The sequence below is a fragment of the Oribacterium sp. WCC10 genome (genome assembly GCF_900113415.1).
In the GTDB taxonomy this organism is placed as follows: domain Bacteria; phylum Bacillota; class Clostridia; order Lachnospirales; family Lachnospiraceae; genus Oribacterium.
In genome coordinates this window covers 57,672-173,014 of record NZ_FOPH01000001.1, presented here as the reverse complement: position 1 = coordinate 173,014, position 115,343 = coordinate 57,672, and the positions used below count along the sequence as shown (strand labels likewise).

At 43.9% G+C, this 115,343-nt stretch carries 83 protein-coding genes and 2 tRNA genes (2 of these 85 cut by a window edge); 10 read left to right on the top strand and 75 right to left on the bottom strand.

The genetic code is table 11. The features are described 5' to 3' along the window. The 20 genes from BM294_RS00610 to BM294_RS00515 form a co-directional block, all read right to left on the bottom strand. Positions 1-934, bottom strand: the 5' portion of a protein-coding gene (locus BM294_RS00610) for an NAD(P)H-dependent glycerol-3-phosphate dehydrogenase (protein ID WP_091203936.1). The gene continues 74 nt to the left of window position 1, outside the view; the window shows 934 of its 1,008 coding nt (coding positions 1-934); it begins with the start codon at positions 932-934; its stop codon lies off the left edge, out of view. Between the two features lie 93 nt (positions 935-1,027). Next, complete coding sequence (locus BM294_RS00605) at positions 1,028-1,675, bottom strand: glycerol-3-phosphate acyltransferase (protein WP_242944369.1); 648 nt, start codon at positions 1,673-1,675, stop codon at positions 1,028-1,030. Further along, positions 1,672-3,006: a ribosome biogenesis GTPase Der gene (gene der, locus BM294_RS00600; RefSeq protein ID WP_091203934.1), complete on the bottom strand. Its 1,335-nt coding sequence runs from the start codon at positions 3,004-3,006 to the stop codon at positions 1,672-1,674. Before der ends, BM294_RS00605 begins: the two co-directional genes overlap by 4 nt. 344 nt (positions 3,007-3,350) lie before the next feature. Continuing rightward, entirely contained in the window at positions 3,351-6,878 is a 3,528-nt protein-coding gene (gene nifJ, locus BM294_RS00595) for a pyruvate:ferredoxin (flavodoxin) oxidoreductase (RefSeq protein WP_091203932.1), read from the bottom strand. Between the two features lie 493 nt (positions 6,879-7,371). Beyond that, on the bottom strand, positions 7,372-9,390 hold the full coding sequence (locus BM294_RS00590) for a VanW family protein (protein WP_242944368.1): 2,019 nt from the start codon (positions 9,388-9,390) through the stop codon (positions 7,372-7,374). A 329-nt stretch (positions 9,391-9,719) separates the two neighbouring features. After that, a complete protein-coding gene (gene uvrC / locus BM294_RS00585; RefSeq protein ID WP_091203930.1) occupies positions 9,720-11,657 on the bottom strand; it encodes an excinuclease ABC subunit UvrC in 1,938 nt (645 codons plus the stop codon). A 325-nt stretch (positions 11,658-11,982) separates the two neighbouring features. Then, the gene (gene leuS, locus BM294_RS00580) at positions 11,983-14,400 is read right to left on the bottom strand and encodes a leucine--tRNA ligase (protein ID WP_091203928.1); all 2,418 of its coding nucleotides are present in this window, start codon (positions 14,398-14,400) and stop codon (positions 11,983-11,985) included. Between the two features lie 240 nt (positions 14,401-14,640). Continuing rightward, positions 14,641-15,885, bottom strand: a complete 1,245-nt coding sequence (locus BM294_RS00575; RefSeq protein ID WP_091203925.1) for a putative glycoside hydrolase — start codon at positions 15,883-15,885, stop codon at positions 14,641-14,643. Between the two features lie 482 nt (positions 15,886-16,367). After that, positions 16,368-16,550: a 50S ribosomal protein L32 gene (gene rpmF / locus BM294_RS00570; protein WP_091203923.1), complete on the bottom strand. Its 183-nt coding sequence runs from the start codon at positions 16,548-16,550 to the stop codon at positions 16,368-16,370. Between the two features lie 294 nt (positions 16,551-16,844). Continuing rightward, positions 16,845-18,044 carry an acetate kinase gene (locus tag BM294_RS00565; protein WP_091203921.1) on the bottom strand — a complete coding sequence of 400 codons (1,200 nt, stop codon included), beginning with the start codon at positions 18,042-18,044 and terminating at the stop codon, positions 16,845-16,847. 94 nt (positions 18,045-18,138) lie between these two features. After that, positions 18,139-19,134 (bottom strand): phosphate acetyltransferase, encoded by a 996-nt coding sequence (gene pta, locus BM294_RS00560; RefSeq protein WP_091203919.1) that lies wholly within the window; start codon positions 19,132-19,134, stop codon positions 18,139-18,141. A 491-nt stretch (positions 19,135-19,625) separates the two neighbouring features. Beyond that, positions 19,626-19,958, bottom strand: a complete 333-nt coding sequence (locus BM294_RS00555; protein ID WP_091203918.1) for a cyclic-di-AMP receptor — start codon at positions 19,956-19,958, stop codon at positions 19,626-19,628. Between the two features lie 159 nt (positions 19,959-20,117). Then, entirely contained in the window at positions 20,118-21,497 is a 1,380-nt protein-coding gene (locus BM294_RS00550) for a tRNA(Met) cytidine acetate ligase (protein ID WP_091203916.1), read from the bottom strand. A 451-nt stretch (positions 21,498-21,948) separates the two neighbouring features. Continuing rightward, positions 21,949-23,331, bottom strand: a complete 1,383-nt coding sequence (locus BM294_RS00545) for a PFL family protein (RefSeq protein ID WP_091203915.1) — start codon at positions 23,329-23,331, stop codon at positions 21,949-21,951. A gap of 51 nt (positions 23,332-23,382) precedes the next feature. After that, positions 23,383-23,658, bottom strand: coding sequence for an ACT domain-containing protein (locus BM294_RS00540; RefSeq protein WP_091203913.1), 276 nt, complete (start codon positions 23,656-23,658; stop codon positions 23,383-23,385). A 335-nt stretch (positions 23,659-23,993) separates the two neighbouring features. Beyond that, the gene (locus tag BM294_RS00535) at positions 23,994-24,968 is read right to left on the bottom strand and encodes an MBL fold metallo-hydrolase (protein WP_175494386.1); all 975 of its coding nucleotides are present in this window, start codon (positions 24,966-24,968) and stop codon (positions 23,994-23,996) included. Between the two features lie 166 nt (positions 24,969-25,134). Further along, the gene (gene coaE / locus BM294_RS00530) at positions 25,135-25,719 is read right to left on the bottom strand and encodes a dephospho-CoA kinase (protein WP_091203910.1); all 585 of its coding nucleotides are present in this window, start codon (positions 25,717-25,719) and stop codon (positions 25,135-25,137) included. A 28-nt stretch (positions 25,720-25,747) separates the two neighbouring features. Then, positions 25,748-26,155: a hypothetical protein gene (locus tag BM294_RS00525; RefSeq protein WP_091203909.1), complete on the bottom strand. Its 408-nt coding sequence runs from the start codon at positions 26,153-26,155 to the stop codon at positions 25,748-25,750. 97 nt (positions 26,156-26,252) lie between these two features. Then, positions 26,253-29,129, bottom strand: coding sequence for a DNA polymerase I (gene polA, locus BM294_RS00520; RefSeq protein WP_091203907.1), 2,877 nt, complete (start codon positions 29,127-29,129; stop codon positions 26,253-26,255). Further along, positions 29,117-29,461, bottom strand: a complete 345-nt coding sequence (locus BM294_RS00515; RefSeq protein WP_091203906.1) for a zf-HC2 domain-containing protein — start codon at positions 29,459-29,461, stop codon at positions 29,117-29,119. Before BM294_RS00515 ends, polA begins: the two co-directional genes overlap by 13 nt. A gap of 114 nt (positions 29,462-29,575) precedes the next feature. Between BM294_RS00515 and BM294_RS00510 the strand changes: the two genes are divergently transcribed. Continuing rightward, positions 29,576-29,657, top strand: a tRNA-Leu gene (locus BM294_RS00510). A gap of 223 nt (positions 29,658-29,880) precedes the next feature. On the opposite strand, the gene upp is transcribed toward BM294_RS00510, so the two are convergent. From upp to BM294_RS00435, 15 genes are all read right to left on the bottom strand, one after another. After that, entirely contained in the window at positions 29,881-30,525 is a 645-nt protein-coding gene (gene upp / locus BM294_RS00505) for a uracil phosphoribosyltransferase (protein ID WP_091203904.1), read from the bottom strand. Positions 30,526-30,582: 57 nt separating this feature from the next. Then, on the bottom strand, positions 30,583-31,260 hold the full coding sequence (locus tag BM294_RS00500; RefSeq protein WP_242944367.1) for an LbetaH domain-containing protein: 678 nt from the start codon (positions 31,258-31,260) through the stop codon (positions 30,583-30,585). A gap of 183 nt (positions 31,261-31,443) precedes the next feature. Beyond that, on the bottom strand, positions 31,444-33,447 hold the full coding sequence (locus BM294_RS00495; RefSeq protein WP_091203902.1) for a DNA topoisomerase: 2,004 nt from the start codon (positions 33,445-33,447) through the stop codon (positions 31,444-31,446). 151 nt (positions 33,448-33,598) lie between these two features. Beyond that, complete coding sequence (locus BM294_RS00490; RefSeq protein ID WP_091203901.1) at positions 33,599-34,660, bottom strand: aldose epimerase family protein; 1,062 nt, start codon at positions 34,658-34,660, stop codon at positions 33,599-33,601. A gap of 241 nt (positions 34,661-34,901) precedes the next feature. Beyond that, entirely contained in the window at positions 34,902-36,248 is a 1,347-nt protein-coding gene (locus BM294_RS00485) for an HD-GYP domain-containing protein (RefSeq protein ID WP_242944366.1), read from the bottom strand. Between the two features lie 477 nt (positions 36,249-36,725). After that, entirely contained in the window at positions 36,726-37,808 is a 1,083-nt protein-coding gene (gene asd / locus BM294_RS00480; RefSeq protein WP_091203899.1) for an aspartate-semialdehyde dehydrogenase, read from the bottom strand. Positions 37,809-38,220: 412 nt separating this feature from the next. Continuing rightward, positions 38,221-40,458: a DNA gyrase/topoisomerase IV subunit A gene (locus BM294_RS00475; RefSeq protein WP_091203897.1), complete on the bottom strand. Its 2,238-nt coding sequence runs from the start codon at positions 40,456-40,458 to the stop codon at positions 38,221-38,223. A 111-nt stretch (positions 40,459-40,569) separates the two neighbouring features. Then, a complete protein-coding gene (locus BM294_RS00470; protein WP_091203896.1) occupies positions 40,570-42,495 on the bottom strand; it encodes a DNA gyrase/topoisomerase IV subunit B in 1,926 nt (641 codons plus the stop codon). A gap of 577 nt (positions 42,496-43,072) precedes the next feature. Next, positions 43,073-43,711, bottom strand: a complete 639-nt coding sequence (locus tag BM294_RS00465) for a phosphoribosyltransferase family protein (RefSeq protein ID WP_091203894.1) — start codon at positions 43,709-43,711, stop codon at positions 43,073-43,075. 389 nt (positions 43,712-44,100) lie between these two features. After that, entirely contained in the window at positions 44,101-44,808 is a 708-nt protein-coding gene (locus tag BM294_RS00460) for a hypothetical protein (RefSeq protein WP_091203893.1), read from the bottom strand. 327 nt (positions 44,809-45,135) lie between these two features. Continuing rightward, positions 45,136-46,725 (bottom strand): UDP-glucose--hexose-1-phosphate uridylyltransferase, encoded by a 1,590-nt coding sequence (locus BM294_RS00455; RefSeq protein ID WP_091203891.1) that lies wholly within the window; start codon positions 46,723-46,725, stop codon positions 45,136-45,138. A 414-nt stretch (positions 46,726-47,139) separates the two neighbouring features. Next, positions 47,140-48,156: a UDP-glucose 4-epimerase GalE gene (galE, locus tag BM294_RS00450; RefSeq protein WP_091203889.1), complete on the bottom strand. Its 1,017-nt coding sequence runs from the start codon at positions 48,154-48,156 to the stop codon at positions 47,140-47,142. Between the two features lie 13 nt (positions 48,157-48,169). Beyond that, positions 48,170-49,348, bottom strand: coding sequence for a galactokinase (locus BM294_RS00445; protein ID WP_091203888.1), 1,179 nt, complete (start codon positions 49,346-49,348; stop codon positions 48,170-48,172). A gap of 309 nt (positions 49,349-49,657) precedes the next feature. Next, positions 49,658-50,605: an AEC family transporter gene (locus BM294_RS00440; RefSeq protein ID WP_175494384.1), complete on the bottom strand. Its 948-nt coding sequence runs from the start codon at positions 50,603-50,605 to the stop codon at positions 49,658-49,660. Between the two features lie 172 nt (positions 50,606-50,777). Continuing rightward, entirely contained in the window at positions 50,778-51,497 is a 720-nt protein-coding gene (locus tag BM294_RS00435; protein ID WP_091203885.1) for a sce7726 family protein, read from the bottom strand. A 235-nt stretch (positions 51,498-51,732) separates the two neighbouring features. Here BM294_RS00435 and BM294_RS00430 point away from each other — a divergent pair, with 235 nt between their 5' ends. Further along, positions 51,733-53,592: an SGNH/GDSL hydrolase family protein gene (locus BM294_RS00430; protein ID WP_091203883.1), complete on the top strand. Its 1,860-nt coding sequence runs from the start codon at positions 51,733-51,735 to the stop codon at positions 53,590-53,592. A gap of 456 nt (positions 53,593-54,048) precedes the next feature. Then, entirely contained in the window at positions 54,049-55,764 is a 1,716-nt protein-coding gene (locus BM294_RS00425) for an SGNH/GDSL hydrolase family protein (protein WP_091203881.1), read from the top strand. 97 nt (positions 55,765-55,861) lie between these two features. Here the strand turns inward: BM294_RS00425 and BM294_RS00420 are convergent, their stop codons facing one another. The 6 genes from BM294_RS00420 to BM294_RS00390 all read right to left on the bottom strand — a co-directional run bounded on the left by BM294_RS00420 (position 55,862) and on the right by BM294_RS00390 (position 67,658). After that, on the bottom strand, positions 55,862-60,451 hold the full coding sequence (locus BM294_RS00420; RefSeq protein WP_091203879.1) for a hypothetical protein: 4,590 nt from the start codon (positions 60,449-60,451) through the stop codon (positions 55,862-55,864). Between the two features lie 694 nt (positions 60,452-61,145). Further along, on the bottom strand, positions 61,146-62,810 hold the full coding sequence (locus BM294_RS00410) for a Na/Pi cotransporter family protein (RefSeq protein ID WP_091203875.1): 1,665 nt from the start codon (positions 62,808-62,810) through the stop codon (positions 61,146-61,148). A gap of 212 nt (positions 62,811-63,022) precedes the next feature. Continuing rightward, positions 63,023-63,451: a hypothetical protein gene (locus BM294_RS00405; protein ID WP_242944365.1), complete on the bottom strand. Its 429-nt coding sequence runs from the start codon at positions 63,449-63,451 to the stop codon at positions 63,023-63,025. A gap of 11 nt (positions 63,452-63,462) precedes the next feature. After that, entirely contained in the window at positions 63,463-64,776 is a 1,314-nt protein-coding gene (locus BM294_RS00400) for a phosphodiester glycosidase family protein (RefSeq protein ID WP_175494382.1), read from the bottom strand. 57 nt (positions 64,777-64,833) lie between these two features. After that, the gene (locus BM294_RS00395; RefSeq protein WP_139225825.1) at positions 64,834-66,048 is read right to left on the bottom strand and encodes a bifunctional glycosyltransferase family 2/GtrA family protein; all 1,215 of its coding nucleotides are present in this window, start codon (positions 66,046-66,048) and stop codon (positions 64,834-64,836) included. 473 nt (positions 66,049-66,521) lie between these two features. Further along, entirely contained in the window at positions 66,522-67,658 is a 1,137-nt protein-coding gene (locus tag BM294_RS00390) for a LysR family transcriptional regulator (RefSeq protein ID WP_091203870.1), read from the bottom strand. Positions 67,659-68,049: 391 nt separating this feature from the next. On the opposite strand from BM294_RS00390, the gene ilvD reads away from it, so the two are divergent. Further along, a complete protein-coding gene (gene ilvD / locus BM294_RS00385; protein WP_091203868.1) occupies positions 68,050-69,762 on the top strand; it encodes a dihydroxy-acid dehydratase in 1,713 nt (570 codons plus the stop codon). 113 nt (positions 69,763-69,875) lie between these two features. Here the strand turns inward: ilvD and BM294_RS00380 are convergent, their stop codons facing one another. The 4 genes from BM294_RS00380 to BM294_RS00365 form a co-directional block, all read right to left on the bottom strand. Next, a complete protein-coding gene (locus BM294_RS00380) occupies positions 69,876-71,837 on the bottom strand; it encodes a carbohydrate-binding domain-containing protein (protein ID WP_091203866.1) in 1,962 nt (653 codons plus the stop codon). A 144-nt stretch (positions 71,838-71,981) separates the two neighbouring features. After that, the gene (locus BM294_RS00375; RefSeq protein WP_091203864.1) at positions 71,982-72,650 is read right to left on the bottom strand and encodes a DUF4956 domain-containing protein; all 669 of its coding nucleotides are present in this window, start codon (positions 72,648-72,650) and stop codon (positions 71,982-71,984) included. Between the two features lie 194 nt (positions 72,651-72,844). Next, entirely contained in the window at positions 72,845-73,666 is an 822-nt protein-coding gene (locus BM294_RS00370) for a polyphosphate polymerase domain-containing protein (protein WP_091203862.1), read from the bottom strand. Between the two features lie 289 nt (positions 73,667-73,955). Next, positions 73,956-74,717, bottom strand: a complete 762-nt coding sequence (locus BM294_RS00365) for an esterase family protein (RefSeq protein WP_091203861.1) — start codon at positions 74,715-74,717, stop codon at positions 73,956-73,958. Between the two features lie 560 nt (positions 74,718-75,277). Here BM294_RS00365 and BM294_RS00360 point away from each other — a divergent pair. Beyond that, on the top strand, positions 75,278-76,369 hold the full coding sequence (locus tag BM294_RS00360; RefSeq protein ID WP_091203859.1) for an ATP-grasp domain-containing protein: 1,092 nt from the start codon (positions 75,278-75,280) through the stop codon (positions 76,367-76,369). Between the two features lie 275 nt (positions 76,370-76,644). Here the strand turns inward: BM294_RS00360 and BM294_RS00355 are convergent, their stop codons facing one another. The 17 genes from BM294_RS00355 to BM294_RS16660 form a co-directional block, all read right to left on the bottom strand. After that, a complete protein-coding gene (locus tag BM294_RS00355; RefSeq protein WP_091203857.1) occupies positions 76,645-77,442 on the bottom strand; it encodes a zinc ribbon domain-containing protein in 798 nt (265 codons plus the stop codon). An 82-nt stretch (positions 77,443-77,524) separates the two neighbouring features. After that, positions 77,525-77,911, bottom strand: a complete 387-nt coding sequence (locus BM294_RS00350) for a zinc ribbon domain-containing protein (protein WP_091203856.1) — start codon at positions 77,909-77,911, stop codon at positions 77,525-77,527. 375 nt (positions 77,912-78,286) lie between these two features. After that, positions 78,287-79,027 carry a C40 family peptidase gene (locus tag BM294_RS00345; protein WP_091203854.1) on the bottom strand — a complete coding sequence of 247 codons (741 nt, stop codon included), beginning with the start codon at positions 79,025-79,027 and terminating at the stop codon, positions 78,287-78,289. A gap of 429 nt (positions 79,028-79,456) precedes the next feature. Beyond that, positions 79,457-79,529: transfer RNA gene (locus BM294_RS00340), tRNA-Thr, on the bottom strand. A gap of 245 nt (positions 79,530-79,774) precedes the next feature. Beyond that, entirely contained in the window at positions 79,775-82,072 is a 2,298-nt protein-coding gene (locus BM294_RS16160; RefSeq protein ID WP_242944364.1) for a CapA family protein, read from the bottom strand. Between the two features lie 195 nt (positions 82,073-82,267). Next, entirely contained in the window at positions 82,268-84,163 is a 1,896-nt protein-coding gene (locus BM294_RS00330) for an ABC transporter ATP-binding protein (protein ID WP_091203853.1), read from the bottom strand. Continuing rightward, the gene (locus BM294_RS00325; protein WP_091203851.1) at positions 84,163-85,953 is read right to left on the bottom strand and encodes an ABC transporter ATP-binding protein; all 1,791 of its coding nucleotides are present in this window, start codon (positions 85,951-85,953) and stop codon (positions 84,163-84,165) included. The genes BM294_RS00330 and BM294_RS00325 overlap by 1 nt, the downstream gene beginning before the upstream one ends. 415 nt (positions 85,954-86,368) lie before the next feature. Next, entirely contained in the window at positions 86,369-87,121 is a 753-nt protein-coding gene (locus BM294_RS00320) for a zinc-ribbon domain-containing protein (protein ID WP_091203849.1), read from the bottom strand. A 13-nt stretch (positions 87,122-87,134) separates the two neighbouring features. Continuing rightward, complete coding sequence (locus BM294_RS00315; protein ID WP_091203847.1) at positions 87,135-87,851, bottom strand: hypothetical protein; 717 nt, start codon at positions 87,849-87,851, stop codon at positions 87,135-87,137. A 190-nt stretch (positions 87,852-88,041) separates the two neighbouring features. Continuing rightward, positions 88,042-88,653: a cytidylate kinase-like family protein gene (locus BM294_RS00310; RefSeq protein WP_091203845.1), complete on the bottom strand. Its 612-nt coding sequence runs from the start codon at positions 88,651-88,653 to the stop codon at positions 88,042-88,044. 285 nt (positions 88,654-88,938) lie between these two features. Beyond that, positions 88,939-89,610: a phosphatase PAP2 family protein gene (locus BM294_RS00305; RefSeq protein ID WP_175494380.1), complete on the bottom strand. Its 672-nt coding sequence runs from the start codon at positions 89,608-89,610 to the stop codon at positions 88,939-88,941. A 181-nt stretch (positions 89,611-89,791) separates the two neighbouring features. Further along, the gene (locus BM294_RS00300) at positions 89,792-91,573 is read right to left on the bottom strand and encodes an ABC transporter ATP-binding protein (protein WP_139225823.1); all 1,782 of its coding nucleotides are present in this window, start codon (positions 91,571-91,573) and stop codon (positions 89,792-89,794) included. Further along, positions 91,573-93,549: an ABC transporter ATP-binding protein gene (locus BM294_RS00295; RefSeq protein WP_091203842.1), complete on the bottom strand. Its 1,977-nt coding sequence runs from the start codon at positions 93,547-93,549 to the stop codon at positions 91,573-91,575. Before BM294_RS00295 ends, BM294_RS00300 begins: the two co-directional genes overlap by 1 nt. 324 nt (positions 93,550-93,873) lie before the next feature. Further along, complete coding sequence (locus BM294_RS16760) at positions 93,874-93,960, bottom strand: putative holin-like toxin (protein WP_442950770.1); 87 nt, start codon at positions 93,958-93,960, stop codon at positions 93,874-93,876. Between the two features lie 140 nt (positions 93,961-94,100). Continuing rightward, positions 94,101-95,102, bottom strand: coding sequence for a hypothetical protein (locus BM294_RS00290; protein WP_091203841.1), 1,002 nt, complete (start codon positions 95,100-95,102; stop codon positions 94,101-94,103). A 43-nt stretch (positions 95,103-95,145) separates the two neighbouring features. Further along, positions 95,146-95,892, bottom strand: coding sequence for a hypothetical protein (locus BM294_RS00285; RefSeq protein WP_175494372.1), 747 nt, complete (start codon positions 95,890-95,892; stop codon positions 95,146-95,148). Between the two features lie 93 nt (positions 95,893-95,985). Next, complete coding sequence (locus BM294_RS16660) at positions 95,986-96,138, bottom strand: CAP domain-containing protein (protein ID WP_091203838.1); 153 nt, start codon at positions 96,136-96,138, stop codon at positions 95,986-95,988. Positions 96,139-96,434: 296 nt separating this feature from the next. On the opposite strand from BM294_RS16660, the gene BM294_RS00275 reads away from it, so the two are divergent. Beyond that, positions 96,435-97,316 carry a KilA-N domain-containing protein gene (locus BM294_RS00275; protein WP_091203836.1) on the top strand — a complete coding sequence of 294 codons (882 nt, stop codon included), beginning with the start codon at positions 96,435-96,437 and terminating at the stop codon, positions 97,314-97,316. After that, a complete protein-coding gene (locus tag BM294_RS16755; RefSeq protein ID WP_091203835.1) occupies positions 97,306-97,485 on the top strand; it encodes a helix-turn-helix domain-containing protein in 180 nt (59 codons plus the stop codon). Before BM294_RS00275 ends, BM294_RS16755 begins: the two co-directional genes overlap by 11 nt. A 181-nt stretch (positions 97,486-97,666) precedes the next feature. Here BM294_RS16755 and BM294_RS00265 read toward each other — a convergent pair whose 3' ends face one another. The 8 genes from BM294_RS00265 to ruvA form a co-directional block, all read right to left on the bottom strand. Beyond that, positions 97,667-97,942, bottom strand: a complete 276-nt coding sequence (locus BM294_RS00265; protein ID WP_091203833.1) for a helix-turn-helix domain-containing protein — start codon at positions 97,940-97,942, stop codon at positions 97,667-97,669. A gap of 433 nt (positions 97,943-98,375) precedes the next feature. Beyond that, entirely contained in the window at positions 98,376-99,869 is a 1,494-nt protein-coding gene (locus BM294_RS00260) for a peptidoglycan D,D-transpeptidase FtsI family protein (protein WP_091203832.1), read from the bottom strand. Between the two features lie 224 nt (positions 99,870-100,093). Continuing rightward, positions 100,094-101,572, bottom strand: coding sequence for an FtsW/RodA/SpoVE family cell cycle protein (locus tag BM294_RS00255; RefSeq protein ID WP_091203830.1), 1,479 nt, complete (start codon positions 101,570-101,572; stop codon positions 100,094-100,096). A gap of 24 nt (positions 101,573-101,596) precedes the next feature. Then, complete coding sequence (locus tag BM294_RS00250; protein ID WP_091203829.1) at positions 101,597-102,862, bottom strand: U32 family peptidase; 1,266 nt, start codon at positions 102,860-102,862, stop codon at positions 101,597-101,599. Further along, positions 102,828-104,261: a peptidase U32 family protein gene (locus BM294_RS00245; protein ID WP_091203827.1), complete on the bottom strand. Its 1,434-nt coding sequence runs from the start codon at positions 104,259-104,261 to the stop codon at positions 102,828-102,830. Before BM294_RS00245 ends, BM294_RS00250 begins: the two co-directional genes overlap by 35 nt. A gap of 9 nt (positions 104,262-104,270) precedes the next feature. Next, a complete protein-coding gene (gene zapA, locus BM294_RS00240) occupies positions 104,271-104,726 on the bottom strand; it encodes a cell division protein ZapA (RefSeq protein ID WP_091203825.1) in 456 nt (151 codons plus the stop codon). Between the two features lie 363 nt (positions 104,727-105,089). Further along, positions 105,090-106,100: a Holliday junction branch migration DNA helicase RuvB gene (gene ruvB, locus BM294_RS00235; RefSeq protein ID WP_091203824.1), complete on the bottom strand. Its 1,011-nt coding sequence runs from the start codon at positions 106,098-106,100 to the stop codon at positions 105,090-105,092. Positions 106,101-106,149: 49 nt separating this feature from the next. Further along, positions 106,150-106,779, bottom strand: a complete 630-nt coding sequence (gene ruvA / locus BM294_RS00230; RefSeq protein WP_091203822.1) for a Holliday junction branch migration protein RuvA — start codon at positions 106,777-106,779, stop codon at positions 106,150-106,152. Between the two features lie 160 nt (positions 106,780-106,939). Here ruvA and BM294_RS00225 point away from each other — a divergent pair, with 160 nt between their 5' ends. Further along, on the top strand, positions 106,940-108,028 hold the full coding sequence (locus tag BM294_RS00225) for a ribonuclease H-like domain-containing protein (RefSeq protein WP_091203820.1): 1,089 nt from the start codon (positions 106,940-106,942) through the stop codon (positions 108,026-108,028). A 130-nt stretch (positions 108,029-108,158) separates the two neighbouring features. On the opposite strand, the gene BM294_RS00220 is transcribed toward BM294_RS00225, so the two are convergent. The 5 genes from BM294_RS00220 to BM294_RS00200 form a co-directional block, all read right to left on the bottom strand. Beyond that, positions 108,159-108,344 (bottom strand): hypothetical protein, encoded by a 186-nt coding sequence (locus BM294_RS00220; protein ID WP_091203819.1) that lies wholly within the window; start codon positions 108,342-108,344, stop codon positions 108,159-108,161. 472 nt (positions 108,345-108,816) lie between these two features. Then, positions 108,817-110,061, bottom strand: a complete 1,245-nt coding sequence (locus tag BM294_RS00215; protein WP_091203817.1) for a 3-isopropylmalate dehydratase large subunit — start codon at positions 110,059-110,061, stop codon at positions 108,817-108,819. A 241-nt stretch (positions 110,062-110,302) separates the two neighbouring features. Further along, entirely contained in the window at positions 110,303-110,794 is a 492-nt protein-coding gene (locus tag BM294_RS00210; RefSeq protein WP_091203816.1) for a LeuD/DmdB family oxidoreductase small subunit, read from the bottom strand. A 199-nt stretch (positions 110,795-110,993) separates the two neighbouring features. After that, positions 110,994-112,241 carry a 3-isopropylmalate dehydratase large subunit gene (locus tag BM294_RS00205; RefSeq protein ID WP_091203814.1) on the bottom strand — a complete coding sequence of 416 codons (1,248 nt, stop codon included), beginning with the start codon at positions 112,239-112,241 and terminating at the stop codon, positions 110,994-110,996. Between the two features lie 201 nt (positions 112,242-112,442). Beyond that, a complete protein-coding gene (locus BM294_RS00200; protein WP_091203813.1) occupies positions 112,443-112,910 on the bottom strand; it encodes a LeuD/DmdB family oxidoreductase small subunit in 468 nt (155 codons plus the stop codon). Between the two features lie 449 nt (positions 112,911-113,359). Between BM294_RS00200 and BM294_RS00195 the strand changes: the two genes are divergently transcribed. Together BM294_RS00195 and BM294_RS00190 are read left to right on the top strand one after the other, a co-directional pair. Beyond that, on the top strand, positions 113,360-114,244 hold the full coding sequence (locus tag BM294_RS00195) for a LysR family transcriptional regulator (protein WP_091203811.1): 885 nt from the start codon (positions 113,360-113,362) through the stop codon (positions 114,242-114,244). A 541-nt stretch (positions 114,245-114,785) separates the two neighbouring features. Then, a protein-coding gene (locus tag BM294_RS00190; RefSeq protein ID WP_091203810.1) for an Mrp/NBP35 family ATP-binding protein crosses the window boundary here: on the top strand, positions 114,786-115,343 show its 5' portion. It continues 303 nt past the right edge of the window; the window shows 558 of its 861 coding nt (coding positions 1-558); it begins with the start codon at positions 114,786-114,788; its stop codon lies off the right edge, out of view.

Below are 115,343 nucleotides of genomic sequence, written 5' to 3'. Positions count from 1 at the left end.
CTGACTTGTTATTGAACAGAATCTCATTAATCTCAGTAACTATAGGCATTGACACACCGTACTTATCCGCAAGCTGTCTGGCTGCTTTGGCAGCATAAACGCCCTCCACAACCTGACCGACTTCCTGCATAGCCTCCTGATAAGTTTTTCCGCTTCCTATAAGAATACCAGCTCTTCTGTTTCGTGAATGCATGGATGCACAGGTAACGATCAGATCACCGATTCCGCTGAGTCCCTGGAATGTCTCGATATCACATCCCATCTTCACACCGAGTCTTGTGATCTCTGCAATACCTCTTGTGATCAGCGCAGCTTTGCTGTTGTCTCCGTAACCGAGTCCGTCAGCCATCCCTGCTGCGAGGGCGACAACATTTTTGAGAGCTCCACCGATCTCAATGCCTTTTATGTCAGGGTTTATGTAAACTCTGAAGCAGTCACACATAAATGTATCCTGAATGAACTTTGCTGTTTTCTCGGATCTCGCACCGGTAACTATGGTAGTCGGTATGAACTTTGAAACCTCTTCTGCATGGCTCGGCCCCGAAAGAACAGCCACATCCGCCTGAGGAATCTCATCCTCTATAACATCTGACATGGTGTTCAATGTATCAGCCTCTATACCCTTCGCAACAGACACTATAACCTGTCCATGACGAATCATCGGAGTCATCCGTCTGGCAGTTTCTCTAATGCATACCGAAGGAACCGCAAGAACGATGAGATCCTTGTCTATCAATGCCTTCTCCATGTCCGAAGTGACCACCAGCCCATCCGGCAATACCGCCCCGGGAAGATGCCTGTGTTGTCTCGTGACAGACATTTCTTCTGCCGTGCTCTCTGATCTTGTCCAAAGGGTTGCCTCATGCCCGTTATGTGCAAGAAGTATAGCAAGTGCTGTCCCCCATGTCCCTGCCCCAATAACCGATGTCTTCATTTCCGTCTCCTTTAAAAATGGCGGGTATTGAGCCACGAACCGGCAAGTTAAACTGCCACTCCATTGACTCATCCCGCCACCGTATCATAAATATTACTTTTTAAAATGGAACTTGCTCTCTGTTCCGCTCATGAGTCTTCCTATGTTGCTACGATGCTGCCATACTGCAAGAGCCGCAATAAGGAATGTAAGCAGGCATATCACAGGATAGGCATCCATGGACATCTGAAGCATACCAAGTCTCCCAAATACAGCAGTCAATACAAAGAACATGGACACCGCTGTCATGGACGCCAGGCTCACATAGCCCGTGATGCAAACGATAAGTATGAACAGAAGGAGCAAAAGCACAGCCAGCTTCCATTCAAAGGCAATGATAAGCGCCCCTGTGCAGGCGATTCCCTTTCCACCCTTAAGCTTCGGAATGATAGGAAAATCGTGTCCGAGAATCGCACCGATGCCGGCAAAAAGAATAAGCATGGTGGAATCATCTGTAGTCGCCGGCTTCCATAACATATGAAGTATAAGTATGGGCAATATGGTTTTCGCTATATCCAGAAGCAATACAGTAGCTCCGGCTTTCTTTCCAAGTGTTCTCGAAATATTGGTGCTTCCCGGATTACCTGAGCCAACCTTGAAGATATCGACGCCCTGTGATTTGGCATAAAGATATCCGTTTGGAATATTACCGAAAGCATAGCCGACGATCAAAGCAATGATAATATGCTTAATATCCATCATTCTTCTTCCCCACCTTTTCTCTCACGAATAAGGAATTTAAGCGGTGTTCCGGCAAATCCAAAGGCATCACGGATCTGATTCTCGATATATCTTGTATATGAGAAATGCATCAGCTGAACATCGTTTACGAATATAACAAATGTTGGCGGTTCAACCGCAGTCTGTGTCATATAGAACAGCTTCAGTCTCTTGCCCTTATCACTAGGCGGCTGTTTCATGGCTGTCGCTCTGGTCATGATATCATTGAGCACGCCTGTACGAATACGGAGTGTCTGATTCTCTCTTACCTGATCAACGAGGTCGAAAATCTTGTTCAGTCTCTGACCTGTCTCGGCGGAAATGAAGAGATATTCCGCATAAGGCATGTAAGCGAACTTATCCTTCAGCTTCTCCATGTACTCTTTCATGGTCTTGTCCGTCTTGTCAAGAACCGCATCCCACTTATTTACGCAAATGATAACGCCCTTACCCGATTCATGAGCGATACCGGCAATGTTTGCATCTCCGTCAGTTATACCCTGAGTCGCATCAATCATTACAAGGCAGATATCCGCTCTGTCTACAGCAGCAACAGTACGGATAACAGAATACCTCTCGATATCATCAGTGATCTTACCCTTACGGCGAAGTCCCGCAGTATCGATAAATGTATATTCCTTGCCATTATGTACGATCTTTGTATCGATGGCATCTCTTGTTGTTCCTGCGATATCTGAAACGATAACACGGTTCTGTCCGAGAAGTTTGTTGACCAGTGAGCTCTTTCCTACATTAGGCTTACCGATGAGAGCCACCTTGATAGAATCATCCTCAACATCATCAAGCTTGTCTGCAGGGAAATGTTTAACGATCTCATCAAGCAGATCACCTACACCCATCTGGTTAACAGATGAAACTCCGAAAGGATCTCCGAGTCCAAGATTGTAGAACTCATAGATATCGTCACCGTACTTCTTGAAGCTGTCTACCTTGTTTACGCAAAGAACTATAGGCTTTCCTGACTTACGAAGCATGCTTGCAACCTCATAGTCAGCATCGACAACACCTGTTCTTACATCAGTAACGAAAAGGATGACATCTGCAGTATCGATGGCAAGCTGAGCCTGTGAACGCATCTGTGAAAGTATAACATCCTTTGAATCCGGTTCAATTCCACCTGTATCTACCAATGTAAACTTATAGTTCAGCCACTCCGCATCAGCATAGATTCTGTCTCGTGTAACACCTGGAGTGTCCTTAACGATAGAGATCTGCTTACCTGCAATCATATTGAACAATGTAGATTTACCTACATTCGGACGGCCCACAACCGCCACAATAACTTTTCTCATTTAACCACCTATTCTGGTACTACGCCACACAGACACCTGAACTTATATTTACAGCGCTATCCCGAGTGACGACAGACTTATGCAATTTATAGATATACTTTAACTAATACATCATAACACGAGAAAACGCATTCATCAACTATAGTGCCTGAGCAAATACAAGAAGTACTGAGCCTACAATTCAGCCTTTGATTGAATCAGTCAGAATCAGAGGGCATCTAAAAAACGTTAAGCTAAGGCAGAAAACCAAAACAGTTCCCATTAGAAACTATCACAATGTTATAGCAATAAAAAAGGAGCCGGCATTTGCCGGCTCCTTTTAGAGAAACTCTGTTCTTTATCAATTATTTGTTGTAAAGATCGTTGAGCTTCTTAAGGTGCTCATATCTAGCCTCTGACTCAGCCTGGTTCTGCTCATCGAGTGCCTTAGCTCTCTCAGGGTTCTTGAGACCGAGTGAAAGGTAACGAACCTCGCCCTTAAGGAAGTCCTGATATCCTGTGAAATCCGGCTCCTTAGAGTCAAGAGTGAACTTCTTGTCACCGCCGTTAGGGTTAAATCTGAAGTTATTCCAGTAACCTGTTGTAAGTGCAAGCTTCTCCTCTTCCATAGCCTTTGCCATGCCCTTCTTGATACCATGGTTGATACATGGAGCATAAGCAATGATAAGTGATGGACCTGGGTAAGCCTCAGCCTCAGTTATAGCCTTAACTGTCTGAGCCATATCACCACCCATGTTGATATGTGCAACATATACGTAGCCGTAAGACATTGCAATACCAGGGAGATCCTTCTTACCTGTCTCCTTACCTGCTGCAGCGAACTGTGCTACTGCACCGGTAGGTGTTGACTTAGATGACTGTCCACCTGTATTTGAGTAAACCTCAGTATCGAATACCATAACGTTGATATCCTTGCCTGAAGCAAGTACGTGATCAAGTCCGCCGAATCCGATATCGTAAGCCCAACCGTCACCACCGAAGATCCACTGGCTCTTCTTTGACAGGAAGTCCTTATTCTTTACAAGATCCTTTGAAAGATCATCAGTCTTGTCTGCAAGAGCTGCAACAAGCTTATCTGTAGCTGCACCGTTTGTTGCACCTACGCCGAATGTATCAAGCCACTCCTGGCATACATCCTTAACAGATGCATCCTTCTCTGCAAGTGCCTCAACTTCCTTCTTAAGTCTGCCACGGATAGCATTCTGAGCAAGAAGCATACCATAACCAAACTCTGCGTTATCCTCGAAGAGTGAGTTATCCCATGCAGGACCCTGGCCCTTAGCATTTACTGTGTAAGGTGTAGAAGGTGATGAGTTACCCCAAATTGATGAACATCCTGTAGCATTTGCAATGTACATTCTGTCACCGAAGAGCTGTGTGATGAGCTTAGCATAAGGTGTCTCACCACATCCAGGACATGCACCTGAGTACTCAAGAAGAGGCTTCTTGAACTGTGATCCCTTAACAGTTGTCTCCTTGAACTTGGCAACAACTTCATCCTTCTCAGGAAGCTTCTCAGCATAATCGAAGAACTTCTGTCTGTCGAGCTCCTGTGCGATAGGCTTCATCTCGAGAGCCTTGTTGCCCTTCATACCAGGACATACGTTTGCACAAGATCCACAACCTGTACAGTCAAGAACAGATACCTTGATACCGAACTTGTAACCAGGCATACCTGTCATATCCTTGAAAAGATCGCCCTCTGGAGCATTAGCTGCCTCAGCCTCTGTATAAGCGAATGGACGGATAGCTGCGTGAGGACATACATATGAACAGAAGTTACACTGGATACAGTTATCAGGATTCCACTGAGGAACGTTAACTGCGATACCTCTCTTCTCGTATGCAGCTGTACCTGAAGGTGTTGTACCATCTACATAATCCTTGAATGCTGATACAGGGAGACCATTTCCTTCCTGTGCTGAAACAGCGTTCTGGATGTTGTTAACGAAGTCAAGAACTTCCTTCTTACCTTCTGTCTTATCCTTGAACTCAAGTCCCTCATCCTGTGCGTTAGCCCAGTCCTCAGGAATCTCGATCTTCTCGAATGCGTTAGCACCGGCATCAATAGCTGCCCAGTTCTTCTTAACGACATCCTCACCCTTACGGCCGTATGTCTTCTGAGCTGCATCCTTCATGAGCTTGTTTGCCATATCCTTAGGAATGATATCAGCAAGTGTGAAGAATGCTGACTGAAGGATAGTATTGATACGAGTAGGACCCATACCTGTCTCGATACCGATCTTTACACCGTTGATGATGTAGAAGTTGATCTTGTGATCATACATGTACTTCTTAACCTGGCCAGGGATGTGCTCTGCGATCTCATCCTTGCTCCATACGCAGTTAAGGAGGAATGTACCGCCATCAACAAGCTCCTGTACCATGTTGAACTTTGTCATGTATGCAGGGTTGTGGCAGGCAACGAAGTTAGCTCTCTTGATAAGGTAAGTTGACTTGATTGGCTTCTTACCGAATCTGAGGTGAGACATAGTAACACCGCCGGACTTCTTTGAATCATAATCAAAGTAAGCCTGAGCGTACATGTCTGTGTTGTCACCGATGATCTTGATAGAGTTCTTGTTAGCACCTACAGTACCGTCAGCACCAAGACCCCAGAACTTACAGTTGATTGTTCCCTCAGGAGTAGTTGTAAGAGCTGGTCCGATAGGAAGTGAAAGATATGTTACATCATCGTTGATACCGATTGTAAATCTCTTCTTCTCTGTGTTCTTGTAAACTGCAACGATCTGTGCAGGAGTTGTATCCTTTGAACCAAGGCCATAACGTCCTGAGAATACCTTAACACCCTGGAACTTGCTGCCCTGAAGAGCTGCAACAACATCAAGGTAAAGAGGCTCACCGATAGAACCTGGCTCCTTTGTTCTGTCAAGAACAGTGATCTGCTTAACAGTCTCAGGAATAGCTGCAAGAAGTGCATCTGTAGCGAACGGTCTGTAAAGTCTAACCTTTACTACACCGACCTTCTCACCCTGAGCTGCAAGGTAGTCGATTGTCTCTTCGATTGTATCGTTAACTGAACCCATAGCAACGATTACGTGCTCAGCGTCAGCTGCACCGTAATAGTTGAAGAGCTTATAGTCTGTACCGATCTTGGCATTAACCTTGTCCATGTACTCCTGAACGATTGCAGGAAGTGCATCGTAGTAAGGGTTAGAAGCCTCACGTGCCTGGAAGAAGATGTCAGGATTCTGAGCTGAACCTCTCTCAACAGGGTGGTTAGGATTGAGCGCGCGAGCTCTGAACTCGTCGATGTACTCCCAATCTACCATGTCCTTGATATCCTCATAATCCCACTCTTCGATCTTCTGGATCTCATGAGATGTTCTGAAACCATCAAAGAAATTGATGAAAGGAATGCGTCCCTTAAGTGCAGCAAGGTGTGCTACAGGAGTAAGGTCCATAACTTCCTGTACTGAAGACTCGCAAAGCATAGCAGCACCGGTCTGGCGGCATGCCATAACGTCTGAATGATCACCAAAGATGGAAAGTGCGTGAGATGCAAGTGCACGTGCAGATACATCAAATACGCCTGGAAGCTGCTCACCGGCAACCTTGTAGATATCAGGAATCATAAGAAGAAGACCCTGAGATGCTGTGAAGGTAGTTGTAAGAGCACCTGCAGCGAGTGAACCGTGAACTGCACCTGCAGCACCGGCCTCAGACTGCATCTCAGTTACCTGAACGGTCTCACCGAGAATGTTCTTTCTGCCTTCTGTTGCCCACTCATCAACATGCTCAGGCATAACTGATGAAGGGGTGATAGGGAAGATGGCGGCTACTTCTGTAAATGCATAAGATGCATGTGCAGCAGCCTGATTACCATCCATGGTTTTCATTTTTCTTGCCATAAGAATTCCTCCTAAAAAATGAATCTCTTACATGAATGTGAATATTTTTTATATGAACCTTATAAAAAGGATATCATACTGTTTAGAATTATAGCATTTTCGCTATAAATTGCAAAGAAATCGAAGTTCGTACCCGAAAAAATACAACGAAAGTGCATAATACAAAATGCCCTTTTGAATTCATATCAGTATATATTGTACAAATAAAAATACAATTTTCGTTTAGTCTTCTACACAAAAGAGTTCCACCACAACAGACAGTACTTTCAGTTTTTTTGATACCTATATGCTGTATCTTTATGCACTTCTCTACCGCACATCCGCGATTCGTTTTCGGTATCTTCCCGAAAAACATAACATTATATCCGGAAAATTCATCTTAAATTTCCGGTTTTTCCCTATAAAAATAACCCGCAGGGAACGATGATGGCTTCTTTAGCCCCTCATTTCCCCACGGGTTTCATATCACATTATAAAAATTTCATAATTGTCTTTATAACGGCCCTTCTCCTATCAGCCCGTCATTTATCGGGAAGTCTCCGGGTTCAAGTCCCGGAATCTCCGGATTCTCATGAACAGGTTCCGATTTTGTCTCTGCCTTAGTTGCTTCTGTCTCCGGCTCATCGGACTCTTCCGGCTCGCTGTGATTATCAGGATCTTCTGCTTCTTCCTGAGTCTCTCCTGTTGTCGACTCATCCGTTGCACTGCTTTCGGCGCTCTCGGGCGCAAGTGATTCTGCGGCCTTGGATGCCTCGATGGATGCGGCAATTTCCGGAGTATACTTTTTCGGCGTATGTCCGCTGTAGTGTGTGTAGTGATCCTTTATCTTCTCTGTGGTTCCGTCAGCATTGTGAATGATCTTGTATGCCTGCCACTCTGAACCCGCAGTACCCTCAGACTCTTCGCCTTCTGTAATGAGCTGGGCGTCAGGTACAGGAAGATCCGCAGCCTTCTCTGAAACAAGCTCCCAGGATACGCCCTTAGGAAGGACTCTGATTCCGTAAATCTGAACATTCATGGTCTGATCGGAATACCATGCACGGATTCCGATGGCATGATCCGAATCATTCACAAACTTATAATCAGGTCCGGGCCATGATACTGTAGCATCGGTTCCGGGAGTTACATATGTAGGTGCAAATGTATGTGAACGTCTGTAGGTAGTAGTAAGTCCTGAACGGAATACCGCGTTGTACAAAGTTGATGAAACCTGGCAGACACCTCCGCCGACTTCAGTCACAACCTCACCTTCATTGTATGCAGGTGCTCCGCCATAACCCTTTTCTTCTGTACGCTGTCCTACTGTCTCATTGAAAGAGAATTCCTCTCCCGGCTGAAGAACAGTTCCGTTAATAGCCGCAGCCGCTGTCTTGATATTACCATTTCTGATTGAGTTGGCCGTCGTCTTTGTAGTAAATGATCCGATGACCTCATACTTATCCTTGATGGACGCAACCGAAGCGGAAATCTTACTGCCGTCAGCATCAATACTTGCGCTGTAATCGCGATCACTAATAGCCTTAAGGACTTTAGCCGCAGTGCTCTCTGCATTGATCTCATATCCGTCAACCGAGCCGCCAAACACGAACTCACCCGAAGAAGAATCGTACGAAGTGATATCTCCGTTCTTCGGGTTCATCTTCCATACTGTCGCAAGCTGGTTCATATAATCCTTGACTTTGCCGCTGAAATCAGGGAGTGCCAATGCATAATCCGCAACAACAGCCGTGTCTGCAGCAGATTCAGTGCTTTCCTCTGTGCCCGCGGTCTCGCTCTTCTGATTAATCTTTGACTCATAGTCAGCAAAAATCTGATCGATCATCTCATCAAGATTCGCTTCTATAAGATCAGGAACCGCAAAACTTTCAACTTCGGGTCTGATGGTGATATTGGCATAAGGATTGTCAACTTCAACAGTCTGTTCTGATCCGTCATTGTCCTGAACCTCTTCTGTTTTTTCGCCTGTTGTCTCAGCGGAAGTCTCCGTCTCTCCAAGTGCAGGCATCGAATAATCCGCCAATGACGGATTGGTATTCTTCACAACCAGATTCCACTCATATGTGGCCATGATCGCATTCTTAACCTGCTCACGGTTCATGCCCTTCATGTTCACAAGTTCCGCGCCGGGGGCGAAGGAACTTACATCAAGGTAAACATCATCTCTGATGCTGTCCGGATCAAATGTCTCTGCCGCAACTGTCGTCTCTTCCTTAATGCTGTCACCGCCGGAAAAGCCACTCTTCAATATAAACACCAGACCGCCGATGATGACAAATGCCGCCACAGCAGCTCCGATCAATACTATATAACCATTATCATTTCTATCCGGTTTTCTTCCATAATAAGAACTGCCATGCTGAGTTCCCACACGAGACGAACCGTTTCTGCTGCCTGCGGCACTTCCGTGTCTTGAACTGCTATATCCTGAAGGCTGTGCGCCTCTTGCGCGGGACTTACCTCTTGCTCTTGAGGCCGGACGCGCTCTTCCTATATCATCATATCTATCTGCCATAGAAAATATCCTCAAAAATCAATCAAATAACACCATGTATAAATCCCATGCATAACAAAGCTGTATTCCATAACAGTTAAATGTACATGCCGCAAAAACACATCATCAGCATTATTACAACCGGGACTAATACAGAAAATCTCACAATGCATATAATCTTATCAGCATTCAAACTGTTTGTATATTGTGATTTTCATTAAATCCGCGACAGAATTACGTAAGAACCCTAAACAGATTTTTAACCTTGCTGCCCTGTCACGACAACCTTACATCAATGAGCCCATCACTGATGCATTGCCATTCCGCATTGCAGTTCCGGGTTTTACATTTCAATCATCAGAGCTGCCGGTTTTCAGTTCCTGTTTCATGGTTCCTATAGCCGTCTTCGGATTATTATGGAAGAAATCATATACCTGTCTCGCAGAAAAATCATCCATGGACGGGCAGTTGATAAGTTCCTCCAATGGTGCCACTCTTATATGATCAATGTCTCCGAAACGCTTCATCAACGCTTTCTTTCTGACTTCTCCAATGCCTTTTATCTCATCCAGAAGAGACTTAATCTGATTTTTATCTCTCAGTGAACGGTGATAAGTAATCGCAAACCTGTGAACCTCATCCTGTATACGTGTAAGCAACTTAAATGCCTCACTGTTCTCATCGAGAGGCAACTCTTCATTATTATATAGAAGAGCTCTCGTCCTGTGATGATCATCCTTTACCATACCGCAAACTTTGACAGATGTGATTCCAAGCTCATCAAGGACCTGCAGGCAGACATTAACCTGGCCTCTACCGCCATCCATACAGATAAGATCCGGGAAATTGGAAAACGAGCCCAGAGAATCATCCTTTCCGGCAGCAGCATTATCCTTCATTTCGTTAAGACCGTGTTCAAAACGGCGTGTCAGCATCTCATACATCGACGCATAGTCATCCGGTCCCTGCACAGACTTGATACGGAACTTTCTGTAGTCATTATTCTTTGGTTTACCGTTCTGATATACCACCATAGAGCCGACATTGAGCGCCCCCATAGTGTTTGAAATATCGTATGACTCGATACGTATCGGCGGGTTCTCCAGTCCGATGATATCCTGAAGTTCCTTGACCGCTTTGGCGCATTTTGCGTCCTGTTCGCGATACTGCTGTCTGTACCGGTTCATAAGGATACCGGCATTGGTGATGGCAAGTTCCACAAGTTTTTCCTTTTTGCCTATCTGAGGTGTAATAATGCTTACCTTTTTGCCCTTCTCGCGGCTGAGCCACTGCTCCAGTATCTCTTTTTCCGGAAGTTCCGTCTGAACCCAGAGTTCATGAGGGATAAAAGGAGTTCCGTTGTAATACTGTTCAATAAAGTCATTGAGGATTTCCTCATCTGTGGACTCCTGATCGATATCCACAAACTGGTGGTCTCTTCCAATAATCTTTCCGTCTCGAACAAAGAAAATCTGAACGATACAGTCCGAGAATTCTCTTCTCATTCCGATGATATCTCTGTCGCCGGAATCATAAGCCACAATCTTCTGTCTGTTCTGAACCGCCTCGATGGATCTGATGAGATCTCTCATCTCCATAGCCGTTTCGAAGTCAAGATTGTCAGACGCCCGCATCATCTTTCTATGAAGTTCTTTTACTATATCTTCATATTTGCCGTTCAAAAAATCGATTGCCTTATCCACCTGAAGTCTATAGTCGGCTTTACTCTGCTTTCCAAGGCACGGAGCATCGCACTGATGAATATCATAGTACATGCACTTCTGAGGGAGCGGCGAATCTTCTGTAAAAACCTTGTTACAGTTTCTGATGCGAAATGTCCTTCTGATGAGGTCGATAACCTCATTCACCTGTTCATTGGATGCATAGGGGCCGAAATATTTTGCCTTGTCAGTTGCCCTCTTTCTGACTTTCAAAACTCTCGGATACTGTTCCATGGTAACTTTAATATAAGGGTAAGTCTTGTCATCCTTAAGGAGTGTATTGTATCTCGGCTTGTGCTCCTTTATCAGATTGTTTTCAAGCATCAGAGCCTCAAGCTCTGAGTCCACAACTATGTATTCGAAGCGTTCCACCAGACTTACCATCTGCTGGATCTTAACCGACTTTTTATATGATTTCTGAAAATACTGCTTTACGCGGTTCTTAAGCACCTTTGCTTTTCCCACATAGATTATCTCGTCCTTCGGGCCATGCATCAGGTACACCCCCGGAAGCGCAGGCAGTTTTTTCAGTTCTTCATCAAAATTGAATTTACTGTTATCTCGCATAGATGTCACTTTCTAAAAAGGATAATTCATGATTTTCAGTCAAAAGCAGTACAAATCCGGGATTATAATTTTGCTTTCCGGAATACATCATACTTATATACGCCAAAAATCCGCCGCAAACAAAAGTCTGCGGCGGATAAAATCATAACACGAAACTCTAAATTCGGGTTAATTTCAATTATTAAATCTGACTTTATAATTCCGAGTATACACTTGATTAAATCAGTATTTACTCAGCGTTTCCCCAATAAACCTGCCGAAGCCGGCATACTCATCCGCAAAAGCCTGCATTATCTAATGCACAGGCGGCAGTCTGAATATCCCATCACTTCACTACAAAGTTCAGAATCTTTCCTCTTACGAAGATAACCTTAACGATGTTCTTGCCATCAAGGAACTTATTGATCTGAGGATCTGCCTTGGCAGCCTCAACAGCAGCATCCTGATCAGCTTCAGCAGGAATGTCAACATTACCACGTACCTTACCGTTAACCTGAACACCCATGTTGATAACTGCGTCCTTTGTCTTCTCTTCGTCATACTGAGGCCACTCAGCAAGTGTAAGAAGTCCCTCACCGCCCATAGTCTCGTAGATCTCCTCAGTAAGGTGAGGCGCGAAAGGATGAAGAAGCTTGATAAATACAATAAGGTCGTCCTTTGTGATGGCTCCTGCCTTTGTGAAGTCATTGATGAGCGTCATCAATGCTGCAATGGCAGTGTTGAACTTCATACGCTCGATATCATCAGATACCTTCTTTATGGTCTTATGAAGCTTTGACTCAAGACTTGAATCTTCCTTATCGAGTGTTGCGATATCTGTAAGTCCTGCAACACGGTCAAGGAAACGCTTAACACCACGTACACCCTCATCACTCCATGGAGCAGCTGCTGTATAGTCGCTCATGAAGAGAACGTATGCTCGAAGGGTATCCGCACCGTAAGTATCAACGATGTTCAAAGGATCGATGACATTACCCTTTGACTTGGACATCTTCTCTCCATCAGGTCCAAGGATAAGTCCCTGATAAGATCTCTTTGCATATGGTTCCGGTGTAGGAACAAGCTTCTGATCATAGAGGAACTGATGCCAGAATCTTGAGTAAAGAAGGTGTCTGGTAACATGCTCCATACCACCGTTATAGTGGTCAACCGGAAGCCAGTACTTAAGCTTTTCCGCATCTGCAAATGCCTTGTCATTGTTGGCATCGCAGAATCTCAGGAAGTACCATGATGAACCTGCCCACTGTGGCATGGTATCAGTCTCTCTCTTTGCTGCGCCGCCGCACTTAGGGCATGTGCAGTTTACGAAGCTGTCGATCTTTGCAAGCGGTGACTGCCCGTCTGTACCCGGCTCAAAGTTCTCAACATCCGGAAGTGTAAGCGGAAGCTGATCCTCAGGAACTCCGACAGTTCCACATTCAGGACAGTGAATAAGCGGAATAGGCTCTCCCCAGTAACGCTGACGGTTGAATGCCCAGTCCTTCATCTTGTACTGAACGCCCTTGTGTCCGATGCCCTTCTCTTCAAGAACTGTGAGCATCTTTGCAATAGAATCCTTCTTATTTGTAAATCCGTTAAGGATGTCGGAGTTAACCATCTCACCGTCACCTGTATAGGCTTCCTTTTCAATGTCTCCGCCCTTTATAACTTCAACGATATCTACTCCAAACTTCTTCGCAAAATCGTAGTCTCTCTGATCGTGAGCAGGAACTGCCATGATAGCGCCGGTTCCATAGCCCATCATTACATAGTCTGCGATAAATACAGGAATCTGCTTTCCTGTAACAGGATTGACTGCCTTGAGGCCCGCAATCCTGACACCGGTCTTTTCCTTTACAAGCTGAGTACGCTGGAACTCTGTCTTCTTCGCCGCATCCTCACGATACTTAAGAACCTCATCCCAGTTGGTGATCTTGTCCTTGAACTTATCAAGAGCCGGATGCTCAGGAGCCACTACCATGAAAGTAACACCGTAAAGAGTATCACATCTTGTAGTATAGATCTCAAGCTTATCAAGAGACTCGCCGCTGTTTTCATCAGCAAGCTCGAAGTTTACGAACGCACCTGTAGAGCGTCCGATCCAGCTTACCTGCTGCTGCTTAATGCTTTCAGGATACTCAACATCTGAAAGTCCGTTAAGAAGCTTATCAGCATACTGTGTGATTCTCAGGTACCATACATCCTTTGGAAGCTGAACTACATCACTGTGACAGATATCACACTTGCCACCCTGTGAGTCTTCGTTGGAAAGAACCACCTTACAATGAGGGCAATAGTTTACAAGAGTCTTTGCTCTGAAAACAAGGCCCTTGTTGAAAAGCTGAAGGAATATCCACTGTGTCCACTTATAGTAGTCTGCATGAGATGTTGCGATTTCTCTTGACCAGTCAAACGAGAATCCAACCTGTCTCATCTGATCCTTAAAATGCTCGATGTTCTTCTCTGTGATGAGATGTGGATGAGTGTTGGTCTTTATAGCATAGTTTTCAGCTGGAAGGCCGAAGGAATCGAATCCCATCGGGAACAGAACATTGTATCCCTGCATTCTGCGCTTACGTGCCAGAACTTCAATACTTGAATAAGCCTTGATGTGTCCAACATGCATACCTGCACCTGATGGATATGGAAACTCAACAAGTCCGTACCACTTTGGACGCTTGTCAAAGTCCACTGCCTTAAAGGCATCAGCCTCTTTCCACTTTGTCTGCCACTTTGGCTCGATTTTCTTAAAATTATATTGCATAACTAATTTCCCCTTGTGAAATCATGTTGAAGTAACTTTGGAATATCTGACGCGGCACTTATCGGGATGCCTGCATCAAAGTCTTATTATAACAGAAAGTGTTCATTCGTCAAAGATTATAAAGTTATCTGTACTATATACGAAAAACTGCCGCTCTTCCGGATATTTTATTCCTTCGAGCGGCAGCTTCAAAACATACTTTATTCAATTTATAAAAACGCCGATATAATCAGCATTTCCTCAGTTTCCTGCGGGCAGAAATGCATCCCACTGATATTCATTGGCAGCATTCCAGATCAGCCACTCGTCATATCCCGCATCGTATACAGCCTGTATCTCCTTGCGGATCTCCTCCGGTCCATAATGTATATAAGACGAAAGGTAGGATGCGGTAAATCCCTGAAGCCACGGGCGAACCTTTGCCTGATGTACACCTTCAGTATATTCAAGTGCAAGATCCTTTTTGGAGGCATTGCACGCTCCGAGAATAGCTTCGTAAGGATGAATGTCCGGAACATCCAGTCCGAAATTGCCGTTTCCATAATGTGACGGGTAGATCATCGGGCACATATAATCTACAGCTCCTGCCATAACAGGATAATCCTGACCTACAGAAACCGTATCCACATAAGAACCTATTATAGTTCCAAAAACGTCAGCTGAAACAAAAACACCTTTTGCCGCCAGTCTGTCTGATGCAAAACGGACAAACTCAGTTATGATATCCGTCTTGTCAAGCCCACCGGTTTCTTCATCAGAATAAACAACATTATTCATGCCCTTTTCAGTACAGAAACGCACATAGTCAAATTGAATCTCGTCAAATCCGACATCGGCGCACTGCTCGGCAACCTGAACTTTGTATTCCCAGGCATCGCGATTGTACGGATCGATCCATGTCATGCCGGAATTGTCATGAAATACAGTTCCATCAGCATTGTGATTGAGCCACTCCGGTTTAACATTCTCAAGATAAGGGTCTCTAAATGTTACAATACGGGCAATAGCATAAATGTCATGCGCTTTCAACGTGCTGATCAGAGCATGGATGTCAGGAATGGTTTCTTCTGTTGAACCTATCTCAGAAATAAGATCCCCTGACATTGCGTACTCTATGTGTCCTTTATCATCAAGAATATCGATGACAACCGCATTAATCTCTGTGGCATCAATTTTCTCGATGATCCTCTGCATAGTACCTGAGCCGGCAACTTTGGCACTAAGGTAAATGCCTTTGACCTTGAGAGCCTGCTTATCCGGAGTCTTCTTTTTCCAAATCTGCGCCTCCGCCTGTGCTATGCTTTCTGATTCCGCTAGATTTCTCTGCTGTTCAAGTGACTCCTCAAACTGTGATTCTTTAATCGACTCTGACTCATATTCTCTTAACTCATCAGACTTGTTCACATTATATACCAGTGGCGTTTGGCTCTGGCAACCGAGAAGTACGAGGCAAAGCAGAAAAACCCATGCTAATGTTTTCTTCATAATATAACCTCGTAGGCTTGGTACATCAGCCCGCAATGAATCCCGGGAACTCACCAGTCAATGTTCCCTGCGAATTTCATCATTCAATGAAGGGCCGGCCCAACCATTTTTAACATCTTCCCATCCTGAATTTGCGCAAGGCAAATGGAAAGATATTTTGTCGGTTTCAGCATAAAACCGATACTTCCTTGGCGAATTACTTAAATAGTATACCACTTTCCCATGATTTAACAACTTTTTATAACATTCGTCCCCCACTACAGGCCTTTTTTGACATATTTTTTGGTATTTGTATCTTAGATTGCCCTGTCAAAGTCCCATAAACAACGTATATTTACTTTTGAATATTTAATCCGTTTTATCATCCGTCAAATGTTCAAATATACTGAATCAATAACTGCATATCCTCTTCGAATCCGTATAAATCGAAAAAACTCCGGAGAAAAAATCTCCGGAGTTAAAATTCTTTATTCAAGTTAAGATTAAGCCTCAACCTTAACGATCTCACGCTTGTTGTAAGATCCACATGCCTTGCAGACTCTGTGAGGCATAACAAGCTCACCACACTTAGAACACTTTACAAGGTTCATCTTACCCATCTTCCAGTTAGCTCTTCTTGAATCTCTACGAGCCTTAGATGAATGATTCTTAGGACAAATTGACATACTTACACCTCCTTCGTCATACCGGGTAATTATATCCAAACGGTTATTTTATGTCAAGCGAAACCCAAATGAATTTCGCGATTGCACACTCAAAGTAAAATACCACGTAACATCGATTTTTGCAAGTATTAATTTTGATAATCTTATATATGTATTAATTTTGATAATCTTATATATGAGAGAAATAGACGGGCTTCGTGCTTCGCACCACAAGCCCGTCTTATACATCCCGATCCGGCGGGATAAGTCAGTTTTCATAGAAAAAGAAAACTGCAAAAATTCGATAAAACCTGATTATGCCTCTACAAGACGAAGTGTATCACGAGCGATAGCAAGCTCCTCGTTTGTAGGAATCATGAAGATCTTAACCTTAGAATCATCAGAAGAAATAAGAGCAGCCTTGCCGCGAACGTTATTTCTCTCATCATCAATCTTGGCACCGATGAATCCAAGGTACTTCTCTACGATCTCCTTACGTGTTGCCTTGTCGTTCTCACCAACACCGGCTGTGAAAGTGATAGCATCAACACCGTTCATAGCAGCTGCATATGATCCGATGTACTTGGCAACTCTGTACTGGAATGCCTCGAGAGCAACCTGAGCCATGTGATTACCTTCCTCAGCAGCCTTCTCAACGTCACGGAAGTCTGAAGAAACGCCGGAAAGGCCAAGCACACCTGACTTCTTGTTAAGAATGTTAAGAACCTCATCAACAGAAAGCTTCTCATGGTTAGCGATGAACTGTACTACTGCAGCATCGATATCACCTGAACGTGTTCCCATGATAAGACCCTCAAGCGGAGTAAGACCCATAGATGTATCAACACCCTTTCCGCCGATTGAAGCAGAAATAGATGCACCGTTTCCAAGGTGACAAACGATAACCTTAGCCTTCTCAGGATCGAGGTTACCGAACTTGATTGTCTCATGAGAAACAAAGTTATGAGATGTTCCGTGGAAACCGTAACGACGGATACCGTACTTCTCATAGTACTCTGTAGGAATTGCATAGTAGTATGCCTTCTCAGGAAGAGTCATACCGAATGTTGTATCGAATACAGCAACATTTGGCTTACCCGGTACAACCTTCTCACAAGCCTCGATACCAAGAAGGTTTGCAGGGTTGTGAAGAGGTCCGAGATCAAAGCACTCACGAATGATATCCTTAACTTCCTGATTAACAACGATAGACTCTGTGATCTTCTTTCCTGCATGAAGTACTCTGTGACCGATAGCACCGATCTCATCAACAGACTTAACTACACCGTGTGCAGCATCTGTAAGAGCATCGAATACAAGCTTAACTGCTACACCGTGATCAGGCATAGCTGTCTCAAGCTCAAAGTCATCCTTACCCGGAGCCTTATGTGTAAGCTTTGATCCCTCGATACCGATTCTCTCGCAAAGTCCCTTTGCAAGAACCGACTCATCCTGCATATCGATGAGCTGATACTTGAGTGAAGAAGATCCACAGTTTAAAACAAGAATTTTCATTGGTTTTTCTCCTAAAAAATAAATTACTTATGTAAAGAAACAAACAGGGCCAAGTCCTTAGGGCTCGACCCTGCTATAAACAAAATCAGATCAATTATGCGTTCTGAGCCTGAACAGCTGTCATAGCAACTACTGCTACGATATCATCAGCATAGCAACCTCTTGAAAGGTCGTTAACAGGCATTGAAAGCCCCTGAAGAACAGGACCGTAAGCGCCTGCGTGAGCAAGTCTCTGAACAAGCTTGTAACCGATGTTACCTGCCTCAAGTGAAGGGAATACGAGTGTGTTGGCATGTCCTGCAACCTCACTGCCAGGAGCCTTAAGAGCTGCAACTGTAGGATCAAGAGCCGCATCAAGCTGAAGCTCACCGTCAAGCTTGATCTCCGGGAACTTCTCGTTTGCAATCTTAACAGCCTCTGCTACCTTTGTTACATCATCATGCTTTGCACTGCCCTTTGTTGAGTATGAAAGCATAGCTACCTTTGGCTCTGCGCCAACGAAGCTCTTGAAAGACTCAGCTGAAAGAGCTGCGATCTCTGCAAGCTTCTCAGAATCGAAATCTACGTTTACTGCGCAGTCAGCGAATACGAATGTACCGTTCTCGCCATACTCCTTAGCGTCTGTCTCCATAAGGAAGAAACCTGAAACAGACTTGATGCCGGGCTTTGTCTTAAGAAGCTGAAGAGCCGGTCTGATAGTGTTACCTGTTGAGTGGCATGCGCCTGAAACAACACCATCAGCATCACCGCACTTACACATAAGACATGCATAGTACATATAGTCCTTCTCCATCTGCTCCTGAGCAGACTCAGCAGTAACACCCTTGCTGCCTCTGAGCTCTACGAACTTATCAATGTACTTCTGCTTGTTAGGATCGTTGTAAGGATCTACAACTGTGATACCTGTAAGATCAAATCCTTCACCATTCTTGGCAATTTCGTCAGGAGTTCCGATCAGAACAACGTTAGCGATGCCCTCCTTTGTAATCTTGACAGCAGCCTCGAAGGTTCTCTTGTCCATAGACTCCGGAAGTACGATAGTCTTCTTGTCTGCTTTTGCCTTAGCCTTGATCTCATCAATAATAGCCATTGGTGTCATTCTCCTCTCAATATACACTTATAATATTAATCGCAACACATACGCTTAAGTCCCGTTCGCCGGAACACCGTCTGTATAGCGACAAGTTTATGATTTTACATCAGATTGTGTAAAATGTTTCCTTCGACCCGCAGTCAAATTCAACAATGTATACAATTCGACATACGCAATAATTATACTCTATATACTCCGCCACTCAAGCTTAAGTCAGTTGTTTTTCTGCACAAAATCAAAGACAAAAGACATTTCCGCCTGTCTCTTCGCCAAGGCATCAGAAATGTCTGCATATTGCGCTTCTCAGCCTCATCTTTTCCGAGGAAGCATATCGGCGATTTTCGCTTAAATATAAGTGAATATTGAAATATTGCTGATTTTATACCGAAGGAATCCCCAGCCTGATACTCTATGCGAAGCCCCTGTCTCACGAAGAACCCCTGTGTCCCCCAACAAAAACTTCAAGGGAAACTGATCAATCAATATCCTCAGTATTTTTCGAATCTTTCAAGATTCACCACCATGACCGTAGCTCCGCCTATCTCTACAGGAACCGGCATAGTTGAATAGCTGTTCATGGATGTGCCCGAAACATACGGCATATTGACTGTGATCTTCTGGCGTTTTCCGCACTCCGCCTTGATGATATCGATGCACTCGTCAACTCTCTCGTCATCGGTTGCTATCATAAGTGTAGAATTGCCCTTTCTCAAAAAGCCGCCTGTACTGGCAAGCTTGGTAACCTGATAGTGCGCACCGTTCAGCGCATCCATAACATCGTCTTCATTGTCATTACGTACTATCGCATAAATCAACTTCATATATGTATCTGCCTCCGAAAAATCAAAAACAGGATAATGTTTTCACATGATGCCCTATCACATCCCTGCCTTCTTCTGGTCAAATCACACTGCACGCGTTACATCGGAAGAAAACGTCAATACATGTTTTATGACTCTTACATCAAATAATAGCACAAATCAGCCATCGACAACTATAAATTTTTGTGCAAATTCATTGCCGCAGCTTATGGACGACGTCTCATCTTTGCCATGACTGTATAGCTGGTTGTATATATCAGCCGCATACATATCCTGATTGAACATGATCTCCGCATGAGAAGCATTGATACTCAAAATAAGTTCTTCGGGTGTCTCAATAGTCTCTTTTCTGCGAACGGCTTCAAGCTGCTTCTTATATTTTGCCGGAGATGTCACAACCGAAGTTTTTATCACTCCCAGAATGTCCCTGGCAGATTTTTTCACACCAAGCACCCTTACATATGGCATGACATCCGCAGAACCGAAAAATCTGCCCCTCAGTACTCGAGAATCTTTCTTATGTATATCAAGGACAATATGGAGAAGCGCTCTCGATATACGTGTATAAGTATAATTTTTCGACTTTATTTCCCGTATCCTTTCTGAAAATGTCAGCCTGTCATGTACCTGTTTTTTCAAAGCATCCGCAATTTCTCTCGATACATCAAGATATTCCATAAATGACGACGGCTGTTCAGGATCCATCTGATCCACATAGTACAGCTGTATAAGTCTGTATCCAAGCATTTCTGAAAGCATGTCCGGTTCGGCGTAGGAGCCGTACTCTCTTTCCGTCTCTTCGCCTGCCCTTATGGCATCGCGTATACTATGGGCACTTTCATACTGCATATTTCGGCGAATGCAGTCGACACGGAAGCAATCACCCTGCCGTTTTACCGCCTTAATATATTCAACCCCCAGTATATCGTTCGGTTTAAGTCTGGCCGCCTCTGCTCTGACCGAAAGCTTTTCATCAGAATTCCGGGTTTCTCCATCATGAATGATGTCTGCTTTACATACATCATCAAGCATTTTCTCGAAGGCGTTTTCATCATCGCCTGTCAGAACGAGCCGGACAGCTTCTGCCCTTGCCTTTGCATAACTCATGCCGGCAGCGACATTGTCACGGATAGCGGCATTCAGCTTTGCATTATCCTTGCTTCCGGTATCAAGTTCTATATCCGCAATCCGTTTAAGAACCTCAAGATCTCCGGATTCCGAGCCGAATAGTATGGTATCTACGATTCCAAGCGACCTGAGAACCGCAACACCTCCTGCCGCAAAATCCTCAGCGGATGAGGTGGAGAATATCTCCGGTATCTGAACCACCATGTCCACTCCGCCATAAAGTGCATCCCATGTTCTCTCGTATTTATCAAATATCGCAGGCTCGCCTCTTTGAACAAAATCTCCGGACATGGCAGCCACTATGTAGCAGTCGCCGTATCTGAGCCTTATGCTGTTCACGAGATAACGATGACCTTCATGGAAGGGATTGAATTCAGTCACTATTCCGATTACATTTTTTTCGTTAAACATATGTCCTCTGTTTTAATATACCGAAATACAGGAAGCGTCTTAATGCATGGCGAAAAAATCCGACCCGTGTCAGGATTTTCCACGATAAATGCCTTGCACTTTACTATTTCGGCATAAAATGGGTGTTTCATTACTATACTCCAAAAAAGAGGATATTTCATCCATCTTAAAAAACCAAAAACTTAGTAGAGACATGCGCAGGTTCAATGAATCCTACCAAAAAAGAGTCACACCTTTACAGATGCAACTCTTTCTATCTCATATCTCAGACCAAATCCGGACAAAAAACATAAGCATACTTTTATGCAGGACGCTGTGTGTCTGTAACACATTCTTAATGTCAGCCGAAATATATTCCTCATATTCCCATGTTAATCACAGAGATATAATTCCGGATTATCTAATTGTTTATTTGCTTCAAAAACGCATCACAGGAAAAGTAAATGCCTCTTTAATTCTTGAAGCTGTGAATAGGCGCCGGAATACGTCCCTTACGGCTTATAAACTCTGAACAGTCAAAGTTGTTTACCGCCATTACGGGGGCATGTCCGAGAAGACCTCCGAAATCAACGTGATCTCCCACCTTCTTGCCGTAAGCAGGAATAACTCTTACCGCTGTAGTCTTCTGGTTAACCATACCGAGGGCCGCCTCGTCAGCGATCATTCCGGAAATGGTCGATGCCGCTGTATCTCCCGGGATAGCGATCATATCAAGTCCCACAGAGCAAACGCATGTCATGGCCTCAAGCTTCTCGATGTTGAGTGCTCCGGCCTCTACAGCATTGATCATGCCCTGATCCTCTGATACAGGAATGAATGCTCCGCTGAGTCCACCGACTGAACTTGATGCCATGATTCCGCCCTTCTTGACCTGATCGTTAAGCATGGCAAGAGCTGCAGTTGTTCCCGGTGCTCCAACCTTCTCAAGTCCCATAAGTTCGAGGATATCAGCAACAGAATCTCCGATTGCCGGAGTAGGTGCAAGAGAAAGATCGATGATTCCGAACGGCACTCCGAGTCTTCTTGATGCCTCCTTGGCGACAAGCTGTCCAACTCTTGTTATCTTAAATGCCGTCTTCTTGATGAGTTCTGAAAGCTCCTCAAAATCAAGACCCTTTGCATTGAGAAGCGCATCACGTACAACGCCCGGTCCCGAAACGCCGACATTAAGGATACAGTCAGTCTCGGATACACCGTGAAAAGCTCCGGCCATGAAAGGATTATCGTCAGGAGCATTGCAGAATACAACAAGTTTTGAACACGCAGAAGAATCTGTATCTTTGGTAAGCTCTGCCGCCTCCTTGATCATCTCTCCCATAAGCTTTACTGCATCCATATTGATACCGGTCTTTGTGGACCCAAGGTTCACTGATGAGCAGACGATATCTGTTTCAGCAAGAGCTCTGGGAATGGCTCTCATGAGCATCTCATCCGCCGGAGACATGCCCTTCTGACAAATCGCAGAAAAACCACCGAGGAAATTGACACCTACAGCCTTTGCAGCCTTGTCAAGAGTATGCGCTACCTTTACGAAATCATCTATAGACTTGCAGGCACTACCACCTGCGATTGCAATCGGAGTTACCGAAATCCTCTTGTTTACTATAGGAACTCCATAGTCCTTTGAGATTTCTTCGCCTGTCTTTACCAGGTCTCTGGCATACTTAGTTATCTTCTTATATATATTGTCGCAGAATGTATCAACATCCTGTGCCGCGCAGTCCAAAAGACCGATACCCATAGTTATGGTACGGACATCGAGATTGTTGTGCTCGATCATATTGTTGGTCTCTGATACCTCTACAGCATTTACAACGTCATTTAAAATCGCCATATATTCTCCTTTATTTCATTGATGCTGTGCCGCTTTCCTACATTTCAGAAATCAGATTCTGTGCATCATTGTGAAAATCTCCTCAAGCTGCATCTTGATATCTACACCTACGCGGTCCTTTCCGTACTGCGCAAGCTCCCCTGCAACTTTATCAAAAGGATCCTTAACTCCGGAGACATCGACGATCATCATCATGTTGAAAAATCCGCCTGTTATGGTCTGTGAAATATCCAGAATATTGATATTTGCCTCTGAAAGAAATGTACATACCTTCGCAATGATACCTACGCTGTCCTTGCCAACAACGGTAATAATCGCCTTTTTCATAAGTCCTCCTAAGTTTTATAGCTGATCAAAAATGCTTTGAGTCATAAAATCGATACCGGTCCTATTCACGTTATATCCGCCCGGCATAAACCGTAAAGTCAGCGTCGAAGACGCCGCCTCAATACAGCAGAACCATTCGCAGGGAAAGTACTGACTTATGACACTCATCTCATATAATATAAAAATAAAGCAGGGAAATACAAGCGCTATCTTGTATTTTCCTGCTCCTATTTTAATTATAATCACCTTTGGTTATCGCAAAGATAACACAGTGAGTTTTTCGTAACTATTACCCGGTGCATGAGGAGGTTCGAGCCGAAGGATGAAAAATATCACTAGAGTTCAATAATTTCAGAAATCCTGTCTCTATGAGCCACGGTAATGTCTATCTCCTTCGCTTTATGCTCCGAATCAGATCCGTCTATCTCCTTCTGTACCGTTTTAAGAGCCAGATCCGGAAGGTTATTTTCCTTACTGAGATGTCCGAGAAAAACGTGCTTCACATGACTGCTGAGAATCGAATCCAAAAGTCGTCCGCAATTGTCATTGCTCAGATGTCCATGATCGCTTAGTATTCGTCTCTTCAAAGAAACGGGATATGGACCTGTGCTAAGCATCCGGATATCATGGTTTGATTCAATGACCATGGCATCCAGATCCATAAGATGGGATGCGATATAGTCATCATAATGGCCAAGATCCGTTGCAACTGCAACTTTTTTGACCGACCTGTTCTTTTCCAGCGCCCTCGCAAAAGACTCAGGATCCATACCCGCTTTCAGTTCTGTTACGAAACCTTTTTCAGCTTCTCCGTCATTTACGGCTTCATTCTGACAAACCGGAAATTCATAATCTGTCACTGCCTTTTTCGAACCGAAAGGTTCCTCTTCATCCGACCGATCGCAAGTTTCGATTCTGTATCCCAGAGGGTCTGCCGCATCATGATAAATACTGAATGGCAATACACTGAGATCACCTATACCTATCCTTTTGTCCGGAATGATAGGAAACAGTTTCTCATGAGAAAAGTCTCCCAAAGTCCTGTTGAGCATCACTTCTCTGAGGGTTCCAAGAGTACCATATACAGGTATATCGTACTTTCGGGAAATAGTCCCAACCGCTCTGATATGATCTATATGCTCATGTGTCAAAAAGATAGCATTAACATCGGAAAGATCCAGATCCAGCTCATGAAGCCCGGTATTAACTGCTTTCATATTGACCCCCACATCAACAAGGATATGGGTGTTTTCTGTTCCTATGTATGTGCAGTTTCCGCTGGAACCGCTGGCAATGCTGGTAAATCTCATATATAAAAAATCCTTTAAATCTTTAGTCATGCAATGGCATTGCACACGAATATGTGCATTAACGCTATCCGGCGAATACAAAAGTACCAGTCAAGCATTTCTGTAATGATCGAGACTTTGTGACTCATCCCAGCCCGAAAGTCATTCCGCCGCAAAAGGACGTCCATCATGAACATTCAGCAGTCATGTGAGCCATTATTGTACTAACCGTTTCCTGAGGTGTACCGCTATTGTCAATGACAAAACCTGCCATCTCCGAATACTCCTCATCGCTGATTTGCGAAAGAATCATATCACGAGCCTTTTTTTCTGTATAGCCCCTTGTTTTCATAAGCCTCTCCACCCTGACTTCTTCATCGGTGCATACTGCCCAGATTTCATCGCATAAAGTCCGGAAACTATCATTCGGCAATGCTGTCTCCACCACAACGTCACCTTTCGCCATAGCCACTTCCCTGCCAACATAATCCCATACAGCGGGATGAACAATGCCATCAACCCGTTCACGAAGTTCCTCACTCTCGCTTCCATAGAGCTTTGCGGCGAATGTCTTTATATCAGCACTTCCGTCTTCCTTTTCTATATCGTTTCCCAGCAACTCCTTGAGTTTTTCAAACACCGGATTACCCGAAACGTAAAAGGATTTCGCAATATCATCGGTTTTCAGGACTTTATAGCCATATTTCTTTCTCAGCGTTTCAAGTACCGTTGATTTTCCGGCACCTACACCGCCAATAACTCCTATCACCATTAAGATCACCCCAAAAACTTATATATAATCATCCCAAGTCCTTCCAGTCTCTCCATGAGTATGCTGCTTCACCCCAGTCTACAGACTGTTTCTCGGCATTAAGCCACTCCAGACCTTCCGTCACACCATCTTCCGTGAAATCAAGTTCCTTGAAATGTTTCTTTTCCTCGGGTGTTTTCTCGAATGAAAACGGCTCCGGCCAGGTCCAGACCCCGAGAGTAAAACGATCCTTTGTGGGATTCATGTTTTTTTCTCCCGTCTTTTTATCCACAGGATAATCTGCCTCTCCGGCCTCTATCTTTTTCAAAAGTTCTGTATCAGGATCATGATATACGATTTTTGACATACGGTAACGCATACCTTCAGAAGAGCCGGTATAGCTCTCCTTCTTCAAAAATCCTATATGCATGATATCTGTTTTTTCAATCAGTTTCATCTCAATATATCCCTTTTGCCCCGGATCATAATACGGGCGCCTTTGTATGTCTCAGCTGATCAAAGAAGCTGACGCCAATGAATCACTTAACGGTATGTCAGTGCGCCTCATCCCAGTTGGTTCCAACGCTTGCATCTGCCACCAGAAGCACCTGAAGATCAACAGCATTCTGCATCTTTTCAATGAGAAGTGCCTTAACCTGATCCTTCTCTTCAAGAGGTGCCTCTATCAGAAGTTCATCATGGACCTGTACAACGATCCTTGCCTTATATCCGCCCTCACGAAGTGCTCTGTCAACATCATTCATGGCTTTCTTCATGATATCCGCGGCAGAACCCTGAATAGGACTGTTCATGGCAACTCTCTCGCTGAATGATCTTCGCATGAAGTTGGAAGCATTGATATCCGGCACGGGTCTGCGTCTTCCGAATACCGTCTTTATGTAGCCGTTCTTTCTGGCAAACTCTACCTCGCCGTCAAGATACTTCTTAACATCGGGATATGTCTCAAAATATCTCTCAATATACTCTTTGGCCTCCGCTCTGCTTATAGACAGACCTTCACTGAGTCCAAAGGCGGAAATACCGTAGACTATGCCAAAGTTAACAGCCTTGGCATTTCTTCTCTGCTGATCGGTCACTTCCTCAAGCGGAATATGGAATACCTGTGAAGCTGTAACCGCGTGAATATCTCTTGCATCCTTATATGCTGCGATAAGTTTCGGGTCACCGGACAGAGAAGCCAGGATTCTCAGTTCAACCTGTGAGTAATCCGCATCAATGAAAATGCATCCGTCCTTAGGCACAAATACCTTTCTGAATCTTCTGCCAAGTTCAGTTCTGATCGGAATATTCTGAAGATTCGGATTGGTTGACGATATACGTCCTGTGGCAGTAACCATCTGATTGAACTCACCGTGAATACGGCCATCCTCTCTGATGAACCCGAGAAGTCCCTCCGCATAAGTCGAATTCAGCTTGCTGAGTGTACGATATTCCTGTATATCACGGACTATCCTGTTATCCTCTGCCAGCTTATCGAGCACATCGGCAGCTGTGGAATATCCGGACTTTGTTTTCTTTCCTCCCTTGAGGCCAAGCTTCTCAAAGAGAATCTCACCAAGCTGCTTAGGAGAATTGATATTGAACTCCTCACCTGCCTGTTCATAGATTTTTGCCTGAAGCTCATCAATACCCGTTCTCAGTTCCTCTCCAAACCTAAGAAGTGCTTCCTTATCAACACGGATACCCTCCTTCTGCATATAATAAAGGGTATAGATAAGAGGCATCTCAATGTCTCTGTAGAGCTCCATCTCTGAAAGTTCAGAAAGCTTCTCCATGACAGAATCAGCTGCATCGCGGGAAATTATGGCAGTATAAGCCGCCATGATCTCTTCTACAGTCTCAGCCGACTTACTTCCTAATGCTGCATTATCCGTCTTCTCTCCTGATTCCGAAGAAGAACCCGTTCCTTTCCTGCCTGAGCCCTTACCTGCAGCTTTCTCTGCCTTGAACCTGTCTCTCAGTTCCTTTTCCGAAGGTAATGTCAATGACACAAAATCTCTCGCAATATCCTCATATGTATAGGTATCCTTCAAAGGATTCACAACATAAGCCGCAAGAGCAAGATCATATATATGGCTGTCCGGTGTGAATTCACACTCATAAAGCTGCTGTTTGAGATTTATGGTATAAAGCTTAACCCCATCCTTAACGGAAAGCTCCTTAAGCTCATTACTCCAGTCAAATCCATGGAATCTATAGTATCTCTCACCTGAAAGAGCAAAATAAAGCTCTGTTTCGTCTGCATTTCCCACGGAATCTGCATTAGCATCATCTGCATCGGGATCAGCGAGCATCATCTCCATCTGACCTGTCTGATTCTCAGTGACTCCTTCCTTTTTAACAATGAAAAAGCCCGCAGAACCTTCACTTGCAGCGTCCTTGAACGCTATCTTCGCCATGTACGGATCGGTTACGTCCTTGATCTTTCCGAGGTCGATGCTTTCCTTCGCAGTCATATCAAGGGATGTGACATCAAAACGCTTTATAAGTGATTTAAGCTCCAGATTCTTGATAAGTTCAAATGCTTCTTCATTGAACATGTCAGAAACCTTTGCATCGTCATAAGAAAAATCTATAGGCGAATCAATGTTTATGGTAGCAAGAGTCTTTGACATCTGAGCCGACTCCCACTCGTCCAAAAGCATCTCTGCAGCCTTCGGTTTACGCGGAACCTTAAACTCAGGATCACCGGAAAGTGCCGCCTCGTGAGCAGCCTCGATATTGTGATACTTTTGTATGATCCACTCTGCAGACTTAGGACCAAGGCCGGCAACTCCCGGAATGTTATCCGAAGTATCTCCCATAAGCGCCTTAAGGTCAATGAATTCCAGCGGAGTAACCCCCCACTCATTCTTCACATCCTCAGGATAATAGGTTTCAGCAGTGGTTACTCCCTTGGAGGTTTTAGGAAGATATATCTTGATATGTTCATCACTTAATTGCAGAAGATCCCTGTCTCCGGAAACGATGGTAACATCTGCACCATAAGCCTGGGCCCGCTTTGCAACTGTTCCCAGAAGGTCATCCGCCTCATATCCTCCCATTTTAAGAAGCGGAATATGCATGGCAGTAAGAACCTCCTGAATAACAGGAATCTGCTCATGAAGTTCTGATGGCATCGGCTTTCTCGTACCCTTGTAGCCCTCAAACATTTTGTGACGGAATGTCGGCTCATGAACATCAAATGCAACAGCCAGATGATCTGCCTGTTCCTCATCAAGCACCTTGAAAAGGATGTTCAAAAATCCATAAACCGCATTGGTATGAAGCCCCTGTGAGTTTGTAAGTTCAGGTATACCGTAAAATGCACGGGACATTATGCTGTGACCGTCTATAAGTAAAAGTTTATCTGACAAAATAAATCTCCTCGTTAAATAATAAAAAAAGCCGCGCAAAATCAGAGCAGCCATATCCTCATCTGCATAATGAAAATAATAAGAACCGCCCAGAATACTATGGTGTCAACAGACATGGCCATAACCTTTATGACAAACAGTCGAAGCAGATAAAATCTGGATTCGGTCATTTGTCTTTTTAAAGCGCCGTCGATATCAAGATCCGAATCAGAATCTTCATCCGAATCCAGCTCTGCAACACCGCTGTATACCATATGAGTGATACGCATTTCTTCCATGCATGCATCACACTTGGAAACATGTTCAATGAATTCCTTAAGTTCCGCATCCGGCAGCTTGTTTTTCAGATAATCATATATTCTTTTTCGCGCTTCAAGACATGTCATAATAATAATGGATTGTCAATATAGATACCGAATCTCTCCGTACTTTACGTTTACACCGATATCAAATATTCGACTTGAAAACCTTTCGATAATATGCTACTTTAGATAGGTCAGGCCGCCATGGCGGAATTGGCAGACGCACGCGACTCAAAATCGCGCGGTTTTTACCATGCCGGTTCAAGTCCGGCTGGCGGCAGGCATGAAGTGGATCGGGTTTCCCGGTTCACTTCTTTTTTTGATGTAAATCATGTATCATGACAGATACTCATCCTCTGATATGTTCCGGTAATGCTTATAAAGATAAACAGCCATCTCAAAGAGCAATAGAATTGAGTATTCTGCTTTATTGAATGAGTCGCCCGACAAATGAATCATGCTATAAAAGTAGGGAGCATTTGCCCCCTACTTTTTTAATTCCATTACTTTGTTCCGAAGATACGATCTCCCGCATCACCGAGACCTGGGCAGATATAGGCATTCTCATTGAGACATCTGTCAACATTTCCAACATATACCTGTACATCAGGATGCGCAGCAACAAGCTTCTTGATCCCCTCAGGAGCGGCGATGATACAGATAAACTTGATCTTCTTTCCGCCGTGACGCTTGATCTGTGTGATAGCATCAACCGCAGAACCACCGGTAGCAAGCATAGGATCACAAACTACGATCTGACGCTCCTCGATAGGATTCGGAAGCTTGCAGAAATACTCTACAGGCTGATGTGTTGTCTCATCTCTGTACAGACCGATATGACCGATCTTTGCACTTGGAACAAGTGCTGTAAGACCTGACACCATTCCAAGACCTGCTCTAAGGATAGGAACGATGGCAAGCTTTCTTCCTGCAAGCATCTTTACGCTTGCTCTCTCGATCGGTGTGTCGAGCTCAACATACTTTGTAGGAAGATCATGAAGAGCCTCAAATCCCATAAGCATGGCAATCTCTTCAACAAGCTGTCTGAACTCATTTGTTCCTGTTGACTTCTCACGAAGAAGTGAGATCTTATGTGTAAGCAAAGGGTGGTCAAGAACTGTTACATTTGGTCCGAAATTGTTTTCCATTTAGTACTCCTTATAAATAATTTCTAAAAATATTCCGATATGCGAGTCGTATGTCCATCAGTCTTCTGTCTTCTTCACGATGTCATCTTTTGACTTATAGATAGAATCTGAATCAATGCATCCTCTTACAGAACTGAGCGGATAAATATTGGTATTTCTTCCGATGACTGTACCGGGATTAAGAACCGATCCACAGCCTACTTCTACATGGTCGCTGAGCATGGCACCAAACTTCTTAAGTCCCGTCTCGATATCTCCGTCCTCAGCATGCACTAAAACCAGTTTCTTGTCTGACTTGACATTGGATGTAAGTGATGCTGCACCCATGTGTGACTTGTAGCCAAGAATTGAATCTCCTACATAATTATAGTGCGGTGTCTGAACTCCGTCAAAAATGATAACATTTTTGAGTTCACAGGAATTGCCGATGACGCAACCCTTTCCGGCAATGATATTGCCTCTCAAAAAGGCACACTGCCTGACCTCAGTCTCCGGCCCTATGATGATATACTCTGCGAAATACGCAGAATCGAAGACCTTGGCTGTCTTGTGAATCCATACATTAGGCTTTACCTCATCATACTCGTCCTTCGGAAGAGTTGGTCCGTATGATGCAATAAAGTCATGAATCTTCGGCAGCACCTCCCATGGATATGTACATCCGGAAAATGCCTCACCCGCTTCTGTATATTGAAGGTCATACATGGCCTCAATAGTCATATCACTCTTTTTCACTTTATTCTCCTATCACTGTCAGCTCAACAGTATCACATAAAAAGCTGATTTTTTCAACATACTTTGTTGTATTTATAAGCAGTATTTTCTATATGGAAACGCTGATTAAAGCATTTCTCTGGCCGGTTTTTCCCAAAAAGAATCACGCAGCTTTGGGGGCTCACATGAACCGCAAAAAACATTTTACATCGATCGTATCTTTTCGGTCTTCTCTCTGACAAACTGCTCAAGCTTATCCATATATTCCCTCTCGGAAATCTTGCCTTCTGCAACGGAACTCAAGCCCATCTCCCAGGATGCGGTAAGTTTCGGATTAAGCAGATGCGGTATGGAGATTTTCACATAATATGCTATATGTTCTCCAAGCTCTGTGGGTGTCAGAACCTGAGTCTTTTTCTGAAGTGACACATACTTGTCATCCACAAGCTTTGTAAGTATACCTGCACGTGTCGCACTCGTGCCTATTCCCGCTCCCTTTATCTGAGCGCGCAGATCCTCATCCTCTATGAGATTACCTGCATTTTCCATGGCAAGTATCATAGAGCCTGAAGTATATCTCTTGGGCGGAGAGGTCTCACCCTCCTTTACCTGAAGTGTCAGTAGATTTATCTTCTGCCCCTTCTTAAGTTTAAGAAGAGCTTCACTCAGGCGGCCATCCTTGTCGCCTGCATCTTCCGTATCCGCCTCACCGTCAGGCTGCCCGTCACCTGAAACACCACCCGCATTGCCATCCGCCGCTTTTACCGTGTCTTTTTTAACATTGGCAACCTTAAGGTAGCCCTCTTCCTTCATAGCTCTGGTTCCGGCTGTGAAGTTCTCGTCATTGCAGTTTATGGACAGAGCAATCCTCTGGTACACGGCAGGCGGATAAAAGATAGCAAGAAATCTTCTGCAAATCAACTCATATACCTTTTTTGAAAGAGGCTTTAGTGATTGATACTCCCTTTGCCCCTGACCGGTAGGAATGATTGCATAGTGATCCGCAATCTTCTTGTCATCCACATATCGGGTTTTCCCAATGTTCCTGTAGGAGCCACTCTCAAGTATCTCCCGGGCACATTCCGAAACCGGTTCATAGTCGGAAAGCCCCTTTATATTCTTTCCTATCTCCTTTGATACAGCCGTAGAAAGTACTCTTGCATCAGTTCTCGGATAGGTTGTGAGTTTCTTTTCATACAGTTCCTGAGCGATAGCCAATGTTTCGTCCGGACTTATCTTGAACATCTTTGAGCAGTCGTTCTGAAGCTCTGCGAGGTTATATAAAAGCGGCGGATTCTTGGTTTCCTTCTTCTTTTCAATCCCGGTAACCACTGCTTCCCTCGGAAACGGCATGAAGCTCTTCATAAACTCCACTGCACGTCCCTGCTTGAGAAATCCTTTACCGTCATAGATCTCGGTAGGCGCATACTTCTTTGAGCCCTCTGTTTCCTTCCAGTCTGCAGTTACTCTTGCACCTTCCCCGATATCAAAGTCTCCCAATATCCTGTAGAAGGTTGTCTTCTGAAAAGCCCTTATCTCCTGTTCACGTTTGACTATCATACCAAGGACACAGGTCATGACACGGCCCACCGCCACTACCATCTTGTCCTTTCGATCCATATTGAGCTCACGCCTGATACGGTTACTGTACTTAAGTGATAATGCACGGCTGAAATTTATGCCCATGAGATAATCCTCTTTGGCACGGGAAAATGCCGCGGCCGAAAGATTGTCATAGGCACTGTCCGGTTTTGCCTCTCTGATACCTCTGAGTATCTCCTCGTTGGTCTGGGAATCTATCCAGACTCTCTTTTTCTCCTTTGATTCCGGCACCTTTGCCATCATCTCCACAAGTCTATAGATATATTCTCCCTCGCGGGCACTATCGGTGCAGACATATATGGTGTCGACATCTTCTCGATTAAGCTGCTTTGACACAACCTCAAACTGCTTTTTCGTACTCTTTCCGACTTCGTATCTCCACTCGGAATCTGCCGGAATAAAGGGTAATGTATCGAAACTCCACTTCTTCAAGGACTCGTCATAAGCCTCCGGGTAGGACAACTGTACCAGATGTCCCACACACCAGGTTATGACATAATTCTCATCCTCCAGAAATCCGTCGCCTCTTCTGACGCTCTTCATGCCGAGCGCCTGGGAGAACTGCTGCGCAACGGAGGGTTTCTCCGCAATAAATAACTTCTTCAATAAAACCTCTCTAAAACCCGGTTACTATTCAGTGTTTGATCAGGAAAAATCAGGATGTGCACCTGCCATAATGTTCACATCCCCCGGCACACATCCCCTCAATCTCCTGTTTCTATCCGGCTATATCCACCTCACCGAACTGTAACTTCAATTACTTTGCTTCCCACTTGTATATCGTGGTGGTGTCATATTCCTCACCAACTTTGACTACAGATGTCGGCCAGTCTGCCTTATGTATGCAGTCGGGATAATGCTGAGTCTCAAAGCAGTATCCGTGGCGAGGTCCGAAATGAACTCCGCCCTTTCCGGCAAAGTCAGATGCCATATAGTTTCCTGTATAGAACTGCATTCCCTCAAGATCAGTGTAGACTGACATCTTTATACCCGACTTTGCGGAAAAAGCTGTGGCAACAAGTCTTACGCTGCCGTCAAAGTCATTAAGAACCCAGTTATGGTCGAAACCGCCGGCAAACTTAAGCTGGTCGAAGTCTGTTCCGATATCTCTTCTGATAGGCTTAGGTGTTGTGAAGTCCATAGGTGTTCCCTGAACTGAAGCTATATCACCATAAGGTATGGACTGCTCATTGGCCGGAGTAAAACGGTCTGCATTGATCCACACGATCTGATCGGTTGCATCTCCTCCATCATATCCGTCAAGATTGAAATATGCATGATTTGTCATATTGAAAACAGTGTCCTGATCAGCAACACCGGTATAATGAATGCTGAGACTGTCGTCCTCTGACAATGTATATGTCACTGACACTTCAGCAGTTCCAGGGAATCCCTGATCACCGTCAGGTGATGTAAGCGAGAACATCACATAGCTGCCAAGGCCTGCATTATCATACTCTGCTTTCCAGATTCTGGTTCTCCAGTAATCAAGACCTGAATGAAGGCTGTTGACACCTTTATCATTCTTCTGAAGTTCATAAGTCTTACCGTTTATCTCAAAAGAAGCGCCGCCTATACGATTCGCGTTTCTTCCTACAGGTTCTCCCATGTGTCCCGGATTCCTGAGAAGCATATCAACATCATCAACGCCGAGAACCACATCTCTCTTGTTTCCTTCTTTATCCTTTACAACCATGGTAAGCCAGATTCCGCCAAGATCGGTAAAGCTCGCCTCCGTTCCGTTGCCATTGATCAATGTATATCTCTTTACTTCTGTTCCGTCCTGAAGCTTTCCAAGAACTGATTCCTTTACTGCCATTTCAACACCCTCCAATCATTCAGGGAACGTCAGCCTGTCTTAACCCCCAAGGTTAACGTATCACATCAGGCTTCTAAAAAAGCCTGTGTATCCCACAATTTGCTCCGATCATTATACAACAAAATCCCCCCTCAGAGTAGGGGGATTTATCACATCATACTTATCCGTCTCACTTGCCTCGTTCCGCATTTTTCATCAGATTCAATCATCAATAATGCGGCAGAATTGATCACAATCAAAATCACTCTTTCATTTTATAGTCTTTATCCTCATCTATCATATGAAGCATGATTTCAGCAAAGACCGGATCGAACTGCGTTCCGGCACCCTTTTCGATGATATCTCTCACTGTCTTCTGAGGCAAAGGGTCTCTGTAACTTCTCTTCGACGTCATGGCATCATAGGAATCCGCCACCGCAATAATTCTTGCCATTTCAGGGATATCTTCGCCACAGATTTTGTTCGGATACCCTTTTCCGTCATATCTTTCATGATGAAAATGTGCGCCTACACATAAGTATGGCGATGTACTGATAGTTGAAAGTATCTGGGCTCCGATAGTCGGATGAGTCATTATCACTCTACGTTCCTCAGCCGTGAGACTGTCTCCTTTGGTAAGAATGGAATCAGAAATGCCTATTTTTCCGACATCATGCAAAAGTGCGGCATAATATATCTTCTTGCAGTCTCCATCGGATTTACCTGCTTTCTGTGCTATGGCAACCGCATAATCCGCCACACGTTTTGAATGTCCGTGGGTATATCTGTCCTTTGCATCGATAGCACTTACAAGTGCAGATGCCGTCTGTTCAAACATACTCTGCAAATGTCTCTGCTCATCACGAAGCATTTTGATTTCAAGTTCTTTTGCTCCCTCAGCTTTTTCATTCATATCTATCAACGAAAAAACATAGAGCAGCATACAGATACCGACTGTTGACAGATTTGTCAAAGAAAGTCCATAGGAAAAGGCCTGAATAACCGTAGCTATAACGGGAACACTGGCGAAAAGAAACAATGCAATATACATTCTCCTGCTTATAATATGCCTTATTCTCGTAACAACCACCAGCTGAACGATCAGAACCACAAGCGGCACAATATAACACACTATCATACCTATATTGCGATGATAGATGTTATGTTCGTCAATAGTATAGTAAAATCCCGTAAACTGTGAAATGACCAGCAGAATATCTCCAAACATCAATACAAGCTCATTTATATTAAGCAGTCTCTCGATATTTTGAGTATCTACTTTGCGATTATCCTCGTTCTCATTTGATATGGTAATCTTCAAAAAATGATTGAACCCATGAATTATAGCGAGGCTTAACATGAAAACAAAAAAATTGCTGAGTCTCACCATTATATATCCAAGTCTCGAAGTATCGCCTCTGTAAATATATGCCAGTCTGTCAAAAAGCAATAGGAAAAAGGAACCGCTTTCAAGAAACAAAAGCGTATGTCTGCGTCTGCGAGGAATGGACTTCGAGATGAGAACCATAACAACAAGCGCACCACATACCCCATTCATAAACAGTATGAGGTCTAACTGATGCTGTATAAGAAAATCTTTGACTGCCATAGTCATCCTACCGTCCTCCACCGAACTTTATTAAATTCTATTATATCATACCATGATTTAACATTACACACTTCCGTTAATACACTTCCGCAAAGCAAAAAAGATTGCAACCGTTCAACCGGAGGCTATGCAGGTTTAAGCCTAAGGGCATCCTTTTTTGTACTTTAAACCGAGTAAGAAATGAATCGAAATAAGACGGCTCAGGAGGTTGATTTCAGATTTTTACAGCAAGGACGACCCGTATAAAAATGGATTTCCTACGGATCATGAGTGCTTGCACAAAGGTTTAACTAAAAAAGGTTTCGTCGGTATATACCAACGAAACCTTCATATACCATTATATATATGACGTGAGTGTCAAAAGCATTGTCACTCACTGATCAGCACCAACGCACACATTTATGTGCGTTCCGGCGTATGGCGCCGACCGCTCAGCACCCGTTCACACTAATGCAAAGAATGCTTCGGATATCACAGTCACTTCTTTGTGATATATCCCTTGGCTGCAAGATACTCTGCGGCCTCTACTCCGCCGCCTGCCGCACCGCGAAGTGTGTTATGGCTGAGACCAACAAACTTCCAGTCATAGATTGAATCCTCGCGAAGACGTCCGATGGAGATACCCATACCTCTCTCATAATCAACATCAAGTGTTACCTGAGGGCGGTTGTCATCCTCAAGATACTGGATGAAATGCTCAGGAGCTGATGGAAGCTTAAGTGTCTGAGGTTCGCCTTCATAATCTCTAAGTGCCTGAATAAGCTCTTCCTTTGTTGGCTGCTTATGGAACTTAACAAATACAGTTGCTGTATGGCCGTTAAGGATAGGTACGCGAATGCACTGTGCAGAAATCTTGATATCATCAGCAAGTTCGATGTGATCTCCTTCAAGAGAACCAAGTACTCTCAAAGGCTCCTTCTCCGACTTCTCTTCCTCACCACCGATGTAAGGAATGATATTGTGTTCCATCTCAGGCCATGACTCAAAGTTCTTTCCGGCACCGGAAATAGCCTGATATGTTGATACGATAACCTCATAAGGCTCAAACTTACGCCATGCTGCAAGAGCCGGTGTATATGATTGAATTGAACAGTTTGGCTTAACTGCGATAAATCCCCTTGTTGTTCCGAGTCTCTTCTTCTGAGCTTCGATAAGCTTATAGTGATCAGGATTGATCTCAGGAACAACCATAGGAACATCCGGTGTCCATCTGTGCGCCGAGTTGTTGGAAACAACAGGAGTCTCTGTCTTTGCGTAGGCCTCCTCAAAAGCGCGTATCTCATCCTTCTTCATATCTACTGCGGAGAATACGAAGTCTACATCTTTAACAACTTCGTCAATCCTGGATACATCCTTGACGATCATCTTCTTAACTGATTCCGGCATAGGAATATCAAGCTTCCATCTGCCTTCAACTGCCTCTTCATAAGTCTGTCCTGCAGATCTTGGTGAAGCAGCAAGTGTTGTAAGTTCAAACCATGGGTGATTCTCAAGAAGTGTGATGAATCTCTGACCAACCATACCTGTTGCGCCGAGAACGCCAACCTTTAACTTTTCCATAATTGCTTTCTCCTTACCCGGGATCATCAGCCCATCTTCATTCGCATCGCGAAAATCCGAAGCTGCACATCGTATTCCTTCAATATCGACATGTCCCTAAAATCTCATAATAATGTCATGGGCGTCAATAGGATCTGACACCCACTGATGATGCGAAGCTCGCACACATTAATGTGCAACATCCCGCATCCTAATAATCAAATCATATATCCAATCCCACTTTAAAGCAATAAACTTTTAATTATATCTGTTCTAACCGGACTAATAGCAAAAAACCGATGGACATCCATTCAAAAACGAATCATTTGCGGCTGAAAAAAGCCTAAACTCGACGTTTTTAACAGATATCCACCGGCTCTTACCAAGACTTTAACACCGGCTGAGCTGTTGAACTCACATCATCACACTAATATCAGTGTTTTGTGCCTTTTCCTGCGCGGTTCGCAAGCTTCAACCTGTTGAGCGAAAGCATCTTTCCGCTCACCTTTATATCTACAGGATCAACGCCCATGAGATAAACATCTGTAAGCTCGTCTCCCTTTCCAAGCTTAATGGCAACGACACCCTTACTGTTCTTCTTCTGTAACGGCACATCGCTGAGTGAACATCTGAGGAAATATCCGTCTCTGGTTCTGAAAACGATATCCGTCTCATAGCCCATCTCCTGAATACTTACAACCTTATCGCCGTCATTCAGTTTTGTTGCCGCAACCAGCTTGTTTGCAGTTTCAAACTCACTTGCTTCAACCAGTTTCACCATGGCATCCTTTGTGGCAAACACAAGCGTCCTGCCGTTTAGTGCCGATTTAACATTAACATAAACGATCTCTTCGTCATTGGCATTGTACTTGCTGATATTGTCGATAGGAACACCTTTATCCTTAAACTTTCCGAGAGGCACATCCTGACACTTTATCTGGTGCATATTGCCCTTGTCCGTAAAGATAAGTACACGGTCTGTGGTCTTACACTTAAAGACAAAACGGCTGTCAGACTCAAGAGCCTCCTGATTACGCTGATAAGTAGCCTCATCAATCATCTTGCAGTATCCGAACTTGTCCTGAATATAGTATCCATCTATCTCCTGAACTTCCTTATCGTTGAATACAGCTTCCTTACCATCCTCAATGAGCGTTCTTCTTGGCTTTGCATACTGAGACTTAATGAACATAAGATCTTCCGAAATAACCTCGTTCATGCGGTCACGGCTTCCAAGGATGCCTCTGTACTCCTTTATCTTCTTAAGAGTCTCTGCATGGCGTTTCTTCAATTCAATAAGTTCAAGACCAATGAGCTTACTGAGTTTCATGTCAAGTATTGCCTGAGCCTGACGTTCTGTAAATGTAAACTCCTTTATGGTCTCCTCAAATTCCTTGTCCCTGTCACGGAACTTAATGCCTGTGATGTCTCCGCTCATAAGAGCTTTTTTAGCATCAGCCTGAGACTTACAGTTTCTAAGAAGTGCGATGATGGCGTCAATAAGATCAACCGCCTTAATGAGACCATCCTGAATCTCCTTCTTGTCTATCTCGGCATCAAGCAGGTTCTTGTACTTCTTTCCGAGTATCTCGTACTGGAACTTAAGATACGCCTTGATAATACCGCGAAGAGACATGGTTTCCGGACGTCCTTCATTGATGGCAAGCATATTTACGCCGAAGGTATCCTCGAGCTTGGTTTTCTTATAAAGAACGTTTGTTATTCTCTCGATGTCCGATCCGTTTTTAAGATCAAGTACGATACGTATACCGTTCTTGTCTGACTGATTGGAAATATCTGTAATTTCAGGAAGTACTCTGTTCTCAACAAGCTGAGCAGTATCCTGCATAAACTTCATGATACCCTGACCTATCATGGTGTATGGTATCTCTGTCACAACCAGCTTATCCCTGTCAGATCTTCCCTCTTTCTTCTCAAACACAAGCTTTCCGCGAAGCTTCAGCTTTCCTGTTCCGGAACGATAAATGTCAACCAGTTCAGATTTATTGGCAATGATTCCACCTGTAGGAAAATCCGGTCCCTTAAGATACTCCATCATCTCAGCTGTACCCATGGCAGGGTTTCTGAGATAAGCAAGTATAAGATCAATGATTTCTCCCAGATTGTGGCTTGGGGTTGATGTAGTCATACCTACAGCAATACCCTCAGAGCCATTTAAAAGGAAATAAGGGATTCTGGCAGGAAGTACTACAGGCTCTGTCAGTGTCTCATCATAGTTAGCCTGAAACTCAACCGACTTATCAAGATCTGCCAGCATACAGTCATCGGTAAACTTCTCAAGTTTCGCCTCTGTGTATCGCGGTGCCGCTGCAGAATCACCCTCAATAGATCCAAAGTTACCCTGTCCGTGGATGACAGGCTGCATGCGCTTAAAATCCTGTGCCATGACAACCAATGTATCATAGATTGAAGCATCTCCGTGTGGATGATACTTACCCATGGTATCACCGACGATACGGGCTGACTTATATGTTGGATGATCATGGTTAGCATGAAGCTGATCCATGTCGAAAAGCACTCTTCTCTGTACCGGTTTAAGTCCGTCTCGAATATCCGGTACAGCTCTCGAGGTGATAACGCTCATGGAATAATCCAGATAACTTTTCTGCATCTCCTCCGAATATTCGGTTGTTAAAATCTGTTCTGCCATAATATATCCTTAAATGTATATACTCTCTTTTCTCTCTGCTTAAGATCAGCGAACACGGTTCTCTGTAGGCGCTAATCCTGCTTCGCAGAAGGAATCCTTACGGATTCGTTTCTATGCATCAATCACTGCTTCGTCGGCGTGATCGTGTATAAAGTCTCGGCGGGGACCTACCTCTGACCCCATCAGCATGCTGGTAACCTCAGATGCAAGGCGTCCGTCCTCTATCTCAACTCTCTTCAAAACCCTGTTTTCCGGATTGAGGGTTGTCTCCCAAAGCTGCTCCGGATTCATCTCACCAAGACCCTTGAATCGCTTCAGATCATAAGTTCCGGCCTTGTGGTTCTTCTGATACTTCGCAAGAGCTGACTCATCATAAAGATACTCTGACTCTTCTTTCTTACTGTGAGGGATAGCCTGATAAAGCGGCGGCATGGAAACATATACATGTCCCTCAGTGATAAGGTCAGGCATAAATCTATAAAGGAATGTAAGAAGCAGGGTATCAATATGTGAACCGTCTACGTCCGCATCCGTCATAAGGATGATTTTGTCATAACGAAGCTTTGTGATATCAAAATCATTGCCGTATCCCTCAGAGAAACCGCAGCCGAAAGTATTGATCATGGTCTTGATCTCAGCATTGGCAAGAACCTTGTCCATGGAAGCCTTCTCTACATTAAGGATCTTTCCGCGAAGAGGCAGAATTGCCTGTGTACGTCTGTCTCTGTGATTCTTTGCCGAACCGCCCGCAGAGTCTCCCTCTACGATAAAAATCTCACACTCTTCAGGATTCTTGGAAATGCAGTTCGCAAGCTTCCCATTTGAGTCAAAGCTGTACTTTGACTTGCTGAGCATATTGTTTTTAGCCTTCTGCTCCTGCTTTCTGATCTTGGCGGATTTCTCGGCACAGGCAATGATAGCCTTAACCACTTCCACATTTCTGTCAAAATAATGCTGAAGCTCAGCATCAACTATGGATGCAACATGCTTTCCCGCCTCCTGACTGGCAAGCTTTGTCTTGGTCTGTCCTTCAAAGATAGGATCAGGATACTTCACTGCCACAACAGCTACCATTCCGTTACGGGTATCGGCACCGGTAAAGTTCTCATCCTTTTCTTTGAGAAGTCCAAGCTGTCTTGCGTAGCTGTTTATAAGCTGGGCAAACTTGGTCTTGAAGCCCGTGATATGTGTTCCGCCTTCCTGAGTGAAGATATTGTTACAGAATCCGTGAACATTCTCCTCGAAAGCATCACAGAACTGGATACAGCACTCAAGAATAGTACCCTCTGACTCACCCTTAAAATAGATCTCAGGTGTAATCTTTTCTTTTTCTTTATTCTCGTCTTTTACGAAAGCAATGATTCCTTCAGGCTCATGGAACTCCTTGATAACCGGCACTTCATCTCTGTCATCACGGTAATGTATGGTGAGATCAGGGTTCAGATACGCAGTCTGATGGAGTCTTGACTGAAGCCAGTCCTCTTTGAATCTTGTCTTCTCAAATATTTCGGGATCCGGAATGAACATAGTCTCTGTTCCGGTTTCCTTTGTCTTTCCTACAACCGGAAGAAGTCCCTTGACAAGCTCTGTGGTAGGCTTACCACGCTCATAGGTATCCTCTGAAATCTTTCCATCCTGATAAACTCTGATTCTCAGGTACGATGACAGGGCATTAACAACGGAGGAACCGACACCATGAAGACCTCCTGAGGTCTTATAGGCCTTGTTGTCGAACTTTCCGCCGGCATGAAGTGTGGTGAGAACCACTCGCTCCGCAGAAACTCCCTTCTGATGCATACCTACAGGGATGCCTCGACCGTCATCACGTACTGTACATGAGCCATCCTTTCCCAATGTTATCCATATATTCCTGGCATATCCCGCAAGATGCTCATCCACGGAATTGTCCACGATCTCGTAGATGAGGTGATTGAGACCTCTGGAACCTACCGAACCGATGTACATACCGGGTCTCACTCTTACCGGTTCAAGTCCCTCCAGGACCGTGATACTCGATGCATCGTATTTCTCTGCCATGTAAAACTCCTCAAACTGTATTTCTTAGAAAAGTCCATACCGGACTTCAATAAATGTTTCTTCAATGCATATATCATCTATCCGTTTTCAAAACACAAAAGCCAGAACAAACATATATGCTGTATAAGTCCAAAACACCAAACATAACAAGTTTAACGCATAATCGTTTGAAACTATACCATATTTAAATCGATTATTTCAAGCCAATGCCTGTCTTACGGCATCTTAACCGCAATATACCTCTTAATATAATCCTCTTTTACGCAAAACGCAATACATATGTTCGCATATAATGAGTTGTCCCACACCCAAGTCAAACCATTTCATACACATCCTATAAAGCAATTAAAAACCGGCACCAAAAGGTACCGGTTCGACAAAGTATAATCTCTGAAAAACATGTGCATTGCTTTGCAATACTTCTTGAATAATCATAATGACGTGAGTGTCAAAAGTATTTGCCACTCACTGATGATGCACCATAAAGCCTCAAATCAACGTGCAGGCACGTGATTTGGCACTTTTGACCCTTGCATCATCATAATTACATTCGACCTGTCACCAATGTACGCTCGCATCAGATCATTGACACACCGAATGAATTTACAAGTCCGTCTATAGGCTGACCGGCCTTACAAAGCGGACAGTCATTATAGTCCGTGTACTCGTAGTCAGGAAGATCATTCTTACCATATACCGAAACTACAGGCACTCCGTTATAAGAAGTGATGGCACTGAAAACAGCCGATATTCCGCTGAGCTTTCCGCCATAATACTTAACAGCTTCCATAACTCTGTTGATAGTCTTTCCGGTAGAGACAGAGCCCTCAACTATGAGGATATTCTTGTCACGAATCATAGGCTTTATATTATCTCTGAATATAATCTGAGAGTTCGTGTTAAACTCCGGCTTTACGATATAGACGGTTTTGTGAGCATTGGTATTCATTGCTCCGCTCTTGGTAAGTTCCTCCGCAATAAATGCACCAATAACCTCAGTTCCCTCATCACATATGATGGTATCCACAACCATGCCGAAAAGATAGTTTTCCACCAGCTTTGTGGCTACGGCATGAGCTTCTGAAGCACGGGCTTTCACGGTGGTGAGATCAATGTAGTAGTTAGTATGAGAATGGTTCGTCGCAAAATGTCCCTTTGTAACCTTAAGAGGAACCGAAATTCCTGATACGTCGATTTTCTGATAACCTTGCTGCATATTTACTCCTTTTCCGGTTTCCCGATGATTACAGAGTACACTTCCTCGGCTTAGACTGAATCATAGTTGATTTTCAAAAACCACGCATCACTTCAAACGGCACCTGACCACTCAAATCCAATCAAAGGATTCTGATGCCCAAATACAATTTCATCAACCAACTACACGCCTTGCATTCCGGATTCCAGTACTACTTTGCAGTTCACGAACCTGCATACCGAAAAACCTGTCTCAAAAAACATCCTGCCAGACAGGATGACACGCTACTGATAGCTTCATTATAACATCTCACCGCACAAAATAAATGAATTTTCCAAGAATATAAAATCTGTATTTATACCATTACAATTTGCATTAAAATTTATTTATTCTTTACCAATTCACTATGTTCAACCATAATTTATTTCAATCGAAGACCCGTTCAATTCCTGGGTTATAATATTGCCATGAGCACCCGCAGGGGCAACAAACGAACAGCTGTTGAAATTAAGTCTGGCACCTGCTTTATCAAAATCATGAACATCCGAATGAACGTATATAGCACCATCTTTCCATCGCTTTAAGCTTTCATCTGCCCGATTGGTAAACTGACAATTCTCGAAGGTGACTTCGCTGTCGTGTGTCAATCCCATACCTACCGAAGCTGTCTGATACGACAAAAAGGAACAATCTTTGAACTCTGTATGCTGTGAACCATAATCCGCATGGACCGCATAAGCTCCGTCATCATCCGGCGGCACTTCGCCTTTTCGGTGTGTCGCCACAAAACTAATACCTTCTACCTTCCCGTCAAGTCTGAGTTTTGCAGCCGGAGACTCATATCTGCCGTCATCGCTTTCCACAACCACCATACCCATCCCGATAAAATCTATGTATCTCGGTTCCTCAGCCATATCCGACACCGCATCAAAGGGACTGTATGTTCCGGACTCCATATAAATCTCCACCCTGTTATAGATACTATCATTACAGGTATCTATGATCTGCTGTAAATCATCCTCACCGGAAACAAAATACTGTGTATCAGCCTTTCCTGTTACAGACATACCTATACAGGCAGACAAAGTTACTGCTGTTAAAAGTCCAATCTTCTTCATTAACTCTCCCGAAATCCCTGACTTCATCTCGTGCGAAAGTACAAAAGTCACCTTCCTTCAGATGACAATTTCCTTTGCATATATATCGACAGAAGAATGAAATTGTTTAGATGAACGAAGTATATTAATATTAACGCTTTCGAAAATCAGAAAATGAGGATTCAATGCCAACCGGGCATGCTGCTTGAAAGAACATGAAGAAAAAAGTCCGGCAGAGATGGACACTTAAGTGCCCTATCCCTGTCGGACTTTTTGAACGGAATGTACTTTCAACGCAATGGAGCATTGGCATGAAGCCTCATTTTTTATCCTCAAAGCCACTAACAATCATAGTGTCTTTATAAATCTGTCAAATGCAGCCTGTCCCTCCTGGGTTCTCTTATAAACGCCGGCATCCTCAAGAACATGCATGAATACCTTTCCGATCTCGTCCTGAAGTATCTCGTCGAAATTCTCAGCATCAACCTCGATATCCCGTCTATAGTACTCGTCCATAAACTCATCGAACCAGTCAGCATGCTTTGCAAGCTCCGGAATATCACGAATATCCTTTCCGGAAAGGAACGCCTCCTTAAGTTCTGCCATCTCATTCTTGAGACGACTCGGGAGAACCGCAAGACCCATAACCTCAATGAGTCCGATATTCTCCTTCTTTATATGATGGAGCTTTGCGTGAGGATGGTAAACTCCCAAAGGATGCTCCTCCGTAGTGATATTGTTACGAAGCACCAGATCAAGCTGGAACTCGTCCCCCACCTTTCTTGCTATAGGAGTGATGGTGGAATGAGGAACTCCGTCGGTTTCAGCGAAGATAAATGCACTTTCATCGGTGTATCCTCTCCAGGAAGTCAGAATATGATCAGCAAGATCTGCAATTCTTCCTGTATCCTCGCCACTTAACCGGATAACAGACATAGGCCACTTGACTACTCCTGCCTTGACATCCTCGAATCCCGGAATATCAAACGTTCTCTCAACAGGAGCCTTGGCCATGGCAAACTCATAGTTTCCGCCCTGGAAATGCTCATGTGCAAGGATTGAGCCGCCAACTATCGGAAGGTCAGCATTGGAACCCACAAAATAATGCGGGAACTGCGCCACAAAATCGAAAAGCTTCAAAAAAGCGCTCTTATCTATCTTCATCGGTGTGTGCTTAGTATTGAGAACAATGCAGTGCTCATTGTAGTAAACATATGGTGAATACTGGAATCCCCACTCCTGTCCGCGAATAACTATAGGTATGATACGGTGATTCTCTCTTGCCGGATAATCGGCTCTTCCACTGTATCCCTCGCACTCACAGCAAAGCTGGCACTTGGGATATCCCGTCTGCTTTGCCTTTCCTGCCGCCGCGATAGCCTTCGGATCCTTTTCAGGCTTACTTAAATTTATGGTAATGTCCAAATCCCCGTACTCGGTCTTCGTCTTCCACTTAAGGTCCTTCTTTACTCTGTAGCGTCTTATGTAGTCGGTATCACAGCTGAAAGTATAGTACCAGTCCGTCGCAACCTTGGGAGACTCCTCGTAGAGCTCTGAAAAATCAGCCTGAACCCCGGAAGGTCTCGGAGTAAGTGCCCCCATAAGCTTCGTATCGAACAAATCTCTGAAAACAACAGAATCTCCGTCAGTAAGTCCCTGCTCTACAGCATAATCAGTGAGAACCTTTAAAACATTCTCAAGATAAGAACCGTCATCTATGATTCCTTTCTCTGAAGCAGTCTTAAATTCCTTCGCCTGAACCATATCAAAAGGTATCTTCTCAGCCTCTTCCAGAACTTCCTCTTTGGTAGAAGACACTTCCATAACCTTTAAATTAAGAGCGATGGTATTAAGCGCCCAAACAATATCGCTTTCCTCTATAAGTCCTGTCCTGTAAGCATAAGCGGCAAGGCTCTTTATTCCATTCTGTATATCCATAGTTTCACACCTTCAAAAAGCTTTTCACATTAAATCATTCAGACGAAAACGCCAAGGGCAGGCACCGGCCTACTCGAACCACCACCTATCCCGAGACAGCAGTTAAGGCATAGCATAAGGGCATCTATTAAAAAGCATTAAGCTGAGGTAAAAAAAATCAGAATTTGATTCCTTAGTGGCTCTTGGTTTATTTTTCCTTAGATTCCTCACCAAGTCAGAGTTTTCATCAAAGAAAATCTCTGACATTGGCGATGACCATGAGCCACTTTGGAATCTGATTCCAGATTTTTCAACCGAAGCGACCTGCTTTTAAATAAATGCCCTCTGGCTATGTAATGACGTGAGTGTCAAAAGTATTTGCCACCAACTGAACTATTATCGCCCTTGCATTTTCTGTATCATTTAACAATAAAATCAGGAATTATATCCGTCCGGATTCTTCTGCTGCCAGTTCCATGAATCACGGCACATATCTATGAGATCAAACTCAGCCTTCCAGCCAAGCTCCTTCTCTGCCTTTGCCGGGCTTGAATAGCAGGTGGCAACATCACCGTCACGTCTCGGCTTCATAACATAAGGAAGCTCCTTGCCGCAGGCCTTCTCGAAAGCATGGATAACATCCATAACAGAATAACCGTGTCCGGTTCCGAGATTGCAGATGAATACTCCATCCTTCTTCTCAAATCTCTCGATAGCCTTCACATGGCCACGGGCCAGATCCACTACGTGAATGTAGTCACGAACTCCGGTTCCGTCAGGAGTAGGATAGTCATTACCGAAGACATTGATCTCCTTAAGCTTTCCGATGGCAACCTGAGCAACATAAGGAAGAAGGTTATTAGGAATACCCTTAGGATCCTCACCGATGAGACCTGACTTATGCGCTCCGATAGGATTGAAATATCTGAGAAGAATAACATTCCACTCAGGATCTGCTGTATGAATATCTGTAAGAATCTGCTCCTGCATCCACTTTGTCCAGCCATAAGGATTTGTACATGTTCCCTTAGGGCAGTTCTCTGTGATAGGAATCTCCGCAGGATCGCCGTAAACTGTAGCAGAACTTGAGAAAATAATATTCTTGACTCCGTGGGCACGCATCTCTTCCACAAGGTTGAGAGTTGAACCGATATTTGTGCGGTAGTACTCAACAGGCTTGTGAACTGACTCACCTACTGCCTTGAGTCCTGCAAAATGAATAACAGCATCTATCTCATTCTCATCAAAAATTTTCTTAAGAGCAGCTCTGTCAAGAAGATCATCCTGATAGAACTTTACCTTTTTTCCGCTGATCTCTTCGATACGATCAACAGCCTTCTGATTTGAATTATAAAGGTTATCAACGATAACCACTTCATATCCTTCATTCAGAAGCTCAACGCAAGTATGGCTTCCGATATATCCTGCACCACCTGTTACAAGTATTCTCATAATGTCTCCTCTCTTAAATAACGCTCGGACCGTCTCCGATGCTTACTTCATAGAACGTGCAGTCATATCCTACTCTCTTTTTATAGGCTTCGCCAACCTTTTTCTTGAAATCCTCCACAGAATCTTTCTTTACTATGGAAACAGTACAGCCTCCGAAGCCGCCTCCTGTCATACGTGAACCGAGAACTCCCGGCACTTTCCATGCCTCTTCAGCAAGAACATCAAGTTCCTCACATGTTACTTCAAAATCATCTCTCAGTGATACGTGAGAAGCATTCATAAGCTTTCCGAACGCCTCAATATCACCCTTCTTCAATGCATCAACTGCTGTTACAGCACGATTATTCTCATAAACCGCATGCTTTGCACGTTTCTGAACAACCGGATCCTTTATGGCGTCCTTGTACTTTTCAAAATCCTCATTACTGAGATCTCCGAGAGTCTTGATTCCTGCAACTTCTGCAAGGATCTCTCTTGCTTTTTCACACTCGTTACGACGATCATTGTATGCAGAACCGACAAGCTTATGCTTCTTGTTGGTATTGGTAACCACAAGCTCCATATCATTAAGAACAACAGGTGCATATTCAAAATTCAAAGTTGCACAATCAAGGAACATGGCATTGTCCTTCTTACCCATGGCACTTGCAAACTGATCCATGATTCCGCAGTTCATTCCGCAGTAGTTGTTCTCCGCATCCTGTCCGATGATCGCAAGATCAACATTCTTCACATCAAATCCGTAAATGTCTCTGATGATAAATCCTGTGAGAACCTCAAGAGATGCGCTGGAGGAAAGACCTGAACCATTGGGAATGTTTCCGTTGATGACTATATCAAGGCCACTGTCCATTCTGAAACCGCGCTTTTCAAATGCCCACATCACTCCCTTTGGATATGATGTCCAGCCGTCTTCATTTAAAGGCTTGAAATCATCAAGAGAAGTCTCTATAACACCGCTCCTGTCAAGGTTTACACTATAAAAACGAAGCTTTCTGTCTGAACGCTTTCTTGCCGCGGCATAGGTTCCGATGGTAAGCGCACATGGAAAAACATGACCGCCGTTATAGTCTGTATGCTCACCGATGAGATTCACTCTGCCCGGTGCGAAATAACACTTTACATCATTTGTATCTCCACCGAATTTATCTGCAAATGCTTTTAACGCTGCTTCCTTGTATGAAAGGTCCATAATCTCCTCCTGAATTACTATTCACGATAATTGCAGCACTCAGGTTATGTGCTGCCTGCCACTGCCATCATCAAATTATAAAAAAGAGGTTTTTCACAGTCAACGCGAAAAACCTCTCATAAATCTTGGAAATCCTTTACTACCGGCTCATCGCTGATGACATCTTGGGAACCACTTTTCCTCTGATAATCTACCACATTTTGATTTCCATCTCATATCTTCAGTGATGATTGACAGTTTCTGCATCTATAATGGTGGAAAATGCAGTTGTCTGTTCATTTTAGTTCATGCCTGCTTTTCACCATGCCATCAGAAGATACCGATGGCTGTAAGTCCCATGATCCAGAAGAAAATGGTAAACAGGGATGCCACGGTACTTATGGCGAGAAGCTGCCCCTGCAGTTCTCCGTCTCCACCCATGTTCTGCGCCATAGGGAAAGATGCTCCGGCTATAGGTGTTGCGTAAAGAATAAATGCTATAAAAAGTTCAGGGCCGCGATAGCCGAGAATATACATCAGAACAACTATGAAACCCGGAACAAAAACCAGCTTCAGGCTAAGCGTTGCAATGATAATCTTAAGATTCTTTCCTATATCCGGAATCGAAAGTGTAGCTCCAAGAATAAAAATGCAAAGCGGCGTGGTCATGTTGGCAAAACTTGCCACAGGACCGGAGATGGATTTGGGCAGCTGCCAACCGGCCATCTTAAATACCGCTCCCACGATAGCGCCCATGATAAGCGGATTCGTAAGGATATTCATACCTATCTTCTTCACATCTGTCTTTGAACCGTTCTGTCTGTCAAAAAGGGTGAATATCACTACGGCGCCAATGTTATATACCGGCACTATCACTGCGATGACCAGGGATGCCAGAGCCCCCCATTCATCACCATACATACTTACACACAAAGGATATGCAAACATCAGCGTATTGCTTCGCCAGATTGACTGAATGATGACACCTCTTCTCGGATTCTCTTTTATGCAAAGAGGCACAACAAATACACACAAAAGGATTATGGCTATGAGGACACCTGTGAATACGGTGATAAGTGAAGCATTGGCACCGATATCAATGTCTGCAGTATAGAGATTATTGAACATCAGGATAGGAAAAAATGCCTTAAATACTATCTGATTCAGTCTTTTGTAGAAGGAATCGTCACCGTAACCGAGACGCCGGAAAAGATATCCGTACAACATATAACAAATAAACGGTACTACGGCATTGGCGGCGATAAGGAAGCTATTCATATTGGGTTCTCTCCTATAGTAAATAATTATGCACTCTTCAGGCTGATTCAACCGCACCGTAAAAAGACGGCAGTTATGCGTGTTCAGCAGCGCTGCTACCTTCTTTTCTTGTTGAAGGAACCTTTTGACGGCTTTTAGCAGATACATGGAAATCGAACGGATTTCGGATTATCTATTTCTTCTTCGATGATTTTTTGGTTTTCACCACATGCGAAACTCTGAGATTGGGCTTCTTGAGTTTTCTCCCGCCCGGTGTAACCGTCACTGAAGATTTCTTTGAGATTTTCTTTCTGCGACGGGGCTTTTCATTGTTTTTAGCCCGGAAACTGTTGATCTCATCCAGAATCGTATTATAGTCCCGCTCAAACAGCTCTGTCGACATCTCTTTTCTAATGTCATCATAAGACATTTGATCACAGATCCTTCTGATGACCTCTTTCTTACTGAGATTCTCGTACTTGTGTTTCAGGTTACGATAAACGATGTGCTGAAGCTCCGGACGCCAGAGAAGACTGAGTTTATCTTCGCATTTGACGCCATCATTCTCCTTCGGTCTTCTTAATATGTAGAAATCCGGTTTCCCATCCACCTCATCTACAGTTATAATCCCCCAGAAATCAGGCACATGTTCCTCGATGTGCATGGCGTGAGTGGTACCAACCGCAATGTAGTTATAGTCAAAAAAACGATTATAATCTTTAACCTGCCCTGATAAACGCACATAAGTGTCCGCGTCGGACTTAATCTCTATCCCATAGAGGCTGTCCTCTGTCACCATGACTACATCCGCCCGGCTGTCTCCCATGATCTTTTCTTCTATTATTCTTGTCTTCCCGTAGGTCTCCTCCAGAAAAGAAAACAACGGCTCTCTGATATCCTTGTCGTACAACATATTCTATAAATCCACCTGAAAAAAGGTCTGTTTTCTGCCTAACAATGATAGCACAGGATAAAGGCATTCTGTAGCTTCAGAATCATAAAACGAAGTGAGTGTCAAAAGTATTTGCCACTCACTGATTAGCGCCAACGTACACATTCGTGTTCGGGCGGGTCATAAAACCTCTAGTCAAATATCATTTTCCTTTTTATAATTAAAAAAGCTATACATATAAAGGAATTTTATAATTATGAGTGAGAATGATAACAATCAGAAAAAAACAGATTCAGCGGATCAGAACAAGGATCTCAAATCACAGGAGCCATTAACCGAAGCTCAGGTAACTTCCAAAAAACCGGTTGTGCTCCTCACTATCCTTATACTTATGATACTGACCATCATAGGTGTTTTCGGATACATGGTAAGGGATGCCATGATGGAATCAGCCATTGACGAATCACTGACAGCCGAAAAAATGAATGCTGCCGAAGAAAAACTTCAGTCGGAGACATTTGCCCCCGAAACCGGTGCCATGATGTCTGCCGCTCAAGACAACAGCTTTTTCTCAAAGCTCGCAGAAAAGCAGCCTGTTTCCATGCTTGTCATCGGTGACATTTTCGGCACAGGTGCAGGCGCTTCAGACGGAAGCAACTGGGTAAACCTTATGTCTCAGGGATTAACTGCTGATTTCGGCTCAGAGGTCAATGTTCAAAACCTTTCTCTTCCGGGTGGCAATGATGCCTATTCAGCATACGTAACCCTTATGAACGAAGCTACAGGGCACAAGGATATGACTTACGATGCTGTAGTGGTTGCTCTCGGATACTACGACGACCCTTTCAGCTTCAACCTTTACTACGAGGGTGTGCTCCGTTCCATCAGAAACTGCTATCCAAATGCCTGTGTCATCGGCCTTATAGAGTCCGCTTCCATCACATCTCCTGACGGAAACTCGGATGAAACCGCACTCTACGCCCGCACATTGCTTGAACATTATAACGGAATAGTTGCAAACATGGGCGAAGCCTTCAGTGTATCCGGAGAAGCACCCGAATCTCTCACAGATGACGGAATACTTCCGAACGCCAAGGGGCAGCAGATATACGCCGACTGGATTGTAAAGAAGATTAATGAAAAAATAAATGATGAACCAGCCGGAAATGCAGGCGACGATTCTCCTGTGAATCCGGATGCAACACTCTTCGATCATTACTATTACATCTCATCTGAACATTTCCTGCGCCAGGATGATAATGACTACGTCATAAACATTAATGATATCTCTTCCCTTGGCGCCGAAACCACAGGCATGATGGGTATAGACTATGACTATCTGAATGAGAAGAATACTGCTCAGATACTGGTGGACAGAGACATTTTCAGCGGAATGACTGTTGAATTCGAGGGCGCCGCTCCGGAGAGACACATCCGCATCGTAAAGAACAATGCAATCATCAATCAGGAACTGACTGTAAGTTTCGCAACAAAAGAACAGGCTGACGGTTTCCACGGAATCATCATTTCCGGAAACCTTACATCTTCCACTAAGGAAGAAAAACACGATAAGCTGCCTATACCTCCTGAAACTACTGCTCCGGAGACCGAGCCCGAGACAGAGCCGGAAACTGAAACCATAGAAGAAACCACTACTCCGGAAACCGCTGCGAAGGAGACTGCAAAGGCTGAAGAAACATCCGCTGAGGATAAGGACAATAAGAAGGCTTCAAACAAAAAAGATGATAAGAAGTCCTCTGATTCATCTTCCAAAACCAATGAAACCAAAAAGTCTGATGAGAAGTCTGATGGCAAGAAATCCGAAAGCAAGAAGGCTTCTGACAAACCAAAGAAATCAGATAGTTCTTCAAAGTCTGACAATAGCAACGAAACCGCTGCTCAGGTTCAGCCTGTAGAGACGACCACTGCTGCAGAGACACAGGCTTCAGTTCAGGAAACCGCTCCATCTCAGGCTGCTTTTCCTACAGTTCCCGACACTTCAGGAACAGAACATGTTATTCTGAGTGATCCTTCAGCATCGGGAACATACTCCGTATCACCGGGCCAGGGTATAGATATTTCCCAGTGGAACACCATTGGTCCTACAGCTGGCTAAATCTTTTATATATTCATCTATTTCAGGGCTGTCGCAGGACAGCCCTTTTTCGAGCTTACAAGAAATGTAACAGTTCAGCAGGGGATTGAGTTAGTTCGAACCGTAGGTCATCAATTTAAGAAACGGGACGCTTCGGCTAAAAAATCTAAAACAGCCACCATATGAACCACGTAGGTTCTCGGCAGTTTCTGAGTTTTCCTGATGAAAACTCAGAATTGCCGAAGAAATCGAGGAAAAATCCAAGTGGTTCTAATGGAAACTGTTTTGATTTTTTTAGCCTTAGCTTAACGTTTTTAAATTGATGACCTCTGGTTCTGATCAGAACTCAATCCCCTGCTGAACTGTTACAATGAACTATCTCTTTGCACTAATTCTTCAAAGAAACTTAATTGATTTTTGTATTCATAGAAAGTATCATAAAACGGTGTATCAAATTACCAATTCAAGGAGAAAATCATGGATTTCAAATCATTCTTTGAGCAGAACAAAAAAGCCTGCGTTGGCGGACTTGCCGGCGTTGCAGGTGTTCTTTTGGTTTTGGCTGCCGTCACAGGACAGGGCAACAAAGCATCAAGTACTACAGTAGAAACAGCTGCCGCTTCAACAGAGGCATCTGAAGAAATAAACACTGACGCAAATTCATCTGTTGATTTCACAACAGGTAATTTCTACGAGAAGCTCGCTCACAATCAGCCGGTTTCAATTTTAGTAATTGGAGACGGATTCGCAAGAGGAACCAATCTTGAGAATGTCTCAAACTCCTGGGCTGAACTAATCGCATCAAAGCTTGAAACCGGTTTTTCAGCTGATATTCAGATAGACAACTATTCTCTTCCATCAGATAACACAGCCTACTCCGGCTACGTTATGGCCAACGAGATTCCGGAGGGCTCAGAATACGACGCTGTCATCCTTAGTTTCGGCAACTACGACGATCCCGAAACATTCAGCACCTTCTATGAGAGTATGGTACGCTCCATCCTTTCAAAGTGCCCGGAGACTTCCATCATCTCACTGATCGAGCCTGCTTCTGTGACAAACACAGACGGTTTTGCCGATGATAATGCTTCTGCGATTCAGACAATCACAGATCATTATCATGGTCTCACTATTGACATCGCAAAACTCATGGAGGCTGACGGAAAGAATGCCTCTGACACCGCTCAGGATGACAAGATAAACCAGAATGAAGACGGAAATATCATGACAGCTGACATCATCCTTAAGGCGATAAGGGACAAAGCTTCAGAAAAAGCCGAAGAAATCAGCTCTTCCATCGAGCCTCTCAACGAGAGTGTTTCTGTTCTTGAAAGCTATACTTACATTCCTGCAGGGGATTTCGTCAAGGTTGACGATACAACCTTTGAAATTCCTGCCGGCAACATTCTTGATAATTATGGTGATGCAGTTACAGGACTGCTTGGTGTAGACTTCGACTATCAGACAGGTTCAAACGATGTTTATGTAAGTGTAGACGGAACACCTTTCGGCCGTTCAACTGTTGATTTCAATGGAACAGATTCTGAGCAGCATATCGTTCTTATCAATGATAATTTTGCTCCTGCACAGTATGTTACAGTTTCTTTCGGATCAGCCGAGTCAGCAGCATCCTTTGCAGGCATCGTCGTTTCCGGCAATGTAACTCTTCCGGATAGCTTCGACAAGTTCGAAAAGAAGGAAATCAAGGAACTCAGCGTTGAAGAACTTGATGCAATGCTTGACGAAGCAGGTGATACCGCAGACGGTGGTCCGGGTTCGGGTGAAGATCTCATTGAAGCGGACGAAGTCGAGGAAACAACTAAAGCTAAAGACAACACTCTTCCTACAAAATATGTAGACGGTGTTCTCTATGAGCAGTTTGAAGGTGAATGGTACGAGGTCATCAACGATGATACAGGCAACCCAAACATCGGTGTAAAGCAGGAAGTGGTTGAAACCCGTTCAGCCGGTAATGTCATAACAAACAAAGAGGTCGTTAAGTCAGCTGATCCTTCCACTGCAGAAAGCATCCCTGAAAGTTCAACAGCAATACTTCCTGTTGAAAGTCCGGTTCCTGAATCAGTTGCAGAAACCCAGGCCGCTGAGATTCCTATGGAAACCCAGGCTGTAAGCGCTGAAACAGCTTATGATCCCGTTGCTGCCGCAAACGCCAGCATCGCAGCCGCACAGTAAAACCAACTATTAAAAGAGCGACAATAAAATAATATTCGGGTAGAGGAAGGAATCCTCTACCCGATTTTTTTGTGTTGCAAAACAATATATTGGACGGTTATCTTATCTTCGCTCCGTCAGGTCCTACAAAATGGCCGTCAGGTGTCATCTCATTGGCATAAATACGTCCCTGCGTCTTGCCTTCTACTGTTTCAAAGTAATACTCCTTGCCATCGATAGTCTGCCAGCCTGTAAGCATCTGACCAAAACGGCCGTCATGATCAGGACAGAAGTAATAAAGATTATTGTCTTCATCCTGGAACCATCCGCTTATGATATAACCATCCTTATCGAAACGATACCAGGCAACCGTGCCGTTGTATTCGCATTGTTTCCAGCTGTTTACGGCTGATTCTCCACTGACAGAGCTGAACTTCCAGCCCTTTTCATCCTTTGACCAGAATCCCATAGTGCTTGGCTCTACTCGATTTGCACCGAGAACTCTTCCGGCTTCGTATCCTTTACCTGAAACTGAACTGTTTCCCGAACCGGATCCGCCGCCAGATGAACGTCTGACATGTTTTCTACCGGATAAATCATCCTTATTTGTGTCCTGATATTCATTCTTCTCTGAATCATCTTTCTTTCCGTCAGTTTCGTCATCTACAGTCTTTGGATCTGTGTTTTCTTCCTTCTTCTCAGGATCATCAGTTTCCTTCAAAACTGTCCACTTTCCTTCAGCAGCCGCATTTGTCCAGTGGTAAGGAGCTTCATTCTTTCTGGCCCTCCACCAGTTATCACCTGCTGTAACCTTGAACTCATGATCAACAGTAAGATCAAGTCCGGAAACGATGAATCTGGTATCTTCGGTTGTGTATGCACCATTCACATGATTGAAGTAGTCTCCGTTGTCTGTGTAAACCGGCTTTCCGTCCACATAAACACGGTAACCACCGATTCCGCTTTCATCATATGGTTCATCCCAGCTGAGAGCGATGTCATCTCCATCTCTTTCTACCTTTAATTCCTCAGAAGTCCACTCAGGTGCCTTAAAATCATACATCTGCCATGTGGTACTGGTTGCTTCATTATATGTAAACTCCGTACCATCATCTGCAAATGCCGTAACTCTGATATCGTTATACTTACGGTTGATTTCCTCACCAGGGTCACCATCTGTGAGACGGTCTGCAATAAGAGTCACGTTATTTCCTGAGAATTTCTTGCTTCCAAGCTGATAATAATAGTATGTACTTCTCGGCTCAGTTTCTCCGTTAATATAGATATGATATCCACGGACTCTTGGATCAACTTTTCTTGCATCAGCCAGTGTTATAGGAACAGATGTGTAAACATCTGCCTTAAGTCCTGTCATATCAAGATTTTCAGGAATCTTCAGATCATCATTATCACCTTCAATGGTATGTGAAAATGAAGGTCCCTCTGTCTTGTTACCGGTCTCATCATAGGCAAATACCTTGAAGGTATACTCAACACCGGCTGAGAGGTTCTTCATCTCATACTCGGTTTTCTTGAAAAGCTTGGTAACATCAATAAGTTTTTCTCCACCATCAATATAGGTTTCAATACTGTACCTGATACCGTCTGATAAATCCTTACCATCAAGATCCTTATCTACTGCCGCATCAAATACAAGCTTCAGGCAATCGCTATTCTTTGCAGTGTCTGTTGCCTTCTTGAGTTCTGATCCTGTTGCAACTTCGGTATCTTTTACCCTCTTAAGCTCAGACCCTGTTGCAACCTCGGTATCAGTCTCTGCTTCTGATGCCACATTTAATTCTGCTTCTTCATCCCATACAGGTGCAACTTCTGCATTCTTTGTCTGTGCCGACTCAGAACCATCAATGAAACGAAGATTCTTGCAGTTTATGATCTTGTTCCAGATTTTGTTGTCACCATTATGATTTATCTTGACATTATAGAATGTGGCATCCTCAATTCCATCCAATACTTCACCCTGAATTTTATCAATATTCAAAGCTTTATTATTCTTACTATCTTTATCTGCAAATTTTGCCGATTTCTTCACAGTTATATCCTGGAAGTAGAGATCATGATGATGGTGTATAGGCTTTGAAGGATCGTTAGGATCAATGTCCGCGATCAGGCTGAATGCATTCTTCGTTGTAGTGTCGCAGGAAATGTTGAAAGCCGAAATATTATAAAACTCCGCAGGCTTATCAGCAGTTTCTGTGTCACTGACACCGTTTGAATCGCTGTACATTGTGGTCATGACAAAAAGCTGCTCGCAGTTTGCCACTGCACAATCACGGATCTCTACGTCATGAATACTTCCACCGTTTGCAGGTGCAGACTTGAAACGGAACGGCATATCTGCGTAGTTAAGGACATTATCCTCAACCAGCATGTCGCTGATTCCTGCTCCTGTATGACTTCCTGCGGCAATGGCTCCACCATGGCACTCACGAAAGACATTATCAAAAGTCCAAATATTGCTTGAAGACTTCTGCTTTGTATCATCAACAGCTTTACCCATACCTGTTGCAAAGTTTACGGCATCATCTCCGGTGTCGAAGAAGCAATTGTAAACCATGGCATTCTGAGTATTTCCGATTTCTATACCGTCACCGTTGTTACAATCGTAGGTGAGATACTTTACGTTATTGGTGGTTACTGTATCACTGTCAAGAACAGCAAGTGTGTGATATGCCGGGTTAACCAGTGTTACGCCTTCCATGTAGAAATTTCTTGTTCCACGAATCATAACGAGAGAAGGGCGGGTGTTGTAGGCAACCTTTGAAGGCTCCTTACTTAAATCTTCACCTCTTGCTTCCGCCGCCTTCTTTGTGGCATCCTTTGCGAGATAACCTCCGGTTAATACATTTGAATTCTTGCCGGAAAAATACTGAGGGCTGATGTAATCCTTATCGGAAGGATCCTCCGAATGATCACTGTCCTTATCTATGGATTTCCAACCGTTTCCATCGATAGTTCCTTTACCCACGATCCTGATATTCTCATACGGATGATCTTCATCGGCTGAGTAAACGTTTACCAGTGACCAGGAACGTGTATCGGTTGAATACGGATACAGGATATAGTTCTGATCATAGTGATCAACATTAGGTGAACCCTTCAGAACTGCGCCCTCTTCAAGCTCAAGAGTCATGTTGCTGTGAAGATAAAGTGCTCCTGACATGAAGATACCCTTAGGAATGACAACTTTTTCACCCTCACCGCAGGCATCGATTGCCGCCTGAATAGCCTTTGTATTCGCAACAATCTCCTCGTTTATCTCATCATTATAAGTTGTATATGCATTCTCTACCGGTTTTGCACCGAAATCCGTTACATAATGAATCTCATCCTCTGTGAGTGCCGGATTTGTTTGAACATCTATGGTTGCTGCACCACCGATTTCATTTCCGGACTTGTCAACCGGAACTACAGTAAATGTATAATTTGTATCCGGCTTTAGATTGTCAGCATAATAAGTGTGAATGCTTATCTTGACAGCATCTTTGTGTTTTTCGTAGAAAGCCTTTCTATAAGTCTCTGCCCAGTCGGCATGCTTTGCATAGTTCTCACTTGCTGTTTCAAGATACTTCTCTTCACCGTCCCCTTCGGCAACATATATCTTGTAATCCTCGATATCCTTGTAGTTTTCAGGCTTCTCCCATACGAATGATACAGAGCTTTCATCCTTGGCAAGTTCCGGAACAGTGATTTCTGTTATGTCTGTACTTCCCTCATCGTTATGAAACCGTTTCTCAGTATTTTCCTTTTCGGAAAGCACCTCATCGATATTACTCTTGATCTTTTCTTCAAGAGTATCACCGGATTTTGCCTCAAGTCCGAGTAATTCTTTGTTTTCTACGAGTTCCTGAGTGTTTACTTCAGGGTTAACATTCTCTTCGACTTTACCTGCATCTGATACAGCACTTTTGCTGTTTAAAGACTCATTTGTCTCCTCAACTGCTTTCTTATCGCCTGATGTTCCATTCTTCTTTTCGGATTTTTCTGATGCCTCTTCTTCAACTACAGATTCTTTATCTTCAGCCTCTGATTTTCCATCCTCAGCATTTTCTTCCCCGGCCTTTGTCTTCCCTGACTTTTCATCCCCGGACTTACCTTTTTCTGTCGCATCCGAAGATTTCTTTCCGGTTGAACCTGCACTATCGTCATTCTTTTCGGATGAATCTGCATCTTTTACAACATCTTCATCCGAGGTTTTTTTCTTGGATGAATCGGCTGAATCCTCTGTATTCTCAGTATTTTCTTTGCTTGATTTTGAAGCATCCTTCGATTTTCCATCCGGATTTTCAGATGTTTTTCCGTCGGAAGCTTCTTTTTTCTCACCGGATGATTCCTTGTCTTCTGAATCTGCAACTTCAGATTTTTCGCCGCCACCCGTGGTGTCTTTCACGTTTTTTTCTTCTGAATCATTTTCCTTATCAGCTTTTTTATCCTGCTTATCGTCTGATTCTTCCTTATCGTCCTTTGCTCCGGAATCATCAGTCACATTCTCTTTTTCCTGTCCGGCTTCTTCTACGACATCATCCCGACTCTCAACTTCGGTCTTTCTCTTTGATGTTTCCTCATCTGCTGCCTGCTCTGCTGCATAAACCTGCATGCCTACATTCGTAAATGTTGTTCCTGCGGTCATACTCATTATCAGGGCGATAGACATAGCTCTACGGAACGCTAAACGACGTTCTCTACTCATAACTACTCCCTCCGGATACGTTTCGATCTTATCCCGGCTGCATTTCATTGGAACCTGATATCACGCCACAGTTTCCAACATAATTTACCGTCTTCATCAAGGGGCCAATATTCCCGCCAAAATAACGGTTCATAGCCGGAATAATCATCTCATCCCGATATATCCTTCTTCCTAAGTTTTCTCTTATCAAGTTTTTCAGATCTTTCTTTTTCCCGGGAAGAAAGATCATAATATTTATGTAAGCACTTACATTTACGAACGATATAATATTAACAGATATTAAATTTTGTCTCTATAGACCATGATTTACGAAATAATTCTTATTTTTTCGTCATATGACACAATTTTTAAATCATTTTACCGGTTTATGCCTGTCACTTTGTCGGTTAACCATAGTAACCAAACCGGTTTACTGAGCAAATTAAACACATGCACATTAACGTTTCAGCGCGTCGAATCAGGATGGCCATATGTCGTGAGTATATAAATAAAGAGACCGGACAGATATAGTCCTGTCCGGTCCCCCAACGTATATATAATTCCGAATGTCTTCTACTACCAAAGACTCCCTTAACATAGCAGCACCAATATGAAGCTGCATCAAAAGCAAAACAGTGCAGCCGGGGATTGAATAAGATTTTTAACCAAAGGGCATCAATAAAAAAACGAGGCGCCTCGGCAAAAAATAACTCTACTATGCTCTCGCAGCTGAACGATTCTTTGCCTCAGAAAGTGAGAATGCGATATTGATAGCATGATCACCTACACGCTCGATACCTGAAACCAGGTCTGAGAAGAATACTCCTGCTCTTACAGAACATCTGCCATCACTGAGACGCTGTACATGCTTATCCTGTAAGGTTATCTCAAGCTCATCAGTCTTGTCCTCAAGAGCTCTGACCTCTTCCATGTTAGTCATATCACCTGTAACGAACATATCAAGAGAATCTCTCAGGAGCTTATTGACAACTTCTATCATTCCCTTAAGGTCTTCCTTGCCCTCATCCGACAAATGAACGTCCTTCTCGTCAAAATATCTGACCACATCGGCGATGTCCTCGGCATGATCACCGATTCTTTCTATATCAGAACATACATGGAAATATCCAGAGATAAGATCCGCATCACGAAGAGGGATGGCGTTCTGGTTGATCTTTGTCATATATGTATTGATCTGCTCGCAAAGCCAGTCGATATACTTTTCGGTTTCATAAACCTTCTCGATGCCCTTGCTGTCTTCTTTAAGGAGACATTCAGCAGCTATGTTCAGGTTGCTGAATGCCGCATTGGCCATCCTCTCCATCTCCTGTTTAGCCATGTAGATAGCCACCGCAGGGTTCGGCAGCTTGCTGAGATTGATGTACTTGAGACGGTACTCTCCATCTTCCGAAGCCGACTTGTCCGTTTCTTCCTTTGCAAGAACATAGGTGAGCGCGATAATCTGATCCATAAAAGGATAGAAAACGATAACCTGGAATACCTTAAATATAAAGTGTGCAAATGCTATATTTCGTCCAAGTGAACCCGGATCATCGCCGGTACCTGACACGAATCTGATGATGCCTTCTATCTGTGTGGAGAAAAGCATCAGAAGAATAAACATAAGTACGGTTCCGAAGATATTGAACAGCAAATGTATGAGTGCCGCTCTCTTGGCATTAACATTACCCTGAAGTGCAGTAAGTACAGCACTTGAGCAGGCTCCGATGTTACAGCCAAGGATGATGAACATACATATACGGAGATCTACAAGTCCCATGGAACCCATAACTACCAGAATAGATACTGTTACGGATGATGACTGTACGATGGATGTGATGACAAATCCCATCAGAATGCCGAGAATCGGGTTTGTGAAACCGGAAAGAAAACTGATAACAGCCGGAATTTCACGAAGATCCGCCATCGAGCCGGACATGGTCGAGATTCCAAGGAACAAAAGTCCGAATCCCATGACTATCTCACCGGATTTCTTCACTGTCGGATACGGGATGAAATTCATCATGATAGCGCCCGCAAATGCAAAAAGCGGTGCTATAGCTGAAAGTCTGAAGGCAACGAGAAGCGCCGTCACTGTGGTACCGATATTGGCACCGAGGATGATTCCGCAGGCATTGGACAAAGCCATCAGCCCGGAATTAACAAATGTCACGACCATGACCGTCGCAGTACTGGACGACTGGATGACAGCGGTAAAAAACAGACCTACAAGAACTCCCGTCAGTCTGGTTCTGGTAAATGTCTCAAGTATCTTTCTGAGCTTGTTACCTGCAACCTTTTCGATACCGTGGCTCATCATATACATGCCCGCAATGAAGAGTCCCAGTCCCCCCAATAGACTTACAAAAATTGTAATCATTCGATTCCCCTATTCTTTAGGAAAGTCAGCCCACTTGTATTTCGCTACGCGAAAGACTGACATGTATGTCTAAAATTAACCATACGAAATTAAGTATATCGTACAATCTATGTTTAAACATTGTTATTTTTGCGAAAGCCTGCCAAAGTTTTTTATTATATTTTCGATACTTTCACCAAATTTTGAGTGACAGGAATTTATAGCCCCATGAATCACCCTAATAATACATCTTCCGCTTCGAGCTTCTCCTTCCACCCCAAAAGCAGCGCAATTGCTGTCAGCATCATGATACCGCCAACATAAAAATAGACTTTTGAAAGATTGCTGGTGGTACCGTAGATATCAAGCACACCGTGAAAGATCGATCCGACTGTCAGAGTTGTGATACCCGATGTCCAAAGTCTGTCGGGAAGTACCGGCATACGGACATTTCTTCCGGACTCCTTCATTTTCAATATCAGTATCATCCAGGGCAGTATTCCCATTATAAACGGGATCAAAAAGGCGTACAGCATATAAAAAGAATATACGCCGAAGCTGAAATACTCATATACCGCTCCGAGCAGTGCCACAAATATGGTACTTATCACATATCGCAGCACTCTTTGCATTGCATCTTTATCTCTTATGGTTTCTGTCATATCTTTCCTCCTCATGATATATACACGATATCACTGACGGATCGTTCCTTTATCTCATTGCCGCCGGTGGTGGGATTGTTCACCACGGTACCTTTGAAATACATGGTGCTGGATCCGCCGCCATCCAGATTGTAAGCCGTTACACATCCGAGACTCTGCATGAATTCTGCAAGCTGATACAGCGTCAGGCCTATTGATTCCTCTGTTCTTCCGTCGGTAACCACAAATACATAGTGCCCGTTCGAAAGTACACCTATGGCGGTTCTCGGGTTGGATGCCATGGCTTTACCGACTTCCTCATCCTTTGTGACTGCGATCTCTCCGTCCTCAACAAGTCCAGGTCCGAAACTCAATACATCAACTGCCCCGGCCGCAAGCACTTCTTCTGCTGTCAGATCGTCTTCAGAAAATATCTCGAAACTTCCGTCTGCAAGGATGGCCAGATCCTCGTTGCCGCCTGATGTTGCCCTGTAGAGCACTCCGTTTCTGATGACATATCCATCATTCTGCGCTCCATAAAAGTCACCGTTTATGGCAAGGATGGCATCATTGGCCTCTGCTATATCAGAAGTTGCCGCCTTGATGTTTTTACCATAGGTGTCGTCCGCAAGAGCCGTTTTAATGATATCCGTTCCCGATGCCAATGTTCCGTCCGAAAGCGTTGACTCTCCTGTCATCTCTACATCCGCCACATAAATCGAAGTTTCATTTGCTCTGTATTCGCTTAATGTTATAGTCTTTACATCATCACTGTAGGTTCCTATGATCTCATCGGAGCTTACGGTTGAGATGGTGGTTGTCACGTCTGCAGTTTCAGAAGAAGCTTTTGTCTTTGATGATTTGCCTGGTCCGAAAGATCCTCCGTGACCATCCTCTCCGGGAATTTTGTCACATGGAGGTTTGCCTGATGGCTTTTCTGATGAAGCGTTTTCTGAGGAGTTTTCATCCGATTGATTCATATTGCTCTCATCAGAAGTATTTTCCGAACTGTCTTTTACTTTATCGGCGGCTGGTTTTTTCGGAAAACTTCTTTGTTCTCCGCGGGTTTCTGCCGCAATTTCGCTGTTTTCTTTTTCCGAAGACGCATCACTGACAGTTTCTTTACTCTCAGCATTTGCAGCTGTTCCCTTTGCATTTTCAAATACACTTTTATCGACCGTGATACTTCCGTCACTGTTTGTCGAAATCTCTGCAATGATCTCCGTGGAACTGTAGCTTCTCGGAATTACAAAGGTATCCAGCAGTGCATAGCATGTAAATGCCGTAAGTCCCGCCGAGTATAAGATGCCCGCTTTCTTTTTCTTAATAAAATCAAATAATCTCATATTATCCTCTGACTGTGAAAAACATCATTTTTTTCATGATTAAAAACCGGAAAGGTGTTACACGGTTCTATACTGTCCGTAGCCCAAAACCTTTATATCATCTTCAGCGTTGTCCGAAGCATTTTTCGTTCCGTTTTTTTCCTTGCGGTTCTCCTTGACTTCATTTGCAAATACATATCGCTTCTGAATGGCGAAGTTCAGGAAAAACACAATAACCTCTGTGACAATCTTTGCAAGAAGCGGGTTGATACCTGCTATGGCAGTGAGGATGTATATCACGGAAGTATTAAGAAACAGCACTCCCGCTGCAAGGAGCACGTACTTTTTCAGGGGGCTAATGCCTTTCTTTGATTCACCTGTATAGCTGTCGGAAACATTGGCAGAAAATACAAGATTCCGGTTAATGTTGTAGTTCGCGAGGGCACTGAAAAACCGGGCGAAAACATTGGCGAAAACCGTAATCTCAGGTGTTGTGCCGAAAAGGCCCACTATACATCCGAAAATTCCATAATCTATAAGAAAACTTATGAAACCGGAAAGGGCGAACTTCAGAATTTCCTTGTAGATCCTCACTGAATCGGCAAATGCATCGAAATGACTGCCGGAATTGCCGTCAATGTATATGGTCTCAATGGGAAGCTCAGCCATGGGTACACCCTTCTGTGCAAATTCCATGAGAGTATTCATCTCATATTCATAGCGGTCGCCGGAAATTTCAAGCATCCTCTCCGTAAGCTCCTTTGAAAAAGCTCTCATTCCGGTTTGGGTGTCATAAACTCCGACTCCCGAAATCATTCTGAAAATCCTTCTTGTGACACAGTTTCCGATGCGACTTCTGAGTGGCGAGGACCGGCTCTGCCTGCGGCTGCCGAGAACCAGTGTTCCCGAATGAGCGGCTGCATATTCCACAAGTCTTACCGCATCAGTAACTCTGTGCTGACCGTCAGAGTCAATGACAACCACCGCATATCCGGGCTCATACTTGTATTTGTCTCTGATGTATGCAAATGCCTCTTTCATGGCATATCCCTTGCCTCTGTTTTCACTGTAGCTTATGACATGTGCGAATCTCTTTGCATCCTCAAATATACGGCGATACTGTTCTGCCGGAACTTTACCGGCTTTAACGGCGTTCCCACCGGTGGATCCGTCATCAACCACTACCACTTCAAATCCTGAAGCTGCCGCTTCAGATGCTACGTCTATAAGATTCTCATCCGGTTCATACGCCGGAATCACTGCAATTTTTATAAGTGCTGATTCAATATACATAATTCCTGCTCCTTTCAGAACGTCACTCTGACCCGGAATAAGAATCCTGATGAAACACTGCACAAAGCCTTCCACCGATCGGACTTTCGATTGATTTATCGATTTCCTTTAATAATCCGTGCCATCCACTTTTTTCATCATTACCGTAATAATCGGTAAATGTTCAGGACCACTACCTGTTTAGCTGTATTCTACGAAATGAAGCTTGAATGATGCTGAAGAAATCAAATCGAGCAGGAGAAATACTACCACTCGATTCTGCGCTAGCCGTCACATGCCTTGTGACAGATTCCGTAGGAATTTGTCATGCAGCTTCAGCCTTCGCGAAGCGAACTAAATGGCTGGAGTTCCCAAATGCTTTTGTACAAGCACAATGCACGCATGACAGCCTTATCACGAAAAAAATAAGCCATCCGGAACAAGTCACGTTCCGAATGGCTAAAACATTTCAACAATTATATTTACTCTTTTGCTCATTCCTTAAGAAGCTCCATCAGCCTCTTCATGGCCTCGCTGCACTTTGTTTCGTCATGTATGGCATACACAAGGTAATAGTGTATAGGCGGATCAAGTGACACTGAATGACAGTCTTTACCATAATCCAGGAGCGCATGATCCGGGAGAAGGGCAACTCCTGCCCCGGAGGCCACCATATTGGCCATGGCACGAAAAAGATTGATACGGCAGATTACGTCGGGACTGCAATTATGCTGATTAAGGGCTGCGGAAACTATATGCTGCACAGCGGTGAACTCCTGCTGCAATATAAAGCGTTCCCCGTCGAGTTTCTCCAACGGAACAGGTCCGGGATATTTTTCCTTTAAATCAAGAGGTGTTATCAGCTTTAACTCTTCCATATAGATTTCCGTATACTTTAGGGAGCCTCCGCTTAATCCCGGTACAACAAGAATCGCCATATCGACACTGTCCTTCAAAAGCAGCTCTCTGGCGCGGTCAGTATCCGCTTCTGTGATATCTATCTGAATGTGCGGGAACTCTTCTAAAAATGTTGAAAGCACCCGGGATATCATGAGTGATCCTGTCTGACGGCTTAAGGCAATGCGGATCTTATGTGATATTCGCCTTAGATGTGTATCAAGCTCTGTTCGAAATCCCCTGTCTATTTTCCGGGCAGTTTCAACTATGGTTATATATCTAAGCCCCTCTTCTGTAAATTCGCAGTGCCCACGATGCCGACAAACCAGTTTCCTGCCAAGCTTCCTTTCCAGTGAATTCAGATACTGTGTCAGGGCCGGCTGTGAGATATACAGGTTTTCCGCCGCACGAGTGATGCTACCGGTTTCATGTATTTCGTAAACATAGGAAAATGCCCTAAAGTCTAATGCCTCTTCCGCCTGTTTTTCATCACCCCTATAGTTCTTGAGTTCCGAAAGGATACGACGAAGCCTTACACCGTATCTTAGATAAAGCTTTCCTGCATAAGTGAGCTCATGGGACTTTCTTTCAAACAAGTTACATTCCAACTGAGACTCTTCTGCCAGAATACGACGGCTTAATGTTGATTGAAGACACCCGCGATGATTCGCCGCAAGTGTAAATGTCTTATATTCTTTTAATGCGGATAAATCCAAAAACACCTGATAGTCCATATAATTTCCTTCTGAGCCGTTATTCTAATCTCCCATGAGTCACACAACAATTGATTCGAACATATTTAACAGTCAAGTTGTAATATATGTAGATTCAAGCCGGAGGGCATCCATTTGTATGCGGGACGCCTACTTAACGCATACAAATGGATACTCTCCGGCTTGAGCGCTATTGCACCCACGGATTAACTATCAAAGCGCACCCGTATCAATGCACCAAACCTCAAATATCAATGCGTAAATCTTATGTACCGTATGTCTGGATTGTATTAGACCCTCAAATGACTGTCAAGCTATACTGAGACCAATAGTTGAGAGGCATTTTACGGTGAGACCGCTCTTTGAAAAAGAGACATGCGGCCGGAATCATACGTTTACAGGAGGAAAAAACATGGCAGATTATGATAAAGATTTTGAATTTAAAGACCCTTCATACCGCAGTGCAACTTTAACAAACGGCATTGCCCGATCAGGACAGCGTGCTCTTTTATACGCAAACGGAATGGATGAGGAGGACATGAAAAAGCCCTTTGTGGCAGTTATAGGTTCTTTTTCAGAGATGGTACCCGGACACAGACATTTGCAGGAGCTTGCAGAATACGTAAAAATGGGTGTCATTGAAGCCGGCGGAGTTCCGGTTCGTTCTGAAACCATCTGTATCTGCGACGGATTATGTCAGGGTCATATGGGCATGAGGTATCCTCTGGCAAGCCGCGAACTCATCGCAGATTCTGTAGAGATGGTTGTGGAAGCTCATCACTTCGATGCCATGGTACTTCTTGCGGGATGTGACAAGATTCTCCCCGGCATGATCATGGCAGCGGCAAGACTTAACATTCCTACGGTTATCGTTCCCGGCGGCCCAATGCTTCCGGGCTACGTTGACGGAAATCCTCTTTTCTGTTCATCGGAACTTCGTGAATTTCCGGGGCGGGTGGAGGCAGGCGTCGTGACGCCCGAGCATATGAAGGAAGTCGAAAAGCTGACATTACCCACAGTGGGTTCCTGTGCACATCTCGGAACTGCCAATTCCATGTGCATGCTTTCAGAGGTTCTGGGACTTGCTCTTCCGGGTGCCGGAACAGCTCCTGCGGTTTCAAACAAACGCAAGCGTATAGCAAAAGCTTCAGGCCGGGAGGTTATGAAGATGCTGAAGGAAGGCATCACCCCAAGAAAGATCCTGACAAGGGAGACTCTTCTAAACGGCATAACCGGAGCCATGGCTACAGGTTCCTCAACCAATCTTGTGCTTCACCTTATGGCCATAGCCAATGAAGCCGGCGTGAAACTGACTTTGGACGATTTCGACAGAATAAGCCGCGAAGTTCCTTTTATCTGCAACCTCCAGCCATCAGGAAAGTATCCTATCGCATCTCTTGACAATGACGGCGGTATCACTGCTGTTTTAAAGACCGTGGAAAGCAAACTCAATTTAAATGAGCTGACACTGACAGGAGAAACCATAGGCGAAAGGATAAAGAATGTGACAGTTCAGCATGGAGACGTGATAAAAACCATGGAAAATCCTCAGAAACCGGAAGGTGGTATCGCGATTCTCCGTGGAAACCTGGCACCTGACGGTGCCGTCATAAAACAGTCCGGCGTTAAGGAATCCATGTTCTATTTCAAGGGAACTGCAAGAGTGTTTAATTCAATGGAAGAAACCGACGCGGCAATCTCCGGCGGAGAGATCAAAAAGGGAACTGTTATCGTCATCCGCTATGAGGGTCCAAAGGGAGGCCCCGGAATGAGGGAAATGCTTTCCACAACATCTCTCATCATGGGCCGTGGAATGGATGAAGACGTTGCCCTTGTAACAGACGGACGTTTCTCCGGAGCCACTCACGGTCCATGCATCGGTCATGTGTCGCCCGAGGCGGCTGACGGCGGACCTATTGCTTTTGTTCGGGACGGTGACGAAATCACCATAGACATCCATAACCGTAAACTTGAAATCAATGTAAGTGATGAGGAATTTTCAAGAAGAAAAGAAGGATGGAAGCCTCTCGTGAAGCCACGTCTTAAGGCATTGGCAAAATATGCAACTCTTGTGACAAGTGCAGACACAGGGGCGATCGTTGATGAAAGCAAGTTGATACAGTAACAGTCAACCAGGAATCAATAAAAATCCCTCTTAGGTACATCCAGATTGTTGTACCTAAGAGGGATTTGTTTATGAAATTTCAATAAGTTTTATAAACCTTTCTCACCGTTCCATCACTGGGCCTCTGTCGGCATCTCAGGTGGATTTCCCATCTGACCGGCACCTCCCATATCAGGTGGTGTTCCGCCCATGTCAGCCGGTGGATTTCCACCCTGACCGTTCTGACCGCCCATTCCGCCCGGGCCTCCCTGGCCGGGAGCACCATGACCCTGAGCCACGCCATTCTGACCATCTGCCCCGTTCATCTCCGGAGCGCCCTCCGGCGGTGTACCCATCTCACCCTGGGCTTCGTTTCCGGCCTGTCCATCCTTTTCGCCTGCACCGCGACCACCATTCATACGGCCGCCCATCATACCGGCTGATCTCTCACCGATAGTCGCGATATTTCCGTCTACAGTAACCGACTCTTCCTTATCTCCTGTCTTAACTGTATAGGTTTCGCCGCTCTTAAGTTCCTCACTTGAAAGCAGGAACGCCTTAAATGCCTGAGTTGATTCATCATTTTCATAAATGACATTGCCCTTGGAATCTGTCACTGTGATCCTGGTTCCGGCCGCCTGCTGCTCTTCATAATAAACGATCAGCTGAATCTGTGTTGAATCCTCACTGAAGCTCTGGAACATATCGGAAGCTCCTGTCAGTGCAAAAGTTCCGCCGGTGATAGTTCCTGTTCCATTGAAATCAAGGGAACCGTTTGCTCCTATTTCAGGACCGTCTATGTATATCTCGCCGCCTGTAACCACCACATCGCCGTTTGAATCAAGACCGTCTCCGGAAGCCGCGATGTAAACATTACCACCGTTGATAGTGATGGCCGCACCATCAGTAACCGCAAATATATCATCGGAAGTATCCGATCCGCCGGCGGCATTGACACCATCGTCGGAAGCATTAACGATAACTTCACCACCGTTGATAGTCACCGAAAGTCCCTCAAGTCCCTCATAGGAATCTGCCACATCAACTTTTCCGCCGTCGATGATCAGCGCAGCATCCGCATGGATTCCGTCATCTTCCGAATGTATCTCCAGAGATCCGTCACTGATAGTCACATCCCCCTTGGAATGAAGGCCGTCTTCACCTGAAGTGATAATGATTTCTCCGCTTTGAATCTCAAGACTGTCCTTACCGTTTATTCCATGCTCTGCCGCCGTTATCTCAAGCCTGACATCGTCAGAGATAACCAGTGCATCCTTACCGTGGATACCGTCACAGTAACCGCCGCTCACCGTAAGAGAACCGCTGCCTGTGATGTAGAGATCTGACTTACTGTAGATAGCTGCATCGGGTACATCAGATGATGTCTCAGTTCCTGAAGATTTACTGTTATCAGAACCCGGCTTTTCCTTTGATATATCATTCTTTTCCGATTCAGAGCCTGACTGTTCTGATGTTTCGGATGTTTTCTGCTGATCAGCAGGACCACCATTCTGTCCTTCAGCCATGCCATTTGCAGCACCGCCTCCCATGGGAGGTGCTTCCATTCCATGCTTATCCGAGGATGAATCCTGATTCAGCGCTTCACGCTTATCCTCCACCACATTCTCGCTTCCATCAGCAAGTTCAATGAAGAAATTGCCTGAAGTTACCACATTGATGGGGGCTGTTTCGCTGTTTGTAATGCTGAAACCATCAAGCACAAGTCTCACATCATCTTTATCTCCGGCTTCGACTGAAATCTGTCCTTCCTCAAGTTCACCGCTAAGCCTGTACGTTCCGGCATCTGTGATAGTCACTGTAGTACCGTTAATGCTTACGCCCTTTGAATTGACACCGGAAACCTTGATTTCACCGGACACTACAGTTATTAGCGTTTCATCTTTTGAAACATTGGCATCAGTATCTGTTGTCTTTTCTTCCGCTGAAGCCCCAGCCTCAACAGCCGCTGCTGTCTCAGTCTGTTTCTTTCCGCATCCGGTTCCAATCACTGCAGCTGCGCATGCAAGCGTCACAAGCGTTGCAGCACCCTTCATTGTTCTCTTATATGTATTTTCCGAAAAATTCTTTCTTTTCATAACTTCATTTCAACCCGAAAATGTACCCGGGTCATCCTTTCCATATGTATATATAATGATGTCGGAGCACGGATTTTCAAAGGAAATTGATGCTTCGAATCGAAAATCCGCCCCGGAGAGACGCTTTAATCAGCGTTTCTCTATTTACAGTGTCTCTGTCTTTTCAGCAATTCTTCCGCAAACTATCTCAAGATTTCCGTTTCTTGCTCTCAGGTCATCTATCATCTTCTTTTCATCATTCTTATCCTTAAGTGTCAGATGATAGATCAGCTCGTAGAGTGAACCCATATTTACTGTTTTCACCTTGATAAGCTCTGTACCCTCGGTGAAAGTCTCAAATACATCATCAAATATACCCGCATAATCAAGATTCTCAGGGATGACCACCTTAAGTTCTCTCTCAAGTGCTTTGGTCTCTCCTATAGGTGCCGCCACAAGCGCCATGGTCACTATACCGATGACTACTGTAAATACCGCTGCCAGTATTATATATCCCATTCCTGTAGCGAGTCCGACTGCCATAGCCAGGAAAATCGATGCGATCTCACGGCTGTTTCCCGGAAGTGATCTGAATCTTACAAGCGAAAATGCTCCCATGACTGCAACTCCGGTACCAACATTACCATTCACCAGCATGATGACCGACTGAATGATGGCCGGAAGAAGAACCAGTGTGATAAGAAAATTCTTGCTGTATCTGTTTTTAAAGCTGTGAAAGGCTGCGATAACCGCGCCTAAAACCAGTGAAGTTATAAGGCATATCATAAAGCCCTCTGCTGTGATGGTGCTTCCGTTTATTATCGAATCTAACATGTTGTACCTCCAAAATCCATTTCATATTGCGGATTATTTTTCCGCAGGCTTATTTCAATTCATATTCATCCGAGATGCTGAAAAATGAACATTTCTCTCATCCGTTTATAGTAATGCAGGTGTCAGAGAACCTGTCACTTACCAAATGCTATCGCACACGTACGTGCGAAATATAAATACTGACTTATGTGGCATCATGCCATAGCTCTTCGTCCGGCTATTCCTACGTGACCCAATGTTTCCGCATAGCCGCTCTTCCGAAGTTCTATTGCATTGAACTGCTTAAGTGCTATGATCTTCGCTTCATGCCCTACCCTGTCCGCAAAATGCTGTTGATAATAGGTCCCATATTTTGAAAACGACATCATATTGATATTAAGTTCTGCAAATGCCTCAGCCATCCACATTGGCATGGCTCCCGGAATCTTCACTTCCATGAGCGTCTTTCCTTCAGGAAGTAAATGTTCTCCCTGATCGCCACATGTGAGCTCCAGATCATTTTCTCTCGCTCTTATAGCATTGTCGAAGGTGACTCTCAGGTCATTATCTTCATTTCCGTGCAGTGCCACTCTGTCATATGCGATAAATGCCTTTGGTTTTAAACCATAGAGCTTTTTGGCATAATCGATTTCCTTCAGTATCTGACTGTTTGTATAGTTCATTTCAAGCTCCGGCGTTTTATCTTCATAAAGATATTTTCTGGCCTCGCTCATCTTCATGGAAACTCTGCGTTTATATACTATGCCGGCGTACTTCTTTTTAAGTTCAAGAAAGACTTCCTGATCCTCACCCGGCACGCCGTAGGATCTGAGTCGCAACTTTTCCTTGTAATTCGGTTTCTCCAGAGAGGTTCTGATTAGTTGAAAATTATCTGTATCAAAATATATGTTACATATGGTGTAATCCGTGAATTTATCCGGAGACATATACTTATCAAGCACCGGCTGAAGTTTCTCCAGCTGTTCACCTGTAAGCATGAACTTCTTTTCTATTCTTTCAAAAATCTGTCCTGCCATGTCGTACCTCCTTTTGATGGTTGTAGCTTACATGTCAAAACTGAAAGTCCGCTGAAAAATGTCCCGATAAAATGTGTATATTTTGTGTCCGGATCTTCTTTCTTCAAACTGCGATTTTATGACCCTTACATCATTCATATACGAAAAAAAGCCGGGGCATCACTGACCCGACTAAATCTTCAAACTATATATCATATTTCAAAAAACTGTGAAGCAATCTGACAAATCCCTTTCTTAAATTGGTGATACTTCTTACGGGTATCACCAACTCAGAAAATATAAACTGTCATCAAGCCTCATCTTCATCGTTGAGCCCAAGCACATACGGAAGAAAATACTCCATCTGCTTGCACCACCAGTACCAGTCATGAGTTACATCCCTGCCCCAGTAGTCACACCATGCATCGATACTTTTGGTAATGAAACGTCTCTCCAAAGTCTTAAGGGTGGAAAGGCTGTCAAACTCCTGCGACCCCTGTCCCGCACAAAAACAAAGTTTTCTCTTATTGTAAAGATCGATGTACGGATGATCAGGCGGCATATTCTCAAGGAAGCGTTCCGGAGCATTCTCATAGAGATCATGATCGATATAATTGTCAAAGAAGTATCTTACATCGTGAATTCCGGACAGAGATATCACTGCCTGGAACAGATCCGGTCTTCTCAGAAAAACTATAGCTGCATGATTGGCACCCATACCGACTCCGGCTGCTATAGGCAGTTCCTTTGTCTTGTTTTTCTTCCTGATAAGCGGCAGAAGCTCTTCTATAATGAACTGATAGTAGCTTTCCTGTCTTGAAGTTCTCCAGGAATACTCTCCGCTTTCATTAAGCCAGCTTTCATTGTCCACCGTATCGACAGTATAAAGCTGTATGATTCCCTTATCTATATAATCCTCAAGGCACTTGACCATACCGTTGTTTTCCCAGTCATCCGCCTTTGTACTTTTGGTTGGAAATCCTACAACCGGAACGCCTTTTGTACCATATATGATCAGATTCATATCTCTATTCAACTGTTTACTATGCAATACTACCTGCTCTCGCTCCATAAGCCCTCCTTCTTCTAATGTCATACAACAGGCACTATCAAGCCCACAAATATAATTCACGAACATTGGCAATTAATTAACGATATTATACCATGATTTGAAAAATAATGACACTTTAAATGTTTTTCAGGTTTCGAAAACCATAAATTTGACAGAAGCAGTAAACTGAGGAAACACCGATTTTACCAGTGTTTCCTTAGAGCCTCCGGAGTCTGGGCACGGATTGTCAAAGGAAATTGATGCTTCGAATCGAAAATCCTGTCAGGGAAACGCTTTAATCAGCATTTCACTAAAGATTCAGCCGGAGCAGGTTCAAGCCGGCAGTCATCCGAATGTTACAATAGTTCCTGTTTTACCGCACATTTTTCGACCCATTGACTGTTTTTTATCGAATAAAAATGTATAATAGAAATGTTAATACGCATTGCTTTGAGTAGCGATCTTTACCTATACGGTTTAGATGTATTCGCCACCCACATAAGTGCTGATACATTCATACACAATTACTGACACCATGGTTTCGATCTTATATTACAAAATACTCAAGGGAGTTTACTTATATGAATTTCGTTTTCTTATCTCCAAACTATCCGGATAACTACTGGAAATTCTGCCGCCGTCTCAAGGAAAACGGTGTCAATGTTCTCGGCATAGGTGATGCTTCCTATGATGAGCTTTCACAGGATCTTACAGACAGTCTTACAGAATACTATCGCGTTGACAATCTTATCGACTATGAGCAGGTTTATCGTGCCGCAGCATTTCTGTCATATAAGTATGGAAAGATCGATTGGATTGAATCCATGAACGAATACTGGCTCTATCAGGATGCGGGACTCCGCACAGACTTCAATATCAAAACAGGTATGAAAAATGAAGAGCTTGCAAGCATCAAAGACTATGTTCTGATACTGAAGCGTTTTGCGGAAGCCGGCATTCCTGTTTATACCAGAGACATCTCTGCATTTGACATTACCGCATCTCCTGTGGAGGCCGAACTTTGCTCCTACGATGCAATCGTTGACAGTCACTGTGAGCCTCTGTTTGAATCCATGACTGTTTGGGCTCCGGCAAAGGACAATGCTGTTCACGCAGATACCGGAGAGATATATTATACATGTCCTGACATGCCTGCAAAGCTTCGCTCTCTTGGCCGCAAGGCTCTGAAGGTCATAGGCACAGGTTCCCGTTTCATGCACATCGAGTTCCTGCGTCTCACAAAGGATCACGGACATCTTGGCAAGACAGGTGAATATATTGCCGTCAATGCTTCCCTCTGTCCTGCAGGCGGAGCCGCTCCAGATATGATGAACTACGCTCACTCTGTGGATGTTTACAAGATTTGGGCTGATATGATCACTACAGACCGCCGCTATCTGGACGGTCGTCTCCAGACTGCCGCAGAGTTAAAGCATTATACCAGTGAAAACACTGAAGACTGCTTCTGCGTATATGCAAGCCGCAGAGAAGGGCCTTCTTATGTTTATCCGGAAAGCCGTATAGCCGACAAGTTCCATGACGTTCTTATGATGCGTCAGAAGGTAACTGATGACAATGGTACGGAAAGCATCAGGTATGCTGCAAAACTCCGTACACAGCATGAAGTAAATACTTTCATTCGTTTCCTTCATGAAACAAATCCGCAGCTCTGATTCACAGACATCAGCGAATTGATTTTCGATAATTCAACCACGAATAAATCATTGATCATAACCAAGGGCATCCATTTAAAAACGGGACGCTTTTATGGATGCCCTCTGATTCTGATCAAAATTCTATATTCAGCTGAACTTTTACTACTATCACCCGTAATTCAGCATCTTGAATGATATGTAATCGGTACGTTATGTTCAGCCTGAATAAAGACGCTTCAATGTATCAACAATATATATACGTTGTATCAGTTCTCTGTTCGTATTGTTTAATTTTACTTCCTGTTTTCCCAGATTCTGTTAATTCTCCAGACCTTCAGGTTCATTCCTTCCAGGCCTGTACCGCAGTATGCGCATATCTTGGTTCCAAGCCCTGTCACCGGCGCACCGCAGTTTGGACAGGTATAGCCTCTCATCTTGCCGTCAGTCTTTTTTTCATCCTGAACATATACAAGATCAGTATTGAACACTGACTGGAACTTTCGCATCTGCCATCCTGTGGATGATTCTCCCGTAGAATTGGATTTAGTTCCAACCTTTACCCTTCTCTCATAACTTGCAGAAGTCTGGGCATGAATAGTACAGATTCCGTCTCCATGTTCATAGCCTGCCACAACCGTTTTATACGCATATCTGCTCTTGTACTCCAGAACATCTTCTGAATAGGCCCGGCCGGAAGAAACAACGCTATCGTTTGTGATAAGGCTCTCAACTTCCCTCATGACCTCAGGATAACCGTTCAAAAGTTCAGGCTCTCTTTTGTCTATAGCCTCCATCCTGAGAACTACCGCATTCTGAATACGTGTCTTCCACTCATCCCAGCTGAACTCCGGAAAGTCCCTCTCTATTCTCGGAACATAAATCGAATCCATGCTGGCAAGAGACTTTGGTCTTGCGGTGGCTTCCGCCTCGTCAATAACACCTTCTCCAGTAACCATGGCCTTGGCTATGGTTTCGATAGCCTGTCCCATGATAGATCTTCGAAATCTTCTAACCCTGTAAGTAATATATGTCACTATTATTCCAAACACCGCCAATGTTAAAAGCGGTCCTACTATTGCATTCCAATCCATACTATATCCCCATTACTCTCATGATGTGAGTTTCTAATGTATTGCCACTCACTAATCAGCGCTAACACCCACGAACATTACATCAAAACTTCTTTCCGCATCTCGGACAGAACTCAAAATCCTCAGGTGCTTCATACGCACATCCATAACAAATTTTGGTTGCCGCTTTCCGGTTTTCAGCTCCGGCACCTTTCTGTTTCAGGTACAGATCGCTTGTACTGATGGAGACGTTTTGACCATGCTCGATAGCTCTTCCTGTCTCCGGTCTCAGTTCATACACAGATCCGCAGCAGGAAGTCACTACATAGTAGATCTTTCTCCACTTGAAAACAGGAATAAAGAAAATCGAAAATGACATATATGTCATCCATACTCTGTATTGCCCCATCCTGCCGCAGATATCACAGGTCATCTGCTGATTATAATTAAGGTCTTTACGACCTTGATTCATACCAAAAATAAAAAACATTGATTTTTGCTCCTATTTAAGAATTATACGTTCTGAATTATAGCATACTCATATGATGATATGATAGTCCATCGCCCACATCTCCATTTATGATCTCTCTCAGATATTAACCGTTTAGCCGGGGAATCTGTTGACCCAAGCGGGATGGAGTCCGGCTCAGGCCTGTAGGTACCTCGACTAAACTATTCTCTAATATAAAAATGCAGCCTCCATAAAGGAAGCTGCATTATATCCGATATAACACTTTCTGTTCGTCCGGAGTCTGCTATAGTTTGAAAGCCTTGACACTATGGCTTCTTCATGCCGGACAAAATGAAAGATATAATAAGGGAAACTCTTTAATAAGCATTTCCCTGAATCTTCAGTTCAAAGTCATCACCAGAATCTTCCGATAGCTGCGATATGTTCATAATGAAGAGCTCTTGTACCATGATCCTCAAAAACCCATCCACGACGACTGTTGGTGGCATGAACTATAGAGTTACTTCCTGTGTATATGGCAACATGTGATACTGTGCCAATGCTTCCGCCGTAAAAAATCAGATCTCCGGGCAGCATCTCTGCCTCGCTCACATATCTCGGAGCACTTGCCGCCTGCTGTCTCGATGTTCTCGGAAGATTTATCCCGAACTGTCTGTAAACTGCCTGAACGAATCCGGAACAATCCGCAGGCCCGCTTAATGTATTGCCTGTGCCATATCTAAGGATTCCTGCACCGGCAAACTGTCTTGCAAAGTTCACGATATCCATGCGACCGGTTCCTGAATATGCTGCAGATGCTGCAGCGGCATCAGCTTCTGATCCAAGGAATGCGGATAAGTCATCGTATGAAGCCATATCCGATGCTCCTGCCTCACCGGCCTGCTCACCACCCATATCCGGCGTAGATATAGTCTCAGTGTAATCTGCACTGCCTGAATCACCTGTATTTCCCTCTGCAAGATCTCCTGCCGCATAATATGTTCCGTCAGGGTTAAAGTAATAAGCTTCGGTTACACCGTCTCCGTCAGTATCAATCCATGTCAGGGTAGCTTCATCTGCAAATGCAGCCACCGAAGACGAAATCGCAAGCAGGGCAGTCACCGCCGCTGCAAGAAACAATTTATTTACTCTCATTAATTATCCTTAAAAATCAAATATTCACAAAGAATTTTAATATACAACAACTTCTATAGTTTACATTGAACATATATATTCTTGCAAGGAAAATATTGACCAAAATTTTGTATATTTTTTCCCGATATCGCCCCCGGTTTTGAAATATATTTTTTTATAACCCTCACACCATGTAACTTTGTCTTAAAGCAAAACCATTTTCCTGTATCTAAATAAGTGCAGATTCCAGAGTTGATTTAGCATGCCACCTCCAGATAGGACACCGAAATATAAACCTGCTTTTGTTGCAGCATATCAATTACTTTATGACACTAAAAAGGTCCTGATTCCTCGCATCCGGAACCAGGACCTATGTCTTCGGTAATATGCTTTATACTATAGTTCTGATCAGTTGCAACCAACCGAAATCTCATCATACAAAGTATATCGAGCTACTGACCGGACTTGAACCGGTGACCTTCTGATTACGAATCAGATGCACTACCGACTGTGCTACAGTAGCATGTAAACTTACGATAGATTATTACCGACCATAAGTTTACAGATTTTGAAAGAGCTTGTCAACCTAAGACTCTATTCATTAACATAATTGTAACAGTGTTTTTATCAGGAAAACTCAGAAACTGCCGAGGTCCTGGTGGTTCTTAGGGGGACTGTTTTAGATTTTTCTGCCGAAGCGTCCCGCTTTTTTATGGATGACCTCCGGCTCAAACATTCTTTTGCAGATTAAACTGTCCCCACATCTAATTATCTTTTGCTGATTACACCTTCACTATCCACGCTTATACCGCTGCTTATGCCTGCATAGTAGCTGTAAAAATCAGCTTTATCTGAATCGGCATCAAGTGTCTGTGTATATCCTGCTCCGGACTTTCCCGGGATCAGCTGAAGCTTCACAACACACTCTCTGCTCTTTTCAGAAGGCTTCACTTCATTTGAGCCTGAAGACCCGATTGCATTATCAGACACTGCATCAGAAACATTACCCGCATCACTGTTAATCATAGCCGGCGTTTCTGCCTCGTCTTCCGGATCCTCAGCATCTTCAATTGTCACCTTAAGAAGTGCTGTCTTCGGTATGGAACTTCCGAAAATAAAGTTACCAAGACTGTAAACTATAGGAACACCCTTATAGTACTCTGTCCCCTGCAAAACATGCGGATGAGCACCTATGACAAGATCCGCGCCGGCATCAACTATGGAATGTGCCAGAGTCTTCTGAACCTCATTCGGGCTTTCCTTTCGTTCTTCACCCCAATGCACGTAAACTACAACGAAATCAGCCTGTTCCTTTGCGGCCTTTATGTCCGCGATAAGATTGGCATCATCATATGTGGAGAATACACCTGCAGAACTCTCACCGGCTGCCCAGTTCGCCTCGGGAATAACCCTTGTGGCTCCGATAAAGGCGATTTTTTTGCCCTTGATGCTTACGGTTACAGTTTCTCTTGCATCTTTAAGATTTTCTCCCGCTCCAACATGTCGTATTCCGGCATCATCCAGAGTGCTAATGGTGTCTGCCAATGCTTCAGTCCCATAGTCAAGTGTGTGATTATTGGCAAGTGTCACCAGATCGATACCTATATCCTTGAAGATGCTGACATACTTTGGATCCACTCTGAATGTGAACTGCTTATCCTCTGCCTGCTTCCCGCCGGTACTGAAAGGAAACTCTTCATTAGCCATAAAATAATCCACGGAAGCTATCTCCTGAAGGTAATTATCAGATAATACCCCTGATATATCACCTGTCGAATGATATGCATCCATGACGTGGTCGCTCAGATAAATATCACCTGCAAACAGCAGCTCTACAGGCTCCGAATCCCCGGTTCCGATGGCCTTGACATCAATGGGGATGGTAGGATTCTGGACAGCCATGGCGCCGGATTCATTGACATAAACATCCGATACTGCCGTCTCTTCACCCATACTCTCAGCCACAGTTTCGGTCTCAGCCGGTTCTTCAGGAGTTTCTGTCTCGGGAATCATCTTCTCCGACTGAAACTTCCCGAGGAAATTCTCCTTCGCCATAACAGCCTTTTCTTTAACATTGCCCTTCAGGTCCGGAACCATGGAAAATGCTCCCAGAAGCACTATCTCATAGATAAATAAAAAGGCAAAAATACATATCAGGAGCTTTCCCCATCGATGCGAACGGCGTGAGTCTCTGTTATCACTCTCATCCTCATCACGAATATATGGATGTACGTCCTGAAACTGATTCTCTATTTCCCTTCGTTTCTGACTTTCCATCATTCGTTCCGAACGGACACCCGAATAGTTACTCTGACGGGTATTAAAAAGAATCTTTTTTCTGTCATTGTTTCCGGTCAGATCATCGCCGTATATCAGATTTACTCCCTTACCGGAAATATCTTCAGCGGAATCCTCTTTTTCCCCGGGCAGCCTGATCATATCATCCGAAAGTTCAACGTGTTCAGCTGCCTTGTGCTTAAACTTCTTTATGCCGGGAATGCGTTCACCGGACCCCTTTATGCTTCCATTTAAGCCATCGGATTTCTTATCGCCTTTTCTTTTTCCGGCACGCTTTCGACTTTTGCCATAATCGGCTCTTTCCTTATTTTCAAGAGTGCGGTATGCATTTCCGGAACACGAAACCCTACCGGGGCCCGGTCCAAGAACCTTTCCCACGCTCTCAACCTTGATGTGCCTTCCCTGTCCCGGTTCCTCAGGCTCTGTCTGCTGATCAAGCCAGCGGTATGCCTGTTCAAGATCCCTCATTCTTAGAATCTCTTTTTCAGTATCATTAACAGCTTTCTTTCTCCTTATGGGGCGATCTTCGATAATGTTTCTGCCTGAATGTCCTCCTCTTTGCACAGACTTAGCCTTATCCGGTCTGCTTTCTGCGACTCTACGAACATTTCTTCTGCTTCTTTGAGTTTTTATCTGACCACCGGGTATATCCAACTCACTGCGAGACTCCGGTTTTCCTTCAGACTTATCCCTGGATCCGCTATTACGGTTCGCCCTTGGTCCCTTATACTGTGATTTTGAATTATATCTATGTTCTCGTTCTCTCAAAATATCCTATCCCCTTAAAAAACATGAAAACCATTTTACTGCAAATTGCGCTGTTTTGCATCATGTTTTGTCGATAGTGTATTGTAACAGTTCAGTCTGAGCAGAACTTTTTTTAATTTCCGGATTGGAAATAAAGCACTAAAAAACCGGCTCCGGAACCGGATAAATCCCGATTCCGTAAGCCGGTATAAACCATCACTCAAGTTCGAATGCACCTGTATAGAGCTGATAGTAATTGCCCTTTGCCGCGATAAGCTCGTCATGTGAGCCTCTCTCAATGATACGTCCATGATCAAGAACCATGATGACATCAGAGTTCTGAACCGTACTGAGTCTGTGTGCGATAACAAATACAGTACGTCCTGCCATAAGTGCGTCCATACCTCTCTGAACGATGGCCTCTGTATGAGTATCGATGGATGAAGTCGCCTCATCCATGATCATTACAGGCGGATCAGCAACGGCAGCTCTCGCAATAGATATAAGCTGTCTCTGTCCCTGTGAAAGATTTGAACCGTTTGAAAGAAGCATGGTGTTGTAACCCTCAGGGAGTCTTCTGATGAAGTCATCCGCACCCGCAAGTCTTGCTGCCGCCATACATTCTTCATCTGTGGCATCAAGCTTCCCATAACGGATATTCTCCATAACAGTACCTGTAAAAAGTACTGTATCCTGAAGGATGATTCCAAGTGAATGGCGGAGATCCGCTTTCCTGATCTTCTTAATGTCTATGCCGTCATAGGTGATGGTTCCGTCCTGAATCTCATAAAATCTGTTAATGAGGTTCGTAATGGTGGTCTTACCTGCGCCGGTAGCGCCAACGAAAGCTACCTTCTGACCCGGACGGGCGAAAACATTAACCTCATGGAGCACAGTATGCTTTCCGTCATAGGAGAAATCAACATCCTTGAGAACCACGTCACCTTCAAGTTTTCTGAACTCGGCAGTTCCGTCTTCTTTTATGTGCTTCCATGCCCACATCTCTGTACGCTCTGATGACTCAACTATCTGACCGTTCTCTTCTTTGGCGTGAACCAGTGTAACCTCTCCGTCATCCTCCTCAGGGATCTCATCCATAAGGCTGAAGATACGGTTAACACCTGCAAGTCCCATGACAACAGCATTGATCTGCTGAGAGATACCTCCGATCTGTCCGGCAAACTGCTTCTCCATATTAAGGAACGGCACGGTGATGCTTATGGAAAGTGCCATACCGCTTAAGCTGAGGTTAGGCACCTTGAGTAACAGAAGTGCACCACCCGCAAAGGCGAGAACAACATAAAGAATGTTACCGATATTTCCAAGGATCGGCATCAGGGTATTGGCATATCTGTTGGCTGTTCTGGCCACCTCAAAAAGCTCATCATTTATCTTGTCAAAATCTGCTTCGGCTGCAGCTTCATGATTGAATACTTTAACAACCTTCTGGCCATTCATCATCTCCTGAATGAAACCTTCGGTCTTTGCAACGGCACTCTGCTGCTTCATGAAGTACCTTCCTGAGCCGCCGCCCACTTTCTTTACAACCTTTGTCATGACGAAAAGCCCGCCTACAACAATAATGGTAAGCCAGATGCTGTAGTACATCATGAGTGCAAATATGGTCACTATGGTAACCGCAGAAACTATGAGCTGCGGAATAGACTGGGATATGAGCTGTCTCAGAGTATCAACGTCATTTGTATAGTAAGACATGATGTCTCCATGCTCATGCTGGTCAAAATATCTTATAGGAAGATCCTGCATCCCATCGAACATCTTCACACGAAGTTTCTTGAGCGATCCCTGTGTGATGATGGCCATGCACTGGTTGTAAACTATACCTGCAAGGAGTGAAATAGCGTAAAGAACCGCAAGCACTGAAACAAGACCGAGAATCTGTCCTGATACAGCGCTCCAGTCACCGTCTTTCCAGTTCTGCTCGATAAGTGCGATGACTTTCTGCTGGAACATGGATGGTATCGCACTTACCACAGCATTGATAAGTATGCATACCAGTGTGAAAGGAACCAGCTTCGGATAAAACGAAAACAGCAACTTTATAAGTCTTATGATAGTGGTTTTTGATGGAAGTGTTTTTTTCTTATCCATTATCTGACACCTCCTTCTGTATTTTCTTCTGCATCTCCTGCTGCGGCAGCTTCCTCCGTCATCTTGTTCTGTGCTTTGTAAAGCTCCTGATAGGTTGTATTTCTTGACAGAAGTTCATCGTGATTTCCGATATCCTGAATCTTTCCGCCGGCAAGAATAAGTATACGATCTGCATCCTGTACCGAAGATACACGCTGGGCAATGATGATCTTGGTGGTTTCAGGAATAAACTCCTTGAAACCCTTTCTGATAAGTGCATCTGTCTTTGTATCTACCGCTGAGGTTGAGTCGTCAAGTATAAGCACCTTCGGCTTCTTAAGAAGAGCTCTTGCGATACAGAGTCGCTGTTTCTGTCCGCCGGAAACATTGGTACCACCCTGTGTGATAAAGGTATCATACTTGTCAGGGAAGCCCTGAACGAACTCATCTGCCTGTGCCAGCTTACATGCTTCAATGATCTCTTCATCGGTAGCCTTAGGATTTCCCCATCGAAGGTTCTCTTTGATGGTTCCTGAGAAAAGAACATTTTTCTGAAGAACTACCGCTACCTGATCACGAAGAGTCTTCAGGTCATATCTCTTTACATCAAGACCTCCGACAGATACTGTACCTTCAGTTACATCGTAGAGTCTTGGAATCAGCTGTATGATGGATGACTTTGATGAACCGGTTCCTCCGATGATACCGATGGTCTCACCTGACTTAATGTGAAGATCGATATCTGAAAGAACAAATCTCTCCGCTTTCTTCGAATACTTAAAGCTTACGTTATCAAAATCGATAGAGCCGTTCGGAACTTCCATCACCGGATTCTCAGGATTTGTAAGTGTACTCTCTTCCTTCAGAACCTCTGCGATACGCTCTGCAGACTCAGCAGAAATGGTAACCATGACGAAGATCATGCTGAGCATCATAAGTGAAATGAGAATCTGGAAACTATATGTAAGAAGTGCAGAGAACTGTCCTACATCAAGTGCAGTGCCCTTTGTTGAGATAATGAGGTATGAACCAAAACTAAGGACAAAGATCATTACCACATAAAGGCAGAACTGCATCAAAGGATTGTTGATGGCAAGTATTCTCTCTGCCTTCGTGAAATCCATCTGAACATCAGTTGCGGCAGTATCAAACTTCTTCTTTTCGTACTCTTCACGTACAAATGACTTCACAACTCTCATACCGGTGACATTTTCCTGTACAGAGTCATTCAAGGCATCGTACTTCTTGAATACCGCACGGAACAAAGGCATAACTGTTCTTACTACCATTGCAAGGCCAATGCCGAGTATGGGAATGACTGCAACGAAGATCCATGCCATTCTGCCACCCATGATAAATGCTGTTGCAAATGAAAAGATCAGCATCATCGGTGCTCTGAAACCGATACGTATCAGCATCATGAATGCAAGCTGTACATTCTGGATATCTGTAGTCATACGGGTAACAAGGGAACTGGTCTGGAATCTGTCGATGTTCTCGAAAGAAAAGTCCTGTATCTTATAGAAGATATCCTTTCGAAGGTTCCTTGAAAATCCCGTTGCAGCGGTAGCACTGGCATTTCCGGCAATCACGCCGAAGGACAGCGAAAGTGTTGCAAGAATAATAAGCACGATACCGAACTTTGTAATGGTCTCCATACCGCAGCCTGCTTTGATCTCATTTATGAGTTTCGCAGTAACAAATGGGATGATGGTCTCTACAAGTGATTCAAGAACAACAAACAGCGGTGACTGTATGGCAGCACCCTTGAATTCCCTTATGGACTTTGAAAGCGTTTTTACAACGTCCATTTTTATCTCCTTCCTTACTATGAAATTTTAATCCGAGTTTTGAAATAATGAAAAGACCTCTCGAATAATCACGAACGTCAGCAATACAATACGACTTGCAGTGACTGACGCTAAATGGCAGATTTCCTTTCGGAATATTGCCATATTATTTAGAAAGGCGCCGATAAATGAATCATCGGCGCAATGTTACTATACTAATAGATTGTTTAAAACTTTTCAAGGAATTCATAAAAACTTAAGGATACCATCAAAACTGCTTTTATTCATCTCGGGGAACGCTGCTTAAAGCGTTTCCCCGGCCGGATTTTCGATGCGAAGCATCAACTTCCTTTGAAAATCCGTGCCCCGACGCCGGAGTTCCTATGGAAACGCTGATTATAATCAATGTTTCCATAGGAGTTTTGTAAGGCTCTTCTCAACCTATACATTTTGCATTTCTGCAATGCTTCATTATATAGTCTCTCACAAAATCGAAGTCTTCCCGGGATGTATATACCTGATTGTGAAATAACATCTGATTCACATAGATAACATTACTGAACCGGACTGCCTTTACTTTCTTTACATATTCAAAAACAGAAATAGAACTGTCGCGGGTGGCCGCAAGCGCCCCGGCACCTGCGGCACTCACTCTGCCGGTTGCAAGGCCTGCCGCAGCGGTGAGCCACCCCATGGCGCGGGCTTTGTCAAACTGGCTCTTCATCTGGCGATGCTCTACACCCTTTTCATCCATTGTAAAAAGAACCATGTACTTCCAGCCATAGGATTGAGCCACGATAAGATAGGCTATCACACCTATCCCCATCATCACAAGGAGCAGTATCCCGAATCCTGCCATATGACCAAGCATATCCATCAGGTCATCATAGCCGCCCTCGATGAGTGTCAATCCGCAGACAAATATCATAACGATTGCAAATGTCATTGCCATCACACGCCATACCGTGAATAGAAGTACCGGATTTTTCACCATATCGAACTCATATATCCATCGATATGCTCCGTCAGGGCAAAGATATATATTCTCCGAAATCCTCTGCCCTTTTAACAATTCTTTCTCTTTGTCGGCTACAGCAGCCTTCTTTTCTTTACCGGCAGGTGCTCCGCAATTGCTGCAGAATTTCGCACCCTTCGGAATCTTTTGCCCACAATTTGTGCAAATGCTCATAGCATTTCCTCCATCAGATTTCTCTTATCATGGCAACTTCTCCGATAGCCCTGGTTCCGTTCAAAACCGTACCCATAGCATACTGTTTTCCGGAAACCTCAACATAATCATAAATCTGGAGATGCAGATCACTGTTAGCGCTGATGACATCTATACAACCGTAGTCATCTATCCAGTCACCGTTAAATACCATGGTAATACCGTCAGCCGTCTCCAGAGTCTCCATATCCTTAGACTCGCTCACCATAAACTGGTAACGTTCTCTCACATCCATGAGAAGCGTAACCTTATACCCCATGTATTGAACATCCGCGTCACTTACGACTATTCTGCACTGATCCTGTCCGTTTACAGGAGTTACCACTTTAATGATGGCTTTCCACTTTCCGCCCAGATCCCATAGTTCCGTAAGTGGTGTTCCGTCAATCGGAAAATCATTGTCAAAGTACCATACAAAATCATTAAGTGTAGCCTGCCCGGAAACTTCAGGAACTGCACCTGGACCCTTTTGTTTTGTGGCGAGACCATTGTTCTTTATTCCCGAACCACTCTCTTTCGTGCCGGTGCCTGAGGAGTCCTGATTCTTTACCTCTTTATTGGTTTTCGCCGCAACACCCCAAACCGGACTTTTCGAACCGGCTCCAAACGCGCTGAATGAAACACCCAGGGTTGAAATCATTACTGCTGCCAGGGATTTCAGATATACTCCCGCCAATCTGTCTTTCTTCATGATGATCCCCCAAACAAATTTCTTGTACGCAAAGATGCGGGTTTGGAGCACTTTCCAAACTCGCTGTCTTTGTCACTATTCATATACTCACACTAATCAGCGAAAGCATCACGTACCTCATAAACTCTCTAAACTTATGAGCTTTTCTTCACTTCATTGTGTAAGACGTCACACCACCCGATATCAGCCCTCACTTTGACTGTTTATCAACATCCTTTGTTTTGCAGATGTCATAGATGATATCTACGCAATTATCAACTCCCAGGGTTCCCGTATCCAGGGTAATGTCATAGTTCTGGCACTTTCCCCACTCCTGCTCGGTATAATATCTGTAGTTGAACTTTCTCTTCTTATCCATATCCTTAAGCATCTTATCAGTGTGCTCAGGATCCTTATAAATCTCTGTTATACGGTTCTTTCTGTATTCAAGGTTGGCATGTATGAATACGTTCAATACATCATTTCTGTCTCCGAGAATGAAATCCGCACAGCGACCTACGATAACGCATGGTCCCTTTTCCACAAGTTCAAGGATAACTTCTCTCTGCTTTGCCCAGAGATAATCCTCAGGGCTCATTCCGTAGCTGTTTCTCGCAGAGAAAGAATACTCGATCCAGTTTTTGGCATTGGCATATTCGCCCTGTTTCTTTACATACTCTTCTGCAAAACCCGTCTTAAATGCCGTCTGCTCAATGATCTCTCTGTCATATAATGGAATTCCCAGCTTATCTGCAAGCTTCTTGCCGACTTCACGTCCGCCGGAGCCATATTCTCTCGAAATCGTTACATATTTGATACTCATAGCGTCACCTTCTTCCGGATAAATGTCTGTCACGAATTATTTACTTATATTTTAACATCACACTTTTATCTGTTCAATATTTTAGAAAATAATTTTTAGTTGGTGTATCCGGCCTCGTTATAACTCGACAGGGTTATATGAAAACCATAGAACCGAAGAACATCCATCCAAAAAACGGGGCGCTTCGGCGGAAATGGTCAGAGCCGGAGAGCATCAATTTTAAGGCGGAACGCTTTTAAATTGATACCCTCCGGCTCTCTGTACATGAGTATTCTCCCACCGGCCTCAAAAAGTGGACTTGAAAGTTCTCCTCTCTAAAACCTTTTTCCAAATAAGCCAAAGCAAAACACTCATGGCCCATCCGAGAAAGACATCAACGACGGAATGCTGCTTTATAAGAAGCGTTGAAATACATATGAGAACTGCAATTACTGTTTCCATGTTCTTGTATTTCAGTTTTATGTATTTACACTCTCTCACAACAATGTCTATGGCTACAGTACTTGACACATGCATACTGGGACAGACATTTCTCGGCGGATCAATGGAACGAAGCCAAAGCACACATTTTGAAAAAAAGTCCGTGGTCGTAATGTCCTGTCGAAGATCAAGTCCGTTCGGCCAGAGGGTATAGACAACCATACAGATGGTGTACCCTCCGAATAGGATGAAACAGAGTTTGAGAAAATCTTTTTTTGTTCCCCAGAACAGGAAATAAAGCAATGCGCCCGGAAACAGAATCCACCAGAATCCGTAAGGCACAAAAAATGCCGGTACCGTCGGGATCATCCTGTCCAACGGCAGTTCAATGATCCGGACATCATCCATAGGAATATTCCTTAACTGGAGACTCGCAAAGTACATCAGATATACCGGCAGATACAACAGCCACAGGCTGTAGGTATTTTCTTTTATAAATTCAATAGGGTCTTTTGCCAAACTTTTAATTCTTTTCACTTATATCAAACTTCATGCAGATGCCAGCGTCAAAGGACTTCAAATCATCATTCAGATAAATGACTCGCTGCTTTGAACACCTGCATCCCATTTATTTCCCTTTCATTACTATTGGATTACTTTAGCACAAAATTGTGTATAAGAAAATCGCATTCCCGCTTATGCAGAAATGCGATTTCCATCAGCTGGCCGCGAACTGGCTGTTATAAAGTGTTGAGTAGAAGCCGCCCTTTGAAAGCAACTCTTCGTGCCTGCCCTGTTCGATGATATTACCATCCTTCAGTACAAGTATAAGGTCGGCATTTCTGATAGTTGAAAGTCTGTGAGCTACGATAAATGTAGTTCTGCCTTCCATCATCCTGTCGAAAGCATGCTGGATATGAAGCTCTGTTCTGGTATCGATGGATGAAGTCGCCTCATCCAGAATAAGCATTGGCGGCAGTCTCAACATAAGTCGTGCAATACAGAGAAGCTGCTTCTGTCCCTGGCTCAGTGAACCGCCGTCCTCGCCGAGTACGGTATCATAACCCTGAGGGAGTCTTCGGATAAATCCGTCGCAATGCGCCTTCTTTGCTGCCTCAACGATTTCCTCCATCGTTGCATCAGGCTTTCCGTAGGCGATATTTCTTCTGATAGTAGTCGCCTTAAGCCATGTCTCCTGAAGCACCATTCCGAAATTGTTACGGAGACTTTCTCTTGTGACTTCACGATTGTCAAATCCGTCTACCTTGATTCCGCCCTCATCAGGCTCATAGAATCTCATGAGAAGATTGATAAGTGTTGACTTTCCGCATCCTGTCGGACCTACGATGGCTACCGTCTCACCCGGATTTACGTGAATGTTTATATCGGTAAGAAGTTTCTTAGTCTTATCATATGAGAACCAAAGGTGATCAATATCGATTTTTCCTTCAAGCTCTTCTCCGTTCCCTCCGAGCACCACTGCATCCTTTGCATCCGGAACCATCGGTTCTTCATCGATGATTTCAAAAACTCTGGCTGCAGAGGCAATGGCGTTCTGAAGTTCTGTTACGACTCCGGAAATTTCATTAAACGGTTTCGTATACTGGTTGGCATAGCTCAGGAATGACACCAGCTCACCTACAGTGATAAGCGTTTTGATAGCCATAAATGCACCGCTGACACCAACTGCTGCATAAACGATATTGTTCACGCATCTTGTTGCGGGATTGACCAGTGAGGAAACGAAAACTGCCTTGAAACTGTAGTCTGATAATGTTTCGTTGATATCCTCGAACTGTTCCTGTGCCTTTTTCTCATGAGAAAACGCCTTGACAACCTTAAGATTTCCAAGCATCTCCTCAGTAAATGCAGTGATATTTCCTCTGCTCTCCGACTGGCGCTTAAACAGCGAATATGTATGCTTTGCAATGGCACTTGCCACCATGAAACTGAGCGGAGTCAAAACTATAACAAGCACCGTAATAACAGGCTCAATGTAAAACATGAATCCGAGGGTTCCAAGTATGGTCAGCACACCTGTGAAAAGCTGTGTGAACCCCATAAGGAGTCCCTGGGAGAACTGGTCGATATCGGTAATGATACGGCTTGTCAGGTCTCCTGCCGGATGCTTGTCAAGATAGCTTATGGGTAGCTTCTCCACATGATTGAATGCTTTGGTACGTATATCTTCAACCACTCTGAATGTCACTATATTGTTGATATGGTTCATGAACCACTGGGCAAGAGCCGTCATCACAATCAAAATCGCCATCAGCTTCAGGGTCTCGAACAGTTTCTCCCAGTCGATGTCGCCCTTTCCTACGATTGTATCCACCGCTCTGCCGGTAAGGATAGGAAGATACAATGTCAACACTACCGTTACCGCTGCAAGAATGATCGAGCATATAACGAGATGAAGATACTTCTTAATATACTTAAGGATGCGGGCGATGGTCTGCTGATCCGCCTTGGTCATCTTTCTTGGTTTTCCCTTTGCCATCACTTTGCCTCCTTTCCGTTTTTCTCCAATGCTCCTGCCTCTCCGGCAATCACACCGATCTCAGTTGAATCTCCCGTCCGGGCTTCTGCATTGGCAGCATTCGCAGAACCCTTTTCAGAACCAGCCGCAGAACTTTCTGCTTCATCCTTGTTAAGCTGTGAGAGACAAATCTCCTTGTATACTTCGCATGATGCAAAAAGTTCATTATGAGTTCCTATGCCGGCAACCTTACCGTCATCGAGAACGATTATTTTGTCAGAATTACGTACAGTTGACACTCTCTGAGATATGATGAATACAGTCATATTCTCAGTGTCACGCTTTATGGCTGAACGAAGCGCAGCATCTGTCGCAAAGTCAAGAGCCGATGCAGAGTCATCAAGAATAAGTATTTCCGGTTTACGGATAATCGCTCTCGCTATGGCAAGTCTCTGCTTCTGACCGCCGGAGAAGTTTCGTCCCTCCTGTTCAACTTTAAGCTCGAGTCCTTCACCCTTTTGTGCTACAAAGTCATATGCCTGAGCGGTTTTAAGCGCAGCGTAGATTTCTTCATCAGTGGCATCTTCCTTACCCCACTGCATATTTTCTCTGAGAGTACCTCTGAAAAGAACACTTCTCTGAGGAACGATACCGATCTTCTTTCGGAGTTCTTCGATTCCGTACTCCTTAACCGGCTTTCCTTCTACATCTACCTCTCCCTTTGTCACATCGTAGAATCTGGGGATAAGGTTTATCAATGTAGACTTACCTGCACCTGTACCTCCGATAACGCCGACGGTCTCACCCTGCATAGCTTCAAATGTGATATCGGATAATGCCGGGTCTGCACCCTCAGTATATGCGAAGAAAACATTTTTAAAAGATACTTTGGAAATGTTTCCGGACTTATAGATTGATGTTCCACTGTCCAACGTCGCATCTGCTGCGACCTGACGGATTGTCATACTATCAGCTGAATTACGTCCGTCGGAATCCAGTGTATTTTCAGAAATCACCTCACTTCCGACAGAAACATTACCCGACTCCTGAACGCTCGGTTTAATGCTGAATACACCGTCGATACGATTCATACTTGCCATGGCACGTGTTATCTGGATGACAAGGTTTGCAAGCTTGATAAGCTCAACAAGTATCTGTGACATGTAGTTTACAAGCGCAACAAGACCGCCCTGTGTGAGGCTTCCGGCATATACAAACATGGCACCGCGGTTAATCAGATATACGATGGCGATGTTAATGATCACATAGGTCACAGGATTGAGGAGTGCTGAAATACGTCCTACGCTAACCTGCATCTCAGTAAGTCTGTCGTTCTCTCTCTTGAACTGCTCGATCTCCGAGTTCTGACGATTGAAAGCACGGACAACTCTCACACCGAGAAGATTCTCGCGGGTTGTCTTCATTATCTTATCGAGCTGTGACTGATTGTTCTTGTACATCGGCGCAGTTGTCAGGATGATACCGAAAACAACGACGAAAAGCACAATTATGGTGAATGTAAAAATCAGTCCGGCTCTTATGTTGATGGTGAATGCCAGAATCATGGCACCGAATACGATGAACGGCGATCTCATAAAGAGACGAAGGGCCATGTTTACGCCGCTTTCTACAGCATTGATATCAGAGGTCATCCTGGTGATAAGTGTACTGGTTCCAAGTGCATCGATGTCTCTGTAGGAAAGGGTGTTAATGTGTCTGAACAGATCATTTCTGAGACCTTTACCGGTATGAATAGCAACCTTTGCAGCAAAGAACTGAGCTGTGAATGAACATGTAAGACCTATGGCTGCCAGCACAAGCAGCAGTCCTCCCATTCGAAATACATACCCCAGGTCATTGTTATGTATACCTTTATCGATCATGCTGGAAATGACCATAGGTACCAAAAGGTCAAAGCAGGCTTCCAGACACTTGAATAGCGGCGCCAGAACTGCTTTGACCTTGTATTCTTTTATGTATGATAACAGTCTCTTCACGAACTACCTCCTGAGCTTTGGTTTCTGTTTTCGCAGGCGGGTCTCTATCTTTATATAGAAGAAACTTGCCTATAACAAAAAACAGGTCTGCCGCGGCAATCACCGCAGCAGACCTATTATAAACCCTTTGTCAAGGTATGTCAGTTTACGCTGTTTATATATAATCCGTCAATATGATTCACTGTCTGAATCTTACAAACCGTATTGACTGAAAAAAAAGATGATGTTAATATACTAATTGAAAAGAAGTGCTACCGGTAGACGGTTAGCCCTTACTTAAGTTGTTGAATAGTAACCGCTCAAGTTTTCTAGGCTTTGGGGCGGTTACTTTTTGTTTGCAATCTTATATACAAGACCGATGATAGCAACGATCAAAATTCCAAATTGGAATAATTCACCATAAGTTACCATAATATCCCTCCTTTCTGGAGGGCCTTACAAATCCCTCCGGGTGGAGGGCCAACCGCCTACCGTGTGTACTGGTAGCACGGCCTTAATTATAGCAAACACACGTTCTTTGGTCAATCATCAGCACCTTTTAATCAGTCAGGTTAATCCGTATAATTTCCCCATATCGATTCATATTTTTCATAGTCCAAACCATCTCCATCAGAAGGTATTGAAACCTTATTTAAAGGCAACGTGAAATAACCATTTGATATTTTCGCATAAGTACTATCACAATAAGATTGACTCCTGCTGTCACTTTGAAATATTATCTTATCACCGATGGCTGAATATGTCCCATACGAAATTAATTGTCGGTTTCCCGGATAAGTGAGACAGATATAAAAATGTCCATCAGGATATAAATCCACTTCAAGCTCACTGTTACCAAGCTCTTTTCCTTTGTATCTTCCAACAACTGCTGAATTTATAGATGATTGGTCCTGAGTAGAAGTAATCTTATAGAAGTAAAAGCTACTACCCAGAAAATCATCTCTGTCAAACACCAACAAATTCTGATCAGGATAGACTGAAATCTTTTTAACGCCTACTATATCATCATTTATGAGAATAGTTGCGGTGTAATTATATGATGAATCACTATCTCTGGTATAAACATCATAAAATCCATCAGTATAAACGTCCATCACCCTATCTTTTGTATATGTAGTAGTTACTTTTATATGATTTTCATCTATTGATTGTATAGTTAATAAAGACTCATTTCCTTTTTTCTTTTCCCCTTGATAGTCTATCTGGTACTGACATTCATACGTTCCATCTATCCATGACTTAATACCTTGTATCGTTGAGATCTGTTTAGTCTGAACAACTCCATCCTGAATCCAGGCACCGTTAGAATCAACCTTGGCATCGTCAATCATTGTATTGGTATAGAGATAGCCCTCGGCATCGAAACAATAGCATTCTGCTGTTCCGTCATTGTTGCCGTCAATCCACTGCCAACCTGATGTAGCATACGTTCCGTCATCATTAAGATAATACCAGCCGTTGGAATCCTTTCCCCAGCTTCCGGCAAAAGAAAATGATGCAATATTACATACTACTCCAGCTGTCGCCAGAAACAGTTTAATTGTATTTTTCATATACCCCTTATAGACACTAACTCTTACAAAAAACCTATTTGTTTTATTCCTTTACCATAGTCCAATATGTATCGTACCCGCCATCTCCTTCCCAATGGTTATGTATCACAAAAGAATCACCGGTTATATTAGAAATGGAATCAATATTAAATTCAGGATCACCATAGTAACTTGCGTTTCGATCGTAGGCATTACCGTATGTGTTAGAGATACTATATGTACCATCAGATTTACGAGTAAATGTGCCTTTCATTTTAAGAGGATGACTAGTCACATAGCCATTGTAGACCGTCGCATCGTAAAATTCGAAATTAAGCTTATTCTCATTACCGGATAAAATTATGTATTCATATTTATTTTCATCGAGATTTGTTCTTCCCCTTTCGATGTGATTGGAATCATATGCAATACTCCAATCACAATAACCTGATTTAAGGTAATAAGTTCCTGGCTGCAAGCGCCCCGTAATACTATTGTTATTGGAAGAACTATTTGAATTAATCGATTGATGCAATATTGAATTGTCAGATTTAGGAGTATTCTTAGTCTTAACAACTCCATCCTGAATCCAGGCACCGTTAGAATCAACCTTGGCATCGTCAATCATTGTATTGGTATAGAGATAGCCCTCGGCATCGAAACAATAGCATTCTGCTGTTCCGTCATTGTTGCCGTCAATCCACTGCCAACCTGATGTAGCATACGTTCCGTCATCATTAAGATAATACCAGCCGTTGGAATCCTTTCCCCAGCTTCCGGCAAAAGATAAAGATGATATAGCGAAAACCATACCGCCAACTGCCATTAACATTTTTTTACAAATATTCATTCCATACCTCTTATTTTTTGTAAACCACTAATTTAAAAACTAATCTTGGACCAATTAATTGGAAAATAGCTGAACCCAGTACCTTTCACCATGATCCTCATACATTCCTACACCGATCTTTGTGTATTCCGGTAATAGCATATTCTTCCTATGCCCATGTGAGTTGTACCATGCATTTGTAGCATGTAAAACAGTTTTCTGCTGTATTGTCCATCATTCTAGCCATAGCAAAATGTCGGGCTTTCAAATTCAACGAACAAAACAAAATCAGGATAATCGCCTACATTGGTGATTATCCTGCCTTAGAAGACAATAATCTAAATTTAATTTTTAGACAAAGAGATTTATTATGATGATATCCGAAATAGTAACCGCTCAAGTTTCTCAATTTGAATAATGTGTCCATCCGATATCTGCAGCTGCCCAGATTTACCATAACGCTTGAATGAACTATATCAATGGTATATAATTATGTATCATTGATATATACAGAGGTGAAATGAATGGCACAAAAATCAAAGATTAATGCCAGTGGTGTTGAAATAAGTGTTATTGATATCACTGATTCCGATAATAGCTATATCAGCCTTACAGATATAGCTAAATACAAGAATTCCGAAGACCCAAGGGTCGTTATTACTAATTGGATGAGTTCTTATTCGACAATTGATTTTCTTGCAGTCTGGGAAGAAATTCATAATCTGGAAGATTTTAACCGATTGGAATTCCAATCGGTTAGAAACGAACGAGGAAGACTCATTATGACTCCAAAGCAATGGATTGAAAGAATGCAGGCTAAGGGGATAAAATCGAAAGCAGGTAAATACGGTGGAACATATGCTCACTCTGACATCGCTTTTGAGTTTGCTTCCTGGATTTCTCCGGAGTTCAAGCTTTATATAATCAAAGATTATCAGCGGCTGAAGAAAGATGAAGCTGAAAGAAAAGCTATTGGTTGGGACGAAAAAAGAGCTCTTACAAAACTGAATTATCACATCCATACAGATGCCGTTCAAACATATCTGATTACAGACGAATTAACAAGCGAAGAAAAGACGTACACATTTGCGAATGAGGCCGATCTTTTAAATGTTGCGCTCTTTGGTAAACGCGCAACAGATTGGCGAAAAGAACATCCAGAAGAGGCGAAAAAAGGCGAGAACATAAGGGATTATGCGTCCGCCGAGGAACTGATAGTCCTTATTAATCTTGAAAACTTTAATGCAGAATGGATTTCTCAGGGGTTAACTCAACAGGAAAGACTGCAAAAATTACGTTCGGTAGCATTTAGACAGACGGAAATCCTTCAAAAAAATGCTGCTAAAAGAAAACTTGGAAATGTAAATCCAAATCTTTTAAAAGGCGGTGATCCAAATGCTGATTAAGGAATTACGAAAAATCACCGGATTGTCGCAGGCTGCATTTGCGAAAAAATTTCGTATACCTTTGGGAACACTATCCCATTGGGAACAGGGAGTCAGGACTCCCCCAGACTATGTTATATATATGATGTCAAGAATTATATATATGGAACGCGAGCAGTATAAAAAATAATTGAACCTGCCATGTAACCATCTTGATTAAATATCTCATGTCCACATTTTAAATTAATCACAACCACCCGTCAAACGGGTGGTTTGCTCTGAGGCTATAAGCCTCTGATTACTCAGCCGGCGTCTCAAGGCGCTGGCTTTCACTTTGTTCAAGCCACTATGCGTTTGACTCGTCGAGCGTTTTATTTGCTTTCATTTATAACCTCCTCGATACTGTTATACACTGGCTTGGTAAATAATTCGTTTATTTCATTCACGAGACCTAATTCCATTGTCAGCTTCACGAATGATTCCAACGATATCTGCCCGCTACTCTCGAATTTTCTCAACGTGGCATAACTCACATTACTTCTTCCGGCCAATTGTTTTTGGGTAAGTTTTTTTCTCTTCCTTATATTTTTCATCCTTGATGCCAGTCTTTTGGTCACATCTGAAGGCAAATCCCATAAATAATCCATCTATGCGCTCCTTTAGAAACAGTTTTGAGATATTGCTATTATTATAGCATTTTCTTGGGATTTTATCATCAAATTGCTATTATAGTATCATGATGTGAGTGTCAAAAGTATTTGCCACTCACTTATGATGCGCAGGACGCACACATTCGTGTGCATAGAGCAGGAATCCTTACAGATTCCTTTGAAGCGCTCAAAGCCGCGTGGCTCCTTCGATTAAAAATCGAAGGCAGTTGTGCTACTGAGCACTCATAACTCACGTCCTTTTGCTGTGCAAAACGACTACGTTATTCGTGTTCGGGCGGGTCATAAAGTCTCAAATCATCGTGCAATCACGTGATTTGGTACTTTTGACCCTTGCATCGTATCATTTTAAAAAAATCGTTATAATTAAAAAACTGCCACCAGATCAACTGATCTGATGGCAGCAAATATATCATCTCTCATTTATCCAGTAGTCAAAAACTTCCTTTGCCACCGGTACAGCTGTTCTTCCGCCGGTCTCGCCTTCCTCTACAACTACACAGACTGCAATTTCCGGATCGTTATACGGTGCAAATCCTGTGAACCAGGCATTGGTGATGGTTTCGCCGTTTTTCACCACTTCCGCGGAACCGGTCTTTCCGGCTGCCTCATACTCAGCATCTCTCAGCTTTGACGCGGTACCTTCGCTTACAACCGAGCGCATGAAAGAACCGAGGATAGTAGCTTCACTTTCCGTCATCAGCTGTTCTGTTTCAGTGTCATCAAAGACTTTAACAACATTACCCTCTGCCGACTGAACCTGCTTGAGAAGCTTCGGTTTCGCCAGAACTCCCTTGTTGGCAATAGCCGATGCAAGGATAACTTCGTGAAGCGGACTCATCATGGTTTCACCCTGTCCGATGGCTGTCTGCATCATGGTCCATGTACCTGAACTCTCAGTAACATTGAACCTGCTTTTACTTGATGACACCGCTATAGGCAGCTCCTGATTAAACAAAAGCTTCTCCGCTGTCTCTGCAAGCCTGCTCTTATCTATAACCGTTCCGATCTTTGCAAATGCCGAATTACAAGAATATGTAAACGCCGCCTTAAGATCCTCAGAGCCGTGAACCTCACCGCTGTAGCAGTGAACCACGTAATCGGAGTTTTCTTCGTCATGATAAGCCCCGTTACAATGGAACTCAAAGTTCTGATAATCATTGGGATGCTCACGAATATACTCAAGGGCCATGACTATCTTGAAGGTCGAACCGGGCGCATACAGTCCCTGAGTACATCTGTTCAGGAGCGGTGCTTCATCACTTCTTTCATTTACGATATAGTCCCAGTCCTGAACGACCGAGTTTGGATCGTAACTTGGCTTTGAAGCCATAGCCAGCACCTCTCCGGTTTTCGGATTCACCGCAATGACCGCACCGTTATGCTCGCCCAGTGCCTCGTAAGCCACCTTTTGAAGACCGGCATCCAAAGTCGTGATAACATTGTCTCCCTGACTCTTTGTCTCAGTTATCTCATTCACCACCTGAACAACAGGATTGGAATTGGACTCCATGAGATAGAAATTAGCCAGAGCCTCAACTCCGGTTTTGCCCTTTGTCGAGTATCCTACCGCCTGTGCAAATGTTTCTCCGAAGGGATACTCTCTGGTCTCCGTGTATGCTCCGTCAGGATTGTCACTTCCATCAGAATTCTTTCTGGTATCGCTGACATTGGTCCTTGCCAGAACCTGTCCGTCCGAAGATATTATGGCGCCTCTAACGAATCTGTTATTGAAAACCTCCATTCGCGGGTTGTAGGCATTACCCATAAGGTCCCCTGATCCCCAGCCAATGAAATAAATCATATAGCCGATCATGGCAAAAAACAAAAGCGAAAAGAAGTACACGAATCCGATAATGTTTTTATTTGATTTTCTTGCTCCCGAACGGGAATTCCTGTTTGCCATCTATTTTGTCACCTGTTAATAAACGCATTTTTCCTGTTGATTTCCGAAAACACTCAGAGGCATATGACTGATCAGGCACAAAAGCCTGAGACAGTCGTGCTTTTCATCATGTCAGCAGAAAGGATATCGCGAAAACTTCCGCAAAAGTCCGGCATATAACGCGGTCTTGTTTAACTGTTCCATTCGCCTCTTGCCACTCTAATACTCACATGACATAAGCATGATTATATCCCGAGGTCTTCAACGGTGATCTTCTCGCCACTGTACCGTGGATCATCGTCGTATTCATCAGAATAATCCTCATCATATTCATCGGCATTGTATTCATCATCATAGTATTCATCATCTGCGTCATCAAGTTCGGACGAAACATCATTGAGAACTGCGATTTCATCCTCTTCATCTTCATTACCCTGAATGATATAGAGTGCCTGAATCAACGAAAAGACCATAAATGCAGACACCAGAGACGATCCACCGTAACTCATAAACGGAAGTGTGACTCCGGTTGAAGGAATAAACTTTATCGCTCCTCCGATAGTCAGGAAAACCTGCACTATATACTCTATCGCAAGCCCCACGGATACATATTTATAGAAGTTATCTTCCATATATGTGGCTATGACCATCATCTGTATGAAGCAGCCAAGGCATACCAGCGTGATACATATCGCCGTCAATGCCCCCATCTCTTCCGAAATCGCAGAAATAATGAAATCCTTCTCAACGATAGGTATCTTGTTCGGCAATCCCTGATACAGTCCAAGTCCCATGAATCCGCCGGTTCCTATAGCAAAGAGCGACTGGGTTATCTGATATCCCTTATTGTCAATATCCGCCCACGGATCCATCCATGCAAAGACTCTCGTCTTCACATGATCGAAGGCAAAATAGGAAAATACCGCAGCCATGATCATGCCGGCATTACCCAGGAACAGATATAAAAGATTGTTTGTAGAGATGTAAAGCATCACAAGATATGCGAGGAAAAATATCAGCGCCGACCCAAGATCCTTACATAAAACCAGTATCAGCATATGAAGTCCCGCAACCATAGTTGTTATGCAAATATCTCTGAAGTTCCCGGCCTGACTCAGCATACCTGCTGTGGCAAGCACAAAAGTTATCTTAACAACTTCCGAAGCCTGAAATGTCATGCCACCGATAGAGATGGACATCTTGGCTCCATAACTGGTGGCACCAATGATAAGGACTATTCCCTGCATCAGGATACCTGCTGCGGCAAAGACATACCTCCACCTGACAAGATCCCACACCTTGTCAATGATATACGGGATCACCATCGTCATGGCAGCCGCGCCAACCATTATCACAAACTGCTTGAGCGCCTTTGTCATATCAAGACGCTCAAGAGTTATGAGTCCATATGCCATAAAAAATACGGTATTGTTTAAAAGAAGTCGATTGATATTACGATATATACGCATCGAAAAAAACGTATACAAGAGGAAAAAGACCAGCTGCGCTCCGTAGAAAAACAGGGCACTTATCTCCCCGGTTTTCACATAGATAGCAACATTCATCAGAAAATGTGCAAGCAGAACGATGCGAAACTGCCAGTCACACAGCGGATTCGCATCTTCCTGATCAGGTATGGACAGAAATCTGAAATTACAATATGTATACAGAACTATCAGCACCAACTGAATATACTTTGCAGCTGTAATATATAAATTGATCATAGTAAAAAAATTCGCGTCCTAACTTTACTCGATTCCGTGACGAAAATGACCTCTGGTCATATTTTCAGGTATCGCTCCGGAAAGAATCTTAAGCACCTCTTCACCTGACTCTACCGAAAAGTCATAGCGCACACTCTCCGGTTCCAGTCTACGGATTTCATCCTCCAGGTCATATAACAGTAACGGCTCTGCATTAAAAATCTGATTGTAGCAGTACTTGCAGTAGCAACGTACCGGCATATTCTTCTGCATACGATCCCGTAAAACCAGGAATCTGTTCTGATGATCACATCTGTCCGAAGTTCTCTGGATACAGTTAGCGCTTACCATCATCGGAAGGTGACCGTACACCAGCATCTCATAAGGTATTTCGGAAGTGTCTCCTTCCTCTGAAGCCGCTCTGACAGAAGCTCTGAGATTCAGACATTCGCGATATGTAAGCTCTATAGGATATGTAAGCTTTTCTGCTCCAAGATCCCTGAGCATGGAAACCGCCTCTTTGTTATATCCATAACAAGTATAATCGAATATACGGCCAATATGGTTTAAACCTTTATTACCAGTTTCTGAATTCTCAAGCTCCGAAACCATCATAGCTTCATCAAAGCTACGGATAAGGAGCGCATCCGGTGCGGCATCCCTGTCTATAAGCTTTTTGATTAAGTTTGCAGAATCGAGCCCGGAATCCGTATCTCTCTCTATACGTCTGAGTCTTAACCCTGCCTTCTTCCCGACTTTGTGTATATTCTCAATTATCTTCGCAAATGCTTCCGACTCAGCATCATCACCTTTTACTGCAGATGACTCCGCCGAAGATCCGCCCTTCGCAGTTTCTCTGATCCCGAAGCATGCTTCATCTATATAGATGAGATTTACTCCCTCATGATGAAGAACAGCATCAAGCTGTTCCTCCGTCTCAACAGAAACCGAAACCCGGAGATTCCAGTCTCCGGCGGAAAGTCCTGTTTCCGTCGCATATCTTTTTTCACGGGGAATATACTTTTTCACAGTGCTGTCATTTCTATTTCCAGACGGCACCACTCCGGACCGTTTCTTATGAAAATCCGAGGCTTCTTGTCTTTTTCCGGAATCAGATCCTCCAAAGGCCCTCTTCTTTCCTTCGGTTCCTCTGGCTGCAGAACGCTTAGCTGACTTTGCACGGCCTGTATCTTCCTTTTTCCCTGATCTTTTACCATTGGAATATGCATTATCCGCAAAATCTTTTCTTACGGAATCCGACTTTCGTACATTTCCTTTATTCTGTTTCGGCGAGTTGTCTCTTCGAGCCACTTAAAATCTCCTCTTCGTACATATCAAGTGCTTTACGCCTAAGCTGATTGAGCTTTCCTACGGGATAAAACGCTGCACCTTCTATCTCTACCTTCACTTCATCAAACGTAAATACAGTTCCGCCTGTCTTTCTGAGTCTTGCTTCCACATCAGCCTCTGACATCGGATGACTTTCAGCCGCTGAAACCACATCATCAGAAACTACTGTCACCATTCTTCCCATACTGTCACTCAATGTAAGAACCGCAGGCGCACCCACTGTCATATTCATGTGAGCATCCAGCGTAAGTGTACGGTTTTTATCGATATATAATTCTTCGATTCTTCCGATCACTTCCTTGTCTACTTCTCGGAATTTCTTCTCTTCGATAGCTATCATATCGGCACCGTTATGCTTCTTCATATAGCTTGTTGTACCGCCTCTGTCGAAGATCTCTCTTAATACTCTAAGATCTTCCGGATCAACACTGTATGTTCTGTCCTTTCTGACACCCACACTTCTTATATCTGTTCCGGAATTATCCAGTCCGAGATAATCAAGGGCCAGATCGAGATATTTCCTGTAAACACTTACCACACCGGCTGTATATACAGGAGACTTCATTCGTCCCTCAATCTTGAAACTGTAGGCTCCGGCTTCGATCAATTCAGGAAGAAGATCTATGGTCTGCATATCCTTCATACTCAGGATGTATCCCTTTTTATGAGTTTCAGTTCTCTCACCATTATTCATAAAAGGAGATTCACCCATTGCGGTTTCACCGCGATTGATGGCTTCATAGCAGAGTCTGCATGTTCCTGCACATCGACCTCTGTTACCGGACCTTCCACCTAAAAGAGATGACATAAAGCAGGCACCCGAGTAGCTGTAGCACATTGCGCCATGGCAAAATACCTCAAGTTCCATACCTGTCTCATCATGAATCCGTTTTATCTCGGAAAGACTGAGTTCTCTGCTGCACACAGCTCTGGTCATACCGAACTTCTGAGCCATACGGGCACCTGCCACACTGGCGATAGTCTGCTGTGTACTTGCATGCACTTCAAGTCCCGGAAACATCTCGTGAATTTCCCTGATAGCACCGAGATCCTGCATTATAAGTCCGTCTACTCCGGCCTCGTAATACGGTTTTATGTATGAAAAAAGCTCTTTAAGTTCTGAATCCTTAAAGAGTATATTTACCGTCATATAAAGTTTTACCGAGAAGAGATGACAGTAACGGATGGCCTCCATCACCATATCTTCCTCCTCGGTCTTAGCTGAATCCGCATACGCGCGGGCACCAAATTTGCGGCCACCCATATATATGGCATCGGCGCCTGCATTAACTGCTGCCACTACAGATTTAAATGAACCTGCCGGTGCCAGCAGCTCCACTCTTTTATCTCTTTTTATCATATAAGTATCTTAATTCTTTTTCCTTGCTCCTGAGACGATGGATGTCACTTTTTCATCCTCAGAAAGAGCTCTTTCTCTGGCTTCTTTTGCTGCGAGCTTAGCCTCAGTCTCAGCAAGACGTCTCTGTGTATTCTCAAGCTCCTTGAGTGTTGTCTCAAGCTTCACCTGCATATTTACCAGGTCATGCTTGGCACTATAGCTCTCACGCTCTGCCTCATCCTTATCTCTCTCATATTTACGAGTCTTATCCTGCTCGCGAAAAAGATCATCACAGATATTTATTTCAAGCAGCAAAGCCTTAATGTTGTCATCAAGCTTGTTATAATTTGATACCTGCCTCTTGAAATCCAATATCTTCTGATTGAGATAACTTGCCACCTCATGCATATATCCTTCGGTAGCATCTCCTGAAAGCTGATAAATTTTTCCGTCGATAACAACTTCTACTGTTCTTTTCTCTGCCATAGATCTACTCTCTATCTTTCTTCGTAAACAAAATGCCAATGTCCGTCTCCGTAATAATCTCTCTACCCGGCGGTTACTCCCGCTGAAAATAAACATATTGCGAATGGTTCTGATACCACCGCTAATCTCAGACATCGTCAAAAATACACCGAATATTACTACACAACCGTAGTTTTGTCAAATCTGCGAGACTTTATCCGTCCCGCCACTTAGATTTATTGTACCACAGAACAGCAAAGAAACTCAAAAAACCTTCAATAAACTAACTCCCCATTAATACCATATACTACTCATCTCACCACTAATGCTGTATATGGCACATATAGCTGTTTTGACAATATCGAAACCAGAATCCGGGTTTGATCATAGATCCAATGTTTCCTGATGTGGTATGCCAAGATGTCTGTAAGCATTTGGTGTAGCCACACGACCTCTGGGAGTACGATTGATAAGGCCGTTCATCAGAAGGTAAGGCTCGTATACATCTTCGATAGTTCCGCTGTCTTCGCCAAGAGCCGCCGCCAGAGTCTCAACTCCCACAGGTCCGCCGTTGAACTTCTCGATGATGGTCATAAGATATGTTCTGTCATTCTGGTCAAGTCCCAGCTTGTCAACATCAAGTATATCAAGCGCCATATCCGCTGCCTCTCTGGTGATACGTCCGCCATACTTCACATCAGCAAAGTCCCTGACTCTCTTTAAAAGTCTGTTGGCAAGTCGTGGCGTTCCTCTGGATCTAAGTGCTATACGCTCGGCACCCTCATCATCTATCTCAACATTAAGCACCCCGGCAGACCGAAGAACAATGTTCATGAGCTCATCTTTATTGTAGAATTCAAGCTTTGATATGATTCCGAAACGGTCACGGAGAGGCGCAGACAAAAGTCCTGCTCTGGTTGTAGCCCCGATAAGAGTAAAGTGCGGAAGATCAAGTCTAATGGATCTCGCAGTGGCATCCTTACCAAGCATGATATCTATGGCAAAATCTTCCATAGCGGGATACAGAACTTCCTCCACCTGCCGGTTAAGTCTGTGTATCTCATCCACGAAAAGCACGTCTCCCTCGGAAAGACCATTCAGTATGGCCGCAATCTCTCCGGGCTTCTCAATGGCGGGCCCCGAAGTCACTTTTATATTTACGCCAAGTTCGTTGGCGATAATGTTGGAAATGGTAGTCTTTCCAAGTCCCGGTGGTCCGTAGAAAAGGCAATGATCAAGAGATTCTCCACGATTTTTCGCAGCTGTAATATAGACCTTCATCATTTCCTTAAGTTTAGACTGGCCTATATAATCATCAAGCTTCTGCGGCCTTATCTTCGGCTCAAGTTGTCTGTCTTCTACTGTTTCGTCCGTATTAATAATTCGACGTTCCATCAATTATATTTTCCTTCTGATTTATAAATTAGCTTTATAGATTTCCATGTCATAGAAAACTCAGATTTTTCAAAGCAAACTTCAGTATCTGGTCTACTGTCATATCGCCGGTTATCTCCACCTTCTTAACAGCACGGCCGGCCTCAGTCTCCGAGTATCCAAGAGCAACCAAAGCCTCAACGGCTTCTCTCTGGGCACTATGTGCCATAGCCGCTCCCGCAAATGCTGAACTTCCACCGGATGAACCATGATCCATAGCCGTACTGAAAACTTCAGTTGCGTCAAGCTTGTCCTTCAGGTCGATGACTATACGCTGTGCAGTCTTGCTGCCCACTCCCGGAGCTCTCGAGATAGCCTTGCTGTCTCCGGTAACTATAGCCATCCTCAGATCATCCGGTGTCATGGCACTGAGAATCCCAAGAGCCCCCTTTGGTCCCACACCACTTACCGTCAGAAGCATGGTAAACATCTCTCTGTCCTCGGGAGTCAGGAAACCGCAAAGCTCAACTCCATTCTGAGTCATGGAAAAATATGTATATATCTTGACCTCTTCTCCTATAGAAGGAAGTGCCCCGATAACTGTGGCCGGCACTCTGATCCCATATCCGACTCCGGACGCCTCAACCACTATCATTCCTTCCTGAATCTCAGCCAGCTCTCCATGTATAAAACTAATCATCACTATCTCCTGAAAAACTTTCAAATATATACAGTATGGTAGCACAAACGTTCGATAAATGCTACATATCCTTTTGACCTGAATTTCATACTGTGTTAGACTCGGTCTATCGGTCAGTATATTTTTATTTTGAACCTGTTTGCTGAGAGAAAGGATTATTTTGCTTAGAATCGAAAAACCTATAGAACTGACAACAGAATTTGAGATGTCACTCATTGCTCCGGCAGAAGACATTATGTTCTTTGATATAGAAACAACCGGACTGTCATCATGGAAATCCGGCCTCTACCTCATCGGACTTCTCACATACGATGACGGCTGGAAGATAATTCAGTATTTTTGTGAGGATGTATCAGACGAACCCACTGTTCTCGAGAACTTTTTTACTCTTTTGTCTTCAAAACGCGTCCTCATATCTTTCAACGGAGACGGCTTTGACATCCCGTTTCTTTCGCATATGGTTGAACAGTATGGACTTCCTTATTCTTTTGATAATGTTGAAAGCTTCGACATTTTGAAAAAGATACGTCCTCTGAAAAAACTTCTGAATCTCGAAAACATGAAACTGAAGACCTGCGAAAAATTCCTCGGGATATACCGCGAAGACATGTTCTCCGGCGGAGACCTTATCAACGTCTACTTCCGGTGGCAGGAAGACCGTTCTAAAGAAAAACTGGAATGTCTGCTTCTTCATAACTTCGAAGACATTGAAAATATGCCCAATGTCCTTCCTATATTGAACTACATTTACGCTTTAAACGGTGGTTTTTCATTGCAGTCACAGGAGCTTGTGAAGTCTCCCACAGAGAACCAACAGGTTTTAAGCCTTACTTTAAAGACCTCAGTTACCATGCCGGTGCCCCTTGATATACCGCTGGACAACTGGTTTATAAACCTCTCCGGTTCAGCTCTGAACCTTTGCGCAAACCTCTATGAGGGAGAACTGAAATTCTTCTACCCGAATTACACCGACTACTATTACCTCCCCATGGAGGACAGAGCCATACACAAATCTTTGGCTGAGTTCGTAGATCGGAGCCACAGAAAGAAAGCCACTGCAAAAACCTGCTATCAAAAAGTATCCGGATTATTTCTCCCTGAGCCGGAACCTGTCTTTTCCCCCGTTCTGTACAGGGAATACAAGGATAAGCTCTCTTACACTAAGTTTTCACCTGAGCTTTTCGATGATGAAGATCTGACCGAAACATATCTAAGGTCAGTTATCAGGCAGTTGAAGTTAAAAATATAAAAAAATAATATCCGGGTAAGTACAGAAGCACTTACCCGGATATTTAAACTTTTGAGATCCTATCTTACTGCCGGATTAAATTTGAATCCGCATAGCTGTAAGCGAATTGTTATGTGCTGCCTCGCCTGGCTTAATTTCTTTTTATCAGAACTTCCTTTTCCTCAAATGCAAAGGCCAGCTTTATTATCTTATCTTTGTTGAATCCTGCTTCCAGAAGTTCATTTTCGTACTTTTTATCCTCTATCTGTTTAAGCGCCATATCGCAAAGCTCATCAAGGGTCTTATTCTTTTCGCTTTGACTTATTAAAGAATACATTAAGAACATTCAGAATTGATTTTCTTCTTCTATAAAAACAAATTTCAGGATTGATTAGCGAACATCTGTTTGATATAATATTCGAGTGCTACCAGTACATCGGTAGGCGGTTAGTCCTTTTCCAGAGGACTGTGACCTCTGTTTATCATAGAAATCTCTAACGAGAAATCTAAAATGGAGGAACTTGCTTATGCTGACCATAACAGATCTCATGACTGTACTCGCATTCTGTGCGACTTTTTATAGTCTTGGATATATGCATGGAAAGCATGATTCCAAGACACAAAAATAACCGCCCGAGCCTAGGAAACTTGTGAGCGGTTACTTTTAATCGTTTTACTATTTCAGGGCTAACCGTCTACCGGTAGCACTTTTTCTTACAATTAGATATTAACATCCTTTGACTATTCCGTCAAACAAAGATTTTTCCAGGAAACTAAACTCAGGAAACAAAACTAACCTTTCGAAAACATCACCCATTCGTCACATACCCCTTAACTGCACTGTACGCCGCAGTCACAGGTGAAGCGAGATAGATATTGACCTTATTGGTACCCATACGGCCTAAAAAGTTTCTGTTGTTAGTGGCAACTACAGTCTCCCCGTCTGTGAGGATACCTCCGGAACGTCCGCAGCAGAGACCACAGCCCGGATTCATGATGATGGCTCCGGCATCATTGAAGATTTTCATGAGTCCTTCCTGTACAGCCTTTATGTAGATCGAACGGCTTGCCGGAGTTATGATGAGCTTTACATACGGTGCCACATGCTTTCCCTTCAGTATCTCAGCCGCGGCTCTCAAATCTTCGAGACGACCGTTCGTACATGAACCGATAAACACCTGATCGATCTTTATATCCTTAAGTTCCGAGATCGGCCTTATCTTGTCTACCTGAGACGGACATGCCGCTACCGGCACAAAATCCTCCGCCTTGTAGTTGAGAACCTCTGCATAGTCTCCGTCTCCTTCATCCTTGAAGCATCCGTGCGCTTCATCACAGAGAACTCCCGAAAACTCAGCGGTCTTCTCGTCTGCGTAGAAAAGTCCGCATTTTGCTCCGGCTTCAATAGTCATGTTTGCCATGGTGAGTCTCTCGGAAACAGACATCGCATCGAATGTATCTCCGGCAAACTCCATTGACTTGTATGTAGCACCTGCTGCAGTGAGATCCCCTATGATAGTAAGTATCACATCCTTTGAGGTTACGCCATAAGGCAGCTTACCGTTGACATTGACTCTGATGGTCTCCGGCACCTTTATCCAAAGCTCTCCGGTTCCCAGAATCCCCGCCATCTCCGTGTATCCTATGCCTGTTGAAAAGGCTCCCACTCCGCCGTAGGTCACCGTATGGGAATCTGTACCGAAAACCACATCTCCCGGCGTTGCATAACGAAGCTCCGGCATGAGCTGATGACATACACCGTCAGCTCTGTGTATATGCTCTATGCCCTGCTCTTTGGCAAATGCATCTCCGATTCTGAAATGTCTCGTATCGTCAACCTGACTTGCCGGCACCATATGATCATAGATGATGACCACCTTCTCAGGGTCCCAAACCTTCTTAAATCCCATCTCCCGAAACTTGTCCGCAACAAAAGGGATGAAAATGTCGTGTATCATAACGCGATCCGGCTTCACGAAGACGATGTCTCCGGCCTTAACATTATCATCATGAACATTTCTTCTGATGATCTTCTCAATAAGCGTCGCTCCCATGCTTCCTCCAAAATATAACGAATCTGACCCGTGATTCTCTCCCATCTGCAACTGCCGCTTTTCCGTCTGTAAATCTTACATACATGTATCGGTATAAGCCGCTTAATGTTTTTAAATCCGTATCCAACATGACTCCTATGCCGGACACATGACAACAGAAAAATTCAGGTCAATAATCTAATACCAGTTCAGCGATAATCCATTTAACCAAAACGTGAACATCCACGGCTTAGCCATCACATCATCTGACACCGTTTCTCTTCTTCATGGCGTTTACAAGCCCGCCATCATTCAGGATATCCATGAGATTGTCAGGCAGCGAACCTATTTTAAAAGCTTCCCCATTGAGAACCAGTTCCTTGCCAGGCTCCACTGTAAGCTCGTCGCCCTCTTTGATCTTATCCTGTATATCACTGTTCTCTATGAGAAGCAGTCCGTTATTGATGGAATTTCTGTAGAAGATTCGTGCAAATGACTTCGCCACCACACATTTGACCCCCAGTGCCTTTATCACTTCCGGTGCCTGCTCTCTCGATGAACCGCAACCGAAGTTGCTGCCCGCAACTATGATATCCCCGGGCTTGATCAGAGAAGGCAGCTCCGGCCGAAGCGGGTAGAACCCATAAGGTCTCATATCTTCTATTGATTTTAATGCAAGATACTCTGTAGGAATGATGATGTCCGTATCGATATCATCTCCCAGTACAAAAACTTTTCCGGTAAATGAAGCCATTCAAAACCTCCATTTTTTATCTAATTGCAATCGGGATTCATAAATACTGCCTATACATCCGGTATTCAAAATCCGTCAAAAACACGTCTTTTAAATCAGCATCTATAGGATCAATATCATACCTTTATACTTCTTATGATCTTACGTCCAAAAGTGTGATAGGCTCCTGAATCATCTCGTCCAAGCTTCAGCTTTGATTTCATATCATATCTGCTTTTACGATCTTTCCTGCCACAGCAGAAGCCGTTACTGTTGCCGCTGACCCAAGATATACAAAGGAGTTCTTGTCTCCCGCTCTACCCTTGAAATTACGGGTTCCCGTGCTGATAAGAACCTCGCCCTCACCTATCACACCCTGGCAGCTTCCCCAACAGACACTGCAGTTCGGATTCACCACAATGGCTCCTGCATCCATAAATGTCTCGATGATTCCCTCTTCCATAGCCTGATCATAGACATCACGGCTTGCCGGAGAGACAAGGAATCTCACACCTTCTGCCACTTTCTTTCCCTTTATGATAGAAGCGCCAAGTCTCAGATCCTCGATTCGTCCATTGTTGCATGATCCCAAAAAGGCTTCATTAATCTTAACTTCGCCTGCTTCCTTAACCGGAGAAACATTATCAACAAAATGAGGTTTTGCAACCACCGGAACTATCTCCGAGAGGTCAATGTCATAGACCTTCTCGAATACAGCATCCTCATCACTTACGAAACCATCCGCCTCCTCACGTCCATGCTCTTTGAGATATGCTTTTGCTATATCGTCGACTTCCATAAGAGCTGTCTTTGCTCCGGCCTCAACGCAGAGATTGCAGATACAGATTCTGTCGGACATCGTCAGATTCTTCATACCGGGTCCCGCAAACTCCATCGCCTTGTAGTTTGCACCGTTGGCACCGATACGACCGATGATGGTAAGAATGAGATCTCTTGCGGTTGCACCATTCTGAAGAGCTCCCGTAAAGTTAAATCTCAAAGTCTCCGGGCAAAGCACCCATGACTTTCCTGTAACCATGGCGTAAAGGTAGTCGGTACATCCGACGCCTGTTCCGAAAGCACCAAGCTCACCATAAGAGCAGGTGTGACTGTCTGCGCCAAATATAAGCTCCTTTGGATTGACATACTTCTCAATCATAAGCTCATGACAGATTCCGTCACCTTCATGGAAGGTAATGCCATGCTCCTTTGCAAAATCGCGCATCTTCTTCTGTGATGCGGCGGTCTTCGGACTGTCGCAGGGAACATTGTGATCCACTATCCAAACAAGCTTTGACTTATCATAGATCTTTTTATTCTTCAGTTTGTTGAACATATCTATAGTAAGGTGGGTGGTGCCATCATTACTCATTAGATGGTCAAGTTCCACCACATATATGTTACCTGCGTGAGCTTCTTGAACCTTTGCCGCTCTTGCAATTATCTTTTCAGCTATAGTCATTCCCATAAAACTTCTCCATTCTGCCCCGTTATAATGATTGTCCGTAAGCAGTAATCAAATATCCAGGGGAAACGTTGATTAACTCGGTTTTTCCTAAGAACCTCCGGCGCAGGGACACGGATTCCCAAAGAAAACCGATGCTTCGCACCGAAAATCCGGCCTCGGGAAACGGCTTTAATCAGCGTTTCCCTAAGCAAACACCTTACATCACTTATCAAGTGATTTAAGGAGTCCTCCCTGATCCAGAATATCTTTCATATAAGCAGGCACTTTGGTGCAGGCATACTTTACACCCTTTACTTCCACATAGCCCTCTTCCATATTGAGTTCCAGTTCATCTCCACGCTCAACATGGTCATAAACCTCGCTGCAAACGATGACAGGCACGCCAAGATTGATAGAATTACGATAGAAAATACGTGCAAATGACTTTGCCAGCACTGCCTTGATCCCGCATGCCTTAAGCACTGCCGGCGCCTGCTCTCTTGAGGAACCGCAGCCGAAATTTTCATCCGCAACGATGAAGTCCCCGGGTTTGACATTGGCCACAAATTCAGAGTCCAGTGACTCAAATGTATGCTCTTTCATCTCATCTATAGTCGGATAAAGCAGATACTGTGATGCTATGATCTGATCTGTATCAACATCTTTTCCATATTTAAACACTTTTCCCATATTTTTCTCCTGTATGAATATATTATAGTAGAAAAATGCACAAACAGTTTTGATAATCCCACTATATCATCTGTGCTTATATAATTCTAATATATGTTTTTGATGATTATTATACTCAATAGTTATCACATTTGACGGTTATCTTCACCACTATTCTTAATATCTGTTCAATATCTCATTAATTATAATCTTGTGTTATGACACAGATGTGTGTTATAGTACTGATAATTTGATACTGCAAAGAGTTAAAGCGTTACAGAGTCTGATTCTGTTCACCATCTCAAAAACATATATCGACACTTGCTGCGTACTTATCAATTGCAGTCATCATTTCCATCATCATAGCGGATGTTTCAGGTTTCACCCGATAACACGGCATACAGTATCAGCCCTTCGCAAAACGAAATCTCAATGGGCTGGCAGACCCCAAAAGAAAGAAGGTATCTCACATGGATCAGAATTTATCAGGCTACAAGATCTTCTACGAAGTTGCAAGCTGCGGCAACATTTCCAAGGCTGCAAAGAAACTTTATATTTCACAGCCGGCGATTTCCAAGTCCATAGTCAAACTCGAGGATGGTCTCGACACCAAGCTGTTCAATCGTAACTCACGAGGAGTTACTCTGACTGAAGAGGGACAGATACTCTATAAGTATATCAAGGATGCCTTTGACAATATCAATAATGCCGAAGTTGAACTTAAGCGCATGAAGGAGTTCAATATCGGACACATCCAGATCGGTGTTTCCACTACACTCTGCCGTTACATTCTTCTCCCGTATCTTCAGAAGTTCATGGAGAAGTTCCCGAATATCCGTGTATCCATCAACACTCAGGCAACTGCAACTACACTCGGTCTTATCGAAGCCAAAAAGCTTGATGTAGGTCTTACTGCAGAGCCTAAGTCAAGACGCCCTGAGATGCGTTTTGTTCACTCAAGACAGATTCACGATGTTTTCGTTGCAACTCCTCAGTATCTTGAGAATCTCAAATCCATCTGCGGTCCTGATTTCAATGTCTTCGAAGAGGCAAATCTCATGCTTCTCGATCAGAACAACATGACTAGACGACACATAGATGACTATTTCAAGGCCATGAACATTGAGCCTTCTCAGATTCTTGAGGTCACAACCATGGACCTTCTCATCGAGTTCGCCAAGATCGGCATCGGTGTAAGCTGTGTAGTTCGTGAGCTGGTTCAGAAGGAACTTGATGAAGGTTCACTTATTGAATTGCCTTTACAGCTTCCTATCCCGTCAAGAAACATCGGTTTTGTTTTCAATTCAGGAAACACTTCAAAGTCTCTTGATGCTTTCCTCAGTGTATTGGATTAATTGTAACAATTTCAGCGGAGCATTGAATTCTGATCAGAACAGGAAGGCAGCCATTTAAAACCGTAAAGCTGAGTCGTGAAAAATCGTAACAGAACCCTTTAGATAAATTTAGTAACTTTTCCTTATACCCCTCGCCAACGTCAAAGTTTTCATCAGGAAAACTTTGACGATTGGTGAGGGCTTAATTTATCTTAGGGGGTCTGTTACAGATTTTTCCGATGAAGGGCCCCGATTTTAAATGGCTGCCCTCCTGTTCCTGATTAAATCTCTATCCAATGAAGAACTGTTCAGATTAATAAAATGACGTGAGTGTCAAAAGTATTTGCCACTCACTGATTAGCGCTAACGCACATATTCGTGTGCAATGTGTTGCTGAACACTCACGTCATAAAATTTTGTGCAATCTAAAAGCCGTCGTCTCATGGACGAGGGCTTTTTTCTATGGTAGAATTATTCATTAAGCGCTATCAAAGAGATTCCGCTTATATTTCGAAGCACCACGAACACTAAGTACAAAAGGTGCCGAAAGGAGTTTAGATATATGGCAGAATTAGAAAACCAGACACCCGGTTCATGCAACAACAATTGCAGTTCCTGCGGCAGCGACTGTCCTTCCCGTAACGGAGCAGCTCCGGATCTTAAAGCAAAACTCGCTGATGGATGCAGCGTAAAAAAAGTTATCGGTATTGTTTCCGGCAAGGGTGGTGTAGGTAAGTCTACAGTAACATCTCTTCTTGCTTCAGCAACAAACAAGGACGGTTTCAAAACTGCTATCCTTGATGCAGATATCACAGGACCATCAATCCCTAAGGCCTTCGGTCTTGCCAATGACGGTGTAGGTGTAACTATTGACGGAAAGTTAATGATCCCTGACAAGTCAGCCAACGGTATCGAGATCATTTCAGCCAATCTCCTTCTGGAGAATGAGACAGATCCTATCATCTGGAGAGGTTCACTCATCGCACAGGCTGTAAAGCAGTTCTGGTCAGAGGTTAACTGGAAGGATATAGAGTTCATGTTCGTAGATATGCCACCAGGAACAGGCGATGTACCTCTTACCGTATTCCAGTCACTTCCTGTAGATGGAATCATCATCGTG

Excerpts from the sequence above, each read along its gene's own strand:
- BM294_RS00565 (WP_091203921.1), bottom strand. The coding sequence starts at position 18,044 with ATGAAAATTCTTGTTTTAAACTGTGGATCTTCTTCACTCAAGTATCAG.
- ilvD (WP_091203868.1), top strand. The coding sequence starts at position 68,050 with ATGGCAGATTATGATAAAGATTTTGAATTTAAAGACCCTTCATACCGC.
- BM294_RS00535 (WP_175494386.1), bottom strand. The coding sequence starts at position 24,968 with ATGAGATTTACCAGCATTGCCAGCGGTTCCAGCGGAAACTGCACATAC.
- BM294_RS00370 (WP_091203862.1), bottom strand. The coding sequence starts at position 73,666 with ATGGCAGGACAGATTTTTGAAAGAATAGAAAAGAAGTTCATGCTTACA.
- ruvA (WP_091203822.1), bottom strand. The coding sequence starts at position 106,779 with ATGATTAGTTTTATACATGGAGAGCTGGCTGAGATTCAGGAAGGAATG.
- BM294_RS00485 (WP_242944366.1), bottom strand. The coding sequence starts at position 36,248 with ATGGCAGTCAAAGATTTTCTTATACAGCATCAGTTAGACCTCATACTG.
- BM294_RS00445 (WP_091203888.1), bottom strand. The coding sequence starts at position 49,348 with ATGGACCTTTCATACAAGGAAGCAGCGTTAAAAGCATTTGCAGATAAA.
- galE (WP_091203889.1), bottom strand. The coding sequence starts at position 48,156 with ATGAGAATACTTGTAACAGGTGGTGCAGGATATATCGGAAGCCATACT.
- asd (WP_091203899.1), bottom strand. The coding sequence starts at position 37,808 with ATGGAAAAGTTAAAGGTTGGCGTTCTCGGCGCAACAGGTATGGTTGGT.
- ruvB (WP_091203824.1), bottom strand. The coding sequence starts at position 106,100 with ATGGAACGTCGAATTATTAATACGGACGAAACAGTAGAAGACAGACAA.
- upp (WP_091203904.1), bottom strand. The coding sequence starts at position 30,525 with ATGGAAAACAATTTCGGACCAAATGTAACAGTTCTTGACCACCCTTTG.
- BM294_RS00355 (WP_091203857.1), bottom strand. The coding sequence starts at position 77,442 with ATGGATTGGAATGCAATAGTAGGACCGCTTTTAACATTGGCGGTGTTT.
- BM294_RS00540 (WP_091203913.1), bottom strand. The coding sequence starts at position 23,658 with ATGAAAAAGGCGATTATTACCGTTGTTGGCAAGGACAGCGTAGGTATC.
- BM294_RS00210 (WP_091203816.1), bottom strand. The coding sequence starts at position 110,794 with ATGGCTTCATTTACCGGAAAAGTTTTTGTACTGGGAGATGATATCGAT.
- BM294_RS00320 (WP_091203849.1), bottom strand. The coding sequence starts at position 87,121 with ATGAGCATTTGCACAAATTGTGGGCAAAAGATTCCGAAGGGTGCGAAA.
- pta (WP_091203919.1), bottom strand. The coding sequence starts at position 19,134 with ATGGCTATTATTGATGAGATCAAGGCTAAGGCAAAAGCAGACAAGAAG.
- BM294_RS00420 (WP_091203879.1), bottom strand. The coding sequence starts at position 60,451 with ATGAGTAGAGAACGTCGTTTAGCGTTCCGTAGAGCTATGTCTATCGCC.
- BM294_RS00380 (WP_091203866.1), bottom strand. The coding sequence starts at position 71,837 with ATGAAAAGAAAGAATTTTTCGGAAAATACATATAAGAGAACAATGAAG.
- BM294_RS00325 (WP_091203851.1), bottom strand. The coding sequence starts at position 85,953 with ATGGACGTTGTAAAAACGCTTTCAAAGTCCATAAGGGAATTCAAGGGT.
- BM294_RS00360 (WP_091203859.1), top strand. The coding sequence starts at position 75,278 with ATGAATTTCGTTTTCTTATCTCCAAACTATCCGGATAACTACTGGAAA.
- leuS (WP_091203928.1), bottom strand. The coding sequence starts at position 14,400 with ATGCAATATAATTTTAAGAAAATCGAGCCAAAGTGGCAGACAAAGTGG.
- BM294_RS00455 (WP_091203891.1), bottom strand. The coding sequence starts at position 46,725 with ATGGATATACAGAATGGAATAAAGAGCCTTGCCGCTTATGCTTACAGG.
- rpmF (WP_091203923.1), bottom strand. The coding sequence starts at position 16,550 with ATGTCAATTTGTCCTAAGAATCATTCATCTAAGGCTCGTAGAGATTCA.
- BM294_RS00465 (WP_091203894.1), bottom strand. The coding sequence starts at position 43,711 with ATGCAGCAAGGTTATCAGAAAATCGACGTATCAGGAATTTCGGTTCCT.
- BM294_RS00430 (WP_091203883.1), top strand. The coding sequence starts at position 51,733 with ATGAGTGAGAATGATAACAATCAGAAAAAAACAGATTCAGCGGATCAG.
- BM294_RS00440 (WP_175494384.1), bottom strand. The coding sequence starts at position 50,605 with ATGAATAGCTTCCTTATCGCCGCCAATGCCGTAGTACCGTTTATTTGT.
- BM294_RS00525 (WP_091203909.1), bottom strand. The coding sequence starts at position 26,155 with ATGAAACTGATTGAAAAAACAGATATCATGCATATAGGATTTTTGAAG.
- BM294_RS00590 (WP_242944368.1), bottom strand. The coding sequence starts at position 9,390 with ATGGCAGATAGATATGATGATATAGGAAGAGCGCGTCCGGCCTCAAGA.
- BM294_RS16760 (WP_442950770.1), bottom strand. The coding sequence starts at position 93,960 with ATGGTAACTTATGGTGAATTATTCCAATTTGGAATTTTGATCGTTGCT.
- BM294_RS00200 (WP_091203813.1), bottom strand. The coding sequence starts at position 112,910 with ATGGGAAAAGTGTTTAAATATGGAAAAGATGTTGATACAGATCAGATC.
- BM294_RS00350 (WP_091203856.1), bottom strand. The coding sequence starts at position 77,911 with ATGTTTTTTATTTTTGGTATGAATCAAGGTCGTAAAGACCTTAATTAT.
- BM294_RS00330 (WP_091203853.1), bottom strand. The coding sequence starts at position 84,163 with ATGGATAAGAAAAAAACACTTCCATCAAAAACCACTATCATAAGACTT.
- uvrC (WP_091203930.1), bottom strand. The coding sequence starts at position 11,657 with ATGCGAGATAACAGTAAATTCAATTTTGATGAAGAACTGAAAAAACTG.
- BM294_RS00365 (WP_091203861.1), bottom strand. The coding sequence starts at position 74,717 with ATGGAGCGAGAGCAGGTAGTATTGCATAGTAAACAGTTGAATAGAGAT.
- BM294_RS00205 (WP_091203814.1), bottom strand. The coding sequence starts at position 112,241 with ATGGGAATGACTATAGCTGAAAAGATAATTGCAAGAGCGGCAAAGGTT.
- BM294_RS00400 (WP_175494382.1), bottom strand. The coding sequence starts at position 64,776 with ATGAGATTATTTGATTTTATTAAGAAAAAGAAAGCGGGCATCTTATAC.
- BM294_RS00545 (WP_091203915.1), bottom strand. The coding sequence starts at position 23,331 with ATGGCGATTTTAAATGACGTTGTAAATGCTGTAGAGGTATCAGAGACC.
- BM294_RS00575 (WP_091203925.1), bottom strand. The coding sequence starts at position 15,885 with ATGAAGAAAACATTAGCATGGGTTTTTCTGCTTTGCCTCGTACTTCTC.
- coaE (WP_091203910.1), bottom strand. The coding sequence starts at position 25,719 with ATGGTGATAGGAGTTATTGGCGGTGTAGGTGCCGGAAAATCAACGGTA.
- BM294_RS16755 (WP_091203835.1), top strand. The coding sequence starts at position 97,306 with ATGCTGATTAAGGAATTACGAAAAATCACCGGATTGTCGCAGGCTGCA.
- BM294_RS00435 (WP_091203885.1), bottom strand. The coding sequence starts at position 51,497 with ATGTTGTACGACAAGGATATCAGAGAGCCGTTGTTTTCTTTTCTGGAG.
- BM294_RS00275 (WP_091203836.1), top strand. The coding sequence starts at position 96,435 with ATGGCACAAAAATCAAAGATTAATGCCAGTGGTGTTGAAATAAGTGTT.
- zapA (WP_091203825.1), bottom strand. The coding sequence starts at position 104,726 with ATGGCAGAGAAAAGAACAGTAGAAGTTGTTATCGACGGAAAAATTTAT.
- BM294_RS00245 (WP_091203827.1), bottom strand. The coding sequence starts at position 104,261 with ATGATAAAAAGAGATAAAAGAGTGGAGCTGCTGGCACCGGCAGGTTCA.
- BM294_RS00375 (WP_091203864.1), bottom strand. The coding sequence starts at position 72,650 with ATGTTAGATTCGATAATAAACGGAAGCACCATCACAGCAGAGGGCTTT.
- BM294_RS00195 (WP_091203811.1), top strand. The coding sequence starts at position 113,360 with ATGGATCAGAATTTATCAGGCTACAAGATCTTCTACGAAGTTGCAAGC.
- BM294_RS00265 (WP_091203833.1), bottom strand. The coding sequence starts at position 97,942 with ATGGATTATTTATGGGATTTGCCTTCAGATGTGACCAAAAGACTGGCA.
- BM294_RS00255 (WP_091203830.1), bottom strand. The coding sequence starts at position 101,572 with ATGATCAATTTATATATTACAGCTGCAAAGTATATTCAGTTGGTGCTG.
- BM294_RS00475 (WP_091203897.1), bottom strand. The coding sequence starts at position 40,458 with ATGGCAGAACAGATTTTAACAACCGAATATTCGGAGGAGATGCAGAAA.
- BM294_RS00405 (WP_242944365.1), bottom strand. The coding sequence starts at position 63,451 with ATGACAGAAACCATAAGAGATAAAGATGCAATGCAAAGAGTGCTGCGA.
- BM294_RS00300 (WP_139225823.1), bottom strand. The coding sequence starts at position 91,573 with ATGGCAAAGGGAAAACCAAGAAAGATGACCAAGGCGGATCAGCAGACC.
- BM294_RS00410 (WP_091203875.1), bottom strand. The coding sequence starts at position 62,810 with ATGATTACAATTTTTGTAAGTCTATTGGGGGGACTGGGACTCTTCATT.
- BM294_RS00220 (WP_091203819.1), bottom strand. The coding sequence starts at position 108,344 with ATGTATTCTTTAATAAGTCAAAGCGAAAAGAATAAGACCCTTGATGAG.
- BM294_RS00215 (WP_091203817.1), bottom strand. The coding sequence starts at position 110,061 with ATGGGAGCGACGCTTATTGAGAAGATCATCAGAAGAAATGTTCATGAT.
- BM294_RS00550 (WP_091203916.1), bottom strand. The coding sequence starts at position 21,497 with ATGTTTAACGAAAAAAATGTAATCGGAATAGTGACTGAATTCAATCCC.
- BM294_RS00460 (WP_091203893.1), bottom strand. The coding sequence starts at position 44,808 with ATGAAGAAGATTGGACTTTTAACAGCAGTAACTTTGTCTGCCTGTATA.
- nifJ (WP_091203932.1), bottom strand. The coding sequence starts at position 6,878 with ATGGCAAGAAAAATGAAAACCATGGATGGTAATCAGGCTGCTGCACAT.
- polA (WP_091203907.1), bottom strand. The coding sequence starts at position 29,129 with ATGGCTGCTCTGATTTTGCGCGGCTTTTTTTATTATTTAACGAGGAGA.
- BM294_RS00555 (WP_091203918.1), bottom strand. The coding sequence starts at position 19,958 with ATGAAGTTGATTTATGCGATAGTACGTAATGACAATGAAGACGATGTT.
- BM294_RS00470 (WP_091203896.1), bottom strand. The coding sequence starts at position 42,495 with ATGGCAGAGAAATACGATGCATCGAGTATCACGGTCCTGGAGGGACTT.
- BM294_RS00285 (WP_175494372.1), bottom strand. The coding sequence starts at position 95,892 with ATGGTTTTCGCTATATCATCTTTATCTTTTGCCGGAAGCTGGGGAAAG.
- BM294_RS00345 (WP_091203854.1), bottom strand. The coding sequence starts at position 79,027 with ATGAGAGTAAATAAATTGTTTCTTGCAGCGGCGGTGACTGCCCTGCTT.
- BM294_RS00425 (WP_091203881.1), top strand. The coding sequence starts at position 54,049 with ATGGATTTCAAATCATTCTTTGAGCAGAACAAAAAAGCCTGCGTTGGC.
- BM294_RS00605 (WP_242944369.1), bottom strand. The coding sequence starts at position 1,675 with ATGATGGATATTAAGCATATTATCATTGCTTTGATCGTCGGCTATGCT.
- BM294_RS00260 (WP_091203832.1), bottom strand. The coding sequence starts at position 99,869 with ATGGCAAACAGGAATTCCCGTTCGGGAGCAAGAAAATCAAATAAAAAC.
- BM294_RS00490 (WP_091203901.1), bottom strand. The coding sequence starts at position 34,660 with ATGGCAGTAAAGGAATCAGTTCTTGGAAAGCTTCAGGACGGAACAGAA.
- der (WP_091203934.1), bottom strand. The coding sequence starts at position 3,006 with ATGAGAAAAGTTATTGTGGCGGTTGTGGGCCGTCCGAATGTAGGTAAA.
- BM294_RS00315 (WP_091203847.1), bottom strand. The coding sequence starts at position 87,851 with ATGAAGAAAGACAGATTGGCGGGAGTATATCTGAAATCCCTGGCAGCA.
- BM294_RS00515 (WP_091203906.1), bottom strand. The coding sequence starts at position 29,461 with ATGACATGTCTTGAAGCGCGAAAAAGAATATATGATTATCTGAAAAAC.
- BM294_RS00290 (WP_091203841.1), bottom strand. The coding sequence starts at position 95,102 with ATGAAAAATACAATTAAACTGTTTCTGGCGACAGCTGGAGTAGTATGT.
- BM294_RS00310 (WP_091203845.1), bottom strand. The coding sequence starts at position 88,653 with ATGAGTATCAAATATGTAACGATTTCGAGAGAATATGGCTCCGGCGGA.
- BM294_RS00390 (WP_091203870.1), bottom strand. The coding sequence starts at position 67,658 with ATGGACTATCAGGTGTTTTTGGATTTATCCGCATTAAAAGAATATAAG.
- BM294_RS00395 (WP_139225825.1), bottom strand. The coding sequence starts at position 66,048 with ATGTATATTGAATCAGCACTTATAAAAATTGCAGTGATTCCGGCGTAT.